The 84232-nt window shown below is 40.8% G+C and carries 82 protein-coding genes, 5 tRNA genes, 1 rRNA gene, 1 other RNA gene and 1 riboswitch (1 of these 90 running past the window's edge); of the genes, 15 read left to right on the top strand and 74 right to left on the bottom strand.

Annotated elements, in window-relative coordinates:
• From murQ to NQT69_RS05315, 7 genes are all read right to left on the bottom strand, one after another.
• A protein-coding gene (gene murQ, locus NQT69_RS05285) for an N-acetylmuramic acid 6-phosphate etherase (RefSeq protein ID WP_256826627.1) crosses the window boundary here: on the bottom strand, window positions 1-928 show its 5' portion. Its footprint begins 8 nt before the window's first position; 928 of the gene's 936 nt are visible here — the first part of the coding sequence; it begins with the start codon at window positions 926-928; the stop codon falls past the left edge of the window.
• Window positions 929-931: 3 nt separating this feature from the next.
• A complete protein-coding gene (locus NQT69_RS05290; protein ID WP_256826628.1) occupies window positions 932-1828 on the bottom strand; it encodes a BadF/BadG/BcrA/BcrD ATPase family protein in 897 nt (298 codons plus the stop codon).
• The gene (locus tag NQT69_RS05295; RefSeq protein WP_256826629.1) at window positions 1821-3392 is read right to left on the bottom strand and encodes a sodium:solute symporter; all 1572 of its coding nucleotides are present in this window, start codon (window positions 3390-3392) and stop codon (window positions 1821-1823) included. The genes NQT69_RS05290 and NQT69_RS05295 overlap by 8 nt, the downstream gene beginning before the upstream one ends.
• Window positions 3393-3497: 105 nt before the next feature.
• On the bottom strand, window positions 3498-4262 hold the full coding sequence (locus NQT69_RS05300) for a L,D-transpeptidase family protein (RefSeq protein WP_256826630.1): 765 nt from the start codon (window positions 4260-4262) through the stop codon (window positions 3498-3500).
• Entirely contained in the window at window positions 4259-5371 is a 1113-nt protein-coding gene (locus NQT69_RS05305; protein ID WP_256826631.1) for a dipeptide epimerase, read from the bottom strand. The genes NQT69_RS05300 and NQT69_RS05305 overlap by 4 nt, the downstream gene beginning before the upstream one ends.
• Window positions 5372-5379: 8 nt before the next feature.
• Window positions 5380-6756: an NlpC/P60 family protein gene (locus NQT69_RS05310; protein WP_256826632.1), complete on the bottom strand. Its 1377-nt coding sequence runs from the start codon at window positions 6754-6756 to the stop codon at window positions 5380-5382.
• Window positions 6757-6765: 9 nt separating this feature from the next.
• Window positions 6766-8097, bottom strand: a complete 1332-nt coding sequence (locus NQT69_RS05315) for a hypothetical protein (protein ID WP_256826633.1) — start codon at window positions 8095-8097, stop codon at window positions 6766-6768.
• A gap of 169 nt (window positions 8098-8266) precedes the next feature.
• Here NQT69_RS05315 and NQT69_RS05320 point away from each other — a divergent pair, with 169 nt between their 5' ends.
• Window positions 8267-10282, top strand: a complete 2016-nt coding sequence (locus tag NQT69_RS05320; RefSeq protein ID WP_256826634.1) for a TonB-dependent receptor — start codon at window positions 8267-8269, stop codon at window positions 10280-10282.
• A gap of 253 nt (window positions 10283-10535) precedes the next feature.
• On the opposite strand, the gene NQT69_RS05325 is transcribed toward NQT69_RS05320, so the two are convergent.
• The 11 genes from NQT69_RS05325 to xerD form a co-directional block, all read right to left on the bottom strand.
• Window positions 10536-10612 (bottom strand) — tRNA-Arg (locus NQT69_RS05325).
• A 109-nt stretch (window positions 10613-10721) separates the two neighbouring features.
• Window positions 10722-10798, bottom strand: a tRNA-Arg gene (locus NQT69_RS05330).
• A gap of 89 nt (window positions 10799-10887) precedes the next feature.
• Window positions 10888-10964: transfer RNA gene (locus tag NQT69_RS05335), tRNA-Arg, on the bottom strand.
• A gap of 45 nt (window positions 10965-11009) precedes the next feature.
• Window positions 11010-11086 (bottom strand) — tRNA-Arg (locus NQT69_RS05340).
• Window positions 11087-11123: 37 nt separating this feature from the next.
• Window positions 11124-11216: transfer RNA gene (locus NQT69_RS05345), tRNA-Ser, on the bottom strand.
• A 129-nt stretch (window positions 11217-11345) separates the two neighbouring features.
• Entirely contained in the window at window positions 11346-11534 is a 189-nt protein-coding gene (locus NQT69_RS05350) for a hypothetical protein (RefSeq protein WP_256826635.1), read from the bottom strand.
• Between the two features lie 289 nt (window positions 11535-11823).
• Window positions 11824-13359: a lysine--tRNA ligase gene (gene lysS, locus NQT69_RS05355; RefSeq protein WP_256826636.1), complete on the bottom strand. Its 1536-nt coding sequence runs from the start codon at window positions 13357-13359 to the stop codon at window positions 11824-11826.
• 26 nt (window positions 13360-13385) lie between these two features.
• Window positions 13386-14484, bottom strand: a protein-coding gene (prfB, locus tag NQT69_RS05360) for a peptide chain release factor 2 (protein ID WP_099294852.1) whose coding sequence is annotated in 2 segments (ribosomal slippage) — window positions 13386-14408 and window positions 14410-14484 — 1098 coding nt in all. Because the reading frame shifts where the segments join, the coding sequence is not laid out codon by codon here.
• Between the two features lie 131 nt (window positions 14485-14615).
• A complete protein-coding gene (recJ, locus tag NQT69_RS05365) occupies window positions 14616-16337 on the bottom strand; it encodes a single-stranded-DNA-specific exonuclease RecJ (RefSeq protein WP_256826637.1) in 1722 nt (573 codons plus the stop codon).
• Window positions 16338-16414: 77 nt separating this feature from the next.
• Window positions 16415-17143 (bottom strand): bifunctional protein-disulfide isomerase/oxidoreductase DsbC, encoded by a 729-nt coding sequence (dsbC, locus tag NQT69_RS05370; RefSeq protein ID WP_256826638.1) that lies wholly within the window; start codon window positions 17141-17143, stop codon window positions 16415-16417.
• A 63-nt stretch (window positions 17144-17206) separates the two neighbouring features.
• Window positions 17207-18088, bottom strand: coding sequence for a site-specific tyrosine recombinase XerD (xerD, locus tag NQT69_RS05375; RefSeq protein WP_256826746.1), 882 nt, complete (start codon window positions 18086-18088; stop codon window positions 17207-17209).
• Window positions 18089-18239: 151 nt separating this feature from the next.
• On the opposite strand from xerD, the gene fldB reads away from it, so the two are divergent.
• The gene (gene fldB, locus NQT69_RS05380; RefSeq protein ID WP_256826747.1) at window positions 18240-18761 is read left to right on the top strand and encodes a flavodoxin FldB; all 522 of its coding nucleotides are present in this window, start codon (window positions 18240-18242) and stop codon (window positions 18759-18761) included.
• A 99-nt stretch (window positions 18762-18860) separates the two neighbouring features.
• A complete protein-coding gene (locus NQT69_RS05385; RefSeq protein ID WP_256826639.1) occupies window positions 18861-19277 on the top strand; it encodes a hypothetical protein in 417 nt (138 codons plus the stop codon).
• A gap of 3 nt (window positions 19278-19280) precedes the next feature.
• On the opposite strand, the gene NQT69_RS05390 is transcribed toward NQT69_RS05385, so the two are convergent.
• The gene (locus NQT69_RS05390; RefSeq protein WP_256826640.1) at window positions 19281-19979 is read right to left on the bottom strand and encodes a tRNA1(Val) (adenine(37)-N6)-methyltransferase; all 699 of its coding nucleotides are present in this window, start codon (window positions 19977-19979) and stop codon (window positions 19281-19283) included.
• Between the two features lie 76 nt (window positions 19980-20055).
• Here NQT69_RS05390 and srmB point away from each other — a divergent pair, with 76 nt between their 5' ends.
• On the top strand, window positions 20056-21282 hold the full coding sequence (gene srmB, locus NQT69_RS05395; RefSeq protein ID WP_256826641.1) for an ATP-dependent RNA helicase SrmB: 1227 nt from the start codon (window positions 20056-20058) through the stop codon (window positions 21280-21282).
• A gap of 58 nt (window positions 21283-21340) precedes the next feature.
• On the opposite strand, the gene NQT69_RS05400 is transcribed toward srmB, so the two are convergent.
• Entirely contained in the window at window positions 21341-23428 is a 2088-nt protein-coding gene (locus NQT69_RS05400; protein WP_256826642.1) for a S8 family serine peptidase, read from the bottom strand.
• A gap of 424 nt (window positions 23429-23852) precedes the next feature.
• Here NQT69_RS05400 and NQT69_RS05405 point away from each other — a divergent pair, with 424 nt between their 5' ends.
• Window positions 23853-24182 carry a BON domain-containing protein gene (locus NQT69_RS05405; protein ID WP_256826643.1) on the top strand — a complete coding sequence of 110 codons (330 nt, stop codon included), beginning with the start codon at window positions 23853-23855 and terminating at the stop codon, window positions 24180-24182.
• Window positions 24183-24254: 72 nt separating this feature from the next.
• Here NQT69_RS05405 and NQT69_RS05410 read toward each other — a convergent pair whose 3' ends face one another.
• The 4 genes from NQT69_RS05410 to NQT69_RS05425 are packed head-to-tail and all read right to left on the bottom strand — an operon-like array spanning window position 24255 to window position 28517.
• Window positions 24255-25421 carry an FAD-dependent monooxygenase gene (locus tag NQT69_RS05410; protein WP_256826644.1) on the bottom strand — a complete coding sequence of 389 codons (1167 nt, stop codon included), beginning with the start codon at window positions 25419-25421 and terminating at the stop codon, window positions 24255-24257.
• Entirely contained in the window at window positions 25418-26602 is a 1185-nt protein-coding gene (gene ubiH / locus NQT69_RS05415; protein ID WP_256826645.1) for a 2-octaprenyl-6-methoxyphenyl hydroxylase, read from the bottom strand. The genes NQT69_RS05410 and ubiH overlap by 4 nt, the downstream gene beginning before the upstream one ends.
• A 16-nt stretch (window positions 26603-26618) precedes the next feature.
• Window positions 26619-27935 (bottom strand): Xaa-Pro aminopeptidase, encoded by a 1317-nt coding sequence (gene pepP / locus NQT69_RS05420; protein ID WP_256826646.1) that lies wholly within the window; start codon window positions 27933-27935, stop codon window positions 26619-26621.
• A 21-nt stretch (window positions 27936-27956) separates the two neighbouring features.
• The gene (locus NQT69_RS05425) at window positions 27957-28517 is read right to left on the bottom strand and encodes a UPF0149 family protein (RefSeq protein ID WP_256826647.1); all 561 of its coding nucleotides are present in this window, start codon (window positions 28515-28517) and stop codon (window positions 27957-27959) included.
• A 194-nt stretch (window positions 28518-28711) separates the two neighbouring features.
• Here NQT69_RS05425 and ssrS point away from each other — a divergent pair.
• Window positions 28712-28895, top strand: a non-coding RNA gene (ssrS, locus tag NQT69_RS05430) — 6S RNA.
• Window positions 28896-28918: 23 nt separating this feature from the next.
• Here the strand turns inward: ssrS and NQT69_RS05435 are convergent.
• Entirely contained in the window at window positions 28919-29827 is a 909-nt protein-coding gene (locus NQT69_RS05435) for a DMT family transporter (protein ID WP_256826648.1), read from the bottom strand.
• A gap of 147 nt (window positions 29828-29974) precedes the next feature.
• On the opposite strand from NQT69_RS05435, the gene NQT69_RS05440 reads away from it, so the two are divergent.
• Window positions 29975-30880: a LysR substrate-binding domain-containing protein gene (locus tag NQT69_RS05440; protein ID WP_256826649.1), complete on the top strand. Its 906-nt coding sequence runs from the start codon at window positions 29975-29977 to the stop codon at window positions 30878-30880.
• A gap of 64 nt (window positions 30881-30944) precedes the next feature.
• Here NQT69_RS05440 and NQT69_RS05445 read toward each other — a convergent pair whose 3' ends face one another.
• From NQT69_RS05445 to flgB, 44 genes are all read right to left on the bottom strand, one after another.
• Complete coding sequence (locus NQT69_RS05445) at window positions 30945-31439, bottom strand: GNAT family N-acetyltransferase (RefSeq protein ID WP_256826650.1); 495 nt, start codon at window positions 31437-31439, stop codon at window positions 30945-30947.
• Window positions 31440-31471: 32 nt separating this feature from the next.
• Window positions 31472-31816, bottom strand: coding sequence for a 5-carboxymethyl-2-hydroxymuconate Delta-isomerase (locus tag NQT69_RS05450; RefSeq protein WP_256826651.1), 345 nt, complete (start codon window positions 31814-31816; stop codon window positions 31472-31474).
• A 32-nt stretch (window positions 31817-31848) separates the two neighbouring features.
• A complete protein-coding gene (locus tag NQT69_RS05455; RefSeq protein ID WP_256826748.1) occupies window positions 31849-32280 on the bottom strand; it encodes a nuclear transport factor 2 family protein in 432 nt (143 codons plus the stop codon).
• 103 nt (window positions 32281-32383) lie between these two features.
• Entirely contained in the window at window positions 32384-32821 is a 438-nt protein-coding gene (locus NQT69_RS05460; RefSeq protein WP_256826652.1) for an acyltransferase, read from the bottom strand.
• A gap of 26 nt (window positions 32822-32847) precedes the next feature.
• Window positions 32848-33246, bottom strand: a complete 399-nt coding sequence (locus NQT69_RS05465) for a DUF4019 domain-containing protein (RefSeq protein ID WP_256826653.1) — start codon at window positions 33244-33246, stop codon at window positions 32848-32850.
• Between the two features lie 91 nt (window positions 33247-33337).
• Complete coding sequence (gene hrpB, locus NQT69_RS05470; protein ID WP_256826654.1) at window positions 33338-35764, bottom strand: ATP-dependent helicase HrpB; 2427 nt, start codon at window positions 35762-35764, stop codon at window positions 33338-33340.
• A gap of 81 nt (window positions 35765-35845) precedes the next feature.
• The gene (locus tag NQT69_RS05475) at window positions 35846-36265 is read right to left on the bottom strand and encodes a hypothetical protein (RefSeq protein WP_256826655.1); all 420 of its coding nucleotides are present in this window, start codon (window positions 36263-36265) and stop codon (window positions 35846-35848) included.
• Window positions 36255-37607 (bottom strand): FliI/YscN family ATPase, encoded by a 1353-nt coding sequence (locus NQT69_RS05480; RefSeq protein WP_256826656.1) that lies wholly within the window; start codon window positions 37605-37607, stop codon window positions 36255-36257. Before NQT69_RS05480 ends, NQT69_RS05475 begins: the two co-directional genes overlap by 11 nt.
• A 2-nt stretch (window positions 37608-37609) precedes the next feature.
• Window positions 37610-38233 carry a FliH/SctL family protein gene (locus NQT69_RS05485; RefSeq protein WP_256826657.1) on the bottom strand — a complete coding sequence of 208 codons (624 nt, stop codon included), beginning with the start codon at window positions 38231-38233 and terminating at the stop codon, window positions 37610-37612.
• A complete protein-coding gene (locus tag NQT69_RS05490; RefSeq protein ID WP_256826658.1) occupies window positions 38233-39252 on the bottom strand; it encodes a FliG C-terminal domain-containing protein in 1020 nt (339 codons plus the stop codon). The genes NQT69_RS05485 and NQT69_RS05490 overlap by 1 nt, the downstream gene beginning before the upstream one ends.
• Window positions 39233-40957, bottom strand: coding sequence for a flagellar basal-body MS-ring/collar protein FliF (gene fliF, locus NQT69_RS05495; RefSeq protein ID WP_256826659.1), 1725 nt, complete (start codon window positions 40955-40957; stop codon window positions 39233-39235). The genes NQT69_RS05490 and fliF overlap by 20 nt, the downstream gene beginning before the upstream one ends.
• 9 nt (window positions 40958-40966) lie before the next feature.
• Complete coding sequence (locus NQT69_RS05500) at window positions 40967-41290, bottom strand: flagellar hook-basal body complex protein FliE (protein WP_256826660.1); 324 nt, start codon at window positions 41288-41290, stop codon at window positions 40967-40969.
• Window positions 41291-41306: 16 nt separating this feature from the next.
• A complete protein-coding gene (locus tag NQT69_RS05505; RefSeq protein WP_256826661.1) occupies window positions 41307-42617 on the bottom strand; it encodes a sigma 54-interacting transcriptional regulator in 1311 nt (436 codons plus the stop codon).
• 16 nt (window positions 42618-42633) lie between these two features.
• Complete coding sequence (locus NQT69_RS05510; RefSeq protein ID WP_256826662.1) at window positions 42634-43509, bottom strand: OmpA family protein; 876 nt, start codon at window positions 43507-43509, stop codon at window positions 42634-42636.
• A gap of 94 nt (window positions 43510-43603) precedes the next feature.
• Window positions 43604-43700: riboswitch (cyclic di-GMP riboswitch) on the bottom strand.
• 146 nt (window positions 43701-43846) lie between these two features.
• A complete protein-coding gene (gene flhA, locus NQT69_RS05515) occupies window positions 43847-45922 on the bottom strand; it encodes a flagellar biosynthesis protein FlhA (protein ID WP_256826663.1) in 2076 nt (691 codons plus the stop codon).
• Window positions 45923-45940: 18 nt separating this feature from the next.
• Window positions 45941-47071 carry a flagellar biosynthesis protein FlhB gene (gene flhB / locus NQT69_RS05520; protein WP_256826664.1) on the bottom strand — a complete coding sequence of 377 codons (1131 nt, stop codon included), beginning with the start codon at window positions 47069-47071 and terminating at the stop codon, window positions 45941-45943.
• A gap of 5 nt (window positions 47072-47076) precedes the next feature.
• A complete protein-coding gene (gene fliR, locus NQT69_RS05525) occupies window positions 47077-47856 on the bottom strand; it encodes a flagellar biosynthetic protein FliR (RefSeq protein WP_256826665.1) in 780 nt (259 codons plus the stop codon).
• On the bottom strand, window positions 47853-48122 hold the full coding sequence (locus NQT69_RS05530; RefSeq protein WP_256826666.1) for a flagellar biosynthetic protein FliQ: 270 nt from the start codon (window positions 48120-48122) through the stop codon (window positions 47853-47855). The genes fliR and NQT69_RS05530 overlap by 4 nt, the downstream gene beginning before the upstream one ends.
• Window positions 48119-48871 (bottom strand): flagellar type III secretion system pore protein FliP, encoded by a 753-nt coding sequence (gene fliP, locus NQT69_RS05535; protein ID WP_256826667.1) that lies wholly within the window; start codon window positions 48869-48871, stop codon window positions 48119-48121. The genes NQT69_RS05530 and fliP overlap by 4 nt, the downstream gene beginning before the upstream one ends.
• Before the next feature lie 4 nt (window positions 48872-48875).
• Window positions 48876-49205 (bottom strand): FliM/FliN family flagellar motor switch protein, encoded by a 330-nt coding sequence (locus tag NQT69_RS05540; RefSeq protein ID WP_256826668.1) that lies wholly within the window; start codon window positions 49203-49205, stop codon window positions 48876-48878.
• 18 nt (window positions 49206-49223) lie between these two features.
• Window positions 49224-50108 (bottom strand): FliM/FliN family flagellar motor switch protein, encoded by an 885-nt coding sequence (locus tag NQT69_RS05545; RefSeq protein WP_256826669.1) that lies wholly within the window; start codon window positions 50106-50108, stop codon window positions 49224-49226.
• Window positions 50105-50521: a PilZ domain-containing protein gene (locus NQT69_RS05550; RefSeq protein WP_256826670.1), complete on the bottom strand. Its 417-nt coding sequence runs from the start codon at window positions 50519-50521 to the stop codon at window positions 50105-50107. Before NQT69_RS05550 ends, NQT69_RS05545 begins: the two co-directional genes overlap by 4 nt.
• Window positions 50521-51507, bottom strand: coding sequence for a flagellar motor protein MotB (locus NQT69_RS05555; RefSeq protein WP_256826671.1), 987 nt, complete (start codon window positions 51505-51507; stop codon window positions 50521-50523). The genes NQT69_RS05550 and NQT69_RS05555 overlap by 1 nt, the downstream gene beginning before the upstream one ends.
• The gene (gene motA / locus NQT69_RS05560; RefSeq protein ID WP_256826672.1) at window positions 51507-52370 is read right to left on the bottom strand and encodes a flagellar motor stator protein MotA; all 864 of its coding nucleotides are present in this window, start codon (window positions 52368-52370) and stop codon (window positions 51507-51509) included. The genes NQT69_RS05555 and motA overlap by 1 nt, the downstream gene beginning before the upstream one ends.
• A 17-nt stretch (window positions 52371-52387) precedes the next feature.
• A complete protein-coding gene (locus NQT69_RS05565) occupies window positions 52388-53110 on the bottom strand; it encodes a FliA/WhiG family RNA polymerase sigma factor (RefSeq protein ID WP_256826673.1) in 723 nt (240 codons plus the stop codon).
• 10 nt (window positions 53111-53120) lie between these two features.
• A complete protein-coding gene (locus tag NQT69_RS05570; RefSeq protein WP_256826674.1) occupies window positions 53121-53555 on the bottom strand; it encodes a flagellar basal body-associated FliL family protein in 435 nt (144 codons plus the stop codon).
• 21 nt (window positions 53556-53576) lie between these two features.
• Window positions 53577-55097, bottom strand: coding sequence for a flagellar hook-length control protein FliK (locus NQT69_RS05575; protein ID WP_256826675.1), 1521 nt, complete (start codon window positions 55095-55097; stop codon window positions 53577-53579).
• Window positions 55097-55411, bottom strand: a complete 315-nt coding sequence (locus tag NQT69_RS05580; RefSeq protein WP_256826676.1) for a hypothetical protein — start codon at window positions 55409-55411, stop codon at window positions 55097-55099. Before NQT69_RS05580 ends, NQT69_RS05575 begins: the two co-directional genes overlap by 1 nt.
• 251 nt (window positions 55412-55662) lie before the next feature.
• A complete protein-coding gene (gene fliS / locus NQT69_RS05585) occupies window positions 55663-56055 on the bottom strand; it encodes a flagellar export chaperone FliS (RefSeq protein WP_256826677.1) in 393 nt (130 codons plus the stop codon).
• Between the two features lie 9 nt (window positions 56056-56064).
• On the bottom strand, window positions 56065-57360 hold the full coding sequence (fliD, locus tag NQT69_RS05590; RefSeq protein ID WP_256826678.1) for a flagellar filament capping protein FliD: 1296 nt from the start codon (window positions 57358-57360) through the stop codon (window positions 56065-56067).
• 128 nt (window positions 57361-57488) lie between these two features.
• The gene (locus NQT69_RS05595) at window positions 57489-58355 is read right to left on the bottom strand and encodes a flagellin N-terminal helical domain-containing protein (RefSeq protein ID WP_256826679.1); all 867 of its coding nucleotides are present in this window, start codon (window positions 58353-58355) and stop codon (window positions 57489-57491) included.
• Window positions 58356-58376: 21 nt separating this feature from the next.
• Window positions 58377-59210: a flagellin N-terminal helical domain-containing protein gene (locus tag NQT69_RS05600; protein ID WP_256826680.1), complete on the bottom strand. Its 834-nt coding sequence runs from the start codon at window positions 59208-59210 to the stop codon at window positions 58377-58379.
• A gap of 236 nt (window positions 59211-59446) precedes the next feature.
• Window positions 59447-60472 (bottom strand): flagellin, encoded by a 1026-nt coding sequence (locus tag NQT69_RS05605; protein WP_256826681.1) that lies wholly within the window; start codon window positions 60470-60472, stop codon window positions 59447-59449.
• A gap of 28 nt (window positions 60473-60500) precedes the next feature.
• Complete coding sequence (gene flgL, locus NQT69_RS05610; protein ID WP_256826682.1) at window positions 60501-61397, bottom strand: flagellar hook-associated protein FlgL; 897 nt, start codon at window positions 61395-61397, stop codon at window positions 60501-60503.
• 11 nt (window positions 61398-61408) lie between these two features.
• Entirely contained in the window at window positions 61409-62728 is a 1320-nt protein-coding gene (gene flgK / locus NQT69_RS05615) for a flagellar hook-associated protein FlgK (RefSeq protein ID WP_256826683.1), read from the bottom strand.
• Window positions 62729-62732: 4 nt separating this feature from the next.
• Window positions 62733-63197: a rod-binding protein gene (locus tag NQT69_RS05620; RefSeq protein ID WP_256826684.1), complete on the bottom strand. Its 465-nt coding sequence runs from the start codon at window positions 63195-63197 to the stop codon at window positions 62733-62735.
• Between the two features lie 19 nt (window positions 63198-63216).
• The gene (locus NQT69_RS05625; RefSeq protein WP_256826685.1) at window positions 63217-64326 is read right to left on the bottom strand and encodes a flagellar basal body P-ring protein FlgI; all 1110 of its coding nucleotides are present in this window, start codon (window positions 64324-64326) and stop codon (window positions 63217-63219) included.
• A 17-nt stretch (window positions 64327-64343) separates the two neighbouring features.
• Entirely contained in the window at window positions 64344-65036 is a 693-nt protein-coding gene (locus NQT69_RS05630) for a flagellar basal body L-ring protein FlgH (protein ID WP_256826686.1), read from the bottom strand.
• Window positions 65037-65068: 32 nt separating this feature from the next.
• Window positions 65069-65854, bottom strand: coding sequence for a flagellar basal-body rod protein FlgG (gene flgG, locus NQT69_RS05635; RefSeq protein WP_256826687.1), 786 nt, complete (start codon window positions 65852-65854; stop codon window positions 65069-65071).
• A gap of 15 nt (window positions 65855-65869) precedes the next feature.
• On the bottom strand, window positions 65870-66601 hold the full coding sequence (locus NQT69_RS05640) for a flagellar basal body rod protein FlgF (protein WP_256826688.1): 732 nt from the start codon (window positions 66599-66601) through the stop codon (window positions 65870-65872).
• An 11-nt stretch (window positions 66602-66612) separates the two neighbouring features.
• On the bottom strand, window positions 66613-67962 hold the full coding sequence (locus NQT69_RS05645) for a flagellar hook protein FlgE (RefSeq protein WP_256826689.1): 1350 nt from the start codon (window positions 67960-67962) through the stop codon (window positions 66613-66615).
• Between the two features lie 17 nt (window positions 67963-67979).
• Window positions 67980-68636 carry a flagellar hook assembly protein FlgD gene (locus tag NQT69_RS05650; protein ID WP_256826690.1) on the bottom strand — a complete coding sequence of 219 codons (657 nt, stop codon included), beginning with the start codon at window positions 68634-68636 and terminating at the stop codon, window positions 67980-67982.
• 10 nt (window positions 68637-68646) lie between these two features.
• Window positions 68647-69063, bottom strand: coding sequence for a flagellar basal body rod protein FlgC (flgC, locus tag NQT69_RS05655; RefSeq protein WP_256826691.1), 417 nt, complete (start codon window positions 69061-69063; stop codon window positions 68647-68649).
• A 2-nt stretch (window positions 69064-69065) separates the two neighbouring features.
• Window positions 69066-69437 (bottom strand): flagellar basal body rod protein FlgB, encoded by a 372-nt coding sequence (flgB, locus tag NQT69_RS05660; RefSeq protein ID WP_256826692.1) that lies wholly within the window; start codon window positions 69435-69437, stop codon window positions 69066-69068.
• A 107-nt stretch (window positions 69438-69544) separates the two neighbouring features.
• Between flgB and flgA the strand changes: the two genes are divergently transcribed.
• The 4 genes from flgA (at window position 69545) to NQT69_RS05680 (ending at window position 71637) form a co-directional block, all read left to right on the top strand.
• On the top strand, window positions 69545-70303 hold the full coding sequence (flgA, locus tag NQT69_RS05665; protein WP_256826693.1) for a flagellar basal body P-ring formation chaperone FlgA: 759 nt from the start codon (window positions 69545-69547) through the stop codon (window positions 70301-70303).
• A gap of 99 nt (window positions 70304-70402) precedes the next feature.
• On the top strand, window positions 70403-70705 hold the full coding sequence (flgM, locus tag NQT69_RS05670) for a flagellar biosynthesis anti-sigma factor FlgM (RefSeq protein ID WP_256826694.1): 303 nt from the start codon (window positions 70403-70405) through the stop codon (window positions 70703-70705).
• Complete coding sequence (flgN, locus tag NQT69_RS05675; RefSeq protein WP_256826695.1) at window positions 70702-71130, top strand: flagellar export chaperone FlgN; 429 nt, start codon at window positions 70702-70704, stop codon at window positions 71128-71130. The genes flgM and flgN overlap by 4 nt, the downstream gene beginning before the upstream one ends.
• Window positions 71131-71439: 309 nt before the next feature.
• Window positions 71440-71637 (top strand): CsbD family protein, encoded by a 198-nt coding sequence (locus NQT69_RS05680; protein WP_256826696.1) that lies wholly within the window; start codon window positions 71440-71442, stop codon window positions 71635-71637.
• An 84-nt stretch (window positions 71638-71721) separates the two neighbouring features.
• Here NQT69_RS05680 and metH read toward each other — a convergent pair whose 3' ends face one another.
• From metH to NQT69_RS05695, 3 genes are read right to left on the bottom strand one after another with little or no spacing between them, the layout of a single operon-like run.
• Window positions 71722-74352 (bottom strand): methionine synthase, encoded by a 2631-nt coding sequence (gene metH / locus NQT69_RS05685; protein WP_256826697.1) that lies wholly within the window; start codon window positions 74350-74352, stop codon window positions 71722-71724.
• A 9-nt stretch (window positions 74353-74361) separates the two neighbouring features.
• Entirely contained in the window at window positions 74362-75429 is a 1068-nt protein-coding gene (locus tag NQT69_RS05690) for a homocysteine S-methyltransferase family protein (RefSeq protein ID WP_256826698.1), read from the bottom strand.
• Window positions 75419-76366 (bottom strand): homoserine O-succinyltransferase, encoded by a 948-nt coding sequence (locus NQT69_RS05695; protein WP_256826699.1) that lies wholly within the window; start codon window positions 76364-76366, stop codon window positions 75419-75421. Before NQT69_RS05695 ends, NQT69_RS05690 begins: the two co-directional genes overlap by 11 nt.
• A 212-nt stretch (window positions 76367-76578) precedes the next feature.
• Here NQT69_RS05695 and ettA point away from each other — a divergent pair, with 212 nt between their 5' ends.
• The 4 genes from ettA to NQT69_RS05715 all read left to right on the top strand — a co-directional run bounded on the left by ettA (window position 76579) and on the right by NQT69_RS05715 (window position 80475).
• A complete protein-coding gene (ettA, locus tag NQT69_RS05700) occupies window positions 76579-78252 on the top strand; it encodes an energy-dependent translational throttle protein EttA (protein ID WP_256826700.1) in 1674 nt (557 codons plus the stop codon).
• A 172-nt stretch (window positions 78253-78424) separates the two neighbouring features.
• A complete protein-coding gene (locus tag NQT69_RS05705) occupies window positions 78425-78793 on the top strand; it encodes a PilZ domain-containing protein (protein WP_256826701.1) in 369 nt (122 codons plus the stop codon).
• A gap of 53 nt (window positions 78794-78846) precedes the next feature.
• On the top strand, window positions 78847-79755 hold the full coding sequence (locus NQT69_RS05710; RefSeq protein ID WP_256826702.1) for a histone deacetylase family protein: 909 nt from the start codon (window positions 78847-78849) through the stop codon (window positions 79753-79755).
• A gap of 57 nt (window positions 79756-79812) precedes the next feature.
• Window positions 79813-80475 (top strand): hypothetical protein, encoded by a 663-nt coding sequence (locus NQT69_RS05715; RefSeq protein ID WP_256826703.1) that lies wholly within the window; start codon window positions 79813-79815, stop codon window positions 80473-80475.
• A gap of 1285 nt (window positions 80476-81760) precedes the next feature.
• Here NQT69_RS05715 and dld read toward each other — a convergent pair.
• Complete coding sequence (dld, locus tag NQT69_RS05720; RefSeq protein ID WP_256826704.1) at window positions 81761-83461, bottom strand: D-lactate dehydrogenase; 1701 nt, start codon at window positions 83459-83461, stop codon at window positions 81761-81763.
• A gap of 659 nt (window positions 83462-84120) precedes the next feature.
• A 5S ribosomal RNA gene (gene rrf / locus NQT69_RS05725) occupies window positions 84121-84232 on the bottom strand; the annotation flags it as partial.

Below are 84232 nucleotides of genomic sequence, written 5' to 3' on the forward strand. Positions count from 1 at the left end.
CCACAGCTTTACGTAAAAATCCATCAGCTTGTGTCAGCATTTGCTCTGCTTGCACCGCATCTTTACCGGTTAGTACAATTAAAATAGCCAATTTTGCACTTTGCTTTGCTTGTGCTAATGCATCAACGGCTTGCTGATGAGAGCAGTCGGTTGCCTGCATAACAATACGAATTGCGCGAGCATGGAGCTTTTCGTTACTGGCATTAACATCAACCATCAAGTTTTTATAAACCTTACCTGTGCGTATCATGCTAGCGGTACTGAGCATATTTAAAACAAGTTTTTGTGCTGTGCCTGACTTCATTCGTGTGGAGCCTGTGACGGCCTCCGCACCAACAACAGGACAAATACCAATATCAGGAAGTTGCATCACTAACGAATTAGGGTTACAGGTAACCCCCACTGTTTTACACCCTACTGATCTTGCGTACTCAATTGCTGCACGTACATACGGTGTACGGCCACTAGCGGCAATACCAACAACTACATCTTTGGCTTGTAAATTAATCGCTTTTAAATCTGCAACACCTAAAGTCAGGCTATCTTCAGCGCCTTCAACGGCTTTTTTAAATGCAGTTTCGCCACCAGCAATAATACCCATAACTTGTTGATCATTTACGCTATAAGTGGGCGCGCACTCTACGGCATCTAAAATACCTAAACGTCCACTGGTACCAGCACCTATATAAATAAGCCGACCGCCTTGCTTAAAAGCTGCTACGATATGATCAACTGCTTGACTTATTTTCGGTATAACCAATTTTACTGCTTGGGCAACCTTTTGATCTTCCTGATTTATTTTGGTTAGAATTTGCGTACTGTCAAGCAAGTCTATATCTAGAGTATCTGGGTTCTGCCCTTCTGAGACGATACCATTTAGTTCCTCTAAAAGTGTACGTTGTTGTTCAAATGCGTGTTCAGAACTCATGATTTATCCTATTTGGTCATATTGCAAATGTTGCTGTGCTAATAATACTGCACCTCGCAATGAGTCGCCCAACCTAGGGGTAATCAATTGCTGCATTTGCTGATTTAGTAGCGCTATCGTAACATCAGCAAGTCCACCTGTTAACATAACGGGTAACCTACTGTCTGCGCGTGTTTTTTCAATTAAATGCTCCACTTGTAGAGCATGTTTTTGGAGTAACTGTTGGGCGACTTCGCATTCATTTTTTAATGCAAAAATAAGGTAAGTAAAGCGCGCATAATCAATCGCTTTAGCTGCATGTAACCACGCCCCCAGTTGCGCCCGCTGTGTGCCAATTAGCTCACTAATTTGACAAGTTATTTTACTTTGTGGAGCACCAAAACAGTCTATATCGTTAAGCAGTGCCTGCACTGCAGTTAAACCTAAATGGGCACCGCCGCCAAAATCATCTGCCATAAATCCCCAGCCACCTATTAGCTGAGTATCTCCGTTTGCAGTTAACCGGGCTCCAACAGCACCTGTGCCTAGCGCAACCATAGCAACAGGTTTGCCTTCATTGGCACCATATAAAGAACTTATGGCATCACTGTATATGTGTAATTGAGCAAATTTAATGTCACAACCCAGTTCAAGGGCTGCACTTAAGCGCTGCGCCAGATCTTTTGAACCACCGCCAGCAACCCCCATAACAGCAAGAACTTCAGATAAATCAGCGCCACTTTGTTCAAGTAAGTTGTGTATCACAGTTTCAATGTTACTCAGTGCCGCTTGAAAATTATTACTTAGTGATGCCTCTTCACCTCGAGCTTGAAATGTAGCTCCACTGCTTAAATGAACGATTTGTGCATTAATTTTAGTACCGCCGCCATCAAGAGCGAGTAAATAATTTATTTTATTCATTCGTTAATTGCCCTAATTTTGGCTTACCTAAACAACACACGATTGTCGCAAGTGCAGTACCTATACAAAGCTGCCAAGTAAAACCCAAATAAAAACGCTGCTCTTGGGGTAGTAACCAATCAATCATGTATGGCTGCATGAATAAAGTAACTAAAAAGCCAATAACCAATGCTGCTAGTACTGAACCTTCACTACCACGCTTGGTAAACAAAGTAGTAAAATACACACCTAATAAGCCACTATACGAAAACACCATGACACTGAGGGCAAACTTTAACAGCGGCATATCTGAATACTGCTGCCAAAAATAGCAAAGGATAGCCATAACAGCTAAAGAAAGGCTCACCAATGCCATTCCCACACGTCCCGCCTTTACAAAGTGGCTATCAGCAACTGATTTGTTTTTGGCTTCTATATAAGGTCGGTATAAGTCTTGTACGATAACTGAAGACATTGAACTTAAGCCGGAATTTAGTGTAGATATGGCAGCAGCAATAATCCCGACGCTCACAAGTCCTTTTACCCCTGCTGGGGCTTCATTGAGCACGTAATACATAAAAATAGTGATTTTTTCACCATTAAATTCTTGTACTACTTGGCCACTTTCACTGTTCATTAGTAATGGTTGTTGGTAAACCACGTAAAGTAATAAGCCAATAAAGATAAACACCAGCATTACCGGAATAACCATCACGATTGAGAGCACTAATGCTTTGCTGCCTTCTTTTTCACTTTTACAGGTCAATAAACGTTGTGTCATATCTTGATCAAGGCCAAATGCAGCAATATTTAATAACACAAACCCAGTTAATACTGATGCCATATTGAACACACCACTTGGGCCAAAATCGAGATCAAATTTAAAAATAGCGAGTTTAGAGTCAGCACCTGGAGCGGGCTCATTTAAGGCTGCCATAATGGTCGAAAAGTCTGCGGGGATTAATAACAATAAACACCAAATAACCGCGATTGCGGCACTTACATAGACAACACTTTGCAGCACATCTGAATAAATGACGCTTCGAATGCCACCAAACACGGTGTACAGTAAGCCAGCTAGAGCCAACAACAAGGTCGCAATAATGACGCTTTGTGCCTCAATATTGCCATATAAAATCATGGCTACGGCAATCGCAGCCATGTATAAACGTGCGCCACTGGCGAATACTCGACCAAATAAATACATTAACCCGCTGCGACGTTTGGCTTTAGGGCCGATACGTTTTTCCAGCAGCTCATATACGGTGTACACTTTTTGTTGGTAGAACTTAGGAATTAAAAATACAGAAACAATAAATGCAGCAATGAACGCACCAATATTGGTTGCTAAATAAGAGAGATCCCCTTGATAGCCTTGATCTGGACCACCAATGAAGGTGGCTGCTGATTGCGATGTAGCCAGCACAGAAATCGCCACCATCCAGGTCGGCATACTATTTCCACCCAAAAAGAAGTCTTGGCTTGAATTGGCGCGCTTGCGATTAAACCACCAACCACTTAGCAATAAAATTGCACCGTAACTTGCAAATACGAGCCAATCTAACAAGGTGTATTGTGCACTCATTTATTATCCCAACGAAAACCAACCAATGGAATATATTATTCCATTAAATAAAATAAAAGCAAATGATTTTATTATTTCATTTGCCAAAGTTAAGTGCTTAAAACACTACTTAATACTAGGTAACTTCCACGCGGTTTGCTTTTGCGTGTACTGCTGCTTTGGTAAGCTCACCAATAGCGGTGCATTATTTTTATCTAACCATGCTAACAAGCTATCCATATTTTGCTCAGTCATGGCGGTGCAACCAGCGGTTGGTTTATCTTGAGCTCGCCATAAGTGCATAAAAATACAGCTGCCAGCACCATCGATGTTTTTACTATTATGTTTTACAACGATGCCTTTTTTATACAAGTTGTCTTGGCTATAAATATCACGACGCATCCATTCAGATGAACCTTTCACGGCGGCATCACCTACTACAGACTTATCGACGAGTTGGTTATAAAATGGCGAGCCTTTTACGTCAATACAGTAATCGTTTGCCGTCATACCTTGATATGTCATATTGGTTTGTAATGAATCTAAATAACCAAACGCTGTGCCTAGCTCAAATACGCCAGCAGGTGCCTTACCGTCCCCTTCACGCTTTTGTTCACCGCTTTGTGTTGGATGTAAACCTATTCCCCAAGCAAGGCCTGTACGACCTAATACAACAGAATAATCGTCACCAACTTGTTGCCACTCATTACCGTTTCGCTCAAAGCGATATAGTTGAGCTTGCGTGGTTTGCCAGTCATCAGCAACCACTACAACTAATTGCTTTGTTTGCGACGGAATAACGGTATCAGTGGCTGCGACTTGTTGTTGCGCACAACCTAAGGTGCTAGTTAATATTATTGCTGAGCTTGTTATTTTTATATAGTTTTTCATAGTGGCCAGATCCCATTTGTTATATGTTGTAAGCCATTTATATCTGTAATCCCTAACCCTGGCGCATCTCCTAGGGTGATTTCAGGCCCTTTGAATTCAACACCACCTTGCACTGGGTCGTATTGACCGAGTGCCGGGCCATCTAGATCTATTTTAGTTATTTGCTGCGCTTTTGCTGATGCTAAATGGGCGGCTCCGGCAACAGCAATACTCCCCTCAAGCATACAACCTATCATACATTGCGCTTGATACTGTGCTGTAATATTTGCAATTTCAATAGCGCGACTAAGGCCGCCGGTTTTCATAACTTTTATATTGATAATATCAACGGCATTATGCTCAAGCAGTTGAATTACCTGCTGTGGCGAAAATGCACTTTCGTCAGCCATTATGGGCGTATTTACACGCTCAGTTATGTATTTTAACCCTTTAAAATCATCACTTTTAACGGGTTGCTCAACCAGCTCCAGTTGTACGTTTTTACTTTCTAGTTGCTGTAATGCAAATACCGTTTGTTTAGCTGACCAGCCTTGGTTCACGTCTAGTCTGATTTGTGTTTGTTGACCAAAGCTCTGATAGATAGCATTAATTCGAGCAATATCTTGCTGTAAGTCGTTGCCTATTTTTACTTTTAAAATGTCAAAACCTTGCTGCACTGCAAGTTCGCAATCGGCAAGCATTTTATCAATCCCATCGACACTAATGGTGATATCTGTTCTGAGCGCTTTACTACCACCACCCAGTAACTTATACAACGGCGCTTGATACAACTTACCCCACAGATCATACACCGCAAGCTCTAAAGCCGCTTTTGCACTATTGTTACCCACCACTGTCGATTGAATAATATGACAAACTTGATTAAGGTTTGCTATTTCCATATCAATCAATTTTGGCGCAATAAATTGATTAATAACGCTTATCATCCCTTGATGAGTATCGCCGGTGATAACAGGGGTTGCGGCTGCACTACCGTAGCCAAGTTGACCGCAATCAGTCTCAATAAGCACCACTAAATCTTCGATAAAACTAACTTCTCGTAATGCCGTTTTAAAAGGGGTCACTAATGGCACTTTGAGTTTAGCAAAGCGTATCGCTTTAATTTTCATATCGACTCCTAACGTATACGCTTAATATTATAAACACGGTCTAAGTAGCTCACCTTTTCTGATAAACGTAACGGAAGTAATGGAGTCACAGATACCCCATTAAGTGATCCCGAATAAAAACGGCCATCGGGCTTGTTGTAACCTAACCCTTTAACATCATGGATCACGTATGGCTGACCATCTTGCTCACCTAAGTACATCATTACGTGGCCTGGAATATAAATTAGGTCGCCAATTTTCATTTGCTTAGTAACGGCCAGCTTTTGTTGCTCTGAGCTGTTTTTGTCAAAGCGGCTATTTTCACCGTATTCACCGCTACCTTGCTGCCCTGAATTACGCGGCATTAATAAACCAAAACTTTTATAAATTTCACCAACAAACCCAGTGCAATCACGGCCATTGTAATCATGACCCCAGCCATAGCGCTCACCTAAAAACTTAAAACCTTGTTTAATTAAGTTAGCTTCTGTGTAAGGTAGATAACCCAAATTTACATCAGCTGCTTTGCTGATCATCGCGGGTTTAATCTCTAGTAAACCCTGCTTATTTCGCGTAGGTAATTGCACAATATGACTGGCATAGGTATTTTGACCATTTAATAAATGCGGCACCTCATTTGCTGCCATTAAAGGTAAGCGCACTCCCATATCGAGCTGTACTTCTGAGCGAGAATCACCATTAGGAACATACGCAGTGCTTACCTTTGCACCAGTGACTAATAAAAAGTCGTCTTGGTTTTTGTACTCTCGAATCGTATTCGCATCAGCAAAAGCAATATCTTCAGCTGGTGTCCATGCTAAGTAATTATAAGCACGAACTAATAACCACTTTTTATCGGTACTCTGATGAAGAACCGCGACACTTTCTCCAGGAAACATACCGCTTTCTTGAAAACGATCCAAGTCTTTATCTAAGCCACTATTTAACACCCGATCCCAGGTTGGAAAAGTACGTAAAGCAGTGCGTTTTACGACAACGCCAAAACGTACGTTATTAGTGTTTTTTACAGCGTTTAGATTTAAATTATCAGTATATTTGGCAAAGTGTTTTGCTGTTAATTGACGGCCATCGGTATAAAAACGCGGACTTTTAGGCACTGCACTCGCTGTTAAAATAGCCGCTTCTAAATCGTCTTTATTAAGTGTTTTTTGATAATCAAGCGGGTCTACAATGTAGTCGTTATCGCGAATAAGCTTTTGGTTAAATGCTTGGATTTGCTCGGGCTGCATTAACACTTTGGCTGATATGTTTTGGTTAAGCCAATGCTGTGCACTCAGCTGTGACTGAGTCACACCAATCACATCAGATTGCCAACTTTGAGCCTGAACAGGGATACAAAGCGCACAACTCAGTGCAATTGAAATGGCTATTATAGAACGACGCATAAACATTCCTTATGGATAATTCGATGATAGTTGAGTGTTACTTTCACTCAGTAATTTTGTAAATGCATACTCTAAATTAGCCTGCATTTGTTTACCAACTAAAGGCAAATTAGCTTCATCAGCGCCCGCTAACGCATTTTGTGCACTGATTGTGAATTCTCGTCCACCTTGGTAATTTGCTAAGCACACGTGAGCAAGCATGACGGTCTCTGTCGCTGAGCGAGTTTCGCTTGGGCCCCAGCCTATTTTTTGCCATACTCGCCATTGTCCTTGGGTAAGCTCATCAAGCACTTCACTTGCAGTTCGAGTGTCATCAGGAGCTAATGAACGCGCAAGTGCATTGGTAATAATCTGGCTGATACCTAACATCATACCGCCAACGTTGCTGTTTTCGTCACTATGACCAACACCATTAAACAGCACCTGTATATCAGCCTGCTGTAAGTGCGGCATTTGTGTAGTGACTTCACGGTCATGGCTTGCCAAGCGCTTTAACCATTCAGCTTGCGCAAGTGTTGTCATTGCTTTATTCCCAGTTAAACCACACTTATCACAACGATATGGTAAGTAAGCAGGATCATCTTGATTATTTACATAATGATCTATTTGCTTACGGTACTTCGAGTTAATTTTATCTTGCCAAAAGTCATCACTGGGTTGATAAACTTCGCTTGCATAAGCACCGTTAAATAATAACCTATCATCAGTTAAATTTAGCCAATCTTCAAATAAAGCAGTCAAGTAACCTCTACCAGCAACATTGATAAAATAACTAGCAATTGCGTTCGAATTCCCATCAGCTTTACCGAATGCTTCATAGCTATTAATGCTGGTAATTAAATCCGCGAGCGGTGTATCTCCGGCATAAATGTGGGTACCTAGTTGTGGAGATTCACTGCGCACTTTAGCCACTGCACCTGTAAACGCCTGTACTTTGGATGAACTCCAAGGCTCATATAAGTCCGTTTGCGTTCCATTACTTAAATAACGATAAGCTAATTCGTTGCCATTCTTTTTATAATCGATAATTAACAACTTACCTTGCGAGGCAGGTATAGAAAAATAATCCCAATCAGCTGCAATTCGGTTAGGCCAACCACGTTGTTGATAATTTACTTGATTAGCAGTTTTATGTTCATGAAATTTAGCTCCGTCTGCTTTAGGCTCACACTCAAAAGGCTCAAGCTGCTTAGGCAATAAAGGCTCAGCCATCATGACTTTATTGAAGAAGTCTTGATCAGTCATATTTTTATCGCCCACTAAACTTTGCTCACTGCCAAAGTGGCAGCCAACCAATAAGCTAGTAAGACTAATTACTAATAAAACTGAAACACCGTTCATCAGACAAAATTCCCATTAGTTGTTATTTTTGGAATATTTTATTAAATTTAACACAAATTCACAGGGAAGCAAATTCATCCACTTGGCTGATTTTAACTATTTGGCATTTCTTGCATCCAAATTACTTAGGTGATCGTTTATGAAGTAGGTTCATATAAGGATTGTCAAAATGAATAAACTACTTTTACTCACTAGCTGTATTTTTTGCCACCAGCATGCACTAGCAAATATTGAGAAAATAACAGTGTATGGCCACCGTACAGGGCTTATCGGAGAATCTATAAGCGCATCAAGTGGGATAATTGGCCAAGGTGAAATTGAAGATAGACCCATGCTACGTAGTACTGAAATGCTTGAGCTTATACCCGGTATGGCAGTCACACAGCACAGTGGTTCAGGAAAGGCCAATCAGTATTTCATACGTGGCTTTAATTTAGACCATGGTACTGATTTTGCCACTCATATTGATGGCATGCCAATTAATATGCGCAGCCATGGACATGGTCAAGGCTATACTGATTTAAACTTTATCATTCCAGAAACTATCGCAACGGTAAGCTATAAAAAAGGCAGTTATGCTGCATCTCAAGGGGATTTTTCTGCAGCAGGAAGTGCGTACTTTAATTTAGCCGATAACCCCAAACACCAGCAACTCGACTTTACACTAGGTGAAAATAATTATCTCAGAGCAGTCGCTCTTGGCCATACAAATGTAGGCAACGGCAACTTAATAGCAGCAGCCGAATGGCAAGGTTATGATGGCCCTTGGCAAGATATAGATGAAGATGTAAATAAGAAAAACGCCCTACTTCGCTACGCGGGCAACCTTGCAAATGGAAGTTTATCAATCACTGCAATGGCGTATGACAATCAATGGAACTCCGCAGATCAAATCCCCCAGCGTGCTGTTGATCAAGGCATTATCTCAGAACTGGGCTCACTCGATAAAACACTGGGTGGCAGCTCAAGCCGCTATAGTTTATCCACTAACTGGCAAGGTCAAAACCTCTCAGCTAATGCATATATAATTGATTATGATCTCAGCTTATATTCAAACTTTTCATATTTTTTAAATGATCCATTGAATGGTGATCAGTTCAAGCAACGTGATAGTCGCACTATTTCTGGCGCCGCAGTGAGTTATCAGTTTGCTCAACAAATCAGTCAAATACCTGTTGCTCACACGGTTGGTGTGGACCTTCGTAATGATAATATCGATAAGGTGGGTTTATATAATACTCAAGCAAGAGAGCGACTATCAACCGTTAGAGAAGATGATATAAGCGAAACGAGCTACTCAGCCTATTGGCAAAGTATGTTTAGTTTAACAGAGCGTTTAGAGGCCACAGTAGGTGTACGCTATGACTACTTTGACGCCCAGGTAAATAGCGATAATACTTTTAATTCTGGTGATGCAGATGACGACTTAGTCAGCTTAAAAGCAAGCCTAAACTATTTATTTACAGATAATGTAGCAGGCTACTTAAATTGGGGGCAAGGGTTTCATTCGAACGATGCTCGCGGCGCAACTATCAATCAGGATCCAGTAAACTTAGAGCCAACCGATAAGGTCGACTTACTGGTAAAAAGTGAAGGCGGTGAACTGGGTGTTCGTTACTTTGACGAGAAACACTTTAACCTTTCGGCGGCATTATGGTGGTTGAGCTTAGATTCTGAATTATTATTTGTAGGAGATGCAGGCAACACCGAAGCAAGTGATGCCTCTAAACGCTATGGTATTGAGCTAAGTGCATATTATTGGTTAAACGAAACACTGAGTATTGATGCAGAAGCCTCCTTCACCCATTCAAGGTTAGATATCAGCGGCAATAATGATCGTGTTGAGGGAGCCGTCCCAGTCGTGGCCAGTAGCGGAATAAACTGGCACTTAAGTGAGCAGTGGCAAAGCTCTATTCGTGTTCGCTACATTGGTAAACGTATGCTAAATGATGATGGCAGTAAGCGCTCTGAGCCACTAACAGTCGTAAATGGCCTAGTAAGCTATCAGCAAACCCATTGGAAGGTTGGCTTAGAGCTATTAAACATGTTTGATAGCACAGATCATGACATTGATTATTATTATGCCTCTCGTTTAGCAGGTGAACCAAGTGAAGGCATTGAAGATAATCACTTTCACCCTATTGAGCCACGTACCATTAGACTGAACCTAAGTTTCTTATTCTAAAGCAACCACAAAAACCATAAATTTCAGGCATAAAAAAACCGACTTGTGTCGGTTTGTTTCTATTAACTTAAATAGTAATAGAAAGTGGTGGGCGCAGGACGTATCTTCAAAGAGTGAACCTCTGACCGCTCGGTTGGTGGCTTCAACTTTAAAAAGCGCGGGATAAACCCGAGTCTACAGCAAATTTCAGGCATAAAAAAACCGACTTGTGTCGGTTACTTCTTTCTATAACTACCTTATATCATATAGAAAGTGGTGGGCGCAGGAGGATTCGAACCTCCGACCGCCTGGTTCGTAGCCAGGTACTCTATCCAGCTGAGCTATGCGCCCACATTCTATTTTTGATTTTAAGGTCTTATCTGACTTTTACACTTATTTAAGGCATAAAAAAACCGACTTGTGTCGGTTGTTTTCTATTAGCTTAAATAGTAATAGAAAGTGGTGGGCGCAGGAGGATTCGAACCTCCGACCGCCTGGTTCGTAGCCAGGTACTCTATCCAGCTGAGCTATGCGCCCACATTCTATTTCGATTTTAAGGTCTTGTCTGACAAACTAGTCTGCTATAACTAGCTTTACTTATTTATACTCTAAATAAGAGTCAAAAGTGGTGGGCGCAGGAGGATTCGAACCTCCGACCGCCTGGTTCGTAGCCAGGTACTCTATCCAGCTGAGCTATGCGCCCACTTTTTGATTTCTTAGTTATACTCTAAGCAGAGTTTGTAAAGAGTGGTGGGCGCAGGAGGATTCGAACCTCCGACCGCCTGGTTCGTAGCCAGGTACTCTATCCAGCTGAGCTATGCGCCCATTCTTTACATTACAAGATACCATTTATAAAAATAAATGGCGGAGAAGGAGGGATTCGAACCCTCGATAGAGCTACAAACCCTATACTCCCTTAGCAGGGGAGCGCCTTCGGCCACTCGGCCACCTCTCCGTCTTGTGGGGCGTATAATAAAGATTTCAGAAAATATGTCAAACACTTTTCTTGTTAAAAGTGGCTGTTCGGTTAGAGAATACACATTAGTGTAAAAAAAGTGCATTTTAAGCGTGAAGATTAAGCAGTTTAAGTTTCTTTAAGGTCTGTATCAACCCCCAGCAAAGGCACGAGCTCATCACCTAGTTGCTCTAAATACTGATCTTGATAACCGAGCTGTTGAAACTCAGCAATACAGCTACGGTAATAATCTTGCCGCTTTTGTTCATCTGTAAGGTCATCAGCGGGATGTAACTGGGATTGTTTCTTATTCTTCATATCTAAATCCATTTATATACGAAATACTTTAGGTTTGTTTTTTCAAATATAACACATACTTTTAACTGTATTCAGATTGAAAATTGTAGTCAAAATTTAAAATTTCGCATATTTTATTGAATGCTGACTTTATCACTCCCTTATTTATAGCTATCAGTAAGTTAAAACACTCTGATGTTACTTTTTGACTATTTTATGGATTATTCTGCGAAATCACTTACCGGTTTTGCAGAGATATCGCACACAAAAACGCCGCAATAAAGCGGCGTTTTTATTCACAACAATAGTATCAGTCAGCTTGCGGACGCATATGCGGGAACAAGATAACATCTTTGATTGTTGATGAATCGGTAAACAGCATAACTAAACGGTCAATACCAATCCCCTCACCTGCCGTTGGTGGTAAACCATACTCAAGTGCGCGAATGTAATCTTCGTCGTAATGCATTGCTTCATCATCACCGGCGTCTTTCTCTTCAACTTGACGCGTGAAACGCTCTGCTTGGTCTTGCGCATCGTTAAGCTCAGAAAAGCCATTTGCAAGCTCACGCCCGCCAACAAAGAACTCAAAACGATCAGTAACAAATGGGTTTTCATCGTTACGACGAGCAAGAGGAGATACTTCCCACGGGTAACCTGTGATAAATGTAGGTTGGATGAGCATGTGCTCAGCCGTTTCTTCAAATATTTCACACAGGAATTTACCAGGACCCCAAACACAGTTTTCAGGAATTTTAACATGTACTTGTTTAGCGTACGCTTTTAATTCTTCAAAGTGATTTTCTGGGTCGTTAAATACCGCAGCATCAAACTCAGGGTTATACTTTAAAATAGCATCTGCCATGCTTAAACGAGTAAACGGTTGACCAAAGTCGTACTCTACTGAGTCAATCACTTCACCGTTTTCATCTTTCGTTGTATTAACAACAATTGGGCTGCCAAGTACGTTTGTTGCCACTGTACGTAACATGTCTTCGGTGATATTCATTAAATCAATGTAATCAGCGTACGCTTGGTAGAATTCAATCATAGTGAATTCAGGATTGTGGCGCGTTGATAACCCTTCGTTACGGAAGTTACGGTTAATTTCAAATACGCGGTCAAAACCACCTACCACTAAGCGCTTTAAGTAAAGCTCAGGTGCAATACGTAAGTACATATCGATATCAAGTGCGTTGTGGTGAGTTACAAATGGACGCGCAGTCGCACCGCCAGGTATAACCTGTAGCATTGGTGTTTCTACTTCCATAAAATCACGCTCGGCTAAGAAACGACGGATACCTTCAACCACTTGTGAACGAATGCGGAACGTTTCACGGGTCGCTTCATTAGTGATTAAATCAACATAACGCTGACGATACTTGGTTTCTTGATCCGATAGACCGTGGAACTTTTCAGGTAATGGACGTAATGACTTAGTCAGTAGTTCATATTCTGTCATTTCTACATATAAATCGCCTTTACCTGATTTATTCAACGCACCTTTCACACCGATGATGTCACCGATATCTAATTGGCCGTATTTTTCTTTCAGGTCTTTTTGTACATCTTTAGATGCATAGGCTTGTACACGGCCTTTCATATCTTGAATAGCAAGGAAAGGACCACGCTTAGCTAGAATACGCCCAGCAATTGATACAACGTGCTGAAGCTCTACTAATTCTTCTTTCGATTTATCACCAAACTCAGCCTGCAAATCTGCCGTGTAATGCTCACGACGGAATTGGTTTGGATGACCGTTGGCTGGGCAATTTTCGCGAATAGCGTCTAATTTGCCACGACGCTCAGCGATTAACTTATTTTCGTCTTGGATTTGATCAGTCATTTTTTAGCTCTTTTTTAGCTTGGTGGTTATAGGCCAGATTTTAGGCTGGCTTCAATAAATTTATCTAGGTTTCCGTCAAGTACCGATTGGGTATTACGGTTTTCTACGCCAGTGCGCAAGTCTTTAATACGGGCATCATCAAGTACGTATGAACGAATTTGACTTCCCCAACCTATATCAGATTTGGCATCTTCTTGGCTTTGTTTTTCAGCATTTTGCTGTTGCAGTTCAAGCTCAAACAACTTGGCTTTTAACTGCTTCATCGCTTGCGCTTTATTTTTATGCTGTGAGCGCTCATTTTGACACTGCACAACCGTATTTGTTGGCACGTGGGTAATACGTACCGCCGATTCAGTGGTATTTACGTGCTGACCACCTGCGCCTGATGCACGGTATACGTCAATTCGTAAATCAGACGGGTTAATATCAATTTCAATATTATCGTCTATCTCTGGATATACGAATGCTGAAGCGAAAGATGTGTGACGACGACCACTTGAATCAAATGGGCTTTTACGTACTAAGCGATGCACGCCAGTTTCTGTGCGCAACCAACCATAAGCGTATTCGCCAACAAAGCGCACGGTTGCACCTTTAATACCGGCCACATCACCGTCAGTTGCTTCTACTAGCTCAACTTTAAAGCCTTTTGCTTCACCCCAGCGTAAATACATACGTAATAGCATGTTACACCAGTCTTGCGCTTCGGTGCCGCCTGAGCCTGACTGTAAATCCAAGTAAGCATCGTTTGAATCGTGTGCGCCTGAGAACATACGACGGAACTCTAAACCTTCAAGCTGCTCATTTAAGTCATCCAGCTCGCTTTGCGCCTCGTTAAAAGTCTCTTCGTCTTCTGCTTCTATAGCAAGTTCAAGTAAACCTTCAACATCATCTGCACCAGCAACTAGGTTATCAATCGTTTCAACGACGGCCTCAAGAGCTGATTTTTCACGGCCCAGTGCTTGTGCACGTTCTGGCTCATTCCATACCGCTGAGTCTTCTAGTTCGGCGTTAACTTCTTCTAAGCGCTCTTGTTTATGAGCGTAGTCAAAGGTACCCCCGAAGCAGCTCAGTACGTTCGCGAATTTCCTTGATTTGATTAATCACAGGATTCACTTCAAACATCTACGTTACTCCAAAATGGCTAATTTACACGGCAAATTGCCCTATAAATTTCTTTAAATAATAAAAACGCCCGATTTTAACAAAAAACCGCGCGTTTTATTAGTTTTTTATACGCACTAAGGCGATATTTTTTAACTGCTCTTTTGTAATTCACGCACAATTAATTGTAGCGTAAATTTACCTCTAAACTCATTAATATCCAGTTGATACGCAACCTTCACAAAGCTGACTTCTGTATCGGGCCAGGCCTTTACGTCAATACCAAAAGCAATCGCATCAACCAAGCGACCAGATTGGTGTTTAAGCACCAGTTTTAAATGTTTTTCACCAACAATACGTTGCTGCACAAGCTCAAAAGTGTGCTCAAACACAGGCTCAGGGAATTGCTGCCCCCAAGGCCCCGCTTGTTTAATTAACTGCGCAAACTCCATGCTAAAGCACTCACTTGGAAGCTCACCGTCGGTCAAAATAATGCATTGTTTATGCTCTTCACTTAATTGTGCAGTAACTGCCTGCTCAAAAGCTTGTTTAAACTCACTAAAGTGTTGCTCGTTAATACTCAACCCCGCAGCCATGGCATGGCCGCCAAATTTACTAATTAAGTGCGGGTGTAAGGTATTCAAACGCTCGAGTAGGTCACGCATATGCAGCCCTTCAATCGAGCGGCAAGAGCCCTTGATTTCGCCATTATCACCACCAGCAAATATAACGGTGGGTCTGTGATATTTTTCTTTTAAGCGGCCCGCTAAAATACCAATCACACCTTGATGCCAATCTTGCTGATATAAACAAATCGCATCAGGTACGCTAGTACTATCAAACGCTAACCTATCAAGTACCGCCTGTGCTTCAGTTTGCATGCCTTGTTCTATTTCGCGGCGCTCGTGATTTAAGCTATCAAGCTCACTGGCGATGCGCCTTGCTTGGTTTAAATCTGCTGATAGCAAACAGGCTATGCCTAAACTCATATCATCTAAACGTCCAGCGGCGTTTAAGCGTGGTGCTAAAGAAAAACCAAAATCACTGGCACTTAAGCGTGCGGCATTACGATTTGCAACTTCAATTAATGCGGTGATCCCTGGGCGGGTATTACCACTACGAATTCGTGCTAAGCCCTGATGAACCAAAGTGCGATTATTAGTATCCAATGCCACCACATCCGCTACTGTACCAAGTGCAACGATATCAAGTAACTCTGCTAAATTGGGAGCTTGCTGCGCAATAAAGTGGCCTAAATCACGTAAGGCACTTCTCAGTGCAATCAGTAAATAAAACGCGACCCCAACACCTGCAATTGATTTAGATGGAAATTCACAGTCATGTCGATTTGGGTTAACGATAGCGTCAGCATTGGGTAGTTGCTCACCTTGCAAGTGGTGGTCGGTAACCAATACTTTAATACCTGCGGCTTTAACAATCTCGATACCCGCAACGCAAGATATACCATTATCTACGGTGATCACTAAATCTGGCGCTATTGTGACTATTTGCTCAGCAAGCGCAGGGCTCAACCCATAGCCTAAGCTAAACCTATCTGGAATGAGATAATCTAAATGGGTAAAACCAAACATGGTCAAGCCATGCATTAACGTCGCCGTACTGGTTGCACCATCAGCATCAAAGTCGCCCACAATGAGTATTTTACTTTGCTTTTGCAATGCATCTATCAATAACTCAGTGGCTTTATCTATGTCTTTAAACAATCTAAAATCATGCAATGTAGCAGCACTGTTGTTAAGTTCATCGGCATGGGCTACTTGGCGAGTGGCGTAAATTTGCTTAATTACAGGGTGTAAATTACTAGGTAGGTGTGAGTCATCAACACATTGTCGAGCTTGAATTATTTTTTTCATGCAGCTGGTGATACTTTTAAGTTAGGAGTACTAACAAAAAAAGGCCTATAACGGCCTTTTTAATATGTTTTATTCAATTATGAAGACTTATTAGCTTCTAAGGCCGCAGCAAGTGCTGCTGCCGGCTGATAACCTGGGATCATAGTACCATCTTCTAAAATGATAGCCGGTGTACCGCTAATACCAAAGCTTTGCCCTAGTTGATAATGCTCAGCAATGGGTGCCGCACAGCCTTGCACAACTTTTGTATCAGCACCGGCTTTTGCTTCTGTTAGTGCTTCTTGCTGGTCTTTAGCACACCACACGTTCATTAAATCGGCATAACCTGAACCTTGTAAACCGCCACGTGGGAATGCTAAATATTTAACTGTAATACCCGCTTCGAGTAAGTCATCAAGCTCACGGTGTAATTTACGGCAATAACCACAGCTGATATCAGTGAAAACCGTAATGCTGTGTTTTTCATTTGGCGCTTTGTAAACAATCATTGAGTTTTCGTATTCTGATAGACCCTCTTTACGAACACCGTTAAGAGCCTGCTCTGTTAAATTACTACGATTATTTAGGTCAATTAAAGTGCCCTGCATTAAATATTGGCCATCAGCACTTGCGTACAATACACCTTTATCAGTAATTAACTCTTTCAACCCAGCAACTGGGCTGGGGTTGATGTGTTTTACGGTTACACCTAGCTCAGCAAACTTTGTAACTATTGGGTCATTGGCATCAGGTACAGCTAATACACCATTTGCAAACGCACTTAAACTGGTGCCTAACATTGCACCGGCTAATACTAACTTTTTCATATTGTTCTCTTAATTCCTGATAGTTCGTCTTTACTATGACCGCTAATGCACTAAAAAATTTCACTAAGCACGCGGGTGATGTTGTTGATGTACTGATTTCAAGCGTTCATTAGCAACATGGGTATAAATTTGTGTTGTTGATAAATCGCTATGCCCCAGCATCATTTGCACAACCCTAAGGTCTGCACCATGATTAAGTAAATGCGTTGCAAAGGCATGTCGCAGCGTGTGCGGTGATAAAGGCGATTCAACCGATGCCAAAATAGCATAGTGTTTAATACGATGCCAAAAAGTTTGTCGTGTCATGCCCACGCCACGCTTAGATGGGAACACAAAGTCGGTGGCATGCTTAATCATTTGCCCACGCCCACCTTTTAAAAACAGCTCAAGCCAATACATGGCTTCTTCGCCAAGTGGCACCAAACGCTCTTTATTACCTTTACCTTTAACAAACACAACAGACTGGCGCATGTTTATTTGCTCCATGCGTAAGCCCACCAATTCACTTACTCGCAGTCCAGTGGCATAAAGCAGTTCTAACATGGCTTTATCACGTAGTCCCATAGGTTCTTCAACATTAGGCGCTGCAAGTAATGCTTCTACTTCATTTTCAGACAGTGTTTTAGGCAGTGACTGACCCGCTTTGGGCTGAGCAATATTCACCATGGGTGATTCGCTTAAATATTTTTCGCGTACTAAGTACTGATAAAAACGTTTTAACGCACTAATGCTGCGCGCCGTGCTACGGGGCTTTAGGCCTAAATCAACACGGTGTGCTAAATAACTTTCAATATCTGACCCTGATACTGTGAGTAAATCTTGCCCTTGTAAAAATAAACAAAACTTATCTAAGTCACTGCGGTATGCCGATAGCGTATTATCACTAACATGCTGCTCAAGATAAAGGTTATCTAAAAACGACTCAAGATAGTCGCTATTGTTGATAAGCTCGTCTTGATGTTCTGTAAGTGGGCTTAATGATTCATTTTTTGCAAACTTAGTCACAGTTGTTCCATTTTAATCAAGGTATCAATTAATCATACCTTACGGTAAACTTGAGCCTATCATATCAGGCAAACACACAGTGATAAATACGATGCAAATTGGTTTATTTTATGGCTCAACGACATGCTATACCGAAATAGCAGCAGAAAAAATCCGCGATATTATTGGGCAAGACATTGTCAGTTTACATAACATCAAAGATGAGCCACTAAAAAATGCAGAGAATTACGATTTTATCATCTTTGGTATTTCAACGTGGGATTTTGGTGAATTACAAGAAGATTGGGAATCAATCTGGGATGACATTAAAGATGTAAACCTAACGGGCAAAACCATAGCCTTATTTGGTATGGGTGACCAACAAGGTTACGGCCAATGGTTTCAAGACGCATTAGGTATGTTACATGATGAAATTAGCAGCCAAGAGTTTACTCAATTAGGCTTATGGCCTAACGATGCTAGCTACGAATTTGAAGCATCAAAAGCACTCACCACGGATGGCAAACATTTTGTCGGCCTTGCTCTTGACGAAGACAGTCAATACGAGCAAAGCGATGAGCGAATAGCCAATTGGGTTGAGCAAATCATGAACGAGTACAGTGAAACTTTATAACCACTACCCAGTTAGACTAAGGCGCTCTTTTAACCTCATGCGCCCTAGTAACTGCAGTACACGCAAAGACATAAACCAATAACTGAATTCATCGACACTATGCCTAAGTTTACTTTTATAAATGCCGACATGGTTAGTTTTTCAAACAATAAAGTCGACCCTTTAACTGTTGTCGGTAAGCAAAGCTGTGATAGAAATGGCCATGTATTTTATATTCCCACAACTATGACCGCTTTTATTGAAAGTGGAAAATTAGCAAAAGATTTATTTAATTTAACCAAATTAAGTATCGCAAAGTACGATGATCAAACACGCTCAACCTTACCCATTCTAATAAAACATCATGGTTCTCTTTGTGAAATAGAAGGGCTTACAGTAAAGCGGCAGTTTAAAGTAATCAATTACAGCAGCGCCGAAATAGATAAATCAAAAGCAGATTTAGTACTTAATCAACTACTAAAACAAAAAAATTTAGAACACATTAAGCTTGATGAAATTCATCAGCTGCATTTATAAAAATCACATTTTTAAATAAAAATCCTTACATAGAGCAATATAGTCTTTGCTGTAACCCCCCTCACCATTATGAATAATTAAATTTTGTTGTTGATAGGCAACCTCTTGATAGCCAAAACACATTAAGCTGCGCGTAGCAGGCTTAGTCTTTTTAGTTTGCACTAAACAATGATTTTGTAAATAAAGCCCTTGCGCAGTAGCTTCTGCTATAAATACTTGAGCTTCGCTACTTGGTAAAATTAAGTTAAACAGTGCAGCATCATGCGTTAATCGTTTAAATGCACTAATTAACTGCGCAAAACTCAAGCCATCAGTATGGCGCGCCGCGTTTCGTGCGGCATCATCCCCTTTTAAACTATTATTAAAATAAGGCGGATTACTGATCACTACATCAAATGGCGTCTCGGTTGCAAATTCTTGGATACTTTGATGATAAAGTGCAATATCGGGCCACGGGCTTTGTTCAATATTCTGCTTTGCTTGATGATATGCAGACCCATCAATTTCAACAGCTGTCATAGCTACGCTGGGAGTTCGCTGCTTACACATTAGTGCCAATAATCCTGTGCCTGTGCCTATATCTAGCGCGCTTTGGCCATTAGCTAGCTTTGCCCATGCCCCCAATAAAATGCCATCAGTCGACACCTTCATTGCACATAGATCATGCTCGACTTTAAATTGTTTAAACGCAAAACCAGACATTTTTTCACCTTTTCATTCACCAACTGCAGTATAGCGCGTATAATTAGCGCTAATTGTCCTCTATTTTTGACACTCTATGCAATTTTCTGATTTTGATATCGATAACAAGTTACTAAATGCCGTTGCTAAAATGGGCTATGAAAGCCCTACTAGCATCCAGCAACAAGCTATTCCTGAAGCTCTACAAGGGCGCGACATTTTAGCATCAGCCCCTACAGGGACAGGTAAAACCGCTGCATTTTTAATTCCAGCAATTCAATATTTACTGGATTTCCCGCGTCGCGAGCCGGGCTTTGCGCGGGTGTTAATTATGACCCCGACCCGTGAACTTGCGTATCAAATTCATGAGCAGTGTGAATTACTTGCCAAGCAAACCCATTTAAAAATTGGTGTGGTTACAGGCGGTATTAATTACGGCACTCATAAAGAAATTTTTGAAAAAAATAACGATATCTTAATCGCCACCCCTGGGCGATTAATGGAATACTTAGAAACTGAAAACTTTCATGCCGAAAATGTCGAAATGCTTATTTTAGACGAAGCAGACCGCATGCTTGATATGGGCTTTCGTAAAGAAATGCTGCGCATTTGTGATGAAGCTAAAAACCGTCGTCAGTGTTTTCTATTTTCAGCAACTCTTGAAGGCGATAGCGTTGAGCAATTCGCAGAGCGTATTTTAAACGATCCGGCACTGCTTGAAGCGGAGTCGTCACGTAAAGAAAAAGCCAAAATTCATCAGTGGGTGCATTTAGCTGATGACTACCATCACAAGCTTGAGCTATTAGTTAATACCTTAAATGGCCCAGATGTCAGCAAAGCAATTGTGTTTGTTAAGACCCGTGAACGTCTCGAAACCCTCATTGGTGAACTCACCAACAACGGTGTAAAAGCCGCGTGGTTACGTGGCGAAATGCCACAAGACAAACGCATGAAAGCTATGGAAAACTTCCACAGTGGCCGTACCAAAATTTTGGTTGCAACAGATGTGGCTGCCCGCGGTATTGATGTAGCTGACATTAGCCATGTCATTAACTTTGATATGCCACGTACCGCCGATGTATACGTACATAGAATTGGTCGTACTGGTCGCGCTGGCAAAAAAGGCATCGCGATTTCATTGGTTGAAGCGCACGATGTAGCAATTTTAGCTAAGGTTGAACGCTACACTGAGCAAAAACTTAAACGCCGAGTGATTAAAGGTATAGAGCCTCAACATAAAGAAGCAAAAATGCCAGTCAAAAAAGTAAAAGATCCGGCTAAAATTAAAGCCCGTAAAAAGGCAAAAGCAAAGAAAAAGAAATAACTTCTAAATAACGTAAAGCCGAGTCTCAATGAGCCTCGGCTTTTGTTTATTCTGCTATTTACTGACAAGCACCTAGGTTTTGCCATACAGCCCAGGCATATGAATTTTCAGCCGGATTGGCGCCTTGTGTCCACCACTTAGCACTGTAGCGAATACCATTGTATGACACTTCAGTACCTTTAGTGTAAACCGAGGCCGCACTCCAAGGGCTCAGATCATGACAACCTGAAGGTGGGGTGTTGTCATCTGCTACAGTAACTGTTTTTGTTAAACTATGATTGAGCCCTTGCGCATCACTTACCGTTAATTTTACTTGGTATGAACCCGCCGCTTGATAAGTGTGACTAGGTGTTTTTGTGTTTGCTGCACTGCCATCACCAAAATTCCAATTATAGGCTGTCACCGCCACATCATCTGTTGATGCGTTATTAAAATTCACAGCCAAGCCATTAATGCTAAAATCAAAATTTGCTTTTGGCGCTTGATTTACAGTACCGCCACCCGTTTCACAGTTACCTTGTCGTGACCACACATTTGAATACACCACAGGACTTGCGCCTGTTGACCACCAAGTTGCTTTATATTTAACTTGGTTATATTCAACTAGATCACCCACACGGTATGATTTACTCGCATCCCATGACGCAATCCCTTCACACTCACCGCCAATCACTGAAGAAACTTTAACGACTTGACTACGCTGACTGGTTTGCCCTGCCGTATCGGTGACTTCTAAAGTAACCGAATAATCACCATCTGCTGCATAAGTGTGAGTCGGATTTTCAGCCGTCGCTGAGTTACCATCGCCAAAACGCCAATAATAACTGCTGATCCCTTTATCATCCGTTGAAGAGTTCGTAAATGTCACTTGTTTATTACTTACTACAGCACTAAAACTTGCTATAGGGGCATTATCGACTCCGCTGCCACCACCACATTCTGACTGCGCCAAGTAATCATAGGCGTCTTTAGCTTTTACAATACCAAAACCATAGGAGGTGTCTCGACCTGGTGCACCACGGTCTTGCGCAGTGGCATTGAGTGCATCTCGAATCTGTTGATTAGAACATTGTGGAAAATGGCTCCACACTAAAGCTGCCACACCTGATACATGGGGCGTAGCCATAGATGTGCCACTGATACTTTTATAGCTGCCATTATTCCACGTTGAATTTGTGCCTACGCCTGGCGCTGCAATTTCAACCTGTGCATTGTATTGCGAAAACGATGCTTTAGTTCCATTGCGGTCAACGGCTGCAACCGAAACCACTTCATCATAGGATGCTGGGTAGCTTAACGCGCTATTTGCATCATTACCCGCAGCCGCAATATGCAACATACCTTGAGCATAACTGTTTGCAAAAGCTTGGCGCTCAGCATGTGACGATTGTGGCCCACCTAAACTCATACTGGTCACGCTCGCCCCTGCCGACTGACATTGGCCGATAGCTGCAACGAGATCTGAGCCATAAGCCCACCGACCTTGATCATTAAACACTTTAACTATGTGTAGACCTAATTGCCCTGACGAAATAACCCCAATAACACCTTGGCCATTGCCACCTAAAGCTGCAATTGTGCCTGCAACATGGGTGCCGTGACCATTGCCATCGTTATACCAATTCCCCGTGTTATTGGCCCCGTAACCATCACTTCCTGTAATGCCTGTATTAGGCAAGTCTGGGTGACTAAGGGTATAACCTGTATCCATAATACACACTTTTTGATTACCAGTAAGCGTATCAGAGAGCTGCTGAGCCTGAACCATAGTAATGCCATAAGGTGTACTTTCAGCCATTAAGTAACGCTTAGGATCCACTTCAATAGTCGTCACTTCAGAGCTTTGTAATAACCGTTGTTTTTGTTCTGCTGTTAGCATAACGGCCATAGCATTTACTTCAGGTAAAGGTTGAATAACATCAACATTTACCTGTGTGGCAATGTTATTCATTAAACTACGTTTCATATCATTAGCTTGCACTTGACTTCGGGCAAACGTCGTATGCACTGCGGTTGCTTGCTCAGATAAATGCACTATAAAACGCTCAGCTTCAACCTGCTCGGCCATTGCAGAGCCTGCGGCTGATAATAAAATAGCACTTGTTAGTGCGGTTATTTTAAATCTCGGGGTGTTTGACACGCTCATTTTATATTCCTTGGATGTAAAAGTTTCACGCTATGAATTTACAATTAATTCACAACCCTTTTATAGAAACACGCAAAGACAACGCTGTCAACTTCATTGGTACAAAAATACTCTCAAGCCTATTAAACTTAGTTATTTTGCTGATAAAAGTTTAAGGTCCAGGAAATACGTTTGTGTATGTCATAGAACAAATTCGCGGTGTTGAGCAAAACACAATGTAAATAAAGTGTTTCAACTTTTAACCACCAAACCCATCGCTCTTTGAAACAAAGAGTTTTTTACTTATTCGAATGTAAAAAATACCCGAGTTACATTTTATTTTTACAGGATAAAAATAAATACCCAATATTTTCATGTAGTTAATTATTGGAATGGTATTTGTAACTAGGAATATATCTTTAATTGAGCAAGCTTGAGGGAAATCATGAATCGCTTTAAATTAACAGTATCACTTATATCGCTTTGTTGTGTTTTTTTACTTGCCTGTGCAACGCAAGTCAGTGCAGCGCCAAGCAGTATTATGGTCAGTAGCGCTTCAACCCAACCCAATTTACAACAACTTGCCGTTAAAAAGTTGTATAACAACCCAAATTTAAACTTATCAGCACTTAATGTAATCGTTACCGATAATAAAATTAAGTTGCAGGGTATCGCGAGCAATGGCTTTGAACGTGCGCTTGCGCAAAAATTTTTAGAAAACACTCAAGGAATTGAGATAATCGAAAATAAAATGAAAATTGCAGGTGAAGATTAAAGCTTTATTGAAAAATTACACTCCCCCTTGTTGAGCGCCATTGGCGCTCTTTTTTTATACTCACCGCTGCTTTTATTTGCCCAAGGCTTGTTTTGCAAAAAGCTGCTTTATCGGCCCTAAGTTATCAACCATGCTCAAACCAACACCGCGTATCAACTTTTTAACTGGGTGAGTGCCTGCAAATAGCTCTTTTAAACCTTGCATCATGGCAATATGCTTTTGCGCATCGAGCTTGCGGGTGCGTTCGTAATCACGCAAGGTGCGATCACTGGCAAACTCTATGTGCTGCTCACTCAGTAATTCAATCAAATAACTGACATCTTTAAGACCTAAGTTCATACCCAACCCTGCGAGGGGGTGAATTGTATGTGCAGCGTCGCCGATGAGCACAACTTTACCTGCAACCCATTGCTGGGCGTAGCGCATTTTAAGTGGAAATGCAGCACGCTGACTTTGTATCTCGCATAAACCACATTGACCATCCAGTGCAGCCATAACCGCTTTATTAAAATCAGCATCATCCATCGCTAGTAGCGACTGGCAGTGCTCAGGACTCGTTGACCAAACAATAGAATGTGTGTGCTTATCTGCCAGTGGTAAAAACGCCAATGGCCCGGTAGGCAGAAACACCTGGCGAGCAGTATTATTATGTGGCTCAGCGGTTTTTACCGTCGCAACAATCGCATTATGATCGTAATCTTTAAACGTAATAGGTAAATTAAACTGCTTTCGAACAGAAGAATTTGCGCCATCAGCAGCAACCAAAAGTTTGGCAATCACAGGCTCACCAGACTCAAGGGTAATAAATACATCGTTTTCACTTTGGTGAATTTGTTGATAACGCGTTTCAAACATTAGGGTCGCTTGGCTATGTTTTTCAAGCTCGTTTATTAATGCATAACGAATAATGTCGTTTTCGACGATATGGCCTAATTGGGGTAAATCTAGTTCATCACTGTTAAACGCTATTTTACCAAAGCTATCTTGATCGCGTACATCCATGTGAGTATAAGCACACGCTCGTTGTGCCATAATTTCTGGCCACACATTAAGCGACTCAAATAATGCTTGGCTAGCAAGGCTCAAGGCACTCACTCGTAAACCGTAGTCATCACCAGGTAATGCCTGTTTGGCTGCAGCGTCAATAACCACTACGCTGATATTTGCTTTTACTAAACCAAGAGCAAGTGTGAGCCCCACACAACCGCCACCAACTACACATACTTGTGCTTGTTTCATAGTCGTTTACCTTGCTTTACTTGCCCCATCAATTGTTTTGCTAACGGAGCTTTTAATGAAGAACATAAGTCCATTGTGAACAAACCGCAGCTGCGGCCAAGTGCTAACATGCGCGATGAATTAGAAAAGAGCCTAACCAAGCTATCAGTCAGGGTCATTACGGTATTAATATCTTGGCTACGTTGCTGCGCGTATTGGCGTAAAAATGCATAGCTACCAATCTCATGCTCTCCTTGTATTAAGTCACATAGCACTTGTACATCACGCAAGCCTAAATTAAAGCCCTGCCCTGCGATAGGATGAATGGCATGCCCTGCGTTGCCAATTAATAGAGTACGATGACTATGCAGCGAATCCGCACGGCCATAAACGAGTGGGTAACTGGCGCGTACACCTGCTTTAACAAATTGCCCGGCGCGATAACCAAACGCATTTTGTAGCGCCATAATAAATGCATCATCATCAAGCGCCATATTCTGCTTAATTTGCTCAGGCTCCATACACCATACTAATGAGTAACGGTTCTTGCTCATAGGTAGTAGTGCCATAGGGCCATGCTCTGTAAAACGTTCAAATGCATGGTTATGATGACCACCAGCCACTTCAATATTCGCAATAATCGCAGCTTGTGAATAAGGCTCGGTTGTAAAGTTAATATTGGCTAACTGTCGCGTTGGCGATTTTGCGCCATCTGCAATGATCACTAACTTTGCAGTTAACTCAGCTCCTGATTGTAGAGCAAGCTGAGCAACATTTACTTGGTAATTTAAACTGGTAACAGTATCAGGACAAAATAACTTCACTGAGGTATTTATTAACTGGTTATGCAATGAACGGCCAAATGGATTAACCTCAACAACATAACCTAAAGCATTTTGGCCAAACTCATCACAATCAATATGTGTTTTACCAAAGTGGCCACGATCAGACACACTCACATGTTTTATCGCAGCGGCAAAATCCCCCTGCGGATCAAATATTTTGTTTGCTTGTAAAAACTGTACAGATTGCTGTGCCAGGGCAATACTGCGCTCATCGAAACTCGGGTGATAATCATCACTGGGTTGATTGGCTTCAACAACCGCAATGGTTAAGTCAGGTGCGTAGCGTGCAATGCTTAGTGCACAAGTCGCTCCAGCTAGGCCACCACCAATAATGACAATATCAAACTGCTCTGCCACGCTTTACTCCTAGCATTTAGTTAGCCTTTAGGCTCATTAGCGTTTCAATTTCACTGATACTTTTAGGCACACTTTGAGTCAAGTTTTCATAACCTTGCTCAGTAACTAATAGATTGTCTTCGATGCGAATACCTATACCTTGATACTGCTCGGGTGCTTTAGCGTCAAGGCTGATGTAGAGCCCAGGCTCAATGGTAAGTACCATGCCTGGTTCAAATGAGCGTTCTTTTTCATCTTGCTTGTAATCACCAACATCGTGAACATCTAAACCAAGCCAATGGCCAAGGCCGTGCATATAAAATGCCTTGCACGCTTGGCTGGCCAAAAGTTCGTGTAATTCACCTTGCAGAATACCTAAATCAATCAACCCTTGCGTAAGTACAGTCATTGCAAGCTTATTTGCTTTAGCTAGGCTACCGCCAGGTTTAACTTCAGTGAATGCAGCTTCTTGGGCAGCTAATACGATATTATAGAGTTGAGCCTGAGGCTCACTGAATTGACCATTTACAGGAAAGGTACGCGTTATATCCGCAGCATAGCCTTGTAGCTCACAACCCGAATCAATAAGCACTAAATCACCATCGTTTAACGCATCACAATTATCGGTATAGTGTAAAATGTTAGCATTATCACCTCCTCCAACAATGGTGCCATAAGCCGGATGACGCGCACCGTGCATTGCATAGTGATGATGAAGCTCAGCTTCAAGCTGATACTCAGTAGCACCTGGCGTAGCAAATTGCATCGCTCGAATATGCCCTTGGGCACTAATTTCACACGCCTTACGCATAATATTCACCTCTGCTGGTGATTTAAATAAACGCATTTCATGGATCAAAGCGCTGATATCTTTAATCGTTGTCGGTGCTTTTAATGTACGGTTACTTCGTAGTGTGCCTAATAATGACCATACTTTGTCATCAAAGCTAGGGTAAGTGCCTTGTGCATAAAATAAAATCTGCTGGCCGTTCACCAAATTCAATAATTGTTCAGTTAGCTCACTGAGCGCACATGTTTGGTCGAATAAGTAATCTTTTTTCGCTTTTTCAAAACCAATTCGGCGACCATGCCAAATCTCAGCGAGCTTATCCTTATTCAAACAAAACAGTGTGCTTGGCGTTTCACTATGGGTAGACAACACTAAAACCGCGTCAGGTTCATTGAACCCTGTTAAGTAATAAAAGTCACTGTCTTGGCGAAAAGCATAATCTGTATCGCGACTACGGGTAACTTCGCTAGCAGCTGGAATAATTGCGACACTATTTGGCCCTATAAGCGAAAGCAAATGCTCTCGACGCGCTTTAAATTCGGCTTTATCAATACACACTGGCATGTTCAACTCTGCTTTTATTGTTTAATGAAGTGTTTTTTTAGTTTCACTAACTTGCTCTTTGCCAAGCTCTGCAAAACATAATAATGCTGAAACTCGTACATATTCAATCACTTCATGTAAGGCTTGTGCATCCTCTTCGGTTTCATCAAACATGGTGTCTAGACGTGTGATTTCACTAAAGTCACTGATCACTTCTTTCACGTCAGCCGACAGTTTACCGTAATCTTTTTGCTTTAATCCAAAACCTAGCATAAAGCCGGCTACCCAAGAAACCAAACCATTCGCTTGATCTATTAAGGTTTCATCATCACTTGGTAAAAATAAGTCAAATTGAAACTCTTCACCGCTAAAGCTTTCAACAACCTGCTTATAAATAGTGGCAAAAAAGGCTTTTAGATCATGACTAAATGCTTGGCCATCATTAAACACATCGCTTAACAACGCTAAATAATCTTTAGCCTCAATGCTTAAACCACAAGCAAGTAGACCACTGATCACGCCATGCGCTTCTGCTGGGGCGACAAAAATTTCATTTTTTTCCAATAGGAGTTGGGCTTGTTGGTAATCTGGTAATTCGCTCATGATTTTTTCTTCACTGTGGTATTTAACTCAATGCTACCACTCGATAAATAGCAACTCCAATTAATTGTATGATTGAGGTCAAAAAGCAATCCAAAAAGTAAATAACCCGTTACCAACGTAGAAAAAGCAAGCAAGCGGTCTAAGTTTTTTCAATTTGGGGTGTAAGGTTTGGTTTATGTCTTATATACTGAACGTGTTCCCTAGGTTGTAGGAGCTTGGTTAAGTCCCTGAGCCGATAAATTTTATGTTAGGGTTTCTGTTCGTTTACTATTGTGCAAGCTCGGCATGTACCGAGAAGCCTACGGTAAACCGCAGATCCCCGCCCTGAGACCTTATGGTTTCAGGACTAATACCAAGTACCACATACTTGGGGAACACTTCCTACTTCACTGATCAGCTATTTAAACGCCTAATTTCCAATAATCCAAATACCTCGGTCCAAAGGTGTTCAATAAACTGGCTAAAATTATCAACCCTGTGCCGACAACTTGAAGCCAAGTCATATTGGTATCGTAAAATAATATTTGAAACAAAAAAGCAAAAATTAGATTCGTGTAGATCAGCGGTGCTAACTCTGAATTTGATGCCACTAAGCGATACGCTTTAGAGCGGTAAAACTGTGTTGAAGCAGTACTAAAACCAAGCATAATCAGCAAAGTTACAACCCCCCAACTCAACTCGCTCATGTGTATTAAACTTGCCGTATAATTGGGTTGTGTAAGCGCAAGTACTGGCATAACAATCATAGCTGCAAATGCAAAGCTCCAACCGTTAATTACCATAACAGGTAAGTCCACTTTACTGGCTCGAAACAACGCAACTTGCGAGCAGCCATTAAAGAAACCGGCCGCCAACCCGAGTAATAAGTCCCAGCGCCAACTAATTCCTTGTACTGTTATATTTTGAATCACCACGCCTAAAACCATCAAGGTAAATGTAGGTAGCATTAACCAGCTTAGTTTTGTGCTAAATAATATGCGCTCAATGAACGGAATAAATAGTGGCCCAGTACTGAATAACACCACGGCTTCTATCAAACTTAAACGCGATAGTGCCAACATAAAACAGCTTTGACAGCTCGCAATAAATACTGCACGAATAAACAATGGCCGCCATTGTTCTTTATTCGGCACAGCCCACTTTGCCAGCATCACAATCAACAACATAATTATGGCGGGAACGAGTAAGCGTAATAATACCAATAAAGCATCATCAAAATACTCCGTTAACAATTTTGACAACAAGCCATTTATAGATAAAGTAAATGTGGATAACAACATAAATAAACTAGGCTTAAAGTGAAGTGGCATAAATTAAATTCCGAATAGCAAATACTTTTTAAGAGTATTTTCAGCAATATAATGAGTGTGACGGTAATTTAGCTTGAATCTAATTAATAAAAAAGCGAATAATACCGCACTAACATGTAAGAAAAACTTAACTATTGGTAATGACATATGATTAAGAACGTGCCATTAAAATCACTCTATAGCTTTATTGCTGTTGCTGAGTCTAGCAGTATGGTGCATGCCGCTGAGCAATTGAGTGTTAGTCACTCCGCAGTTAGCCAAGCTATAAAATCATTAGAAGCAAAGCTGAATACTCAATTGTTTACCCGCCATGGCCGCACGGTGTCATTAAATTCAGTGGGAAAACGTTATTATCAACGAGTATTACCTGCGATTGAAGAGATCATTGCTGCCAGTCAAGAAGCGAGTCATAGTCAGCTCTCTCAGCCGTATATTACGTTGAATATGGTAAACTCAATGGCACTGCATTGGTGGATCCCACGAGTGGCACTGTTTCAATCAGCGGCTCCACAAATTGACGTTCGCTTATCGAATTTAGTCGGTGAATTTGATTTAGAACGCCAAGGTGTTGATGCTGCATTAATCCATGGACATGCTAAAGATTGGACTAAATACCATTGCGAGAAGCTTGGTGATGATGAGCTAATATTAGTATGTAGCCCACAACTACTTAAGGATACAACCCAAGATATACAGACTATATTTAATACTTATCCCGCTATTTTTGTAGAAAACCCACGTCGCCTCAATGATTGGCAAGTCTGGTGTGATGCTAAGAAGCTTAAAAAGCCAAAGCAACATAAAAACTTAACCTTTAGTATTTCAGTACAAGCTACGCAAGCGGCGATGAGGCAGCTAGGTATTTTAGTCACCCACAAGCAGTTCGTAAAAGATGATATAAAACATGGTATGTTGCTACAAATTGATGAGCCAGTATTAAACCCACATCAGCAATTTCATTTCGCCACAACGAAAGCAAAAGCCGAGCAAGATGATGTTTTGCAGTTAAAAGAGTGGTTAAAAATAGAGTTTACGAAAGGCAATGAATACTAAGCGACACTCTAACTATAGCCACTGTAGGTATTTGTTGTGTACATAAACTAATTTTTAAGTTGATTTATTTGCTTATTAGTTGGCCATATAAATTCGCATTGTAAAAGCAATCCTCTTTATAAATCGCTTTTTCTAGTAGGGCTTCGTGCTTAAAGCCAGACTTTAGTAAAACTTTACTTGAGCCTGTATTCCCTTCAAACACAACAGCGTGTAAGCGCACAATATCCGTTGTTGCTTGAACTTGCGCTATTAGTAATGCCAAGGCTGCAGTCACAATCCCCTGCCCCCAATACTCCTTGGCGAGCCAATAGCCAACCTCTGCCGATTTACAATACTCCAGCTCGCCGGCTATAGCACTTACGCAACCAATAAATAAGCCATCTTTTTCAATGGCAAAAATTCCCCCCGCTTTACTGCCAGTCTCAACCCACCAACGAGCATCATCAACCGTGTAAGGCGATGGTATTTTGGGAGATAAATACCGTTTTACATCGGGGTTATTCAGGTAGTTAATTAGTAAAGCTTGATCTTTTGGTTTGAAATCTCTTAAACGTAGCATCGTACTCTTTATATTTAGTATTTATGGAACACTCAAAGCTGGGTTTTATTACAATAGGTCGCTTTTTCAAAGTCATTAATATTCATGGCGATATTAGTAACCTTTGGAAACATCTCATTTAATTTAGTTACAACCGCTCTGGATAGCGCCGCTTTTTGCTCTGTAGTTCGTCCTTGCATTATATAGGTGAATACGTGAATAAACTCGTTTTCTTCATTCCCTACCAAGTAATGATTATATGGGTTTACTCTAATCTTTATCTCACTTTCAATAAATAAGCCTGTACTGTTAGCAATCTTATGTATCGCCTTATTGATAGTCACTTCATCATGCACGTCTAAAACAGAACTAGCACAATCAATTACAAAATGAGGCATTAAAATCTCCTTTCTGGTTGATAAAAAAACACCTACTGATGGTATTTACGTATCATCACTATCTTTCCTTCTTCTACTTCAATAACATCCATAATAGTCTGGCTATATTCTATAGGTTGCTGGTTTTGCGGGTGAATACCTTTAGCATGATGACTATAACGGATTGCAAAGCCTGAGTTATTAAAAATAAATGTGTCGAGCAGTTTAGCTTCGTACTCGGTGTGAGCAGCTAAGTAAAATGTCATACCTTTACGCATGTTTTCTTTACCGTCAGGTGCGCGGGTATCATCGGGTTGGAATGGAATATGTTGACTACCCACATCCTCACTTAATAATGCCAAAAACGCTTCTATCTCTTTATGTGTCGCGCTCGGCGCTTGAGTCGCGACCATCGTTGAAAAGTATTGTTGTGCGAGCGTTTCAAGCTCTTTATTTGCAGCCAAAACACTGGCCGACATACACATTAAAGCCACTGAAAATATAGCTGTTATTTTTTTCATCAGGCACTCCATTGTTTAAATTACATACGCCATATAAACAACAAACAAATGAAATGTATAGCTTTATTTAAAAAAGCAGATCTGTAAGGTAAAAACTAGCACTAATATAGAGAAAATTAATGAAGGCTCTAACCGGCATTGAAAAATGAGTAAATACTAACTTTAACTTAAGACTTAGCAACGCGCACACTGCCATTAAGCTAAACCAGGGAGTAAAGAAGCACAGTAGCTTCCATTTTATTAGCATGACGGCTGAATCATGTAATGCCCCACTGACTGCAAAGGTGATGATCACTGCACACCAATGAGGCACAAATGACGATACTGGTTTCATCACATAACGCGACAAATAGTAGCTCCAGATCGGATTCCAATAGCGCCAAAACAAATAAAAGGATGGCGCACCAAATGAACGCTTAAGCATTGCACTTAATGAGCCTGAAGCACCTAGTGCTACACCTGTACGCTTTTTCACATATTGAGTAAGCGTAATATGATTAGACATATTGATTACCTAATTGATTACATAAACTATTGAATAAAATAACCAATTACTAACCATTGTTGATCCGACTTTTTTAAAGTCACTGTTTCCGTCGACTTTGGTCTATTAGCAAAGTCAGTATTAAATTGCAGTAAAACATACTCACCTTTTGGTAACTGTGGCAGCGAGTCAAAGGCTTTACGATTTACTTGCTCACGGGATTCGACATCACCTAGGGGTGTTCGGACTTCACCGAGTTTTGATACCCAAAGCTCTTGGCTTACATTTTCTTTAAAGAATGCATCACTTTGCTGCCAACTAAATGCGTAATCACCACTATCGACAACAGCTAACCACTGTTTAGCAACAGGTTGCTCTTCGTTGGCATACAGGTTAAACGTTACAACAACCATAAGGAAAAACATAATACAGTGCTTTCTCATCATAACTCCTTGTTAAAAATTAGCAGCTCCAGCCTACTAAAGAGTGGTTAATTATAAAAGCATAATTTATGAACTTTACTCTCGCTAACTTTACTCACATCCTACTTTTTACTTTATTAGTGGCAACACTGTTTGCTGGATCATCCGGCCAAAAGTGCTTTGGGTAGCGTCCTTTCATTTCTTTTTGCACTTCACGATAACTGGTTGCCCAAAAATGGGCTAAATCTTGAGTCAGTTGTAATGAGCGTTTCCCCGGTGATAATAACTCCATCAATAATGGCAACTTACCTTGTGCAAGTACAGGTGATGTTGTCATGCCGTAGACTTCTTGCATACGCACACTGAGTTTTGCTGGGCCGTCCAGTTGATAATTTATCTTAATGTTTGAACCGCTCGGTACATTTAAACGCAGCGGTAACAGTGCTTTAAGTGCTGTTTGTTGTTGCCAATCAAAACAATTTTGCAGCGCCTCAAAGTAGTTAAACTTTTTAAGCTGTTCAAGGGTTTTAATATCTTGTAAATATACCCCAAGCCAAGTATCTGCTTGGTCAATAAGTGACTGCTCTGTAACAAGCGGAAACTGCTCAGGTAAAAGTTTGTAAGCCAAACTCATGCGAATAAGTAATTGCTGGGCATCAGTTTGCTCGTTAAAAAGTGCAAAGCCGTGTTTTTTAAATAAGTTAAGCCATGCTTTTGCACGCTCACTTTTATCAAGTTTATATTTGCTTGGTTGGCTGGTAACAGTGATTGCTCCAAGCTTTACTTCATCTTGATGGATAAAGCGCGCCGCTTTTTCATCAAACTCACAACGGGTTTGCTCGCTAAATAAATGCGGCAAGTAGTGTTGCAATTCATATGGGTCAACGGGTGTTGCGGCAAATATTCGTCCACCTTTATGGCCGCCAAGCGAAGCAATCGCTATGTAATCATCATTGTGCCAATAATCATTATTAACTTCAGCGCCAGCGCCATTGCTAAGTAAGTAGCCACTGCCGCGCTTTTTGGCAATGCGATCGGGGTAAGCAAGTGCCACCAGCACGGCTAAATATTCGGTCTTTAGCTCACCTTGATCACCACTTACCTTTAAACGATTTTGCCAATATTTTAACTGCTGTTTAAATACTGGATGAGGCCGCTGCTGCATACTATGCAAAGCGACATTAAGATCGGCAGCACAATTAATACGACTTTCTAATAAAGCGACTAAATATATAGCCAAATGGTAAATACCAGTATTTTGCGATTCTAACTGCTGGGCTTTTAACAGCATATGCGCCAAGCGAATATCAGCACCAAATGCCAACATCTGGCTACCTAAACTAGATAGCTTTCCTTTACTATCAACCGCTTCTAGCATTTTTAGTAAAATTAGCGCTTGGCTGCTTTGCTGCTCGGTTGGCTTATCCAGTAATGTTAGCTCGTTGATATTAGCGCCCCAGAGCTTTGCCTCAAGCATGAGCTGGCTGATATCTGAAGTGAGAATTTCAGGACTGTCGTGGCTATTACGTCGCTCAAATGTTTGCTTTGAACCCAGCCTGTAAACAACGCCTGGCTCAACACGACCTGCACGCCCTGCCCGCTGTACAGCAGATGAGCGGGAAATACTCTGTGTGGTGAGCTCTGTGACTCCAGTTTTTAAATTAAAGCTCGCAGCACGGCGTTTGCCACTATCAACAACAATGCGAATGCCTTCAATGGTTAAACTGGTTTCCGCCACATTGGTAGTTAGCACTACTTTACGCTTGCCTTTTGCCGCTGGGGCTATTGCCGCTTGTTGCTGGTTTTTATCTTGCTCGCCAAATAGAGTAAAGACCTCACAATCTGCAGGTAAATCATTAAGCGCTTGTTGAACACGCACTATTTCACGTTGTCCTGGTAAAAACACCAGCGCGCTACCTGTTTGCTCGATCAGTGCTTGTTTTATAATGTTTGGAATTTCATCTAGCCAACGACTTTCATCTTTTAATGGTATGTAGACTTCATCAATTGGGAAGCTTCGCCCTTGTGATTGTACTACTGGGCATTGAAAAAATGCTGCAAAGCGCTCACTATCAAGAGTTGCTGACATCAGTAGGATAGTTAAATCTTCTCGCAGTGCAGCTTGTGTTTCGAGTGCAAAAGCCAAGGACGTATCGGCTGCGATAGAGCGTTCATGAAACTCATCAAATATCACTAAGTCGACACCGGTTAATTCAGGATCATTTTGCAGCATGCGGGTCAGCATGCCCTCGGTGACAATTTCAAGTTGTGTATTTTTGCTAACTTTACTTTCACCACGAATGCGTAAACCTACACTCTGGCCGACAGGCTCACTTTGGCAACTAGCTAAGTAGTTAGCAATATTTCGTGCTGCAAGACGGCGCGGCTCAAGCATAACGATTCGTTTAAAATACCCATCACGTATTAAGTTTAGTGGCAACCACGTTGACTTACCCGCACCTGGAGGTGCTTGCAGTAATGTAATTGGATGATCGTGTAAGGCTGAAATTAGCGCAGAATAAATATCTTTTACTGGTAACACTGATGCTCGTACGGGCTATTCTTTTGACAATATTATAGCTTAGTTAGTAAATTATAATACCTTAGCATAATCGGCTAATCCCTAATCGCTCATCTTTTGACGAATATAAGCTTGGCTTACCATTTCATCGAGCTGTTTATTCTCTTGTGTTTGCTGCTGTCGCTGTAAGCTAATGTGGCGATTATTTACTATACCTTCAATACCTTTGGTAAACGACATTTGCTTTAAACAGGCTCGCTGCTGGCGATGTTCATCATTTTTTGATTGGCTGATAAGCTCAGTTTGCTGATGTGATAAATTTGCTAATATCGCTTTCATACCAGAAAGGTTTTGCAGCCCTAATGACGATTGCATATTTATATTCTTATCCATACTATCAATATGCTGTTGTAGGCGTTGTAGTCGCTGCTGTTCTTGTAAACTACGCTGCTGAAGTTGTGACTGCTTTGCTAACATTTGCTCAAGCTTATCTTTTTGCATATTTTTAAATTTAGCTAACATTCACTTTTCCCATTATTTGCTGTAGCTGTATCGCGGAATCTGAAAAACTAATTTTTTCATTGAGCGTTTGACATAAAAAGGACTCTATTTGTGGATAGAGATTAACCGCCGCATCCATTTCTGGATCTTTACCTGCTTGGTAAGCGCCTAGAGGAATTAACTCGTGAACTTGCAAATAACGACTATATAGTTTTTTTAACAAATAACAGTGTTGTAATTGATCAGGCTCGACAATGTTAGGCATAACACGACTAATTGAAGCACCAATATTAATTGCAGGATAGTGACCTTTCTCTGCTAATGAGCGATCTAAAACTATATGGCCATCTAAAATAGCACGGGCATTATCAGCGATTGGATCTTGCTGATCATCACCTTCTGCAAGCACCGTATATATAGCAGTCATCGACCCTTGACTTTGCTCACTATTACCTGAGCTTTCAACTAACTGAGTTAACTTACTGTACACAGAAGGTGGGTAGCCTTTAGAGGCCGGTAACTCACCTACTGATAGCCCTATTTCACGCTGGGCTTGAGCATAACGAGTGAGCGAGTCCATAAGTAACAGTACATTAAGGTTTTGGTCTCTAAAATAAGCAGCTAACTTGTGGCTTTGTTCTGCTGCTTTTACACGTAATAAAGGTGAATCATCAGCGGGAGATGCAATCACAATTGCTTTTTTAAGCCCTTGTTTACCCAAGCTTTGTTCAATAAACTCCTTAACCTCCCAGCCTCGCTCACCAACAAGTGCAACAATAACAACATCCGCTGAAGTAAAACGCGTCATCATCCCAAGCAGTTTACTTTTACCTACTCCTGAGCCTGCAAATAAACCCAGTCGCTGCCCTTTACCAACAGTAAATAAACTATTGATAGCTCTGATACCAACATCCAGTGGCTCAGTTACACCTCTGCGATCTAATGGGCTTAATGGTGTACTTTTAACTAATTTAGTTTGGTTGTGCTCTTTCTCACGAGTAATATTTCCTAGCAAATCTATTGGGTTCATTTGCGCATCAAAAACTCGGCCTAATAAGCGCTCATCAATACAAATAGACGGTGCTTGCGTTGCTACTCGGACTCGTGCACCAGCATATAAATCTTCCACTTTATTAAGTGGCATTAAATACGCTTCTTTTTCATGAAAACCAATGACTTCAACGTCGTACCATACACCATCAATGCTTTCGACCTGATATTTACGACCCATCGCAAATAAGCCACCGATGGCTGTTAGCGTCAGCCCATTTACGCGCACTAAACGTCCGTAACTTTGCAATAACGGTGGTGTTGGAAGCTCATTGGCAGCTTTGATTAAGCGCTCGTGTAGGGTTTGAATCATAGCTAATTGTCCAACAAAGTAGCTGTTGAATCGGCTAAAATCTCATCGAGCCGTTGTGAAAAAGATAAACTATGCGTTTGCTGGTCCGCAATAAGTTGGACATCTCCTTTACTTAACTGCTGGTCAAAACTGACTTCTACATTAAGAACTTCTAAGTTAGCACCGGCAAGGCATTCTTCATCAGCTAACGAAAAAATGACCTCTGATACCTTGTCTTTTCCTGCTAATAGAGTTAACGCTTGTTGAACCAGCTTTACAAGATATTGAGGTTGTTGTTGCAGTTCACAATCGAGGACTTTTTCAGTAACCTTAGTAACAAGCTGACAAATAGCTTGATTAATTTCATCTGAATGCAAATCAAGCTGTCGCTGTGACTCATTAAATAATTCATCAAAGCGGGCTATTAATGCTGTTTTATGCTCTGCTAGTTTTGACTCCATCAAGTTTGCCACTTGCGCTTCAATTTCTTGCTCCATCGCCTCTTTTTGATTAATACTGCCTTGTTTGAGGCCCTCTTTAAAGCCACCTTGCCAGCCATACTGCTCAGCTTGCTCTAATCGTTGTTGCAACGTTTGTTGCTGTTCAGCTTTACTTAATTTAGGGAATCGAAACGGCTGGGTCATCATTATTCTGCCGTTTCTTCTTGATAAAGTTTATAATCTACTTCATCGCTTTTGCTCATATTGCGGACAATATTCATTATCTCTTTGCGGGCAGCTTCCACCTTACTCACAGGTTGAGCTGTTAATGCCTCAATTTGCTGCTGATATACTTGAGCTAAGCGCTTAGGCAACGAACTTAATAATCGGGTAACAAGCTCTTTATTGGTACCCTTGAGCGCCATAATCCACATTTCATCGGGAATATCGTTAAGCAATTTTGCAAGTACTTCATCTGTTTGTAATGTTAAACTATTAAAATCATACATGCGCTCTTGAACTGCATCACCCACATCGTTGTTATGCATTTTCATCACTTCAATTATGTGGCTCTTATTACCACTATAGCGACTCATAATTTCCGCGACTTTATCCACGCCATTAACTTGTGCACCAACTTGGCGACCCACAAATTCAATACATGCCTCTATAGTTAAACGAATATCGTCCATTACATGCTCGCTAACCTCTCGTAAGCTTGCGATACGGTATAACAAGTCGTCATGTTTAGATTCAGGAAATAAAGAAATAATTGCCGCTGCTTGCTCTGGCGGTAAGAAAGCCAAAAATAACGCTTGCATTTGAACATGTTCTTGCTCCAGGAAGCGTACAATTAACTCAGGTGGTATCCACTCTAAACGATGTAAATCATCATTCATGGCTCCGCCATATATGTCATCAAGCATGCCCCTTGCTAAACGGCGCCCTACGGCTTTATCTAATGCTCTCTCGAGGTAAAGTCTTGATGCGCCGTTTACCCCACTTTCATTACGATAACGATCAAAAAAGGTAGTCAATGTATCTGCTACATCATTTTTAGTAATATTAGCAATATTTGCCATGCGTTTTGAGATTGCTTGTACCTCTCGGCGGCCGAGCTTACGAATAACGCTAGCGGCATTCTCTTCCCCCATACTCAGCAATAGGATGGCGGCCCTATCTAGCGGTGATAATGGTGTCATATTATTAGGACTTACTTGATTCACTTTCGACCCCTTGTTCAACCCAGTATTTAATTACTGACGTAACACGTTCTGTTTCACGGCTTGCAAGTAATTGCATATGCGAAATTTGCTCTTCAAAGTCACTACCTACTTTAGGTAAAATCATAGTTCCATCTGATTCATCTTCGAGCATATCCTGAGAGCTTTTTTGAATTGTGCTATCTAACGGCGTACTCTGTCTTACATAAGCATCAGCCTCGCTTTCTGGTTCGTCTTTTTGAGGTGCAATTGGCGTAGATTCTGCACTTTTTTTGTCTTTAATTAGATGGTTTACCAATGGGCGTACACCAAACAAAATGAGAATTAGGCTAATTAATGTACCGAAAATATAGCGCGCATACTCCCTTATTTCCGGCATCTGCCACCATTGTAAGCCTTCTCCAGGAGCAAGTACTTTTTGCTCTACAAACGAGAAACTTGTTATATTAAATTGATCACCACGGTCAACATTAAAGCCTGTAGCTGCTTTAACCATTTGCCCAAGTGATGCTAATCGCTGCTCAGTCCAGCCTTGCTCGTTGCCCGACACGGCTTCATTTACTAATACCGATAAACTCATTGACTTTAAACGGCCAACTTCATACTGAGTATGGGTTACTGAGCGGCCATTTTCATACTCTCGGCTACTCTCGTTACGCTCAGATACTCGCTCATTTGCTTCATCTTCCCCTTGTGCATTAGCCGCAGGTGGTTGATTGGCCAACGCACCAGGAATACCAGCAGCAAATTGATCTTCCTTTGAGTCTGATTTAATTTGCTCTTGCTTGAGGACACTCTCAGGGTCAACTTTTTCACGGGTTTCTTCCACCACACTAAAATCAACATCGCTGGAAACCTGAATTCTAAAGTTTCCTTCACCTAAAATAGGCAATAACATAATGGATGCGCGTTGCTCAATGTTGCGCTCAACTTTCTCTATAAACGCTAATTTTTTATCTGTTTCTTTACCTACAGGTGTGTTGTCAAATAAACTGCCACTGAGTAACTTTCCGCGCTGATCAACTACTGACACAGAACGCGAACCCAACCCAGGAACACTGCCAATCACAAGAGAAATAATCGCTTCTACTTGCTCTTCTTTTAGCTCTGTTCCCGGCGCTAAATCAACCATCACTGATGCTGCTGTTTTTTGTTCGTCACGGCCAATAAATAAACTTCGTTTTGGTATAGCAAGGTGAACACGAGCATTCCTGACCCCTTGCATGTTAATCATGGTGCGGGCAAGCTCGCCTTCAAGTGCATGTTGGTACTGCATTGATTCAAGAAATTGACTAGTGCCCATTGATACTTTACTAGCAATATTCTCAACGCCTTCAGGCATTGAAGCTTTAATGCCACGAGCTGCTAAAGTGATCCGTGCATCAGCCAACTTTTCTTGCGGTACTAAAATATTGCCGCTATTGGTATCAATCCGAAAGGTGATTTGTTCTTTATCTAAAATTTCAAGAATATTAGCTTTATCGTAGCTCTCTTGGTTACCATATAATGGTACGTAGTTCTTAGCTGACGTCCATAGGATCACAACAATGGTTGCAGCTACAATAGTTGCAAGCAAAGCTATTGTGGCGACATTTCGCTCACCATGATTCGAAGCCGAACTAAATCGATTAGAAAAGTTAATCACCTTTTCACGTAAATTTATTTCGCTACTTGATTGGGGATCAGCTTTTGTTAATTCACCTTTCATAAGTGCCTCTTAGAGTGACATGCGCATAACATCGTCAATGCCATTAAGAACTTTATTCCTAACTTCCATCAACATTGAAAAACTTAAACTTGCCTTTTGACTGGCAACCATAGCGCCCACTACATCATCGCTGCGGCCCGTATCTACAGCTTCCATCATTTTCCCTGCGACATTTTGCTGTTCATTAATTGAGCGAACAACTATTTTAAAGTCATCACTTAGATGCGTACTTTGTAAATCACTTTGAGCTGGTGCAATTCGCTCTAAATTAGTCATTTGCTGCATATCAACCATTTTACCTAGCATAACTCGTTGACTTTCAATCGGTGACATTTCTAAACTCCTTTCATTAAGCAATAGCGTCTACATCCATGCCATATTCACGCATGGCTGCTAGTTTGTATCTTAATGCGCGCGTGCTCACACCCAACGCATCTGCGGTTTGTTTTCTATGACCTTTATATTGGTTAAGTAACTCATAAATATAGTCATATTCAGCCTGTTTTTTGTTATTCTTTAATTCTGCTGCACAGATACGTGCAGCTTGAGGCAAACAATAAGGTAGATTAAGATCATCAACTTGGATCTGCGCCCCTCTAGCCATTACAATAGCTCTGTGCACTACATTTTCTAGCTCACGGACATTGCCTGGCCAGTTGTAGCAAAGCATTACATTCTCGGCATCATCACTAAAACTAAATTGCTGAGAGCCATATTTGGCAATAAAATGTTTTGCAAGCGGCAAAATATCTTCAGGCCTATCTCTGAGGGCTGGCCAGCTTAGTGGCAAAACGTCAAGGCGATAAAATAAATCTTCTCGAAATAAACCTTTCTCTACCTGTTCACGCAGTGGCTTATTGCAAGATGCAATTACCCTAATATCTAGCTTGATGTGTTGATGGCTACCTAGGCGTTCAACTTCACGTTCTTGCAAAACACGAAGTAGCTTAGCTTGTAACTCAAGGGGTAATTCTGATATTTCGTCTAATAAAATTGTTCCGCCATTAGCAAGTTCAAACTTCCCCTGTTGATTACTTATTGCGCCCGTGAAGGCCCCTTTGTTGTAACCAAATAACATTGATTCAAGCATATTTTCAGGAATAGCCGCGCAGTTAACAGCGATAAATGGCTGCTCTGCGCGTGATGATGCTTGGTGGATAAAGTGAGCAAGTTTTTCTTTTCCGGTGCCCGACTCCCCCATAATTAAAACACTTGCCGATGTTTGAGCTGCACGGTTCGCTAACCTAAGAACTTGTTGGGACTTAATTGACTCGGCAATTAAGTCTTCAACACCTTTTCTCATAGAATCAGCATTTCTAATAGTTAAGGTTAACTGCTCTGCAAAAAAAGGCTTAAGTAAAAAGTCAACTGCGCCGCCTTTACTTAAAGACAATGAGGCAATATCACTTTGAGACGAATCAACTAAAGAAATGACTTGCCCGCTTGTGCAAGTTTTGCGTATTAATGTGATCAAATCCACCAGCGGCATTTGTTCACCATCTGCATCAATAAAAACAAGCTGGGGATCAAGATCTAAACAGTAACTTACCGTTTCAGGAATTGAGCTGCTGTGTAATAAAGTAAACCCTTCTGCATTTACTGTAGTGGTAATTTCTTTATTTGGTTGTTTAGTCGAAAACCAAAGAAGGTATTTATGCACTGTATATCTCCCCAACCTAACTTGAATGCTTAAATAAACGAACTAACACTCGTCTGTTAGACGACTTGCCCGTTTCGCTAAGGTTGTTTGATACAGGATAACGTTGCCCATGCGCACGCACCTCTATTAGATTCTTATCTAGCCCAAATTCAATCAGCCTTGCAGCGACATCATCTGCCCGCTCTTTAGAAAGCAAACGATTAGCAAGTGCAGAGCCCACATTGTCACTGTGGCCATCAATCATAACTTTGGTCACTTTTTTATCTAAAGCAATGTATTGAACTAAGTCTTCTAAAAAATCGAGATCAGCCTGGTTTTTCACAACTCGCTCACCAGTTTGAAAATGAATTTCATGGTCGCGCGCTTCTTGCCATGAAATTGGCGCTAATTGGCGACGACAATTTTGATACTGTGAAATAACGTTATCGCTAAAAGTATTAGTAAATGTAAGCTGTAATTGTTCATCTCCAAAGCCTACGATAGCATCAAGCCAAAAGCCTTGTTTAATAGTTCTAAGCAATGGTGCTATGTCTGAGTAAAAAAAGACCTTTTGCTGTTCTATTTTTGAAGAGAAAAAAGTAAGACTCGGCACAGGGGTATTTGAGCGTTGCCAATCAGCGCGACGGGCAAAAATTTGTACGTCAGTAATATCACGGTCAGTTAGTAACCAGTTCAGACTGATTGCCTGAGGTTTAGAAGGGATTGAGGTAACACTCAGCTGTGCATATTCATCAAGTGTCTGCGTCAATTGGCAGTAAAATGGATCGCTCTCAACTTGCCAACTACTTTGTTCGTAGTTTTGCTGAATATTTGATACTGCTAAACCATTAGATGTAAATATAAATAAACTAATACAGCCAAAACACTTTATATGCTCGAGAAGTCTCAACATTATTATTCCTAACTATTTTAAACGCTAATATGCTTTAGCCATAAACTAGCGGAATATCATACCTTTAGGGAACAACAAATAACTACCGCTAAGTTAATGTAACCCCACGATCATGGTTCGAAATTGTGATTTCAAACGTTAGACTGGAAGCTTTGCGTCCTATCCTTTCGAATAGTTTGCCATTTAATTTTCTTAGTTTTCTTAACTTTAAGCACAAACAACTAGGTGTTAAATAAAGACCAAACCTTTATGCTTAATTTGAAATGTCATTATAATTAACGCCAGCTGAATTGCAAACTTTGATTGTAGTTTTTTATGCAACTTTAATGATAAAGAACTACCCCAAGGAACCAATAATGTTAACTCGCACATAATCAGGTACCTCGTTATACGACAAAACACTTAACCCACCTTTTGTAAATGAACGAGCATAACGTGCTAACAATGGCCTTAATTGTGGGACCACAACCAGTACTGGGGTCAATCCGTGTGCCTTCATATCATCCATAATTGCAGGCATCATGCGTTGAAACTGGCTAAGTAAGTTAGGATCAACAGGAAAGCTATCGAGCGACACTTTTCCTGACTGCATTGCTTGATCTAATGAGCTTTGCATTGTCTGCTCAAGTTTTTCATCCAGGCTGTAAGCGCTTAACTCTTCTCTATCACCCATAACTTGCTTTACGAGCACGCGCTGCAGTGCACAACGAACATCTGATGCAAGTAAAATCGGATCTTTTGTCACCTCAACGCTATCAATCAAGGTACTGGCTATAGTGACAATATCTCCAAGCCCTACATATTCACGCAGCAATAATCGCATTACCTTAAGCTGCAAATTAATGGGTAAGGCTTTTTCTAATGCTTCAGCCAAACCTGGAGATACTTCTTTTAATCGCTCATTGAGCCGCTGAATATCTTCGTAACCAAATAATTCGTCTAAATAATCTTTGATTATTTTACCGGTATGCGTTGCAATCACAGTGCCTAAATCGACAACTGAATACCCCATATTTAATGCTTTAGCTTTGGCATCTTCAACTATCCAAACGGCTTCCAAACCATAGGCTGGATCAGTGGTTAATTCACCATCTAATTGACCGTAAACATCACCAGTATTTAGAGCAAGTAATTGCTTTGCATTGAGTTGTCCAGAGGCAACCTGTACCCCCGCTAATTTCACCTTGTACTCTTGTGGGTTTAGTCTCAGATTATCTTTTATTCTGATCTCAGGTAACAAGAACCCGAGTTGTTCTGATAAATTTTTACGTACACCGCGTAGCGTTTTGGCAAGCTCTTCCCCCTTATCCTTGTCGGCGAGATAGACTAAACGAAATCCTAGTTCGACAGCGAGTTGATCAACATGCGGGATATCTTTCCACTGTAACGCAGCTTGTTCGCTTGCAACCGAATCAGTCATCGCCTCGGCTTCATCAAGGCTATGTTGCTCTGGCTGCGACTTTTGTAATCGCCACGCAACATACAGCAGTGGTAATCCAAAACTGATAAAAGCAAGAGTCGGCATTCCAGGCACAACACCGAGAATTAACATAACTATCGCCGCGGTTAAAATTACACGAGGAGATGCAAGCAATTGCGAACCAACGGCTTCACTCATATCACCTTCATCGTTCATTCGTGTTACAATAATAGCTGCTGCAACAGCGAGTAATAATGACGGAACTTGCGCAACAAGGCCGTCACCAATCGTTAATAATGCAAAGCGCTGAAAAGCTTCCCCCATACTCAAATCATGCTGAAAAACACCTATACTTACACCACCGAGTAAATTGATAACTAGAATGATTAAGCCTGCGACTGCATCTCCGCGAACAAATTTTGAGGCACCATCCATCGAGCCATAAAAATCAGCTTCTTGAGCAATAATAGCTCTGCGCTCTTTGGCTTGTTCCGGACCAATTAAACCCGCATTTAAATCTGCGTCTATCGCCATTTGTTTTCCAGGCATTGCATCAAGCGTAAAGCGTGCTGCCACCTCAGATATACGCTCACCACCTTTAGTTATAACAACAAAATTAATAACCATTAAAATAATAAAAACAACGATACCGACTACATAGTTACCACCAATTACTACTTCACCGAACGCTTGAATCACACGCCCTGCAACATCAGAGCCTTCATGGCCATGCAATAAAACAACACGAGTTGACGCTATGTTTAGAGTCAACCTCATCAAGGTTGCCACTAATAAAATGGTCGGAAATACAGAAAAATCGAGCGGTTTCTTACTTGATACAGCTACAAGTAAAACAATAACAGAAAGCACTATATTAAAGGTAAATAGTGTATCTAAAAGCCATGCTGGCAGAGGTAAAATAACCATTGAAAGTATGGCTAAAAGCAGCACAGGTATTGCTGTATAAGGTTTTGTAATACTACGCCAGTTCACTGTATAACGCTCCAACATTTAAGGTTTTTGTAAATTTGCAGGGATGATAAGTTCAGGTAACGGCGCAGGAGCTGCGCCACGCCCTTGTTTATATGCTTTTAACTGCATTACATACGTCAATACGTAAGCAACCGCAGTGTATAGGCCTCTAGGTACCTCTTGGTCTACTCGAGTAGAGAAATACACGGCACGCGCTAATGCTGGTAACTGTATTATTTCTTTATTATTACAACGACCTATTTCACGAATTCGTTGCGCCATTTCATCAACCCCTTTTGCTACTACATAAGGCGCTTTTGCTTTTTCTTCACTATAGCGAATAGCAACAGCATAATGAGTTGGGTTGGTTATAATTACGTCCGCATTAGGTACTCTTTCCTCAAGCTTTCGATTAGCCTGTTGGTATTGAATTTGTCTAATTTTACTTTTTATTTCGGGGCTGCCATCGGATGACTTTCGCTCTTCCTTAACTTCTTGATGCGTCATTTTAATTTTATCAAGAATAAGTTTTTGCTGAATAGGTGCATCTACAACAGCAACAAACAATAAGAGTGTTACGGTGATCATCAATGCTAAAAATAACAATGAAATGCCATGTGAGATTGCAACACGAAGATCTTGGTTTTGTAACGACATTAGCTCATCCCATAGCTGGGATAAAAAGCCATACAAACAGATTGCCAACAGACTAATTTTTAATATCGACTTTAGCAACTCAATAAGTGTTTCTTTGCCGAACATTCTGCCTAACCCTTTCAAAGGATTAAGTTTACTTAACTTAGGAGCAGCTAGGTTTATAGAGAAAATAAACCCACCAGGCAACACACCTGTTATCCACATTGCGGTAAAGCCAAGCAATAAAAAAGGCACTAGGGTTGTAAGCATATCAAGTATCGCACTACCCAAGGCCAAGGGCATCATTTTCGTGTTATTTAAAATAGAATGGTCTAGCATCATGGTACTGTGCATTAATTCTAATAGTAAGCTGTAGAACATATCAGCAAAAAATAACAGCCCTGCAATACTTACCATTAACAATATGGCAGTATTAAGCTCTTTAGAGCGCGCAACCTGACCATCTTCACGTGCTTTTTGTAAGCGTTTATCGGTGGGTTGTTGCGTTTTTTCTTGAGCACTATCTTCAGACAAGCTGGTTACCCCATCGCATTAGAGAAAACTGATAGCACATGATAGGTTAAACTTGAAAACCCACTGCCGGTATAAGCAAGCGTCATAAAGACACAGAAAAATCCCATGATCAATGCCATCGGAAAGCCTAATACAAATATATTCAATGATGGCGCCGCTCTACTTGCCACTCCAAACGTTAAATTCACCAACATCATTGCAATCACACCGGGTAAGGCCAATAACAGAGTGGAAGCAAAAAGCCAGCCAAACAAATTTATAATTGCTTTAATATCAACATCATAGATACTAGTACCAATTGGCCAAACTGAAAAACTTTGCGTCATGATCTGCAAAGTAATCAAGTGACCATCTACAGCAAAGAATAACAATGCCGCCATTATCCAAAATAATTGCCCGAGTAAAGACACTTGGTTACCGCTGCCAGGATCCATCATCATCGCCATTGACAGTCCCATTTGCATAGATAACACCAAACCAACTAATGACATAACTTCAAATAATATACGTAATGACAATCCCATTAAGAGGCCAAAAATAATTTGTTCTACAGTTAATATCACCGCATCCAGTGAAAATATATCTATAGCGGGTGCAAGCGGTAATTGAGGTGCAACTAGAAATGCCAACATCATCGCCAGTAAAATCCTAGATCGAGGTGTTACTGCTGGGTTTTCAAAAACCGGCATTGACCAAAGTAATGCAGAGAAGCGCACAAAAGGCCACCACATAGTGCCCATCCAACTAACGATATCGCCACTAGTTAACTGGATCAGCGAGTTCAACCGAACACCCCTGGGATCATAAATTTAAGACTATTAAACCACTCTAACAGTGTGCGAAGTAACCAGTGGCCAGCAAATACAATCATTAACAAAGTAAGTAGCATACGAGGTAAAAAAGTTAATGTTTGCTCTTGAATTGATGTTGCCCCTTGGATCACAGCAACAACAATACCTAATAGAAGACCGGGCACGATAAGCACCAAAATCATTTCAATTATGGTATAAACCGCATCAGCAATTAATTCAGTGGCCATTTCTGGTGTCATGGTAATATTCCAAAGGTTGCCGAGAGCGTACCTGCGACCATTGACCAACCATCCGCTAATACAAAAACCATTAGTTTAAATGGCAAACTGATTATTAACGGTGATAGCATCATCATGCCCATAGACATGAGTACGCTTGCAACCACCAAATCTATAATCAAAAAGGGTATGAATAACATAAAACCAATTTGAAATGCTGTTGTCAGCTCACTTAGAACAAATGCTGGCATTAAAACTTCAAAAGGTACTTCTTGCGGTTTGAGCGTAGTGGGTTCGTTGGCAATAAGCAGTACCTGCTGCAATTCATTTTCTCGAGTTTGTCTAAGCATAAACGTTCTCAGTGGCTTTTCAGCTCGAAGTAATGCATCTTCAAGCCCTATTGCCTCAGCCTGAAAAGGTTTATAAGCATTTTGATACATATCTTGCCAGACAGGCCGCATTATCAACATAGTTAACATTAGCGCAATACCTATCAAAATTCGATTCGGTGGGCTTTGCTGCAAACCCATAGCTTGGCGTAAAATAGCTAGCACAATGATAATTCGCGTGAAAGAGGTAAGAACCATTAGCAAAGCAGGGATCAAACTCAGTAGCGTCATCATCAATAGGATTTGTAATTTGACGTTATAGTCTTGTCCTTGCTCTGTATTGCGCAAAGAGAATAAAGTAAGTTCTTCGGCATGCAACAAGCTTGGTAAAAATAAAGCTAATAGCAACATACCTAATTTTAAGCAGCGACTTATATTCATCTGATCATGCTTCTTGCGTTGATGAATTATCTTCGCTTATAAATTTTAACCCATATTGGCCTTCAACCATCACAACTTCAGCTTTAGCAAAGTAAACTCCATTTACTTTTACATCTAAAGGTTGGCCTGCTTCTTTATCTAAGCGCAATACATCACCATGCTTGGCTTGGCTAAGCTCGCCTAACGTAATTTCAGTATTAGCGACCTCTAAAGTTACGGTAAGTGGTACACCTTCAAACAATGTCATTTCACTTTTCTGATTACTTTCATATGCTTCATTTTCTGCATCATCTAACTCTAAACCTGCTAATGCGGCATCTAGGTTATCATTCATACTATTGTTCACTCTTTATTAAAATATATTAGTAATTTGGAAGGTTAAATTGGTATCTTGCTCAGCTACTTGACCACTAAAAAAAACTTTATTGCCTAACTTAAATAAAGCAGGATCATGTAGTTCAATAGGCAAAATGGCTCCATTCATACAGGCTTTTAGCTGTTTTAAAGTGACTTTCTTTGCGGCCATTTCAATACTTCCCTTGACTGGGAAAAGATGGCTATTATGCATGGACAATGTACTTCCACCGATATTCGTGACCGATTGCGATAATTGAATATTGTTAAAAAAGCTGACAGGTAGCCAGATGTACCAACTTACAACTTCTGTATCTAATACCAACCGAACTTTGAATACTAAATAATCTAAAGGATCAGGTAAGAAATCAGACTTACACAGCTCGCCAAGGAGACTCGAACGCTCTTTAAATAGCAACTGCTGGATACCTTGCACCTGCCGTTGCAGTAAGCGCCCACATATTCTTGTTTCAGTAACACTTAATTCATGTGGGAGATCATCTACAGCATCGCTACTCATGGCAGGATTTAATACCCCCCCTAAGCATAAATCAGCAACTCGATGTGCACTTTGACAATCGAGTGCTAAGAACACCTCTTCGTCTGCCGGGATTAATGATGCACCTTTAACAAATACCCTTGGTAATTCTTCAAACCATACTTTAACGGCAGAGTATGAGCACGAATTAACTTCAATAGAAAATTGACTGTCATTAAAAAGTTGTGCTAGCTCTAACTCAAGTGCTTTATTTAGCTTTACGTTTGCGGCTGATTTCACCGCCGCACTGTAAGCCCTTTGCTCTATGGTTAAAGGCAACGTTTCAAGCGCCTCAGCCATGTTAGCTGTTATTAACTTGGCCATTGGCCGTCTAAAATTTTTCATAGCTGTTGCTTTTCCGTATCACTGTCATATTGCTTTGCTTGGTTAGGCTGAACTTGTAATTGCGCTAATAAATCAGCTTTTTTTTGCTCGCTTTTAGTTACCCACTCAATACCAACAAATTGTAGCTGTTCATTTACCACTTTAGAGTATTTAATAACTCCTGACAGGCGAGTCGATTTATTAAAAACCACAATGAGTCGTTTCGGTAATTTTTTTTCAGCCGCGAGCAGTAAACCTGCTCCGCCGAAGCTAACATCCTTAATCACGCCGCGGCAAATGTGGTAATTAAATAACCATGGATGCCTGAGACTAACCGCAATACCACTACGTTGTAACGAAAGTGGCAGATGCTCATCTTGTGTATTTAGTGCCCAACGCTTGTAACTGCGTTCGTTTTGATAGTCTTTATCCACTAATACCTATCCAAACGCATAACTGGTTTATTAGCTGTAGCTACATTAGCAGAGCTTTTTATCGGGTTTTCAATATTATCGTCTGCAAATAACGCATTAATTTTATCTTCAGCCCCGCGCGTAAGAATCAACAGCTCTACACGTCTATTTTCGCTAGCTGTTTTATTTTCTTTATTAATTAACCTAGTCGAGGAAAAGGCATTCACTTGCATAACCGTATCTATTGGCATGCCGCCAGCTGCCATTATTTGCCTAGCTTGTTGGGCACGTTCACCAGATAAATCCCAATTAGTGTAGTTTTGACTTTTAAATGCGCTCGCATCGCTATGACCTGAGATAATAATTTTATTATCAATGTTGCTGAATAGCCCTCCTAAATGAAGAAATAAATCTTCAAAAAAAGGTGACATAATTTTTTGAGACGGCGCAAACATTGTATGATTTTCGTCATCACGAATTATTACCCTCAAACCTGTGGGTACTTTTTCGACTAACAAATTGTTATGCAACAGCTCTTCTTTGGATAACTCTTCAAAACTTTTTAACAGTAAGCTTAGTTCTGAGGAAGCGGCAAATTCACTTTCAATAACAGAGTTCAATTTATCACCCTTACCAGCTAGTGGCGCATTATCCCCCTCAGGAACACGTAAGTACTCACTCATCCCTGGGCGTGGGTTATCTGGTGGCAGTCGGTTTGTCGCTTCATTATCTATAATAGAAGGTGAGCCACCTAAATCGACAGGGAAAGGGCTATTACCAGGTTCAAAAACCGAAGGGCTTCCATCTAATACTGAGTGTGTACGCATATAATGAGCAATGTCTTTTTTTTCAGCTTCATTAGTAATAGCCATGATCCATAACACCATAAAAAATGCCATCATAGCTAAGGTAAAATCGGCAAATGCAACTTTCCAAGCCCCACCATGCTTGCCGTCTGGTTTAGGCTTTCGACCTCGCTTTATAATAACTGGGTTAGTGTTACTCATTAGGCTGCTCTATTGTTTATCCACTGTTCCATGACAGTAAATGAAGGTTTCATTTCTTCATTTATTAATTTACGTCCTGAATCAGTTGCAACAATTGCCACGTGACCTTTTGCATGTGAGACTAACATTGCTCTAACACATTCAAGCATTGCCATTTGCCTTTTGACATATTGGTTCATAGCCGTTGATAGAGGTGCAATTAAACAGTAACAACCAAAAATACCTATGAATGTACCAACCAATGCTGCAGCAACATGGTAACCAATATCGCTAAGCGGACCATCAAGGTGCTGCATAGTTATAATAATTCCCCCAACCGCAGCTAAAATACCAAAGCCAGGCATTGCTTCTGCTATATCTCCTAACGCATAAGAAGGCTTGAGTTTTTGCTCTTCAATGGTATAAATTTCTTGCTCTAGCATGGCATCAAAATCATAAGCTGTAACCTTACCCATACTGTATAATCTAAGGTTATCGCAAATAAAGGTGACCAGTTGTGGAAACTCGGCTACACGAGGGTAAGCTAAAAAGATTGAACTTGTTTCAGGGTTTTCTACATGATCATCTAATGCTTTGATCCCTTTAGCGTGAACTAAATCGAGCAGTGAGTACATAACCATTAACAAGTCATGATAAAGCTCTGATGATGTTACCCCTTTGCTACTAAAGAGTTGATACTTTAATTGAGACAACATTTCTTTTAGCACATACTTAGAGTTACCTACTATCAAAGCCCCAATCCCTGCGCCAAAGATAATCAAAAATTCAGCTGGTTGCCACATGGTCGCTAAATTTCCACCAGCCATGGCATAACCACCTAATACGGTACCAAGCACCACCAGTAGACCTAATAATCTTTGCATCTTTGCTTCCTCGGTTATTAGTTGTGTTGAAGTTTACGGGTTAAGGCATCTAATGCCTGTTTATGTAATTGACAAACTCGTGCTTCAGTAAGATCAAGTGTCAAGGCAATTTCTTTCATGTTCATTTCGTGTGTGTAGTACAGTTGCAATAACAACTTATTTCTTGGTGGCATTGTTGCCATCGCTTTTTGCAACATTGAAGCTGATTCAACTTGGGCTAACTTTTCATCACTGGTATTACAATGTTGCAGCCCTTCTTCGAGCATGCTTTCAAAACTATCCATCGCTTCTGCTTGAGTAATATAATGCAGCTCAAGAAGTTCATCGGTATTGATACTAAGTGCGTCACATAACTCACTGTCTGTAGGCTCTCGACCTAGTTTTCGCATTAACGCACGTCCAACATCACGTAACTTATGAGACTGCTGTCGTAGATGCCGTGGACGCCAGTCAATACGACGAAACTCATCCAACATCGCGCCACGAATACGCTTAAAGGCGAATGCAGCAAACTTTTCATCTGTCTGTCTTCCATAGCGACGTATTGAAGAAAGTAAAGCAACTAAACCTATTTGTTGAAGATCGTCCGTATCAACCACTACACCCACTTGCGTTCGCATATGCGCTGCCGCACGTTTAACTAAATAAGCATAACGTGCTAATAGTTCACTTTCTTGCGCGCCAGTTATCGGGCTATCATTATTGTTATCTTGATCTGGCCATTGCTGCTGCACTAACATCACGCTTTCCTTATTGGATAAACACGTTAGTAATTAGAATATTATTCAACTCAAGCGATGACTTACCTTTTAAAACAGCGTTAAAATCAGCTAACAACGATTGTTGGACTTGCTCTATATCTTCAAAACCAGTTTTCATTTGCGCATGATTTAAATTGGCAAACTTTTTAACTAAAGCATTGCGAAATAACGGGGTATAAGTTTCTGCATCAACTATGTTCTGTTTGCTTGTTGCAAACGATAAACTGAGCTCCAATACTAAATATCGAGTGAAGTTTTCATCTGCAATACTTATGATAAAGCGATCCATGGCGTAGTAATGATCTGTTGCTTGCACGAGTTCATCACTGTTTTGTGAATCAGCACCGAAATCAAACCACTGGCCAGCAAAAAAAGCGCCTACCATGAGCATTACACCTATAACAGCTATAACTATTTTATTCACTCTTCATACTCCTAATGATTTTTAAACCAATCTATCTAACCAGCCACTTTCACTTAACGGCTTTGCTGCAGAGGGGGTCTCAACTTCTTCGATAAGGTGGTTATCCGTAATTTGTGTATCGGTATTATCCTGCGATTCATTTGACTGCTTTTGTTGATCGCTAATATCAACATTGACGCTCATTTGCCCATCTTGGGACAAGCTTTGGCGAAGCTGATCCAGTGTTTGTTGCATCGCTTCTCTAACTTGTGCGTTACTAGCTACTAACTGCACAGATGTTTTGTCCCCCTCGACACTTATTGAAATTTCAATACTACCTAGCTGAGGTGGATCTAACCGGATTTGTGCTCGTTGAATATGTTGACCTATTTGTAAGTTGACCTTATCACTAAGTACATGAAGTAACCGCTGACCCCATTGCTCTGTTGACCCGTTTAACTGCTCTTTGCGCCACTGTAAGCTACTTACTTGACTGTCTATCTGATTAAATAAGGTCGTATTTGGTTTACTATGAGCAGACTCTTTGTTGTCGGTGTTTAATCCATGTAATTGAGTCGCCGCTTTTAAAAACTCAAAATCATTAACTGTCTGTGATTTGGCATCTAAATTAAGTGCATTAAATGCTGACTTTTCTGCTGTAGGCTCTTTATTACTCGGGCCTTGCTGAAACATAAAGCGTTCAGTTAAATATTCATTTGCTAAGCCGCTGCTTAACCTGTTATATCTCGCTATTAAGGAGGCTGCAGTAAAATGTGTTTTGTCAGACATTGCACTGGCGTGAGCAACAAGTGATTGGTTACCCAACTGATAGAGGTTTTCAACTTGGCTTTTTAATAACGCCTCAACAGGTAGTTGGTTGCCCAACTGATTGGGATTTTCAGCTTGGTTTTTTAATAGCGCCTCAACTGATGGTTGGTTACCCAACTGATCAGGATTTTCAAATTGGCTTTTTAATAGCGGCTCAACAGATGGTTGGCTACCCAACTGATTGAGGTTTTCAGCTTGGGTTTTTAATAGCGCCTCAACTTGTGAAGTTGCTAGGTCACTGGCTGCTGACTCTTTATCAATTAGCACCATTTCTGCGGCTGTAGATTGATTCAGTGGCGATTTTGCTAACTTAGCCATATCACTATGATCAATATCAACTTCAGATATTTCTGCAGCTGACGTAAGCTCAACTACCGTCGCTTTACCACCGTTTCTTAGCTCATTTGTATATTGCTGCATATCGGCTAAATACATGCTTTGCACTAACGGTATAGATTCATCATGTCGATTTTCACTAGATTCTGAAATAATCGAATTTAGTATTTCACCCTCGTCACCAGCCACTATTTCGGAAAGAGTAAAATCAGCAAACTCTTGATTCTCACTCGCTGAGTTTGATTCTTTATAACCCTGATTGGCCTTGCTCTGTTGCTCTTCATCTATCAGTGACTCTGTTGGATCATGAAAATTTGACGACACACTATTAGACTTTATGTTGCCAGCAGTTGTTGGTGTACTTACCACTTGATAGTCTGAACGAAGTTGCATTACCATTAGCTGTCCCCTGACATCAATTGTTTGTAAGCAACAATACCTTCGCGATCATGTTGATGGCGTATCATTTTTTTCTCTAACTCATTTTGTTGTTCACTGATCAAGGCTATATTTTTTTTATACTGCGCTTTGAATTTAACCAGCTTTGGTGAGAAAGCAGCAAACCAAGGTGCTTGTTTAGCCTCTTCAATTAAAACAAGTAACTGACGATCAGCATCTCTTAGCTTTCCCCAATTTCTTTGCTCTATATAGCTAGACATCGATGCAAAAAGGGACTGCATCTGATGTTCTGCATGCTGTTGACTATTTAACATTGGTTTCACTTAATATTCTCACAAAAGCTATTAACTTCGTGCTTCATCACGGTCTATTCCTTTACTAAAGCAAAAATCGAACCAATCGATAACACATTGAATTTTAAGTTTATTTTTTACAGCAGGGATATTAGGCGGAAGCTGAACTTCCGCTTAACGGAAGCTCAGGAAATGGAGTTATCTATTTTCACATATAAAAAAACCAGTTGTGATTACAACTGGTTTCTTATCATAAATTAGCGCAAATTTAGTTACGCGACTTGCGAGCCTAGCCCTTTCCAGCCTTCTTGCAAGTTGGTCATTACAGTTCGAACCGAATCAAGATGGATTAAGTCGTTTTTAAGGCTTGCTTGAAGCAATGATTGGCCACAATGTTCGTATAAATTACGCATGTTGCCAGCAACTTCACCGCCTTTTTCTAAATCGAGTGATGCTTCTAAGCCACCTAAAATACGCATCATTTTTTCTATGCTTTCAGCTTTTTTGTCATAGCGTTTTTGGTTTATATGGCCTGTCACACGTTCTAACTCGTCTAAAAAGCCATCAAACAACATAAGTACTAACTTATGTATATCAGCACTGGCGGCACGCCCATCAACTGAGGTACTTTTGTAAGCTGAAAAACCATCATTTAAATCTAACATAATAACCCCCTAAAATTGCCCCATTGACGACTCAAGCTGCGCAATAGTTTGCTGCATTTGCGTAAATTGTGAGAGGTAGCGATTATACACCATCTCCATTGAATATTCATGGCGCTGTTGTTTTTCAACAACTAGATCAAGGCTCGCTTGTAGTGTGCCCTTTTTATCATTTATTAAACCATAACTTTTAGTATATGGCTCTACCCGTTCTTCTAACTTGGCCATTAGGCCACTTTCCCCAGTTAACATAGCCGCTAGCTGTTCAGGGTCGTTCGACATTGCCGCTTCTAGGCGTTCATTATCAATGGTTACATTGCCGTTTCGATCAAACTCAATACCGACTGAATATAATGTTTGCCCTTCAATAAGGCCTTGAAAGTCATTTTTTAATGAGCGCGCCAGACCGCCTGCCATACTGTCTCTCTTTAAGGCATCGCTATCTTCAATAGAACTGATTAAGGTATTAAATTTTTCAACAAAATTTTGGATGTTTTCTTTACTGCTTTGCTGATCTTGCGCCACCGATACATGCACTGGTGCATCGCCTGGCTGTTGCGCTTGACTTAAGGTAATAGTTACACCATCAATCACATCTTTCAACGTGTTACTCGTTGCTGTCACTGTTATGTTTGAATTTGCACCTAGTTTAACAATCGCATCTTGGCCGCTACTTAGTTCTTGCTGCCCTGCTATTGCAGCAGTTACTTCTGCGCCATTTGCATCTGCTCCGGGGGTAAAGCTTAAACTAATGGTATTAGCAGCGCCTGATTCCTCACTGGTCATCATTAAAAAAGTGTCATTACCTGAGCGCACTACGGTTGCTTTTACGCCGCTGTTATCAGCATGACTATTAATCGCATTTGCTACATCCTTTAAGCTAGGATCGGCACCCAGTGCAGAAAAATCTAGTGTAAACGACTCACCAGCTAGGTCAATAGTAAGCTCGCCATCAGTTGCCAACGCCTTATTAGGGTCAAAGCTGAGTGCCACTTGATGAGACTGGGCTAATTGCTCCACAAATACATCATATTCACCAGAAACTGCATCACCGCTGGCAGTCAAATTCATAGCAGATTCATTACTTGAGGTAGCGCTATTTGAAAGCAATGAACTATCTGCAGCTTGGCTATTTTTTAAATCATCAAGAAAGTCACTTAAATTACTTTTTAGGTGAGTAAAAGCCTCAATTTGCGCATTGAAAGCGTTGTATTTTGTATTTAATGCCTGATCTTTACCTTGTCGTTCAATTTGCGTGTATTGGCTTGCCAAATTTGCGGGGTCGATACCCAGGGCTGATAAACTCATTTTAATCTCCAAGCATTTTTATATATAAATACTTTGTCTAAAGTGCTTATTTATAAAAATAGCTACACCTGAGGTGTAGCTATTAAATTATCGTTGTAAAGTACTTACATACTTAACACTATTAGCTATTAACGAAGTAATGAGCCAATCATTTGCGTTGTGCTATTCGCTGTGCTTAGTACAGAAATACCCGAGTTCATTAATAACTGCTGCTTAGTCATGTTCGATGTTTCAGCAGCAAAATCAGCATCCATTAATTGACCTGCAGCAGCTTGCGTGTTTTCTTTCATGTTAGCTACGTTAGTCATTGTATGATCAAGGCGGTTCATAGATGCACCAAGCGTTGAGCGCGCAGTACCAATCTCGCTAATAATCGTATCAACAAAACCTATTTGAGCCTGTGCTTCAGCAACTGAGGCAATTTCACCTGCAGTAGCGCCTGCAGCATTAGATGCAGTAATGCCCGCAGTAACTGCATCTAGCTCTGCTTTAATATCGACATTTAATGTCTCAGCCGCACTTGCACCCACCTGAAAATTAACTCCAGTACCAATCGCAGCATCAAATTTACCACCAGTTAATAACTTAGTCCCATCACCAAAAGAGGTATTAGTCATTATATTTGTTAACTCTGCTGATAATGCAGCAAACTCAGAACTCTGTGCAGCCCATTCATCGGCACCGTTTGTATCACTAGCGCCTTGCGTAGCGAGCTCTTTCATGCGATAAGCAATATTCGTCATCTCATCAAACGCGCCTTCTGCTGTTTGCATCATCGACATCGCATTATTTCCGTTGTAGATACCCGCTTCTTGACCACGAACTTGTGCATTTAAGCGTGAAGCGATTTGTAGACCTGCTGCATCATCTTTTGCTGAGTTAATTTTAAAACCTGAACCTAAACGCTCTAGTGCGGTAGATAAGTCATTGTTACTACGGCTGAGCTGGTTTTGAATTGACATTGAAGCCATGTTTGATTGAATCGATAAAGCCATTTTCTTTTCCCTTTAATTTAATTAACGAAGTAATGAACCAATCATTTGAGTTGTGCTATTCGCTGTGCTTAGTACAGAAATACCCGAGTTCATTAATAACTGTTGCTTAGTCATATTCGACGTTTCAGCAGCAAAATCAGCATCCATTAATTGACCTGCAGCAGCTTGTGTGTTTTCTTTCATATTAGCTACGTTAGTCATTGTATGGTCAAGACGATTCATTGACGCACCAAGTGTTGAACGTGCAGTACCAATCTCACCAATTAAAGTATCAACAAAAGCAATTTGAGCTTGTGATGTTGCAACATCAGTAAATGCCGCTGTATTACCAATAGCTGTTGTTACTGCAGTCAGCTCACCAGAGATATCCACACCTAAGGTTTCAGCTGCACTCGCACCTACTTGGAATTCAACTGCTCCTGCAAATTTACCAGCTGTTAGTAGTGCAGTCCCATCACCAAAAGAGGTATTAGTCATTATATTTGTTAACTCTGAAGCAAGCGCAGTATATTCAGCACTCTGTGCAGTCCACTCTTCAGCACCATTCGTATCACTAGCGCCTTGCGTAGCGAGTTCTTTCATGCGGTAAGCAATATTCGTCATCTCATCAAACGCGCCTTCTGCTGTTTGCATCATCGACATCGCATTATTTCCGTTGTAGATACCCGCTTCTTGACCTCGTACTTGCGCATTTAAGCGTGAAGCGATTTGTAGACCTGCTGCATCATCTTTTGCTGAGTTAATTTTAAAACCTGAACCTAAACGCTCTAGTGCAGTAGATAAGTCGTTGTTACTACGGCTGAGCTGGTTTTGAATTGACATTGAAGCCATGTTTGATTGAATTGATAAAGCCATTGGTAATTCTCCTGCGAATTTTATTTAATTAACTTTCACTACTTAAGAGCGACTAATTTATAAAAAACTAAAATTTTTTTACGTTTATTTTGAAAAATAAAATTAGCCCCACAAAAATTAGCAGTTTAAATAATTGCTCTAGGAGGGTTTATATGTAATAGCTAGACTTGGCTTATAAAGAGCTTTATGAAAACGCAAGCTAAATAACCTGCGCTTATAACATCGAGGATAGGGACTTAGTAAAGAGAAAACCGAACTATGCTACGAGTAACATTTGCTTGCGCCATAATCGTAGCAATATTATTTGTGCCACTACTGAACATTTGCTCACTAATGCGATTACTATCATCGCTTAACTGCGAGTTTTGTTCTGCCGATGCTGCTTTTTCTATTTGCTCTAATTGACTGGCTAGTTCTTTACGCTGCGCTTGAATTTTAAATAAATTTGTTTTTAGTTGTTGTTGTACTTGTTTTATTTTATCACGGTGGGCTTGTATATTGCTGTTAGACTCAGCTATTTTCGCCAGTTGCTGTAGGGGGTTTTGTGGCTCTTCAAGTGGTACTGAAATAGGATTACCGGCCGCAACCCTAATTCCTTGACCACTCATGATCCAAGGCTCATCAAGTAAGCCGGCTTGATCTTTTGTTGCACTAAAAAGTAAACGATTATCACGTCCAAGCTCAACATTGATTTCCTGCTTATCAAAAGCACCTTGGATAGCTTCGAGGTTTTTAGCTTCACCTTGATTCGCAGGTAGATTAAGAATAACCGACTTGCCACTTCGACCCATTAACAACTGAATTCTTTCATCGTGAGGGCGCACTGATATTAAATCAATATTAGCATTGAGTTGACGTACGCTTAGACTATTTTCACTAGCTAGTTTTAGCTGTTTATTTAAGCCACTACCTGGTTGTGCCGCCAATTGCTGTAACAGGTTAACTTTTGATTGAATGTTTGCCTGCTGCATTACTTGTGGTATGTCTGTTGCGGCTTGGGTATTTAGCTGTTTTGCAAGCTTATCCAAAGCATTGAACATTTGTTTTAAGGTCACTTCACTATGCTCAGTTTGGGCTAAAGCTTGACTCAACTGTCCTCTAATAGACCAACGTGATAAAACAGCGACTTGTTCCTGCTTAGCGGTAACTTTATTGATTGCCTGATTTTCTGGACGTTCTTTTGCCTGAGTAACGAACGGCTCAGACTTAGCCATATTTATAGCTTCTGGCGCGTGGGTTTTTTCGCTACTTTTGACAAGCATAGTAAAAGATACCTATTTTAGAGCTAAATTAAATCAATGAAAATAACGATAATGAAGTTACATTAGAATATACTTTCATCGAAGACTCGTATGCAGCCATTGATTCGTTCATTTTAATATAAGCTTCAGGATAATCTACGGAGCTAATATCGTCACGTAAATTAGTCGTAAAAGTGGTAATATCTTGATTACTTGTAGCAAGCGAGTCAAGAGAGGCCATAATACCACCTATTTGAGTTATCTCGCCGGTAATCGTGCCTAAAAATCCTGACAACTTGTCCATCATAGCTCGTGACTGCACTCCCACTCCTGTTGCTGGTGGATTGGCAATATCGACAAGGTAATTTTTCATCGCATTTAAAAAATCAGCACTTGGGTCTAATTTATCGCCTGTGATATTACTGGCTACACTTGAATCAGCTGATACCGCGACTTCACGTACACCATCGTCACCATTATAAGCATAATCACCGGCACCGTTTAACTCGAACGGCTTGGTGTCTGTTTGGCTGCCTGAGAAAAAGTATTTACCTTCACTGTCTGTAGCATTAAGTAAATCAACAATACCTGGGAAAATAACTGCCATTTCTTGACCAAGAGCTTTTAACTCCTCTGTGCCCATTGAGCCATCTGCAGCCGTGGTGATTAATCCCTGCAATGAGTATATTTGATTAACAATTCCAGTTAACTGCACCTCTTGCTGACCTAAAGTAAAATTAGCTGCATCCATGTTGGCTTCATACTGTGATAGCGATTCCAGCTCTGACTCCAAGTTTAGCAACATTACAGCCCCTAAAGGGTCATCAGAGGGCTTTGTAATTCGTTGGTTCGTTGCTAACTGCACTGCTGCTTCATTATAACGCTCTGTATTATATTGAATATTTTTTATGGAGTTTATGTGAAACTGATGACTACTTATGCGCATAATATTCTCGCTTAAAACATATTCAATAATGAATCAAAAATTTGATCTGCGGTGGTGATCACTTTCGCATTGGCATTATACATTTGCTGAAAATGCATTAGACTTGCAGCCTCTTCATCAAGGTTAACACCACTTATGCTGTCTCTTGCGAGTATCGCACTGTCATTTAAGGTAACGGATGTAGCAATACTATTTTGATTTTGTTTACTAGAAATTGCCAAGTCACCCACTATATAAGTAAATGCACTACCACTATTAGCAATGGCTGACACTATATTAGCTACATTGCCATTATCGCCAGGGCCCCCAGAAGGTAAACCTAATTCATTACCCGTTAAGGCAAGTTTTTCGGCAGTCATACCAGGGTTTATCGTAATAGAGCCTAATGGGTTCAATGGGTTGTATTCAAATAAATCTATGCCAGCGTCACCATTTAAGTCAAACCCTTGTGCAAGTGCTGTATTTATATCATCAGCAAAGTTTTTAACTAATGAATTTAAGCTATCTAATGTCGGTTGAATTACTTGTGTATCAGCACTTATTAGGCCGCCGAAGCGTCCACCAACTTGCTCAGTTAATTTAAAGCTTTGATTAAGTAAAGTTGCTGTTACTGTGGTACCACTCACACTAACCTTTGCAGCTTTATTACCAATAACTAATGGAGCACCGCTGAGTGTACTAATATCAATACTGCCATCATCATGCTCAATCACCGCGATACCAATTGATTTAGATAACTCGCCGACTAAACGCTCACGGTTATCTTTTAGCTCAGCCGTGGGTAAGTTTTTTGCCTGAGCTTGAGTAATTTGATGGTTAACTTCAGCAATCTCAGCAGTAGTTGAACTGGTATTAAGCCCTAAGTTACTCATTTCTAAACTCAACTTACTTATCTGGCCTTCTAATGCACCATCCATTTGTGCTAAATCTTGTAATAAGGACTCAGATGTTGCTATTACTTGCTGACGGTAAGCTAAAGAGTCGGGCTTAGTCGCTGCGGCATTAAGCGCATTACTAATTTCGCCAACCCCATCATTAAAATTCAATGAGTCGGTACCAATCACCTGCTCAATATAACCTAAATAGCTTTGTTTGCCTTGGTAATAACCTAAATCTGAGCTGGTACGCCAAATATCATCATTTAAAAATGCATCAACAATACGCTCAACACTTGAAACGTTAACTCCACCTAATGGCGAGCCTACCGTCTCAAAACGAGCTGTCTGGCGAGAATAACTATCAACAGCAGCGTTAGCAACATTTTGTCCTGCAACAATCATAGCAACATTTGCTGCATTGAGCCCACTTAGAGCATTACTTATCATTGACATGGCGTTACCTAATCGGAATTATATTTAAAGGTTGAGTAAAAGCAGAGCTAGAGTAGAAATCATTTTCCTGCATATTTTCAACTTTTTTTTCTTTATCTTGATTAGCCTCAGCGACCACTTCAGCCATTTCCTTAAATTTATTTTCTACGGTGGAAATTTGCTCATCAAATTGACGAATGATGGCTTCGGCTAGACCAAGCTGATTGGTTGTCGCCAAATGCTGCGCGGTTTGCGCATCATACATATCACGAAACTGGGCTTGCTCTTTGCTAGAAAAGAAGCCATTTTCTGATGACATTTCCTCAGTTGCCGCATGCATGTTTTTTAGCACTAGCTGCAAAAATACCGCTTCAAACTGCTCAGCAGCTTGTTTTAAACCTGCTTTTTCACTCATATTGGCAGTGATTTTCTCTAATTGCTGAGGATCAATTGCCAACGACTGATGTATATCTCGTGAATCAATTTTCATTTTTCACCCTTGGCTATATTTAAATTACTAATAGTTCCGCTTCTAAGGCTCCAGCCTTATCTAGTGCAATTAAAATAGACATCAACTCGCTTGGCGTTGCACCTAAGGCATTTACAGCCTTAACAATTTCATCCAACGAAGTGCCTTCTGGCATGAGTAACATATGATTTTGCTGCTCATTTACATCAACCATACTGGCTTGTAAAGGAAGAGTACGGCCATTAGAAAAAGCTCCAGGTTGAGAGGCTCCCTCTGTTTCTGCGATGGTTATTGTTAAATTCCCATGACTAACGGCTGCACGGTTAACTTTAACTAAGTCATTCATAACAACAGTACCGGTACGGCTATTAACAATAACTCGCGGCTGTTGTAGACCTTGTTCAACCCGAATATCTTGAAGCATTGACATAAATGTATTGCGACTATTAGCGTCAGCAGGAGCACTAACTTGTAGCCGGCCCCAGTTTTCTGCTGATGCTATACCAGGGCCAAATACCTTATTAATCGCCTTAACGATATTTCGTGCTGTTTGGTAATTAGGTTGCTTTAAATTCAACACCACATTGGCTTGTAATTTAAACATATCAGCAGCGTTACGTTCTATAATTGCACCACTAGGAATAATACCTGAAGTTGGAACATTTACGGTCACGGAAGAGCCGTTCTGACCACTAGCATTCATTCCACCTACTACTAAGTTACCTTGTGCGAGTGCATATACTTTTCCATCAACACCTTTTAATGGAGTAAGCATTAAACTGCCACCATGCAAACTTTTAGCATCACCCAATGAGTTAACAGTTACATCGATTGCTTGTCCAGGGTTTGCCATAGCAGGTAACGTGGCATGCACCGCCACCGCAGCAATGTTTTTTGACTTTGGTAAGGCACTTTCATCCATAGTTACACCAAATTGCTTTAACATATTATTTAATGATTGTGCTGAAAATTTAACTTGTGCTTTATCACCTGAGCCAGCTAAACCAACCACCAAACCGTAACCAACCAACTGATTCTCGCGTACTCCTAAGACATCAACCAAATCAAGTAGCGGCCGTGATTTTGCAGCCAAAGTTGGTGCTGAAAAACAACTAATAAACACACATAGTGCGACAATAAAACGATTCATGGAAACCTCAACAGCCACTAAAATGGATTTAAATAGCGGCTAAATAAAGACGTAAACCAGCCAGGGCTTGATGCATCAGCTAAAGTACCATGACCGGTATAACTAATTTGTGCCTCAGCGACGCGTAATGAAGAAATACGGTTTGCTACATCAATATCATCAGGGCGAACTAAACCTTCAATATCAATGTACTCATCACCTTGGTTTAATTGAATTTGTTTGCGACCTTTAATCACTAACGTACCATTTGATAGCACGTGGATCACCCGAACTGTGATTGCGCCACTTAAATAATTTTGCTGACTGGCACTGCTGCTACCATCAAACTCTGTACTTGACCCAATACCAAGGTTAAAATCAGTCACGTTTAAATTCCCAGCAAAAGGGACTGACACATCAACATCAGTATCTTTATCTAAATTTGCATCCGCACTTTTGCTTGACTGAGTACGCTCATTTAGAACTACAGTCAGAATGTCACCAACTCTATAAGCGCGTTTATCTGAGTACAATGAAAACATGTAGCTATCACTGTATAAACTGCCATCTTCATAGTTTAGACCCACTTGATAGGCATCTTTTGCCACTTCATAATCTTCTCTATTAGTGACTTTTTTGATATTTGGGCACTTAGGCTCTCCGTGCACCACGACACATTGCACAAATTGCTCATTACTGGAGCTTGAGCAGCCTGTAAAGAGTAATAACACACAGCATAATCCAAGCAGCTTCAACATAGTCATCACACGTTTTGATTAATAAAACGAAGCATTTCATCAGCGGCTGAAACAACTTTAGCGTTCATTTCATACGCCCGCTGAACAGCAATCATACTGACCATTTCGTCAACCACACTGACGTTAGAACCTTCAATAGTAAATTGCTGTAATGCGCCATAGGCCTCTTCACCAGGTATACCTTCAACGGCCTCACCCGATGCAGCGGTTTCACGATATAAATTACCACCTAGGCTTTCTAAGCCTGCAGGGTTTGCAAAATTTACGGTAAGTAATTGACCTAATTCAACTGGTTCCACATCTTTGCCAACGATTGCTGTTATAGTGCCATCGGTGCCAATGTTAACTTTGGTTGTTCCCTCTGGCAGCGCTATATTTTGTGCCAGCGGTAAGCCATTGCTATTTACCAGTAACGATTCTGAATTTAGCTGAAATTGACCATTACGCGAATACAGTAACTCTCCATCGGGGCTTTCGATTTGAAAAAAACCTTTGCCTGCAATTGCCACGTCAAGTTGGTTATTTGTGGTTTCAAAACTGCCTTCTGTAAACTGCTTTTGAGTACCATTAATTCGCACCCCAGTTCCAACCTGGATACCCGATGGTAATTGATTTAAATCATCAGCTTGGGCTCCTGGTTGCTTTTGCACTTGATAAAATAGGTCTTCAAACACTGCACGGTCTTTTTTAAAGCCTGCAGTACTAACATTCGCCAAGTTGTTTGAAATAGTTGTCATGCGTAAATCCTGTGCAGCCAACCCTGTTTTACTTACCCATAATGCTGAATTCATTTTTTAACCCTTGCTTTAACCACGGCCACTAACGAGCTTGTTACCACTACTTGCTAACTCATCTGCTGCTTTCATCATTTTGATATTCATTTCAAACTGACGGCTAATATTCATCGTTTTAATCATTTCTTGTACTGCATTTACGTTTGAACCTTCAAGTGCACCTGTGCGTAAACGCAGCTGCTCATCTTGTTCAAGCGGTTGCTGGTTTTCAGTCCGTAACAAGCCGTCTTTACCTTTTATTAAAACCTCATCAGTACTTGCCAGCTTGATCCGTGCTTCCTCTGCAATAACACCTCCACCAAGCGGTACTAAATTAATAATGCCATCAGGGCTAATTTCGATTTCACCAAATTCAGGAAGTTGGATGTCACCTGCAATACTTTGTACACGATGACCGTTTACAGTGAGAAAACCATCAGTATCAACTTCTAAATTACCGGCACGGGTATACGCAGGATCACCGTTTTTATCGAGTACTTCTAAATAGCCACCATCACTAAGTGCAACATCGAGATTACGGCCAGTATCCATCATTGGCCCTGCCGACAAGTCCGTAGTGACAGGCATCATTTGCGCTTGATAACGGGTGCGAAAACCACTTCCTGTTACCATCATTGATTGAGCTTGCTCAAGATCGGCTTTAAAGCCAGCGGTACTAACATTTGCTAAATTATTAGCACTCACTCGCAATGCTGTGTTATTTAGCTCAGCGCCAGAAACAGCTGTATATATTAACTTTTCCATTTGCTATTCCTTTACGTATTGCTAAACAGAATTTGCATCATTTCATCAGCACTACTGATAGTTTTTGCATTTGCTTGATAGTTCTGCTGAAAAGACATTAAGCCAACTAACTGCTCACTGATATCAACATTCGATCCCATGTAAGATCCTGATAGTAATTTACCAATGGCACCTGAATCTGGCTCACCAAACAGTGCAGCTCCTGAGTCACTTGTTTCGTACCATACGGTGTTATCGCCTGGCTCAAGACCATTCACATTTGTAAATGATGCAAGTACGACTTGCCCTTGTAATTTGGACTCACCATTAGTAAAGGTGGCATACAACTTACCGTCCTCTGCTACATCAACCCCTGAAAACGAGCCTGATGTATAACCATTGGCATCGTTCTCATACATTGCGAAACTACTACCAAATTGAGTGCTTTTTGCCATATCAAGCGTTAGAGCCATCGGTGCGCCACCACCAGCGGCAGTGAATGCCAAGGTAATTTCACGTAAGTTAAATGGGTCTTCACTGTTATTGTCTAACGTAGGGTCATCGCCAGCTGCAAACGGGCCAAGTGGTGCCATTTGTCCATCAGCATTAAAGTTGACTGTAACGACGCCGGCAGTTACGGTTGCTCCTTCTACAACAACATCTTGGTTGCCTACTGCGCCACTCGCCGCACCTATTTGTGCCGCGGTTAATGGCTCACCATTCACAAAATACATAACCTGCCATTCGTTTTCTGCGGTATGATTAAAGTACTGCGTCATTACATGGCTGTTACCCAGTGAATCAAAAACCTCTGTTGATTGAGAGAAGTTATACTGGCTGCCATCGGTAGGATCAAATGGGTCAGTTGCTGAGTAAGGTATTAGATCACTTGCTGAGCTTAAGTTACCGTTAAAAGCAATTTCATTAGTGGCTTTTGCAGGAATATTAGCTCCTTCGATTTGTAAGTCAGTCAGTACACCAGACAAAATAACAGGTTCACTGCCTTCTTCTACCTCTGATACACCATAGCCTTGCAACTTACTACCATTAGCATTCACAATATTTAAATCAGTATCTAGTCCAAATTGCCCTGCCTGGGTATAAGCAGTACGACCATTTTCTGAAATAGCAAAAAAGCCTTGCCCATCAATAGTAATATCCAGCGCATTACCTGTTCTTACTATTTCACCACCAGTGACAAAGTCTTCTTTAATATTTGAGACTTTAACGCCGCCACGCTGCCCGCCATTGTATACGGCAGCAAACTCAGTATCTGACTTTTTATAACCTGCAGTCGCTGAGTTAGCGATATTATTACTGGTTACTTCTAATCCGGTTTGCGTACTTTTTAGGCCACTTAGACCAATATTTAATATAGACATTGTTATTTCCCTAAAAATTAAGCTAAATGGTTAATTTCACTCAGAGCGAAATTACCTAAACCGTCCACTTGTAATAAGATATCTTGGCTAGACTCCCCCACCGACACTCGTTCAACCTCGCCGCTTAGCCAGGTGTCTAATTGGACTGGTATTCCATCTGTGGTGCTATAAGCGCGCACGGCATAACCACCAGCATCCTGGTTGTCAAACTTAAAGCGTAAAGAACCTACCCCACTGTAAGGTAGGTTCATCTCTTCAACTAATTCACCATCACTATTATAAAGCTGCACAGTAACTGAATCGGCAGGAGTGGATAAATTAACCATGCCATCGATATCACCATCACTTTCTAAAGCCACACTATTTGCTTGAACATCTACAGACTCACCAACCATATTGGTTGCCTCTAAGACCATCATGCTATTCATGTAATCTAAACTGTTACTGGTGTTTTGTTTTATGCTTTGCAGTGACTCTACGTTTGAAAATTCAGCTAACTGGCTTACGTATTCTGTGCCATCCATGGGCTGCAGTGGGTTTTGGTTACTTATTTGTGCAACTAATAATTCTAAAAACATAGTCGACATTTCTTCAGCTGAAGCACCATTTCCGGTAATACTATCTGTTTCGGCCGATGCAGTATTAGCATTTTGATTTAGGGTATTTATATTCATCACCAGTTCCTTATTGACCTAATTTCAAAATGCTTTGTTGCATGCTATTTACACGCCCCATCACTTCAACCGATGTTTGATAACTGCGACTTGCAGACATCATATCCGCCATCTCTTCAAGTACGTTGACATTAGAATAAAAGACGTAGCCATCAGGGTTAGCTAGAGGGTTATTAGGTTCATATCTCTGCTCGACAGTTCGGTTAGACTCCGTCACCCCTAGTGTATTTACTGAAGCCGATACTGATTGTTCGCCCACTGTTGAGGTATACATAGCAGAGAAAACTGGCTTGAGTGCTTTGTAAGCGCCTTCTTCAGATGATGCAGCTGTATCCGCATTAGCTAAATTGGAGGCTATGGTGTCCAAGCGCATTACCTGTGCACGCATTGCGCTACCGCTAATATCGTAAATAGAATTAAAAGACATCTTCAGTCTCCCTTGATTACTTTATGTAAACCACTAATCTTCATATTTAAAAACGTCATGCTAGTTTGAAAGTCCATGCTGTTATTCGAAAATTTAGCTTGTTCGATATTTAACTCAACCGTATTACCATCACTAGAGGCCTGATAAGGCACTCGATACATTAATTGACTTTGTGCAATCCCAGAAAAACCAACATCGCGGCCATGATTAAGACTACTCGCAACACCTTCCATTATTTGCTGATAATTGATATCGCGTGATTTAAATCCCGGAGTATCCACATTCGCCAAATTACTGGCGATAACTTCAGCCCGATCGATTCGTAACTGCATCGAAAACGGATGAACTCCGAGCGCCTTATCAAATAATGCCATTGTTGCCTCTATTAGTAGATTCTTGTATGCTCACCTGCAAAGTTTAAGCATGACGATACAACCTCTTTAACAACCTTTGTGCCAACATTTAAAGGTGAGTACTTTCAATGATTTACCATTCAAGCCATGCGATAAAAAACCAACAAGCGGAAACTAAACTTCCGCACAGGAACACTATTTTTTTCCTCTTATGTTTACTTTTTTGTTTTTTTAATATTGCTCATGCAAAGCAAATTAATTTTGAAACCAGGCTTAAAAACTATTTAGAAAAAGAAATAGGTCGCTATTTAAAGCAATATGGCTCAACAAACCAACGCTATTCCATTGACCTCTTCATACCCAAAGGAAGTCAAGGGTTAAGTTGTGACGCACTCTCTATTTCACGTTCAAAGCCTGCCTCCCCCCCTGCTGGCAGAGTAAGATTATCGGTAAGTTGTGATTCACCCTCATGGCAATTTAGGGCAAGTGCAAAAATAGACCTATGGATGGATTTAATTATTGCCAAGCGTGATTTACAACGAGGAGAAATACTCACCACAGACTTATTAGCTAAACGCCAGCTCAACATAGCTAACTTCCGTCATGGTATGGAACTAAATATTGATCCTTTAATTGGCATGCAAGTACGCCGTGATATAAACAGCGGCGACGTTATTAATCGGCGTTTACTTGAAAAAAGCTATTTAGTTAACCGCGATCAGCATATTGAATTACAAGTAACAACTGATACATTTAGTGCCAGAGTTACTGCGATTTCGCTAGAAGATGGCCAACTTGGGCAACGAGTAAAAGTAAAAAACTTAAGCTCTGGCAAAATTATTGAAGGAAAAGTCATCGCCAAAGGAACAGTTAAAACTTCTCTTTAATTTTTTTAAAAAGTATAAAATAATTTAAGTTCAGTGTTTATTCTGCCGCTTTATATAAGTAATAGTAAAATACAATGAATTACATAGGTAAATTCACCAATGAATATAACTAATAAGCCAAGCGTAGCTGTTGAGCAAAACCAAAAGGTTAATAACTCTTTTGGGCAGTCTGTGCATTCTGAATCTAGCAACCATAAAAAAGCAGCTGAGCAACCGGTTTCTACCCGTAACCAAGTTAGTGCTTTGAGTAAATCAATCGACTCAACGTTTGAAACGCTATCTAGCCAATCAAATGTTGATTTGCAAAAAGTTGCGGAGGTAAAAGCAGCAATTGCTAATGGCTCTTTTAAACTAGACGAAGCAACCCTCGTCGACACGTTGCTTGAGTACCATAAAAAATGACCATTAACAGTATCAAACTTTACATTACTAGCTTACGCCAAGATATTAAAAAGCTTGATGTACTTATCAGCGCACTGGAATCTCAATACGAGTTATTGAACAAACGCGATACTGGATTAGATAAGCACAACATAAAAATGCTTGAGGTACTTAACAGCCTAGAGCAAACCCATGCTCAACGAGATGCATTTTTAATTAGCCTTAGCTTACCTAGTGGCAGTAAAGGTCTTCGTTTACTTTGTAACAAACTACCAGAGCCTGTTAAGAGTATGACTACTGACCTGCTGCAAGAGCTAACAATTAAATCTAAGCACTGTAAAGCGCTAAATGAGCGTTCAGGTAAATTATTAGCCAGTCAACGTCAATTAATGCAGCGATTAACTGGTGTTAAAAATAATAACAGCTACCCCGAAATGAATATTTGATCACGACTCTAAGCTAATTCAAAATGGCTCTATAGACTCATTTTCAACTATACTAATTGGTATTTCATTGTATGAAAATAACGTCTAACTGCACGATGAGGGATTGCATAAACCACTCTTTTAGCTCTGCAATAATTACAGACTAGACTGTAGAATTTCAGCATTTTTTATAACGCTTGAAATATTTCACACCCACAAAAATAACTAAACCACTGAATTATAATGAATATTACTCCCCCCCCTTATATGGTATAGGGATTGCTTCTTTATTATAGAAAGTTAATTCATTAACCAATAAAGGAGTTAATTATGAACAGTGATCGTATCGAAGGTAATTGGAAAGAACTTAAAGGTAAAGCACAACGTAAATGGGGTGACCTTACCGATGACGATTTAGACAAAATCGAAGGTAGCCGTACAGAACTTGTTGGTAAAATCCAACAAAAATACGGCAAATCGAAAGAAGAAGCCGAGCGCGAAGTTAACGACTTTGAAAAAAGTCATTAATTCATAAACGCTTAGTAGCAAAAAACCGCCGTTTGGCGGTTTTTTATTGTGTATCACTAAACTCTCAACTTTAGTGCCGTTATATTACTCCGACTCATAACCCAAATTAGGCGATAACCATCTTTCGGCTTCTGCCAGCGTCATATTTGTTCGCTTAGCATAATCCTCAACCTGATCTTTTTGAATTGCGGCCACCGCGTAATACTTAGCATCAGGGTGTGAGAAGTACCAACCTGAAACTGCTGCGCCTGGCCACATGGCGTATGAGCTGGTGAGCTGCATGCCAATGCGCTTTTCGGTATCAAGTAACTGCCAAATTTTCTTTTTCTCAGTGTGCTCTGGGCAAGCCGGGTAACCAGGTGCTGGGCGAATACCTTGGTAGTTTTCTCGAATAAGCTCATCATTTGATAAGTTTTCATCCGGTGCAAAACCCCAGTACTCTTTGCGCACTTGCTCGTGTAAGTACTCGGCAAATGCTTCTGCAAGTCTATCGGCCACCGCTTTGACCATAATTTTATTATAGTCATCTTGTTTAGCGTCAAAGGCATCGGCTAAGTCGTCTTCTTCAAGGCCACCAGTTACTGCAAATGCACCAAAGTAATCTGGTGTACCTTTTGGCCCGATATAATCGGCTAAACAGTAGTTAGCAAAGTCGGTTTTTTCGGTTTGCTGCCGTAAATGGCACGACGTGGTTAATACCTCAGAGCGGCTTTCGTCGGTGTATATTTCAATGTCGTCGCCAACGCGGTTTGCTGGGAATAAACCAATCACCCCAAGCGGCTGCAAACTGCCTGATTGCTCAAGCTCGTCTAACATGTCGTTAGCGTCTTTAAACAAGCTTTGCGCCTGCTCGCCGACGACTTCATCAGTCATTATGCGTGGGTATTTCCCCGCGATTGACCAAGTCATGAAATAAGGCGTCCAGTCGATGTATTTGCGTAATGTCGCGATTGATACATCTTTAAACTCAGTCACACCTAGTCTTTTCGGCACCGGTGGCGTGTAGTTATCCCAATCAAGTTGGGCTGCGTTATCTCGAGCACGTTGAATAGTCACCGGTTTTGAACGCGGCTTTTTACGCGCTTGTTGCTCGCGCACTTTGACATATTCAGCTTTGGTTTTTTCTAAAAAGGCGGGTTTTAGCTCTTTTGATAACAAGTTTGAAACCACGCCCACTGCACGGCTGGCGTTATTTACATACACCACGCCTTTATCATATTGCGGCTCAATTTTAACCGCAGTATGTGCTTTAGATGTGGTTGCACCACCAATCAATAACGGTAACTCAAAGCCGCGGCGCTTCATTTCTTTAGCAACGTGTACCATTTCATCAAGCGAAGGAGTGATAAGCCCAGATAAGCCGATGATGTCAGCTTTCTCATCAATCGCAGTTTGCAGAATTTTCTCAGCAGGTACCATTACACCTAAATCTATCACTTCGTAGTTGTTGCATTGCAGCACTACGCCAACGATGTTTTTTCCAATGTCGTGTACATCACCTTTAACGGTTGCCATCACCACTTTACCGTTAGTAGCGCCTTCTTCTTTTTCGGCCTCAATGAATGGGTCTAGGTAGGCTACGGCACGCTTCATTACACGGGCAGATTTAACTACTTGTGGTAAAAACATTTTACCCGCGCCAAATAAGTCACCTACCACGTTCATACCATCCATTAATGGCCCTTCGATGACATGAATGGGTTTATCTGCGCTTGCGCGGCATTCTTCGGTGTCTTCATCGATGTATTCGGTAATACCTTTTACAAGCGCATGTTCAAGACGCTTTTCAACAGGCCAACTGCGCCACTCTAAATCTTCAACACGCTCAGCTTGAGCCATACCTGAAAACTTAGGTGCAAGCTCTACTAAGCGCTCACCCGCACCTGAGTCGGTATTTAAAATTACATCTTCAACGGCTTTACGTAGCTCTTCTGGAATATCGTCATAAACGGCAAGTTGCCCTGCGTTGACTATCCCCATATCCATACCTGCTTTTATGGCATGGTATAAAAATACTGAGTGAATCGCTTCACGTACTGGGTTATTACCACGGAACGAGAACGATACGTTTGATACCCCACCCGACACTTTACAATGGGGCAAGTTTTGTTTGATGCGACGCGTGCCTTCAATAAACTCGACCGCGTAGTTATCATGCTCTTCAATACCCGTTGCAACGGCAAAAATATTTGGGTCAAAAATAATGTCTTCAGGCGGAAAGCCTATTTCGTCAACCAAAATACGGTAGCTGCGCTCGCAAATTTCATATTTTCGTTCTGCGGTATCAGCTTGGCCATCGGTATCAAACGCCATTACAACAGCGGCTGCACCAAAGCGTTTAATAATTTTAGCTTGGTGGATAAACGGCTCTTCGCCTTCTTTTAGCGAGATTGAGTTAACAATCGCCTTACCTTGAATGCATTTTAAGCCTGCTTCAATCACTTCCCATTTAGAGGAATCAACCATGATGGGTACTTTTGAAATGTCAGGCTCTGAGGCAATTAAGTTTAAAAACTTCACCATTGCGGCTTTTGAGTCCAACATGGCTTCATCCATGTTGATATCAATTACTTGCGCGCCATTTTCAACTTGTTCGCGGGCAACATTAAGGGCGGTTTCATAGTCTTCTTCCATGATCAATCGCTTGAACATGGCTGAGCCGGTTACATTGGTACGCTCACCGACGTTAGTAAATACTGCTATTTGTTGTGTCATGTCGGTTTCCTAATTTAAGTTACACGCTTCAAGGCCAGATAAGCGCATGCGCACTTCAAGCTCAGGTAATTGGCGAGGTTTAACCGCTTCAAGGCCCTTGGCAAATGCTTTAATATGAGCAGGTGTGGTGCCGCAGCAACCGCCAACAATATTTATAAAACCCGACTTACCCCAATCAATGATTTCAGCAGCCATTTCAGGCGCTTCTAAATCGTATTCACCAAATTCATTAGGTAAGCCTGCGTTAGGGTGAACAGATACAAAGGTTTCGCAAACCCGTGATAATTCTTCTACATATTGGCGTAATAAGTCAGGACCAAGAGCGCAATTTAAACCAATTGAAATAGGCTTAATATGGCGGATTGAATTATAAAATGCTTCGGTGGTTTGCCCTGAAAGTGTACGGCCGGATGCATCGGTAATAGTGCCTGAGATCATTACTGGCAGCTTACGCCCTGCTTGCTCAAATGCTTCTTCAACCGCGAACGACGCGGCTTTTGCATTTAAGGTATCAAAAATAGTCTCAATCAAAATTAAATCAGCGCCGCCTTCCATTAACGCAAGGGTCGATTCAACATAGGCCGTGACTAATTTATCAAAGGTGATATTACGATAACCTGGGTCATTTACATCAGGCGAGATTGAGCAAGTTTTTGACGTTGGCCCAAGTACACCTGCCACATATCGTGGTTTTTCAGGGTTTTTAGCGGTGAACTCATCACAAATACTACGTGCTAATTTTGCTGACTCTAGATTTACTTCACGGCTAATGCTTGCCATGTCGTAATCTTCCATCGAAATGGTGGTCGAGTTAAACGTGTTGGTTTCGATAATATCGGCACCGGCATTTAAAAAGCCACGGTGAATATCAGCAATAATCTTTGGTTGAGTAAGGCTTAATAAGTCATTATTGCCTTTGATTAATACATGCCAGTCTTTAAAACGCTCACCACGGTAATCTTCTTCTTCTAATTTATGCTCTTGGATCATGGTGCCCATAGCGCCGTCGAGGATTAAAATTCGCTGCTTTAGCGCCTCGGTTAGTTCTGCATGTTTATTCACTGTATTACTCGGCATAGTTGTTAGTCCTTACTGCTTGGCTAACGAGATTAATATCATAAGGTGTGGTTTGATACACATAGTAATTTAACCAATTCGAAAATAACAAGAAAGCATGGCTTTGCCAGGTTTTCGACGGCTCGTTATCTGGGTTGTTATCAGGAAAGTAATTTTCAGGCATAGCGGCGTTAGGCTCCTTTGCAAGGTCGCGTTGGTATTCGCCCTTTAATGTGTCGGCATCGTATTCTGGATGACCTGTAATATACACCTGACTCCCCGATTTGTTCTTAAGCAAGTAAGCACCCACTCGCTCAGAGCCTGCCAATACAACTAAATCTTCGCAGGCATTAATTTTTTCAATATCAATGTGGCCAAAACGAGAATGTGGCACCACAAAGGTATCATCAAAACCACGTGTAAGCGCGGCGTGTTCAAAGTAGCAATGATGAGTAAATACGCCACTGAGCTTATTAGGTTTTAATTCGCGCTTTAACCCATAGTGATGAAACAAGCCAGCATGCGCCGCCCAGCACGAAAACAAGGTTGATGTAACATGTTGCTCAGCCCAGTCGAGTATCACTTTGAGCTCATCCCAATAAGCGACATCGTCGTATTCTAAATGCGCAAGCGGTGCGCCAGTTACCAACATAGCATCGTAGTTGTTGTCTTTAACCTCTGAGAAATAACGGTAAAAGGTATCTAAATGCGCTTCTGAGTTACTGCTACTACGGTGAGTGTCTAAGCGTAAAAGCTCAACATTCACTTGCAAGGGGGAATTTGCCAGTAAGCGAATAAACTGTACTTCGGTTTCTACTTTATTCGGCATTAAGTTTAAGATGGCCAGCCGCATCGGGCGAATTTCTTGCGTCTTCGCACGTGTTTTAGGCATTACAAAGACATTTTCTTGGCGCAGTTTTGCAATTGCGGGCAATTCATCTTTCACTGTAATAGGCATTCATTCACTCCAGCATCATTTTAACCAATGGCTAATTATGACCTGTTAGCAGTAAATTTCAACCTCTAGATGTATAGATGTCTAAATGATTTTACTTATATCACCAATTTGCCTAAATCCCCGTGCTCACCTTGCTGATTCGTTGACTGTTTAGCCTTTGAGACTCTACAATAAGCCATCATAATTTTATTTATAATTCGAAGGCTTTTCCCATGGTTTTACCAGATAAGTTTATTTTCTCGATGAGTCGAGTATCTAAGGTTGTGCCACCTAAGCGTACTATCTTAAAAGATATCTCATTGCATTTTTTCCCTGGCGCAAAAATTGGTGTACTTGGCTTAAACGGCTCGGGTAAATCAAGCTTGCTGCGCATAATGGCAGGCGTTGATCAAGAGTTTGAAGGTGAAGCACACCCTCAGCCTGGTATTAAAATCGGTTACTTACCGCAAGAGCCGGTACTCGATGAAAGCAAAACCGTGCGTGAAACCGTTGAAGAAGCGGTTAGTGAAGTTAAAAATGCACTGAACCGCCTTGACGAAGTTTATAACGAATACGCTATGGAAGACGCTGACTTTGACGCGCTAGCCAAAGAGCAAGGTGAGCTAGAAGCCATTATTCAAGCCCATGACGGTCATAATATTGATAACGTATTAGAGCGCGCAGCTGATGCGCTACGTTTACCGCCTTGGGATGCTAAAGTAGAGGTGTTATCAGGGGGTGAGCGTCGTCGTATCGCGATTTGTCGTTTACTACTTGAAAAGCCAGATATGCTTATTCTTGATGAGCCAACTAACCACTTGGATGCCGAGTCAGTTGCATGGCTTGAGCGCTTTTTACATGATTACGAAGGTACCGTTGTGGCAGTAACCCATGACCGTTACTTCCTTGATAATGTAGCGGGTTGGATTCTAGAGCTTGACCGTGGTGAAGGTATCCCATGGGAAGGAAACTACTCGTCATGGCTTGAACAAAAAGATGCGCGTTTACAGCAAGAGCAAAAATCTGAAAAAGCCCGTCAAAAATCAATTGCCCAAGAGCTTGAGTGGGTGCGTTCAAACCCGAAAGGTCGTCAAGCTAAGTCTAAAGCGCGTATGGCGCAGTTTAGTGAGCTACAACACTCTGATTACCAAAAGCGTAACGAAACCAATGAGCTATTTATTCCACCTGGTCCACGTTTAGGCGACCAAGTAATTGAAGTTAAAAACTTGAAGAAGAGCTTTGGTGACCGCGTACTCATTGATGACTTAAACTTCACCATGCCAAAAGGGGCGATTGTCGGCATTATCGGTGCTAATGGTGCGGGTAAATCAACCCTATTTAAAATGCTAAGTGGTGAAGAAAAGCCAGATAGCGGCGATATCACCATTGGTGAAACAGTTGAGCTTGCTACAGTTGATCAGTTCCGTGGCAATATGGACGACAGCAATACGGTTTTCCAAGAAATTTCAGACGGCCAAGATGTATTAAAAATTGGTAACTTTGAATTCCCAAGCCGTGCTTACGTAGGCCGCTTTAACTTTAAAGGCAATGACCAGCAAAAGTTTGTCAAAGATCTATCAGGTGGTGAGCGTAATCGTTTACACCTAGCCAAGCTACTAAAAGCAGGCGGCAATGTCATCTTACTGGATGAGCCAACCAATGACTTGGACGTTGAAACATTACGCGCCCTTGAGAACGCTATTTTAGAGTTTCCGGGTAATGTTATGTGTATTTCACATGACCGCTGGTTCTTAGACCGTATCGCTACGCACATTCTTGATTACCGTGATGAAGGCCAAATTAACTTCTTCGATGGTAACTACACAGAATACGAAGAGTGGCTTAAAAAGACCTTAGGTGCTGAAGCTGCGCAACCTAAGCGTATTAAATACAAGAAAATTGGTTAGGTTCTAGGTTCTAGGTTCTAGGTTCTAGGTTCTAGGTTCTAGGTTCTAGGTTCTAAACATATTTTAAGCCCTGCATTTATGCGGGGCTTTTTATTTTGGATTAATATTCAAACTTCTAGAAGATTGTTGACTATAATACGAGCTAATGCTGCAAATTCAAGGCACTGCTCTTATGGATAATCGTCGTCAATATACTCGCGTGTTATTTTCTACTCCCGCAACACTTTTACTAAACGAGCAACTGTATAATTGTGAGTTACTTGATGTATCCCTCAATGGTGTATTGATTAGCCACCCCAATGGTTTAAAAGCTGATAAACATCAATCGGCTGAACTTGCCTTTACCTTGCCTGATAGCCACGTAAACATTGTTATGGCGGTTGAGATTAGTCATATTGAACCCTTACATTTTGGCTTGCATTGTACTCATATAGATATTGATAGCATTACCCATTTAAAACGTTTAGTAGAGCTTAATTTAGGTAATGACGAGTTATTACATCGTGAACTCGCAAAGCTTATTCACGCACCACAAAAATAGACTATCTGCTGTAACTTGATTACCATGACTTAAAATAGCAGATAAACGCAGTTATGACTCTAAACCCACACTTACCTTTGATTTACCACCCTAATTACTCATTTAGCTTTGATCCTAAACACCGCTTTGTTATGAGTAAATTTGCTAACTTATACCAGCACGTAAAACAATTAGGTCTAGTTAATCACAACTTAACTCAACCAAGACTCGGTAACCCAGATGATCTTGAACTGGTCCACTGCGCAAATTATTTAGACGACTTATGGCATAATAACCTAGAAGAAAAAGCCCTAAGACGCATCGGCCTGCCTTGGTCAGAGCCATTAATAGCTCGAACCTTTACTGCACCACTCGGTACACTCGAAACAGCACGCCTAGCGCTTAAACATGGCCTCGCCTGCCACTTAGCGGGCGGGACTCATCATGCACATACAGACTTTGGTTCAGGGTTTTGTATGGTGAACGACCTTGCCTTTACAGCGCAAACCCTTATACAAAACCGTGAATTGACCAACGTACTGATCTTTGATCTCGACGTACACCAAGGTGATGGCACAGCAGCAATGCTTGCTCACCAGCCCTATGCCTATACTTGTTCAATACACTGTGAAAAGAACTTCCCATTTAGAAAATCCCCCAGCGATTTAGACATCGGCCTTGCAAATAATATGCAAGATGATGAATACCTTGGTGTTGTAGATGACACACTGCAATTTTTGCTTAGTGAGCTTAACCCTGACTTAGTATTGTATGATGCAGGTGTTGATATATGGCAAGAAGATGGTTTAGGCAAACTCGATATCACTTGGCAAGGCATTGAAAAACGAGATAACTTGGTGCTAAAGCGTTGTTTACAGCACAGTACACCTGTCGCAACAGTGATTGGTGGTGGTTATGACCGAGACCATTTGCGTCTTGCTCAGCGCCATGCCATTGTAGTCGAGCAAGCAGCACGTTTTTAAATAGCGCTAGTACAAACTTAAGCTACACTTTAAGCTTATAAATTAATTGAGGTTATTATGCGGTTTTTATTTTCCATTTTATTGGTAGGGCTAACAACTGTAGCGTATTGCGAAGAAGAAGCTAAAGAATTACCGCCTATAAACCCAGCTTATAATGCTGAGCATGCCATGGCTCTGGTGAATCAAGGTTCACGTATCTTTGCTGTTAATATACCTAGTTACAAGCAGCCGCATGACGTACAAGTAGTTTATAAGATTGATAACCCTGATGTTGCTTTTTTAAATGTAGTAAGAGGTGCTGAGCTTATTACCATTAAGACTAAACCATTTAATATTCAACGTTTAATGCGTGGTGAAGAAATAACAATAACCGCTGATATTTATAACGGCGATTACCGCCGCGATGGCACCTTAGTGTATGAAAACCGCACCATAGAAATGAGTGAACTACTCTATGCCCGTGAACTGGATGATTTAGCTGAGTCATCGCAGTGGCAAGAATATGATTTAATTACCTTAAAAGAAAATGAGCGTATTTATATTCATAAAATAAGTCAGGCCCCAAGCTATAATCACCTTATTTTTGTTGATCTAGCCAACGCATGCTTACAGAAGTTTCGCACTTCCAAACGTGTACCAAAAGAAAGCGAACTCACGTATAAATTTATCAATTGCGGCACTTTAAAACCACTGTATTTTGATAGTGAAGATTTAAAGTAAAGTCATCAGGTTTTATACTCAATTGGTTACCCTTTTGCTTGAAGCACTGCTTATACAACTTTGTCATAAGCTGTAGATAGCATTCCAATTTGAGCAGGTAAAATCAATATTGCTGAATTAATCGACTTGGGTGAGATAGTATGAAATCAAGCTTAGATGATAGAAGTCTTAAGTGGCCGGAAATAAAAACAGCTCAAGTTTTAATAAACTTGAGCCGCCTTTGACAACATCTTCACACACAATTATAAAGATTCGGTTTTAAGTGTAATCTGTACACTTTAAATTCATTGATGAAAACTTAATTCATCTAACTGCGTGGCGGTTAAAATAAAAAGCAACTCAAGCCAAGTTAATCCCTAACTTGAGTCGTCTTTTTGACAACATCTTCACACACAATTATAAAGATTCGGTTTTAAGTGTAATCTGTACACTTTAAATTCATTGATGAAAACTTAATTCATCTAACTGCATGGCGATTAAAATAAAAAGCAACTCAAGCCAAGTTAATCCCTAACTTGAGTCGTCTTTTTGACAACATCTTCACACACAATTATAAAGATTCAGTTTTAAGTGCAATCTGTACACTTTAAATTCATTGATGAAAGCTTAGTTCATCTAACTGCGTGGCGATTAAAATAAAAAGCAACTCAAGCCAAGTTATTCCCTAACTTGAGTCGTCTTTTTGACAACATCTTCACACACAATTATAAAGATTCAGTTTTAAGTGCAATCTGTACACTTTAAATTCATTGATGAAAGCTTAGTTCATCTAACTGCGTGGCGGTTAAAATAAAAAGCAACTCAAGCCAAGTTAACCCCTAACTTGAGTCGTCTTTTTGACAACATCTTCACACACAATTATAAAGATTCTTTTCTTAGCCTTTAGGCTGCAAACTCATGACATTTATAACTTGGCTTAGTAGCCGAAATAAGCAGTAACCTTTTTTGGTTAGCCATGTTGTTTGCTTGAATATAAATTTAGAGTAATAGCTCTGTGGTGACAACTGATAAAAATAAACTCAATAGATGAAAAAAATTAACTCATGCTATTTTAGCCCAAAGAGCTATAAGTAGAGCTGATATACACATTAATTTAAGAGATAAGATTTAATTAAATTTCATTAAAAATCAGATAGATAAACAACAAAACCAATTTAATAAGAAAGCAGTTAAGAAAAGTAACTTCAAGAAAATAATTTTATTCCCAACAATTTATTTAATTTTTGAGAATAAAATATTCAAAAGATAACAGAGCGAAAGAATTTACAAAGTTAACATTTTATTATCAAGACCAATGTTTACACTTACTTGTTTTACCTATACCAGGATTAAAAGAATTGGTTGGATCAAGCTCTTTATAAAATGCTCTTAAAGCATCTTTAGCTAAATATTCATGACCTACATTATGCTCAGCAGGATATTCTGCACCACGCTCATCAAAGGTTTGTAAGATTTTATTTTTCACAGCCTTTGCATCAACGCCTTTTTTCATAATGTAGTTTTGATGCATAACATGACAAAATAAATGCCCGTAATAAAGTTTCACTTCTATTTGATCATCTAACTCTTTTGGTAGTTGCTCAAACCACTCTTTTTCATTACGGGGGAATGCTACATCTATGGTCATCACATCACCAAGCTCTTTAGCGCGCATTGCATGCATACGCCCAATAGCGCCGCCAGCTACAAAGCGATGTAAAATTGCTTTTTCACCTTCATCTTTAGTGCATTCAAAATAACTGCCTTCGTTCTCTTTGAAAAACTTATCAAAGTAAGCTTTCGCTTCGTCTACACCATCACCACTCATTTCAACTATCCAATGGTGTTCATATTTATCACGAAAGCTTTCCATTCTTCTAGGTAAGTGATTTGGCCATAAATAACTCAAATACTGCATAACGCGCTCTGAGAACTTAGCGGGTAAGAAAGATAGTTTATCAGCAATACGATCAACACTTCTCTTCATAGCGAACATTTTAGGAATGAACTTTGAACCAAGTTTATCAATCACTAAAAACGTATCTTTGCCGTACTTTTTACATGCATCATAGCATTCTCTATGTATGTACTCGCCTGACACGGGCAGCGTTTCAAATGATGACAACATATCTCGACGAATTTGCGCTAAAACGTTAGCGTCATTAGTACCAAGGTAAAATACTTGATACTTTTCAGGAATAGGAAAGGTATCCATGCGCACAGCAAAAACAGCTAACTTCCCTGCACAGCCAGAAGCTTGATATAAGCGCCGTCCATCATTATTGAATCGTGATGGTGTATTTGCATCAACATCTCTAACGCGCTCGTGATACTCGTTATCAGATGCACGCAGCTTACCGTACTCAATGTCAGTTTCGGTATAATTTTTATTCTGTAAATTAGTCAAAATATCTTCTGGTGTATCACCTAGGTGTATACCTAAATTGTTTACTAAAGATAAGTTACCCTGTTCATCTATTTGTGCAAATAAAGACAGTTCTGTATAAGCAGGACCCCGTTGCACCAACGCTCCACCTGAATTATTGCACACCCCCCCTACTATAGATGCACCAATACATGAAGAACCAATCACTGAATGCGGTTCACGCCCATACTCTTTCAATACATCTTCAAGACCAAATAATGTAGCGCCAGCTAAACCTACAATTTGTTTTGCACTATCAATTAATTGGATATCACTGATACGCATGGTATTGATCACAACAATAGGGCGATCATAATCATTGCCATCAGGTGTAGACCCTCCTGTTAGGCCTGTATTTGCAGCTTGCATTATCACAATCACATCGCTTGCAACGCACGCCTTTAATGCCTGCCACACTTGAACCAAGGTAGCGGGTCTTATCACTGCTAATGCTGATCCAGCACCAAACCGAAATCCTTTACAATACGGCTGCATTTTCGAGTTATCAGTAAGGATAAACTTACTCCCAACAATCGTGTTTAACTCTAGAATTAATGAAGTATGTGCTGAGCTGCTAGTCATGACTGTTCCTGATAAAGTTATTATGTGTATTGGCGGACAATATACTATCAAATATGATGTTGTTCGCTATATAGAAACTGAATTAACATTCAATAACTATGTTTATTTAAAATATTCTGCCAGATAAGAACAATTTATTCTAGCGTAAGAAAATAAGATTTTTTCACTTACGTTTGCGTTTTCTTGTAGAGAGTGCGAGTTTGCGAGCTTTAAATCGGGGCTGAAGCCTCCTCCTACAATAACTTTGACAGCGCGCAACACGTTAAGCCCTACGCTTTACTCTCACTAACTCCCTTACTATTCCACTTTCCTGTAAACGTAAAAAAGCCCGACTCTTTCGAATCGGGCTTTCTCAATTTGGAGCCATGGTGCGCTACGCAGTAGGATGACGTAGTGCCCACAGCGGTAGAGAGCCACATAACAAATGCGACACTCTCATTGGTCGGGGCTCGCCTTCGAGCTGTTTCATTTCACTACTGAGTTCGATATGGGGTCTGGCTACGAACTTTATTACCCGTGGGTTTCATGATATTCAACCCACACTACGGTGTTCAGGTTGACGCAGTGCGGCTCGCTAGCTTTATGCTCGCTTACTATTTCACTTTCCTGTAAACGTAAAAAAGCCCGACTCTTTCGAATCGGGCTTTCTCTTATTTGGAGCCTGGCGATGACCTACTTTCACATAACAAATGCTACACTATCATCGGCGCTGTTTCGTTTCACTACTGAGTTCGGCATGGGATCAGGTGGGTCCAAAACGCTATTGTCACC

This window comes from Pseudoalteromonas shioyasakiensis, from assembly GCF_024518675.1.
Taxonomy (GTDB): Bacteria; Pseudomonadota; Gammaproteobacteria; order Enterobacterales; family Alteromonadaceae; genus Pseudoalteromonas; species Pseudoalteromonas shioyasakiensis_B.

Bases quoted from the DNA above. Each gene is read 5' to 3' on its own strand.
- NQT69_RS05290 (WP_256826628.1), bottom strand. From the start codon at position 1,828: ATGAATAAAATAAATTATTTACTCGCTCTTGATGGCGGCGGTACTAAA.
- NQT69_RS05295 (WP_256826629.1), bottom strand. From the start codon at position 3,392: ATGAGTGCACAATACACCTTGTTAGATTGGCTCGTATTTGCAAGTTAC.
- NQT69_RS05300 (WP_256826630.1), bottom strand. From the start codon at position 4,262: ATGAAAAACTATATAAAAATAACAAGCTCAGCAATAATATTAACTAGC.
- NQT69_RS05305 (WP_256826631.1), bottom strand. From the start codon at position 5,371: ATGAAAATTAAAGCGATACGCTTTGCTAAACTCAAAGTGCCATTAGTG.
- NQT69_RS05310 (WP_256826632.1), bottom strand. From the start codon at position 6,756: ATGCGTCGTTCTATAATAGCCATTTCAATTGCACTGAGTTGTGCGCTT.
- NQT69_RS05315 (WP_256826633.1), bottom strand. From the start codon at position 8,097: ATGAACGGTGTTTCAGTTTTATTAGTAATTAGTCTTACTAGCTTATTG.
- NQT69_RS05320 (WP_256826634.1), top strand. From the start codon at position 8,267: ATGAATAAACTACTTTTACTCACTAGCTGTATTTTTTGCCACCAGCAT.
- NQT69_RS05350 (WP_256826635.1), bottom strand. From the start codon at position 11,534: ATGAAGAATAAGAAACAATCCCAGTTACATCCCGCTGATGACCTTACA.
- lysS (WP_256826636.1), bottom strand. From the start codon at position 13,359: ATGACTGATCAAATCCAAGACGAAAATAAGTTAATCGCTGAGCGTCGT.
- recJ (WP_256826637.1), bottom strand. From the start codon at position 16,337: ATGAAAAAAATAATTCAAGCTCGACAATGTGTTGATGACTCACACCTA.
- dsbC (WP_256826638.1), bottom strand. From the start codon at position 17,143: ATGAAAAAGTTAGTATTAGCCGGTGCAATGTTAGGCACCAGTTTAAGT.
- fldB (WP_256826747.1), top strand. From the start codon at position 18,240: ATGCAAATTGGTTTATTTTATGGCTCAACGACATGCTATACCGAAATA.
- NQT69_RS05385 (WP_256826639.1), top strand. From the start codon at position 18,861: ATGCCTAAGTTTACTTTTATAAATGCCGACATGGTTAGTTTTTCAAAC.
- NQT69_RS05390 (WP_256826640.1), bottom strand. From the start codon at position 19,979: ATGTCTGGTTTTGCGTTTAAACAATTTAAAGTCGAGCATGATCTATGT.
- srmB (WP_256826641.1), top strand. From the start codon at position 20,056: ATGCAATTTTCTGATTTTGATATCGATAACAAGTTACTAAATGCCGTT.
- NQT69_RS05400 (WP_256826642.1), bottom strand. From the start codon at position 23,428: ATGAGCGTGTCAAACACCCCGAGATTTAAAATAACCGCACTAACAAGT.
- NQT69_RS05405 (WP_256826643.1), top strand. From the start codon at position 23,853: ATGAATCGCTTTAAATTAACAGTATCACTTATATCGCTTTGTTGTGTT.
- NQT69_RS05410 (WP_256826644.1), bottom strand. From the start codon at position 25,421: ATGAAACAAGCACAAGTATGTGTAGTTGGTGGCGGTTGTGTGGGGCTC.
- pepP (WP_256826646.1), bottom strand. From the start codon at position 27,935: ATGCCAGTGTGTATTGATAAAGCCGAATTTAAAGCGCGTCGAGAGCAT.
- NQT69_RS05425 (WP_256826647.1), bottom strand. From the start codon at position 28,517: ATGAGCGAATTACCAGATTACCAACAAGCCCAACTCCTATTGGAAAAA.
- NQT69_RS05435 (WP_256826648.1), bottom strand. From the start codon at position 29,827: ATGCCACTTCACTTTAAGCCTAGTTTATTTATGTTGTTATCCACATTT.
- NQT69_RS05440 (WP_256826649.1), top strand. From the start codon at position 29,975: ATGATTAAGAACGTGCCATTAAAATCACTCTATAGCTTTATTGCTGTT.
- NQT69_RS05445 (WP_256826650.1), bottom strand. From the start codon at position 31,439: ATGCTACGTTTAAGAGATTTCAAACCAAAAGATCAAGCTTTACTAATT.
- NQT69_RS05450 (WP_256826651.1), bottom strand. From the start codon at position 31,816: ATGCCTCATTTTGTAATTGATTGTGCTAGTTCTGTTTTAGACGTGCAT.
- NQT69_RS05455 (WP_256826748.1), bottom strand. From the start codon at position 32,280: ATGTGTATGTCGGCCAGTGTTTTGGCTGCAAATAAAGAGCTTGAAACG.
- NQT69_RS05460 (WP_256826652.1), bottom strand. From the start codon at position 32,821: ATGTCTAATCATATTACGCTTACTCAATATGTGAAAAAGCGTACAGGT.
- NQT69_RS05465 (WP_256826653.1), bottom strand. From the start codon at position 33,246: ATGATGAGAAAGCACTGTATTATGTTTTTCCTTATGGTTGTTGTAACG.
- NQT69_RS05475 (WP_256826655.1), bottom strand. From the start codon at position 36,265: ATGTTAGCTAAATTTAAAAATATGCAAAAAGATAAGCTTGAGCAAATG.
- NQT69_RS05480 (WP_256826656.1), bottom strand. From the start codon at position 37,607: ATGATTCAAACCCTACACGAGCGCTTAATCAAAGCTGCCAATGAGCTT.
- NQT69_RS05485 (WP_256826657.1), bottom strand. From the start codon at position 38,233: ATGATGACCCAGCCGTTTCGATTCCCTAAATTAAGTAAAGCTGAACAG.
- fliF (WP_256826659.1), bottom strand. From the start codon at position 40,957: ATGAAAGGTGAATTAACAAAAGCTGATCCCCAATCAAGTAGCGAAATA.
- NQT69_RS05500 (WP_256826660.1), bottom strand. From the start codon at position 41,290: ATGTCACCGATTGAAAGTCAACGAGTTATGCTAGGTAAAATGGTTGAT.
- NQT69_RS05510 (WP_256826662.1), bottom strand. From the start codon at position 43,509: ATGTTGAGACTTCTCGAGCATATAAAGTGTTTTGGCTGTATTAGTTTA.
- NQT69_RS05530 (WP_256826666.1), bottom strand. From the start codon at position 48,122: ATGACACCAGAAATGGCCACTGAATTAATTGCTGATGCGGTTTATACC.
- fliP (WP_256826667.1), bottom strand. From the start codon at position 48,871: ATGAATATAAGTCGCTGCTTAAAATTAGGTATGTTGCTATTAGCTTTA.
- NQT69_RS05540 (WP_256826668.1), bottom strand. From the start codon at position 49,205: ATGAATGATAACCTAGATGCCGCATTAGCAGGTTTAGAGTTAGATGAT.
- NQT69_RS05545 (WP_256826669.1), bottom strand. From the start codon at position 50,108: ATGAAAAATTTTAGACGGCCAATGGCCAAGTTAATAACAGCTAACATG.
- NQT69_RS05555 (WP_256826671.1), bottom strand. From the start codon at position 51,507: ATGAGTAACACTAACCCAGTTATTATAAAGCGAGGTCGAAAGCCTAAA.
- motA (WP_256826672.1), bottom strand. From the start codon at position 52,370: ATGCAAAGATTATTAGGTCTACTGGTGGTGCTTGGTACCGTATTAGGT.
- NQT69_RS05565 (WP_256826673.1), bottom strand. From the start codon at position 53,110: ATGTTAGTGCAGCAGCAATGGCCAGATCAAGATAACAATAATGATAGC.
- NQT69_RS05575 (WP_256826675.1), bottom strand. From the start codon at position 55,097: ATGGTAATGCAACTTCGTTCAGACTATCAAGTGGTAAGTACACCAACA.
- NQT69_RS05580 (WP_256826676.1), bottom strand. From the start codon at position 55,411: ATGTTAAATAGTCAACAGCATGCAGAACATCAGATGCAGTCCCTTTTT.
- fliS (WP_256826677.1), bottom strand. From the start codon at position 56,055: ATGTTAGATTTAAATGATGGTTTTTCAGCTTACAAAAGTACCTCAGTT.
- fliD (WP_256826678.1), bottom strand. From the start codon at position 57,360: ATGAGTTTATCAGCCCTGGGTATCGACCCCGCAAATTTGGCAAGCCAA.
- NQT69_RS05595 (WP_256826679.1), bottom strand. From the start codon at position 58,355: ATGGCTTTATCGATTCAATCAAACATGGCTTCAATGTCAATTCAAAAC.
- NQT69_RS05600 (WP_256826680.1), bottom strand. From the start codon at position 59,210: ATGGCTTTATCAATTCAATCAAACATGGCTTCAATGTCAATTCAAAAC.
- NQT69_RS05605 (WP_256826681.1), bottom strand. From the start codon at position 60,472: ATGCTTGTCAAAAGTAGCGAAAAAACCCACGCGCCAGAAGCTATAAAT.
- flgL (WP_256826682.1), bottom strand. From the start codon at position 61,397: ATGCGCATAAGTAGTCATCAGTTTCACATAAACTCCATAAAAAATATT.
- flgK (WP_256826683.1), bottom strand. From the start codon at position 62,728: ATGTCAATGATAAGTAATGCTCTAAGTGGGCTCAATGCAGCAAATGTT.
- NQT69_RS05620 (WP_256826684.1), bottom strand. From the start codon at position 63,197: ATGAAAATTGATTCACGAGATATACATCAGTCGTTGGCAATTGATCCT.
- NQT69_RS05625 (WP_256826685.1), bottom strand. From the start codon at position 64,326: ATGAATCGTTTTATTGTCGCACTATGTGTGTTTATTAGTTGTTTTTCA.
- flgG (WP_256826687.1), bottom strand. From the start codon at position 65,854: ATGAATTCAGCATTATGGGTAAGTAAAACAGGGTTGGCTGCACAGGAT.
- NQT69_RS05640 (WP_256826688.1), bottom strand. From the start codon at position 66,601: ATGGAAAAGTTAATATATACAGCTGTTTCTGGCGCTGAGCTAAATAAC.
- NQT69_RS05645 (WP_256826689.1), bottom strand. From the start codon at position 67,962: ATGTCTATATTAAATATTGGTCTAAGTGGCCTAAAAAGTACGCAAACC.
- NQT69_RS05650 (WP_256826690.1), bottom strand. From the start codon at position 68,636: ATGAATATAAATACCCTAAATCAAAATGCTAATACTGCATCGGCCGAA.
- flgC (WP_256826691.1), bottom strand. From the start codon at position 69,063: ATGTCTTTTAATTCTATTTACGATATTAGCGGTAGCGCAATGCGTGCA.
- flgB (WP_256826692.1), bottom strand. From the start codon at position 69,437: ATGGCATTATTTGATAAGGCGCTCGGAGTTCATCCGTTTTCGATGCAG.
- flgA (WP_256826693.1), top strand. From the start codon at position 69,545: ATGATTTACCATTCAAGCCATGCGATAAAAAACCAACAAGCGGAAACT.
- flgM (WP_256826694.1), top strand. From the start codon at position 70,403: ATGAATATAACTAATAAGCCAAGCGTAGCTGTTGAGCAAAACCAAAAG.
- flgN (WP_256826695.1), top strand. From the start codon at position 70,702: ATGACCATTAACAGTATCAAACTTTACATTACTAGCTTACGCCAAGAT.
- NQT69_RS05680 (WP_256826696.1), top strand. From the start codon at position 71,440: ATGAACAGTGATCGTATCGAAGGTAATTGGAAAGAACTTAAAGGTAAA.
- metH (WP_256826697.1), bottom strand. From the start codon at position 74,352: ATGACACAACAAATAGCAGTATTTACTAACGTCGGTGAGCGTACCAAT.
- NQT69_RS05690 (WP_256826698.1), bottom strand. From the start codon at position 75,429: ATGCCGAGTAATACAGTGAATAAACATGCAGAACTAACCGAGGCGCTA.
- NQT69_RS05695 (WP_256826699.1), bottom strand. From the start codon at position 76,366: ATGCCTATTACAGTGAAAGATGAATTGCCCGCAATTGCAAAACTGCGC.
- ettA (WP_256826700.1), top strand. From the start codon at position 76,579: ATGGTTTTACCAGATAAGTTTATTTTCTCGATGAGTCGAGTATCTAAG.
- NQT69_RS05705 (WP_256826701.1), top strand. From the start codon at position 78,425: ATGGATAATCGTCGTCAATATACTCGCGTGTTATTTTCTACTCCCGCA.
- NQT69_RS05710 (WP_256826702.1), top strand. From the start codon at position 78,847: ATGACTCTAAACCCACACTTACCTTTGATTTACCACCCTAATTACTCA.
- NQT69_RS05715 (WP_256826703.1), top strand. From the start codon at position 79,813: ATGCGGTTTTTATTTTCCATTTTATTGGTAGGGCTAACAACTGTAGCG.
- dld (WP_256826704.1), bottom strand. From the start codon at position 83,461: ATGACTAGCAGCTCAGCACATACTTCATTAATTCTAGAGTTAAACACG.